The organism is Bacteroides sp. OM05-10AA (assembly GCF_003439055.1).
GTDB classification, from domain to species: domain Bacteria; phylum Bacteroidota; class Bacteroidia; order Bacteroidales; family Bacteroidaceae; genus Bacteroides; species Bacteroides intestinigallinarum.
Genome location: NZ_QSUR01000017.1, coordinates 1 through 115,343 on the forward strand (window position 1 = coordinate 1; position 115,343 = coordinate 115,343).

General features: G+C 42.6%; 73 protein-coding genes (1 of these 73 running past the window's edge). 42 read left to right on the forward strand and 31 right to left on the reverse strand.

Annotation, left to right across the window (positions count from 1 at the left end; translation table 11 throughout):
- Nucleotides 1-71: 71 nt before the first annotated feature.
- Both DXB58_RS14345 and polA read right to left on the reverse strand, forming a co-directional pair.
- Nucleotides 72-467 (reverse strand): DUF3836 domain-containing protein, encoded by a 396-nt coding sequence (locus DXB58_RS14345; protein ID WP_004296707.1) that lies wholly within the window; start codon nucleotides 465-467, stop codon nucleotides 72-74.
- Nucleotides 468-857: 390 nt separating this feature from the next.
- Nucleotides 858-3,707, reverse strand: coding sequence for a DNA polymerase I (gene polA, locus DXB58_RS14350; RefSeq protein WP_117610924.1), 2,850 nt, complete (start codon nucleotides 3,705-3,707; stop codon nucleotides 858-860).
- Between the two features lie 88 nt (nucleotides 3,708-3,795).
- On the opposite strand from polA, the gene DXB58_RS14355 reads away from it, so the two are divergent.
- Nucleotides 3,796-4,770 (forward strand): polyprenyl synthetase family protein, encoded by a 975-nt coding sequence (locus DXB58_RS14355; RefSeq protein ID WP_004296710.1) that lies wholly within the window; start codon nucleotides 3,796-3,798, stop codon nucleotides 4,768-4,770.
- Here the strand turns inward: DXB58_RS14355 and DXB58_RS14360 are convergent, their stop codons facing one another.
- From DXB58_RS14360 to mnmG, 7 genes are all read right to left on the reverse strand, one after another.
- Nucleotides 4,771-5,451: a DUF1266 domain-containing protein gene (locus DXB58_RS14360; RefSeq protein ID WP_117610925.1), complete on the reverse strand. Its 681-nt coding sequence runs from the start codon at nucleotides 5,449-5,451 to the stop codon at nucleotides 4,771-4,773. It lies immediately after the preceding gene.
- A 394-nt stretch (nucleotides 5,452-5,845) separates the two neighbouring features.
- Nucleotides 5,846-6,748 (reverse strand): deoxyribose-phosphate aldolase, encoded by a 903-nt coding sequence (gene deoC, locus DXB58_RS14370; RefSeq protein WP_122137246.1) that lies wholly within the window; start codon nucleotides 6,746-6,748, stop codon nucleotides 5,846-5,848.
- Entirely contained in the window at nucleotides 6,735-7,073 is a 339-nt protein-coding gene (locus tag DXB58_RS14375) for a nucleotide pyrophosphohydrolase (protein ID WP_117610926.1), read from the reverse strand. The genes deoC and DXB58_RS14375 overlap by 14 nt, the downstream gene beginning before the upstream one ends.
- 19 nt (nucleotides 7,074-7,092) lie before the next feature.
- Nucleotides 7,093-7,545 carry a D-aminoacyl-tRNA deacylase gene (gene dtd / locus DXB58_RS14380; protein WP_008023798.1) on the reverse strand — a complete coding sequence of 151 codons (453 nt, stop codon included), beginning with the start codon at nucleotides 7,543-7,545 and terminating at the stop codon, nucleotides 7,093-7,095.
- 238 nt (nucleotides 7,546-7,783) lie between these two features.
- Nucleotides 7,784-9,619, reverse strand: coding sequence for an excinuclease ABC subunit UvrC (gene uvrC, locus DXB58_RS14385; protein ID WP_122137359.1), 1,836 nt, complete (start codon nucleotides 9,617-9,619; stop codon nucleotides 7,784-7,786).
- A 196-nt stretch (nucleotides 9,620-9,815) separates the two neighbouring features.
- On the reverse strand, nucleotides 9,816-10,346 hold the full coding sequence (locus DXB58_RS14390) for an adenine phosphoribosyltransferase (protein ID WP_122137248.1): 531 nt from the start codon (nucleotides 10,344-10,346) through the stop codon (nucleotides 9,816-9,818).
- 50 nt (nucleotides 10,347-10,396) lie between these two features.
- On the reverse strand, nucleotides 10,397-12,283 hold the full coding sequence (gene mnmG / locus DXB58_RS14395; RefSeq protein ID WP_122137250.1) for a tRNA uridine-5-carboxymethylaminomethyl(34) synthesis enzyme MnmG: 1,887 nt from the start codon (nucleotides 12,281-12,283) through the stop codon (nucleotides 10,397-10,399).
- A 1,315-nt stretch (nucleotides 12,284-13,598) separates the two neighbouring features.
- Here mnmG and DXB58_RS14400 point away from each other — a divergent pair.
- From DXB58_RS14400 to DXB58_RS14445, 10 genes are all read left to right on the forward strand, one after another.
- Nucleotides 13,599-14,168 carry an RNA polymerase sigma-70 factor gene (locus DXB58_RS14400; RefSeq protein WP_122137252.1) on the forward strand — a complete coding sequence of 190 codons (570 nt, stop codon included), beginning with the start codon at nucleotides 13,599-13,601 and terminating at the stop codon, nucleotides 14,166-14,168.
- A 247-nt stretch (nucleotides 14,169-14,415) separates the two neighbouring features.
- Entirely contained in the window at nucleotides 14,416-15,615 is a 1,200-nt protein-coding gene (locus DXB58_RS14405) for a FecR domain-containing protein (protein WP_122137254.1), read from the forward strand.
- Between the two features lie 39 nt (nucleotides 15,616-15,654).
- Nucleotides 15,655-19,020, forward strand: a complete 3,366-nt coding sequence (locus DXB58_RS14410) for a SusC/RagA family TonB-linked outer membrane protein (protein WP_122137256.1) — start codon at nucleotides 15,655-15,657, stop codon at nucleotides 19,018-19,020.
- Nucleotides 19,021-19,032: 12 nt separating this feature from the next.
- Nucleotides 19,033-20,547 carry a RagB/SusD family nutrient uptake outer membrane protein gene (locus tag DXB58_RS14415; RefSeq protein WP_122137258.1) on the forward strand — a complete coding sequence of 505 codons (1,515 nt, stop codon included), beginning with the start codon at nucleotides 19,033-19,035 and terminating at the stop codon, nucleotides 20,545-20,547.
- A gap of 22 nt (nucleotides 20,548-20,569) precedes the next feature.
- Nucleotides 20,570-21,325 carry a DUF4843 domain-containing protein gene (locus tag DXB58_RS14420; RefSeq protein WP_122137360.1) on the forward strand — a complete coding sequence of 252 codons (756 nt, stop codon included), beginning with the start codon at nucleotides 20,570-20,572 and terminating at the stop codon, nucleotides 21,323-21,325.
- A 16-nt stretch (nucleotides 21,326-21,341) separates the two neighbouring features.
- On the forward strand, nucleotides 21,342-23,042 hold the full coding sequence (locus tag DXB58_RS14425) for a PKD-like family lipoprotein (RefSeq protein ID WP_122137361.1): 1,701 nt from the start codon (nucleotides 21,342-21,344) through the stop codon (nucleotides 23,040-23,042).
- 104 nt (nucleotides 23,043-23,146) lie between these two features.
- A complete protein-coding gene (locus tag DXB58_RS14430) occupies nucleotides 23,147-25,450 on the forward strand; it encodes a DPP IV N-terminal domain-containing protein (protein ID WP_369907135.1) in 2,304 nt (767 codons plus the stop codon).
- 18 nt (nucleotides 25,451-25,468) lie between these two features.
- A complete protein-coding gene (locus tag DXB58_RS14435) occupies nucleotides 25,469-27,826 on the forward strand; it encodes a DPP IV N-terminal domain-containing protein (protein WP_122137262.1) in 2,358 nt (785 codons plus the stop codon).
- Complete coding sequence (locus DXB58_RS14440) at nucleotides 27,810-30,533, forward strand: prolyl oligopeptidase family serine peptidase (RefSeq protein ID WP_122137263.1); 2,724 nt, start codon at nucleotides 27,810-27,812, stop codon at nucleotides 30,531-30,533. The genes DXB58_RS14435 and DXB58_RS14440 overlap by 17 nt, the downstream gene beginning before the upstream one ends.
- A gap of 5 nt (nucleotides 30,534-30,538) precedes the next feature.
- Entirely contained in the window at nucleotides 30,539-30,961 is a 423-nt protein-coding gene (locus tag DXB58_RS14445; protein WP_122137265.1) for a lipocalin family protein, read from the forward strand.
- A gap of 162 nt (nucleotides 30,962-31,123) precedes the next feature.
- On the opposite strand, the gene ybeY is transcribed toward DXB58_RS14445, so the two are convergent.
- Together ybeY and DXB58_RS14455 are read right to left on the reverse strand one after the other, a co-directional pair.
- Complete coding sequence (ybeY, locus tag DXB58_RS14450; RefSeq protein ID WP_007748675.1) at nucleotides 31,124-31,543, reverse strand: rRNA maturation RNase YbeY; 420 nt, start codon at nucleotides 31,541-31,543, stop codon at nucleotides 31,124-31,126.
- A gap of 16 nt (nucleotides 31,544-31,559) precedes the next feature.
- Nucleotides 31,560-32,792 carry a nucleoside recognition domain-containing protein gene (locus DXB58_RS14455; RefSeq protein WP_122137267.1) on the reverse strand — a complete coding sequence of 411 codons (1,233 nt, stop codon included), beginning with the start codon at nucleotides 32,790-32,792 and terminating at the stop codon, nucleotides 31,560-31,562.
- A 126-nt stretch (nucleotides 32,793-32,918) separates the two neighbouring features.
- On the opposite strand from DXB58_RS14455, the gene ruvB reads away from it, so the two are divergent.
- The 5 genes from ruvB to DXB58_RS14480 are packed head-to-tail and all read left to right on the forward strand — an operon-like array spanning nucleotide 32,919 to nucleotide 39,811.
- Entirely contained in the window at nucleotides 32,919-33,950 is a 1,032-nt protein-coding gene (gene ruvB, locus DXB58_RS14460) for a Holliday junction branch migration DNA helicase RuvB (RefSeq protein ID WP_004298040.1), read from the forward strand.
- Between the two features lie 41 nt (nucleotides 33,951-33,991).
- Nucleotides 33,992-34,765, forward strand: coding sequence for a dienelactone hydrolase family protein (locus DXB58_RS14465; protein WP_117933565.1), 774 nt, complete (start codon nucleotides 33,992-33,994; stop codon nucleotides 34,763-34,765).
- 30 nt (nucleotides 34,766-34,795) lie between these two features.
- Nucleotides 34,796-36,292, forward strand: coding sequence for an oligosaccharide flippase family protein (locus tag DXB58_RS14470; protein WP_122137269.1), 1,497 nt, complete (start codon nucleotides 34,796-34,798; stop codon nucleotides 36,290-36,292).
- Nucleotides 36,293-36,294: 2 nt separating this feature from the next.
- Nucleotides 36,295-37,650: a TIGR00341 family protein gene (locus DXB58_RS14475; RefSeq protein ID WP_122137271.1), complete on the forward strand. Its 1,356-nt coding sequence runs from the start codon at nucleotides 36,295-36,297 to the stop codon at nucleotides 37,648-37,650.
- A gap of 19 nt (nucleotides 37,651-37,669) precedes the next feature.
- Nucleotides 37,670-39,811, forward strand: coding sequence for a S46 family peptidase (locus tag DXB58_RS14480; protein ID WP_122137273.1), 2,142 nt, complete (start codon nucleotides 37,670-37,672; stop codon nucleotides 39,809-39,811).
- A 28-nt stretch (nucleotides 39,812-39,839) separates the two neighbouring features.
- Here DXB58_RS14480 and DXB58_RS14485 read toward each other — a convergent pair whose 3' ends face one another.
- Nucleotides 39,840-40,706 carry a DMT family transporter gene (locus DXB58_RS14485; RefSeq protein ID WP_004302970.1) on the reverse strand — a complete coding sequence of 289 codons (867 nt, stop codon included), beginning with the start codon at nucleotides 40,704-40,706 and terminating at the stop codon, nucleotides 39,840-39,842.
- A gap of 143 nt (nucleotides 40,707-40,849) precedes the next feature.
- Between DXB58_RS14485 and DXB58_RS14490 the strand changes: the two genes are divergently transcribed.
- Nucleotides 40,850-43,507 (forward strand): glycoside hydrolase family 78 protein, encoded by a 2,658-nt coding sequence (locus DXB58_RS14490; protein WP_122137275.1) that lies wholly within the window; start codon nucleotides 40,850-40,852, stop codon nucleotides 43,505-43,507.
- A gap of 540 nt (nucleotides 43,508-44,047) precedes the next feature.
- On the opposite strand, the gene DXB58_RS14495 is transcribed toward DXB58_RS14490, so the two are convergent.
- From DXB58_RS14495 to DXB58_RS14530, 8 genes are all read right to left on the reverse strand, one after another.
- Nucleotides 44,048-45,982, reverse strand: coding sequence for a DEAD/DEAH box helicase (locus DXB58_RS14495; protein ID WP_122137277.1), 1,935 nt, complete (start codon nucleotides 45,980-45,982; stop codon nucleotides 44,048-44,050).
- Nucleotides 45,983-46,056: 74 nt separating this feature from the next.
- Nucleotides 46,057-47,118: a tyrosine-protein phosphatase gene (locus DXB58_RS14500; protein WP_122137362.1), complete on the reverse strand. Its 1,062-nt coding sequence runs from the start codon at nucleotides 47,116-47,118 to the stop codon at nucleotides 46,057-46,059.
- Between the two features lie 163 nt (nucleotides 47,119-47,281).
- Complete coding sequence (locus DXB58_RS14505) at nucleotides 47,282-48,751, reverse strand: glycoside hydrolase family 125 protein (protein WP_122137279.1); 1,470 nt, start codon at nucleotides 48,749-48,751, stop codon at nucleotides 47,282-47,284.
- A 35-nt stretch (nucleotides 48,752-48,786) separates the two neighbouring features.
- The gene (locus DXB58_RS14510; protein WP_122137281.1) at nucleotides 48,787-49,950 is read right to left on the reverse strand and encodes a glycoside hydrolase family 76 protein; all 1,164 of its coding nucleotides are present in this window, start codon (nucleotides 49,948-49,950) and stop codon (nucleotides 48,787-48,789) included.
- Nucleotides 49,951-50,164: 214 nt separating this feature from the next.
- Nucleotides 50,165-51,781, reverse strand: coding sequence for a DUF6377 domain-containing protein (locus tag DXB58_RS14515; protein WP_032842849.1), 1,617 nt, complete (start codon nucleotides 51,779-51,781; stop codon nucleotides 50,165-50,167).
- Nucleotides 51,782-51,933: 152 nt separating this feature from the next.
- Nucleotides 51,934-52,854, reverse strand: a complete 921-nt coding sequence (locus tag DXB58_RS14520; protein ID WP_122137283.1) for a carbohydrate kinase — start codon at nucleotides 52,852-52,854, stop codon at nucleotides 51,934-51,936.
- Nucleotides 52,842-53,447 (reverse strand): SIS domain-containing protein, encoded by a 606-nt coding sequence (locus DXB58_RS14525; protein ID WP_004298060.1) that lies wholly within the window; start codon nucleotides 53,445-53,447, stop codon nucleotides 52,842-52,844. Before DXB58_RS14525 ends, DXB58_RS14520 begins: the two co-directional genes overlap by 13 nt.
- A gap of 6 nt (nucleotides 53,448-53,453) precedes the next feature.
- The gene (locus DXB58_RS14530) at nucleotides 53,454-53,987 is read right to left on the reverse strand and encodes a TIGR00730 family Rossman fold protein (protein WP_122137285.1); all 534 of its coding nucleotides are present in this window, start codon (nucleotides 53,985-53,987) and stop codon (nucleotides 53,454-53,456) included.
- Between the two features lie 105 nt (nucleotides 53,988-54,092).
- Between DXB58_RS14530 and DXB58_RS14535 the strand changes: the two genes are divergently transcribed.
- The 3 genes from DXB58_RS14535 to DXB58_RS14545 all read left to right on the forward strand — a co-directional run bounded on the left by DXB58_RS14535 (nucleotide 54,093) and on the right by DXB58_RS14545 (nucleotide 58,078).
- Nucleotides 54,093-55,313, forward strand: a complete 1,221-nt coding sequence (locus tag DXB58_RS14535; RefSeq protein WP_004298062.1) for a pitrilysin family protein — start codon at nucleotides 54,093-54,095, stop codon at nucleotides 55,311-55,313.
- Nucleotides 55,314-55,398: 85 nt separating this feature from the next.
- The gene (locus DXB58_RS14540) at nucleotides 55,399-56,967 is read left to right on the forward strand and encodes an ATP-binding protein (RefSeq protein WP_122137287.1); all 1,569 of its coding nucleotides are present in this window, start codon (nucleotides 55,399-55,401) and stop codon (nucleotides 56,965-56,967) included.
- A 13-nt stretch (nucleotides 56,968-56,980) separates the two neighbouring features.
- A complete protein-coding gene (locus DXB58_RS14545) occupies nucleotides 56,981-58,078 on the forward strand; it encodes an SGNH/GDSL hydrolase family protein (RefSeq protein ID WP_122137289.1) in 1,098 nt (365 codons plus the stop codon).
- Nucleotides 58,079-58,236: 158 nt separating this feature from the next.
- Here DXB58_RS14545 and DXB58_RS14550 read toward each other — a convergent pair whose 3' ends face one another.
- The 8 genes from DXB58_RS14550 to DXB58_RS14585 all read right to left on the reverse strand — a co-directional run bounded on the left by DXB58_RS14550 (nucleotide 58,237) and on the right by DXB58_RS14585 (nucleotide 69,655).
- A complete protein-coding gene (locus tag DXB58_RS14550) occupies nucleotides 58,237-59,139 on the reverse strand; it encodes a glycerophosphodiester phosphodiesterase family protein (RefSeq protein WP_074558853.1) in 903 nt (300 codons plus the stop codon).
- Nucleotides 59,140-59,200: 61 nt separating this feature from the next.
- On the reverse strand, nucleotides 59,201-60,460 hold the full coding sequence (locus DXB58_RS14555) for an IPT/TIG domain-containing protein (protein WP_122137291.1): 1,260 nt from the start codon (nucleotides 60,458-60,460) through the stop codon (nucleotides 59,201-59,203).
- 6 nt (nucleotides 60,461-60,466) lie between these two features.
- The gene (locus tag DXB58_RS14560) at nucleotides 60,467-62,248 is read right to left on the reverse strand and encodes an IPT/TIG domain-containing protein (protein ID WP_122137293.1); all 1,782 of its coding nucleotides are present in this window, start codon (nucleotides 62,246-62,248) and stop codon (nucleotides 60,467-60,469) included.
- 12 nt (nucleotides 62,249-62,260) lie between these two features.
- The gene (locus DXB58_RS14565; RefSeq protein WP_229119762.1) at nucleotides 62,261-63,202 is read right to left on the reverse strand and encodes a phosphodiester glycosidase family protein; all 942 of its coding nucleotides are present in this window, start codon (nucleotides 63,200-63,202) and stop codon (nucleotides 62,261-62,263) included.
- Between the two features lie 10 nt (nucleotides 63,203-63,212).
- A complete protein-coding gene (locus DXB58_RS14570; RefSeq protein WP_122137294.1) occupies nucleotides 63,213-64,499 on the reverse strand; it encodes a RagB/SusD family nutrient uptake outer membrane protein in 1,287 nt (428 codons plus the stop codon).
- Between the two features lie 5 nt (nucleotides 64,500-64,504).
- A complete protein-coding gene (locus DXB58_RS14575; protein ID WP_122137296.1) occupies nucleotides 64,505-67,843 on the reverse strand; it encodes a TonB-dependent receptor in 3,339 nt (1,112 codons plus the stop codon).
- Between the two features lie 132 nt (nucleotides 67,844-67,975).
- On the reverse strand, nucleotides 67,976-68,923 hold the full coding sequence (locus tag DXB58_RS14580) for a FecR family protein (RefSeq protein ID WP_122137299.1): 948 nt from the start codon (nucleotides 68,921-68,923) through the stop codon (nucleotides 67,976-67,978).
- Nucleotides 68,924-69,088: 165 nt separating this feature from the next.
- Complete coding sequence (locus DXB58_RS14585) at nucleotides 69,089-69,655, reverse strand: RNA polymerase sigma factor (protein WP_122137301.1); 567 nt, start codon at nucleotides 69,653-69,655, stop codon at nucleotides 69,089-69,091.
- A gap of 397 nt (nucleotides 69,656-70,052) precedes the next feature.
- Between DXB58_RS14585 and DXB58_RS14590 the strand changes: the two genes are divergently transcribed.
- Nucleotides 70,053-70,673, forward strand: a complete 621-nt coding sequence (locus DXB58_RS14590; protein ID WP_122137303.1) for an HU family DNA-binding protein — start codon at nucleotides 70,053-70,055, stop codon at nucleotides 70,671-70,673.
- 167 nt (nucleotides 70,674-70,840) lie between these two features.
- On the forward strand, nucleotides 70,841-71,725 hold the full coding sequence (locus tag DXB58_RS14595; protein WP_122137305.1) for a D-isomer specific 2-hydroxyacid dehydrogenase family protein: 885 nt from the start codon (nucleotides 70,841-70,843) through the stop codon (nucleotides 71,723-71,725).
- On the opposite strand, the gene DXB58_RS14600 is transcribed toward DXB58_RS14595, so the two are convergent.
- Entirely contained in the window at nucleotides 71,708-72,496 is a 789-nt protein-coding gene (locus DXB58_RS14600) for an aspartate dehydrogenase domain-containing protein (protein WP_122137307.1), read from the reverse strand. The two genes, DXB58_RS14595 and DXB58_RS14600, sit on opposite strands and share 18 nt — an antisense overlap.
- Before the next feature lie 48 nt (nucleotides 72,497-72,544).
- A complete protein-coding gene (locus tag DXB58_RS14605) occupies nucleotides 72,545-75,148 on the reverse strand; it encodes a hypothetical protein (RefSeq protein WP_147338732.1) in 2,604 nt (867 codons plus the stop codon).
- A 375-nt stretch (nucleotides 75,149-75,523) separates the two neighbouring features.
- On the opposite strand from DXB58_RS14605, the gene DXB58_RS14610 reads away from it, so the two are divergent.
- The 15 genes from DXB58_RS14610 (at nucleotide 75,524) to DXB58_RS14680 (ending at nucleotide 104,852) form a co-directional block, all read left to right on the forward strand.
- Nucleotides 75,524-78,709 carry a TonB-dependent receptor gene (locus DXB58_RS14610; RefSeq protein ID WP_122137311.1) on the forward strand — a complete coding sequence of 1,062 codons (3,186 nt, stop codon included), beginning with the start codon at nucleotides 75,524-75,526 and terminating at the stop codon, nucleotides 78,707-78,709.
- Between the two features lie 11 nt (nucleotides 78,710-78,720).
- Nucleotides 78,721-80,472, forward strand: a complete 1,752-nt coding sequence (locus DXB58_RS14615; RefSeq protein ID WP_122137363.1) for a RagB/SusD family nutrient uptake outer membrane protein — start codon at nucleotides 78,721-78,723, stop codon at nucleotides 80,470-80,472.
- 21 nt (nucleotides 80,473-80,493) lie between these two features.
- Entirely contained in the window at nucleotides 80,494-83,283 is a 2,790-nt protein-coding gene (locus tag DXB58_RS14620) for a TonB-dependent receptor (RefSeq protein ID WP_122137313.1), read from the forward strand.
- A 28-nt stretch (nucleotides 83,284-83,311) separates the two neighbouring features.
- Nucleotides 83,312-85,024: a RagB/SusD family nutrient uptake outer membrane protein gene (locus DXB58_RS14625; protein WP_122137315.1), complete on the forward strand. Its 1,713-nt coding sequence runs from the start codon at nucleotides 83,312-83,314 to the stop codon at nucleotides 85,022-85,024.
- 25 nt (nucleotides 85,025-85,049) lie between these two features.
- Nucleotides 85,050-86,315: a discoidin domain-containing protein gene (locus DXB58_RS14630; RefSeq protein ID WP_122137317.1), complete on the forward strand. Its 1,266-nt coding sequence runs from the start codon at nucleotides 85,050-85,052 to the stop codon at nucleotides 86,313-86,315.
- 44 nt (nucleotides 86,316-86,359) lie between these two features.
- Nucleotides 86,360-87,817, forward strand: coding sequence for a glycosyl hydrolase (locus DXB58_RS14635; RefSeq protein ID WP_122137319.1), 1,458 nt, complete (start codon nucleotides 86,360-86,362; stop codon nucleotides 87,815-87,817).
- Between the two features lie 94 nt (nucleotides 87,818-87,911).
- Nucleotides 87,912-91,493: a glycoside hydrolase family 2 TIM barrel-domain containing protein gene (locus DXB58_RS14640; RefSeq protein ID WP_122137321.1), complete on the forward strand. Its 3,582-nt coding sequence runs from the start codon at nucleotides 87,912-87,914 to the stop codon at nucleotides 91,491-91,493.
- Nucleotides 91,494-91,518: 25 nt separating this feature from the next.
- Nucleotides 91,519-93,732 carry a GH92 family glycosyl hydrolase gene (locus tag DXB58_RS14645; RefSeq protein ID WP_122137364.1) on the forward strand — a complete coding sequence of 738 codons (2,214 nt, stop codon included), beginning with the start codon at nucleotides 91,519-91,521 and terminating at the stop codon, nucleotides 93,730-93,732.
- Nucleotides 93,733-93,757: 25 nt separating this feature from the next.
- Entirely contained in the window at nucleotides 93,758-96,004 is a 2,247-nt protein-coding gene (locus DXB58_RS14650; RefSeq protein ID WP_122137322.1) for a GH92 family glycosyl hydrolase, read from the forward strand.
- Between the two features lie 15 nt (nucleotides 96,005-96,019).
- Complete coding sequence (locus tag DXB58_RS14655) at nucleotides 96,020-97,483, forward strand: glycoside hydrolase family 30 beta sandwich domain-containing protein (protein ID WP_199487970.1); 1,464 nt, start codon at nucleotides 96,020-96,022, stop codon at nucleotides 97,481-97,483.
- A 22-nt stretch (nucleotides 97,484-97,505) separates the two neighbouring features.
- Entirely contained in the window at nucleotides 97,506-99,710 is a 2,205-nt protein-coding gene (locus tag DXB58_RS14660) for a glycoside hydrolase family 3 protein (protein ID WP_122137324.1), read from the forward strand.
- A 50-nt stretch (nucleotides 99,711-99,760) separates the two neighbouring features.
- A complete protein-coding gene (locus DXB58_RS14665; protein WP_122137326.1) occupies nucleotides 99,761-101,155 on the forward strand; it encodes a discoidin domain-containing protein in 1,395 nt (464 codons plus the stop codon).
- A 12-nt stretch (nucleotides 101,156-101,167) separates the two neighbouring features.
- Nucleotides 101,168-102,508, forward strand: a complete 1,341-nt coding sequence (locus DXB58_RS14670; RefSeq protein WP_122137328.1) for a discoidin domain-containing protein — start codon at nucleotides 101,168-101,170, stop codon at nucleotides 102,506-102,508.
- A 92-nt stretch (nucleotides 102,509-102,600) separates the two neighbouring features.
- Entirely contained in the window at nucleotides 102,601-103,914 is a 1,314-nt protein-coding gene (locus tag DXB58_RS14675; RefSeq protein WP_122137330.1) for a family 16 glycosylhydrolase, read from the forward strand.
- Nucleotides 103,911-104,852, forward strand: coding sequence for an alpha/beta hydrolase (locus tag DXB58_RS14680; protein ID WP_122137332.1), 942 nt, complete (start codon nucleotides 103,911-103,913; stop codon nucleotides 104,850-104,852). The genes DXB58_RS14675 and DXB58_RS14680 overlap by 4 nt, the downstream gene beginning before the upstream one ends.
- Nucleotides 104,853-105,155: 303 nt before the next feature.
- On the opposite strand, the gene DXB58_RS14685 is transcribed toward DXB58_RS14680, so the two are convergent.
- Nucleotides 105,156-106,058 (reverse strand): alpha/beta hydrolase, encoded by a 903-nt coding sequence (locus DXB58_RS14685; protein WP_122137334.1) that lies wholly within the window; start codon nucleotides 106,056-106,058, stop codon nucleotides 105,156-105,158.
- Nucleotides 106,059-106,330: 272 nt separating this feature from the next.
- On the opposite strand from DXB58_RS14685, the gene DXB58_RS14690 reads away from it, so the two are divergent.
- From DXB58_RS14690 to DXB58_RS14710, 5 genes are all read left to right on the forward strand, one after another.
- The gene (locus DXB58_RS14690; RefSeq protein ID WP_122137335.1) at nucleotides 106,331-107,980 is read left to right on the forward strand and encodes a DUF6377 domain-containing protein; all 1,650 of its coding nucleotides are present in this window, start codon (nucleotides 106,331-106,333) and stop codon (nucleotides 107,978-107,980) included.
- Nucleotides 107,981-108,199: 219 nt separating this feature from the next.
- Nucleotides 108,200-109,372 (forward strand): glycerophosphodiester phosphodiesterase family protein, encoded by a 1,173-nt coding sequence (locus tag DXB58_RS14695; RefSeq protein WP_122137337.1) that lies wholly within the window; start codon nucleotides 108,200-108,202, stop codon nucleotides 109,370-109,372.
- 31 nt (nucleotides 109,373-109,403) lie between these two features.
- Complete coding sequence (locus DXB58_RS14700; RefSeq protein ID WP_122137339.1) at nucleotides 109,404-112,400, forward strand: SusC/RagA family TonB-linked outer membrane protein; 2,997 nt, start codon at nucleotides 109,404-109,406, stop codon at nucleotides 112,398-112,400.
- Between the two features lie 13 nt (nucleotides 112,401-112,413).
- Entirely contained in the window at nucleotides 112,414-114,189 is a 1,776-nt protein-coding gene (locus DXB58_RS14705; protein ID WP_122137341.1) for a RagB/SusD family nutrient uptake outer membrane protein, read from the forward strand.
- Nucleotides 114,190-114,244: 55 nt separating this feature from the next.
- Nucleotides 114,245-115,343, forward strand: the 5' portion of a protein-coding gene (locus DXB58_RS14710) for a right-handed parallel beta-helix repeat-containing protein (RefSeq protein ID WP_122137343.1). It continues 353 nt past the right edge of the window; only the first 1,099 of its 1,452 coding nucleotides appear in the window; it begins with the start codon at nucleotides 114,245-114,247; its stop codon lies off the right edge, out of view.

Sequence of the window (115,343 nt, forward strand, 5' to 3'; positions counted from 1 at the left end):
GAAAGTAGGAAGAAAACTACTTCGTTTTCCTCCTACTCGATTGTTAGAATATTAGAATGAGAGAGTTTATGTTACATATTTGTATTATCCATCGTAACGGTCATTTCGGGTACCAGTACGTAGGCTTGTTTTTTAGCGTTCCATTTATAATAATTCGTAGTAACGGTCTTGCCTTCATAAGTATAATTGATGCGTAGGTCTTTTTCCCATGCGTCCTTGCTATTGTTCCATTTCAAGGCTTCGCTTTCAATCATACGTTTGTTGTCATCGTACTTGTAATTGTACTTCATGTAGTTGGCAAGTGTATTTCCGTCCATTTTGTAAACGGTTTGTCCCACTGTCATACCATTCTCCTCGATTGGATTATAAATCAATTGATTATCGTAGCTACGTGCAGAAGTAGCAAGCGATACAACAAGAAGAGCTGCAGATAAAACGAACATTTTTAAAGATACTTTTGCTTTCATGGCTATTTAAGTTTTTGGGTTATACTTTCATTTGTCTACCAAATGCATTGGTTTTACGCTGCAAATCTACATGTTAATTTGGTATTTATGCATTTTTGAAGATAAAAGATTGTCAAAATGTCAAGAGTGGAGGCGGGTGATAACTAGCTTTTTGCCAATATTGGTGACAAAAAAATATCCGGCAGTCAATCTGCCGGATATAGAATGAATCACTTCGTCGAAAAAGGAATCTTTTTTCTAGCTTTCTGGATACAGAGTTAAATAATGTTATTACCCATACTTGCTTCTATTTTGTAAGCGAAGGCCCCTGATAAGATGGAGTCTCCTTGTGCAATTAGTGTCTAAAAGATAGCAATTCCTTATTGAGGTGGCCTTTATTCACTTGATGGTTTAATGTGCCTCAAGCCAGTTTTTGCCCCATCCGCAATCTGCTTTCAAGGGGACGTGCATGCGGTATGCTTTCTCCATTTCTTCGATGACGATTTCTTCTACACGCTCTTTTTCATTGACAGGAACGCTGAAATTTAATTCGTCATGTACTTGCAGGATCATTTTGGCTTGTATTCCTTCAGCCTGGAACCGTTGATAGATACGTGCCATTGCTACTTTTATAATATCTGCCGCGCTTCCCTGGATAGGGGCGTTGATGGCATTTCGTTCCGCATATCCGCGTACAACGGCATTCCGCGAATTGATGTCCGGTAAGAAGCGCTTCCGATGGAAGATTGTTTCCACATAGCCTTTTTCCTGGGCCACCTGAATGCTTTTATCCATATATGCTTTCACTCCCGGATAAGTTTCAAAGTAACCGTCGATTAACTCTTTGGCTTCTTTGCGGTCTACATTCATTCGTTCGGCAAGACCAAATACGGATATGCCATAGATGATACCGAAATTGGCAGTCTTGGCTTTACGGCGCATGTCGGAACCTACGTCTTTCAGGTCGATCTTATAAATTTTGGCAGCAGTGGCCGCATGAATATCGTGATTGCTAAGGAAAGCATCAATCATATTCTTATCCTCGCTAAGGTGTGCCATGATGCGCAATTCAATTTGCGAATAGTCGGCAGAGAAGAAGAGGCAGCCTTCATCGGGGATGAAAGCCTTGCGGATTTCTTTTCCATTCTCGTCGCGGATAGGGATATTTTGTAAGTTCGGATTGCTTGAACTAAGACGTCCCGTAGCGGTTACAGTCTGGTTGAAAGAGGTGTGCACCCTTCCTGTGCGTGGATTGATAAGCTGGGGGAGTGCGTCGATATACGTGCCCAATAGCTTTTTCAGTCCACGATGTTCCAAAATCTTTTCTACTACCGGATGTTTGTGCCGGAGGCTTTCGAGCACTTCTTCCGAGGTGACGTACTGGCCGGTCTTAGTCTTTTTTGCCTTCTCTACGATTTTCAGTTTGTCAAACAGCACCTCACCGACTTGCTTGGGCGAAGCGATGTTGAAAGTCTCACCGGCCAATTCGTAAATCTCTTTTTCGATTTGCTCCATCTGGGCGGTGAAATGGGCGGACGACTGCTTCAATGCTTCCGTATCCAGCAATACCCCGTTCCGTTCTATATTAACCAATACGGGAACTAGCGGCATTTCTATATCATAGAACAAACGTTCTGCGTCATTTTCTTTCAGCTCTTTCTCCAGTACATTTTTCAGTTTCAGAGTTACGTCTGCATCTTCGCAGGCATACAGATATACATCTTTCGGGTCGAGATCGCGCATGTTCTTCTGATTCTTTCCTTTGGGACCTATCAGTTCGTCAATGTGGATAGTCTGATAGTGCAGGTAAATTTCCGCAAGATAATCCATGCCGTGACGAAGTTCCGGTTGAAGAACATAATGAGCGATCATCGTATCGAAAAGCGGACCTTTTACTGTTGCGCCATAATTTTGAAGAACAATCATGTCGTACTTGATATTTTGTCCGACTTTTAATGAATTCTCATTTTCGAAGACCGGACGGAACTCATTTACGATTTTTAACGCTTCGTCTTGGTCCGATGGTACGGGAACATAAAAAGCTTCATTTTCTGCAATCGAAAAGCTCATTCCGACTAATTCGGCATCCATTGGTTCAGTTCCGGTAGTTTCCGTATCTAACGAGAGAATTTTCGATGTAAGCAACTTTTGAATAATTTCCTGCCTTTTATCCTCTGTATCAATGAGTTGGTAGCTGTAAGTGAGCGATTCTAACGTCTCTAGGTTCGATTTTTTTGCTTCACCCGGTTCATCGGGCGTGAAATTCGCAAATAAATCGCCTTGCATTCCGCCTCCTTCTTCGGGAAAAAGTGGAAGAGGAGAGGGGGCGCTTTTTCCAGTGGCAACTTTGCTTCCGGTGGCAGAGGTTATTCCGTTTCCGGAAATATCTTTTTTGAGCACCCGGTCAATGAGTGTTCTAAATTCTAATTCCTCGAAAATGCTACGAAGTGAATTTTCGTCTGCTTCTTCGCGGACAAGAGCATCCATTTCAAGTTGGATGGGGACATCGATTTTAATGGTGGCGAGAAATTTCGAGAACGTAATCATTTCCCGGTTGGTTTCCACTTTTGTTTTCAATGCTCCTTTCAGTTGGTCGGTATGTTCCAATAGGTTTTCGATGCTTCCGAATTCGGAGATTAGTTTTTGAGCAGTCTTTTCTCCTACTCCGGGACATCCGGGGATGTTATCCGAAGAGTCACCCATTAGTCCGAGCATATCGATCACCTGTGCCGGAGACTGAATGTCAAACTTGGCTTTCACTTCCTCAACGCCCATCACTTCGAAACCTCCTGTGTGTTTAGGGCGATACATAAATACTTTGTCACTTACCAGCTGCCCGTAATCTTTGTCGGGAGTCATCATATAGGTAGTGATACCCTGGCGACCGGCTTCGGTAGCGAGCGTACCTATCACATCATCGGCTTCGTAGCCTGCCACTTCCAGAATAGGGATGCGGTAGGCGCGTATAATATCCTTTATAATAGGTACGGAAAGACGGATTGCTTCCGGAGTTTCTTCGCGTTGTGCTTTATATTGTTCAAAAGCCTCGTGGCGGAAGGTGGGACCTGCGGGGTCGAAGGCTACTCCTATATGAGTGGGATTCTCTTTTTTCAGTACTTCTTCGAGGGTGTTCACAAAACCCAGTATGGCTGAAGTGTTGAATCCTTTGGAATTGATTCTTGGGTTCTTAATAAAGGCGTAATACGCCCGATATATCAATGCATAAGCGTCTAAAAGAAATAATTTATTACCTGAATCCATAGATTTAATTAATTTTTCATGGTAAAAGTACAAAAAAATACGGTATTAAGCGTTTTATTATTACTTTTGTGCTCAAATTGTGTAATAAATGGACAGTATCTCACTTATCAGAACTCCGATTGAAGCGGAACTGGGCGACTTCAAAGAACTTTTTGATAGTTCTCTCTCCAGTTCAAATGCATTGCTCGATAGCGTCGTATCTCACATACGGCAGAGGAATGGTAAGATGATGCGGCCTATTCTTGTTTTACTCGTGGCACGTCTTTATGGAGCTATATGTCCTTCCACTCTTCATGCGGCTGTTTCACTGGAACTCCTTCATACGGCCAGCCTGGTACATGATGACGTAGTGGATGAAAGTTCCGAACGTCGTGGACAGCTCTCGGTAAATGCTATCTTTAATAATAAAGTAGCGGTGCTGACGGGTGACTATTTATTGGCAACCAGTCTTGTACACGCCGAACTGACAAACAGCCATCGTATTATTCAGCTGGTGTCCACTCTTGGACAGGATCTTGCTGACGGTGAATTGCTTCAGCTTTCAAATGTAAGTAATCACAGTTTTTCCGAGGAAGTCTATTTTGATGTAATCCGCAAGAAAACTGCTGCTCTTTTTGCTGCCTGCACAAAGGCTGCCGCTTTCTCGGTGGGTGTGGGTGAGGGAGAAGCTGAACTTGCCCGTTTGCTGGGCGAATATATTGGTATCTGTTTCCAGATAAAGGATGATATTTTCGATTACTTTGATAATAAGGAGATTGGTAAACCTACGGGTAATGATATGCTTGAAGGTAAACTGACATTACCCGCTTTGTATGTGCTGAATACGACGAAAAACGAGGAAGCGCAAGAAATTGCAATCAAAGTAAAGGAGGGTACGGCTACTCTCGATGAAATAGCTCATTTGATTTCGTTTATTAAAGAAAACGGAGGTATTGAATATGCGGTTCAGACTATGAATGTCTATAAGCAAAAAGCCTTCAATCTATTGGCTTCTTTGCCGGATTCCGATATCTGTGCAGCTCTCCGGGCTTATCTGGATTACGTAGTAGACCGCGAAAAATAGTTACTTCCGGTATTTTGCCAGAAGTGAATAGCACAATAATAACCGGTCCCAATCTTCTATCTTTTCCGATTTCATCGCTTTTCCTAAAAGGAAACTCTTGTCTATTTCTTCCGCTGTATGAAGATCTAAAGAACATAATTTGGCGGCTTGCTCTATGTAGTCCCAGGCTTTCTCTTTGGTGATGTGACCACATGCTTGGGAGGCGCGCGCCAGGCTCACAAGCAGTCCCATATCCCATCCGATAATGCCTTTTTCCAAGTCATTTATCCATATAATAGGGTCCCTTCTTTCCTCTGTATATTTCACGAATTTGTATAGATTCTTTCCTTGACGGATAAAGCGTTCCACTCCGAAAAAACGCTTTTGAATGATGTTTTCGAACTCGTTGATGTTCTCTGTAGAGAGTAAATAGGGGAGCATAATCTGGTAGGAGACTCTGTCTCCTTCGTTGATAAGGAACTGGAATAGTCCGGTGACGGACTCATTATCGGTGCAGTGAAACTCCTCTGTCAGCAGTTTGGATAGCTTTTGCGGATGGATTCCGGTCTCCATGGAGTTGAGATAGAAGCCTTGCAGTCCGGCTTCCATATAACCGATGCGTAGCCCCTTCTTTTTCTCTGCTCCGAGGATGAGGTTCAGAGGGTTGTGATTGAATCTTAAGGTTCTTGTATATGCGTCCATCCTAATACCTCCAAAGGTTCATGAAAAGCGTGAGAACTGTTGCCATGTATTTTCCTGAGGCTTCGGCAAGCCGTTATGAGTATACAAGCAACAGTCCCACGCTCCATTCGATATATAACAAAAGTATATACATGAAGGTGCGTGAGACCCGTTTGCTTATTACCATTCATAACTTTGAATTTTGCCGAATTCCAGGAATTGGTAATAAATGAAACGTTCTCTAATATAACTAATTAGCTATATTTTCATCGCTAAACCTTTTACAAAGATAAGTATTTTTCTGAATTCTCCTGTAACTATCTTTAGATTTTCTTAAATAAAAAATACCGCGTCGGTTCCCGGAGTACGGGAATCGCGCGGTAAGGCGTATTTGATTGCTAATGTAGCCTTTAGCTTAGAAGAACTTGATTTCTTCCCCTTTGATGTCAGAAAGAAGGAGGTTGGCTAAGCGGCTGGTTCCCAGGCGGAACAGTTGATTATCCAGCCATTCTTCACCCAATAGCTCTTTTACAATTGTGTAGTAAATAATCGCATCATTAACGGTATTGATGCCACCCGCCGGTTTGAATCCAATCTTGATTCCGGTCTTCTGGTAGTATTCTTTGATGGCTTCACACATCACATAAGCGGCTTCCGGAGTAGCGGCAGGCTGTTGCTTGCCGGTGGAAGTTTTGATGAAGTCTGCGCCCGAATACATGGATAGGATAGAGGCTTTCTTGATGTTGGAAGCACTCTTTAGTGCACCAGTTTCGAGGATCACTTTGAGGTGGCGTTCCTTGCAAACTTCCTTTAATTCCTGTATTTCTTCACACATTCCTTCGTAGTCTCCGCTTAGGAATTTGCCGATGGAAATGACAATATCTATTTCATCTGCGCCTTCTGCGATTGCTAATGCTGTTTCTGCCACTTTTACTTCAATAAATGTCTGTGAAGAGGGGAAACCTCCTGATACACAGGCTATATTGACTCCGTCTACCTCCAGCGTATTCTTAACGATGGCTGCAAAATTGGGGTATACACAGATTGCTGCAACATTTTTCAGATCAGGATATTCGTCGTCAAACTGATTGACTTTTTCGGTAAAGTGCATAACACTTTTGTCACTGTCTGTACTATTCAAAGTAGTCAGATCAATACAGTTGAACAGGAACTTCTTAACATCTTCCGTGTTGTTTTCCGGCACTTTTTTCTCAATCAATTCAGCTACGCGAGCTTGAATATCTGCATCGCTCAAATTGGTATTATACTTTGCCAATGCGGTATTGTACTTGTTGGGCTGTGAGTTATTCTCTTCCATGATCTTTCAGTTTTGGGTTGTTGATATGTCTTTTATTATCTCGTTTCGTTTTCTTTTCCATACTTTTCCGGAAAGCAGTGGTTATGTCTACACCTGTCTGGTTGGCAATGCAGAGAAGCACCCATAAAACGTCTGCTATCTCTTCATCTATATTATCTTTCTCTCCCTCTTTAAAGGATTGATCTCCATATTTGCGGGCCATGACACGCGCCAGTTCTCCTACCTCTTCCGTGAGAACTGCCATATTGGTCAACTCGCTGAAGTAGCGGACACCGTATGTTTTCACCCATTGGTCCACTTGTTTCTGTGCTTCTTCCAGAGTCATAATTGTTGATGGTTAGTTATTATTCTTTGTTTTTTGTATCCATGCATATAGTAACGGGACCGTCGTTTAAAAGTTCAACTTTCATGTCCGCTCCAAAGATGCCTGTACCTATTTCTTTTCCCAATGCACCGCTTAAATCTTTGCAGAATTGTTCGTAGAGTGGGATAGAGACATCTGGCTTGGCAGCTTTGATATAGGAGGGGCGATTTCCCTTCTTGGTAGAAGCGTGTAACGTGAACTGGCTGATAACCAGAATCTCACCTCCATCTTCTAAAATAGATTTGTTCATTACACCATTCTCATCATCGAAGATGCGTAGATTTACAATCTTCTTGCAGAGCCAGTCGATATCTTCCTGCCCGTCTGCTTCTTCAATACCGACTAATATCAGCATCCCTTTTCCAATGGACGACTTACAGTGTCCTTCAATGGTTACTGACGCATGACTTACCCGTTGTATGACTATTCTCATTGTTATTTATTCTGTTTCATGATTAGGAAAGGCAAATTTACAAAATTCAGAAGAGAAAACGGTGTGTTGGTGGGAAAATATTGTGAATTCGCTCCGTAGTCAATATGGCCATTCGTTATTATTTGTTGTCAATTCGCTATCTTGGTAGTGATAATCAACTTATTGATTGTTATGGCTTGAAATTTAGAGCGGCACTGCTCGAAAGTTCGAGCAGTGCCGCCTTGGCTGACGTGTTTCCTTATTGTTGTTCGTTATCCAAACCTTCTTTTACAGTCTTGGCTTTCGCTTCTCCAATCACAGCGGAAATCTCCTCAAAAGAGGCTTCTTTTATTCGTTTTACGCTTTTAAATTCTTTCAGAAGCGCTGTTTTTGTCTTTTCTCCAATCCCTTTGATATTGTCTAATGCTGATGCTACCTGCCGTTTGCTGCGTTTATCACGATGGAAACTGATGGCAAAGCGGTGCACCTCATCCTGAATCTGTGTCAGCAAACGGAATAATGGGCTTTGCTGTTTGATGCCGATAGTCTGCGGAGGAAATCCAAAAAGCAGTTCCGATGTGCGATGGCGATTGTCCTTTGCCAGTCCGGCAATCGGGATTGTTAAGTTCAGCTCATCTTCAATCACCTCTCTAACGACCTCCATTTGGCCTTTTCCACCATCGGTGATAATCAGGTCGGGCAGAGGGGCGTTTTCTTCAATAACGCGCTGATAACGTCTTCTGACGACCTCTTTCATGGATGCATAGTCGTCAGGTCCTACAACCGTCTTTATATTGTATTTCCGATAATCCTTCTTTGAGGGTTTAGCCTTTTTAAAGACAACGCAAGCGGCCACGGCATCAGAACCCTGTATGTTTGAGTTGTCAAAGCATTCAATTTGCAAAGGCGGTCTGTCCAGATGCAGCTCTTGCTGTATCTCTTTCATTAATCGCATACTTCTTTGCTCCGGATTCAGCTTTTCCGCCTGTTTTAGACGGTCGGCTTTGTATTGCTTCACGTTTAGAATCGAAAGATCTAGCAATTTCTTCTTATCTCCCCGCTGTGGAACGGTAAATACGATGTTGTTTAGCTCCAAATCAAGTTCAAAAGGCACTATAATCTCTCTGGATTGACTCTTATAGCGTTCCCGCATTTCGATAATACCCAGTGTCAAAAGCTCCTCTTTTGATTCATTCAGCTTCTTTTTATATTCGAATGTAAACGCCTGGTTAATGGCACCATTTGTAATATGCAGATAGTTGATGAAAGCGGAATTGGACTCGTCCTCTTCAATAGAAAATACATCTATGTTGTGCAATACAGCGCTTACTACCTCCGATTTAGAACGGTAATTTTCTATCAGAAGATATTTCTCTTTCACCTTCTGTGCTTCTTCAAACTTCATCTCACCAGCTAATGTCTGCATCCTTTCCAGTAGCATACGGCTGATTTCTTGTGTGTTTCCTTTCAGGATTTCTTTGATTTCATCAATGTTTTTGAGATAATCCTCCTGTGATTGTAGTCCGATGCATGGTCCTGCGCAGTTCTTTATATGATATTCCAGACATACTTTGAACTTTCCTGCCCGTATATTCTCCGGAGTTAGGTTTAAACTGCAAGTTCGCAAAGGATATAAATGCTTTATCAGATCCAGTACCGCATACATGGATGGTATATGACTATACGGTCCATAATACGAAGAACCGTTTCTGATAATTTTCCTTGTTCTGAAAACTCTGGGAAAACACTCGTTTTGTACGCAAATAGAGGGGTATGTCTTGTCATCCTTTAATAGAACGTTGTAGCGCGGCTTATATTTCTTTATCAGATTATTCTCCAGCAATAACGCATCTTCTTCCGTGTTGACTACAATATAACGAATATCGGCGATTTTGCTGACCAGCACTCGTGTCTTTCCCGGTTCATGCTCTTTGCTGAAGTAGGAGTAGACTCTTTTCTTTAGATTTTTAGCCTTTCCAACGTATATAATTGTACCCTCCGTGTTCAGGTATTGGTAAATACCCGGCTTCTCGGGAAGGTTGGCTACAATCCCTTTCAAATATTCATTGGCTCTGCTTTCTGGTTTTGTATTCATAATCATTAGGGATGAAAGACTACTAAAATAAAAAAGGGGACTGTTTTGAAGCTAAGCTTCACTATCTTATTGCTGTTTAGGCACGGATTACGCGGATTTCGCGGGAAAATAAAAACCGTGAAGTCCGCGTAATCCGTGCCTAAAAGATAAACCTTTGGAGCTGTTAATACATTTTCTGCAAATAGATGCAACTCCTTTATAAAGTCAATACGGATTCTACTTCTACATCATCTCCGAATACCGATTTTCCATTCAGGTCTTTCAGTTCGATGATGAAGTTTACATACACCTTTTTAGGCTTTAATCTTTTCACCAATTCGCAAGCCGCTTTCATGGTGCCTCCTGTTGCCAGCAAATCATCATGTAGTAGAACTACGTCATTTTCGTCCAGTGCATCTTTGTGAATTTGCACCGTGTCTTTGCCATACTCCTTATCGTAGCTTTCTTCAATCGTTTCTGCCGGGAGTTTGCCCGGCTTGCGGATTGGAATAAAACCGGCGTTCAGACGGGTTGCCAGAATCGGTCCCATAATAAAGCCTCTTGATTCTATACCTACCACTTTGGTGATTCCTTTATCCTTATACATATCGAACATGATATTGGATAATTCCTGCAAGCACCATGGATCTTTGAATAGAGTGGTGACGTCGTAGAACAGGATTCCGGGAATCGGAAAATCGGGTACTTCCCGAATGCTTTTGATTAGTGTTTCTTTGCTCATAATCATTGAATTATATCGTTTCTTTAAATTCTTTGTTTCACGTGAAACGTTGCCGCTTATCGTCCCGAAAGTACCAGCAGCACGTTGATGTCGCTAGGAGAGACTCCCGGGATTCTGCTCGCTTGCGCGATTGTTTCCGGATCTATCTTTACCAGCTTTTGCCGAGCTTCGGTGGAAAGGGACTGAATGGTAGAATAATCAAATTTCCCTTTAATCTTGATACTCTCCAATCGTGCTAGTTTTTCAGCTATCATTCTTTCTCTGTCAATATATCCTTGATACTTGATTAGGATTTCCGCAGCTTCGAGAATCTCTTCTTTCCGGTCTTGATCCGAACTTGTCGCTTTTGCCAATTCGCGTTGAAACGCCGGAACATATTCTGCTATATTTTCTATTGTCACTTGCGGACGGTTCAGAATCTCTATCAACTTACAACCTTGACGTAGGGGCGTTGTCCCTATCTTTTCGAGAGCATCGTTGATTAGTGTCGGTTTCATCGAATAGTTGCGCGCGAAAGAAATGATTTGTTCCACAGCTTCTTTCTTGCTTCTTACTAACTGATATCGATCTTCTTTCGCCAACCCAAGCTTAAATGCTTTCTCTGTTAAGCGCATATCGGCATCATCCATGCGAAGCAGAATACGGTATTCCGCACGCGAGGTAAACATACGGTAAGGTTCATCCACACCTTTGGTAACCAAATCGTCGATTAATACGCCAATATATGCTTCATCGCGAGCCAAAGTAAATGCTTCTCCGCCGTGGCAGTTAATGTGTGCATTGATACCGGCTATCAATCCTTGTCCTCCTGCTTCCTCGTATCCGGTGGTTCCGTTTACTTGTCCGGCAAAGAACAAGTTTTTGATAATCTTCGATTCCAACGTATGTTTTAATTGAGTCGGATCGAAATAGTCATATTCGATAGCGTATCCCGGGCGGTAGATAACCAGATCTTTGAAAGCCGGGATTTGTTTTAATGCTGCAATTTGTATTTCCATTGGAAGCGAAGAAGAGAATCCGTTAAGATATAACTCTTGTGTCGTTTCTCCTTCCGGTTCGAGAAATAACTGGTGCTGATCTTTATCCGGGAAAGTGACAATCTTGGTTTCGATGCTCGGACAATAGCGTGGCCCGATACTTTGAATCTGTCCGTTGAACAGGGGAGAATCCGGCAAACCTTCACGCAGAATCCGGTGTACTTCTTCATTGGTGTAGCATGTCCAGCATTGAAGTTGCTTTAAGTGGTGCGTGCTAGTATTCATGAATGAGAACTTGTGGAAGTCCGATTCACCGTCTTGTGTTTCCATCTGGTCAAAATGCACACTACGCGCGTCGATTCGTACCGGAGTACCGGTTTTCATCCTTCCGTAAGAGATACCGTGACGGGCGATGGATTCGGTCAGCTGATAAGAAGCCGGCTCGGCCATTCTTCCTCCCGGCAATTTATGACGTCCTACATGCATCAGTCCGTTGAGGAAAGTTCCTGCGGTGAGCACAATGCATTTTGCTTTGAAGGTGACGCCCCATGCGGTGACCAATCCGGTGACCTCACCGTTTTCAACGAGCAGTTCACATACGGTATCTTGCCAGATATGAAGGTTGGGTGTATTTTCCAGTTTCTCCCGCCAGGACCAAATGAACTTAGCCCGGTCGCATTGGGCGCGGGGGCTCCACATGGCTGGACCTTTCGAGCGGTTTAGAATTCGGAATTGAATGGCAGTCTCATCTGTCACTAATCCCATCTGTCCACCCAGTGCATCTATTTCACGTACAATTTGTCCTTTGGCGATTCCTCCTACAGCCGGATTGCAACTCATCTGTCCAATCTTGTTCATGTCCATAGTGATGAGACAAGTTTTGGAACCTAAATTAGCAGCAGCTGCCGCTGCTTCACAACCAGCATGTCCGGCACCAATTACAATTACGTCGTACTTAAAATCCATTCCTATCTTATTTATTATCAAACGCTGCAAAGTTACAGAAAAGTTGCGAGACTTGTATCTTCAAGCTGTTTTTGCTTCTGAAAATCCGGGGAGGAATCCAGCTTAATTGAAAAAATCGCCGTAATTTTGAGTTAGAAATATGCAGATTGTTCGAGATTTGACTGTTCTTCGAGTTTTGTAATCGTGCGTTTTTGTGGAAAATAGTGATATTATGCTCTTTTATATCTTGTTTTATTGTCTTTTTGTTAGTTGCTTGTCTGCTCAATAATGGATGAAACTAGAAAGCAAAATGGAGAATTTGTTCAAAATAGAGGCTATCGTCAGAATAAATGTGAGGTTTACACTTAAAATTTGCTTCATGTCTTGACATAAGTCAAAAAAACAAGCCCAAATGTGTTTTTTAGTATCATGGACTTTGTTGTTTTCGCAAACAGCTATACCTTTGCAGTGTAGTTGTGAAACTGCTTATATTTTTAGGTATTAGAAAAAAGGTTATAATTAAAAGGTATTAGTTTATAAAATTAAGGTATTAGATTTTAAGATTAGTTTTTAGGAAAAGAATTGTTTTGATTAGGTATTAGGAAAAAGACGTTTTTAGGTAACGAGTAAATGAAAATGAAGAAAAAAGAAGAATCCCATTTGTGGGGATTCTTTAAAGGTGGGGCGGAATGATTCGCTCTTTTTTTGTGCCTCTTTTAAATATATCTCGTAAGTACTTTACTCTCAGTCATGTTGGGAAAGTTTGATTTCATGCCTTTAAAAAAAGTGTTTCATGGTTTGAAACCAAATGTTTTGTATCGTGAAACTAAAGTTTCAGCATTGGGAAACTGTAGTTTCAACACCGAGAAACCATAGTTCCAACGGCATGGAAACTATGGTTTCAAGCCTTGAAACAAATAGTCTTAGGTTGGGGAACAATTTGTTTGAAGGCAGAAGACTAAAATTTAGGCCGTTTGAACTGACTAAAAAGTTTTCTTTTACCGTTTCCTTTAATAGATCATTGCTGTATTCAGCGTCTTATATTGACTGAAATAGGTGGTGATAGGTGATAGGTTAGGTGAAAGATTATTTTCAACCTATCACCATGCTTCAATGTACGATGAATAAGCCGATTGGAGAGGTGCGGTGATAGGTGATAGAGGGTTTTGTGTTTTTTGATTGGGAGAGCGAAGCCTTTTATTTTCTATTTTGTAGGTTAGTTGGGCCTGCGTTTCTGAAAAAAACAATATATTTGCATTTATAAATGCCGCTATAGTAAGTGTTTATAGCGATTTCAGAGAAATCTGTTTCGTTTTTTGATAGGTAGAGTGACAGTATGGACGATAAGATTGACATCATAGTAGCAGGAGTCAACCGGAAGGATGAAAAGATATGGGGCGATTTCTACGATCGTTTTTATGCTGCTCTATGCGTTTATGTCGCCAAAATATTGCCCGTTCCGGATGCAGTGGAAGATCTGGTTCAGGAGGTTTTCATTTCTGTTTGGGAAGGTAAGCGTACCTTTTCCGATATCAAAGAGCTCACAAATTATCTCTATCGCGCCTGCTATAATAATACTTTATTATATATACGCAATAATCAGATTCATGATACAATTTTAAGTTCTCTCGCCGAGGAAGAAGACGTGGAGGATGAAGACGTAATCTATGCGTTAACGGTAAAAGAAGAAATTATCCGGCAGCTCTATTGCTATATTGAAGAACTCCCGGCCGAACAACGCCGGATCATTTTAATGAGAATCGAAGGGTATACATGGGAAGAGATAGCCGAACGTTTAGAAATAAGTATCAATACTGTTAAAACTCAAAAGACCCGTAGCTATAAATTTCTTCGTGAGAGACTGGGCGACTCTGTACATTCTATAATTCTTTGTTTATTTCTCTAAAAAGATAAAAAAGTCAAATTGATACTTATTTATCTTTTTATTGATTGCTTAAGATTTATTTTCTTTGTTAAAAGCGAATAAATTTCTTTCAAATCGTGACATAATGCTATATTCTTATCCCTAAAATCCTCTTCTTTATGCTCTTATTTCAAAAAAATATCATCTTTTTGTCACCCCTTTCTATGAGTTATGTATATCTATAATAAAGCAAATTAAACAATTGTTTAATTTAAAAAGGAGAAATAAGATGAAGAAGTTCGAAAATGTATATCAAGATGCCGCTTTAATGAAGAAAGCTCTTTTAGGAGAAGCTAACGAATCGGAACAGCAAGAGCTTGAAAAGCGATTGGCGGAATGCCCGGACTTGCAAAACGTGTTTGAGCAGTTGCAGAATGGTGAGACATTAAGAGTTGCATTTGAAGAATATAAAAATTATTCATCAAAGAAGACCTATGAATCTTTCCTTCAGAAAATCGGACAAACGGAACCGGCGATAAAGAAGCCTCGAGCTTTCCGGATTTGGTGGTATCTCACAGCAGCTGTTGTTTTTTTAGTAATCGGCTTGTCTTTCTATATGTCGAATTATGTTTCGATTGAGGAAGAAAGTAAACCCTTGATTCAGCCGGGGATTCAACAGGCACAATTAACCTTACCCGATGGCAGTGTCATTGATGTACATAAGAAAGAAGTAAACGTAATAGTAGACGGCGTCCAAGTAAAATATAAGAAAGGAGTGCTGTCATATGAGCCAACCGTCACAACACAACATGAAGAGAAAAACGTCGAAGAGAAGCCGGCCAAGTCAAATGAACTTATCATACCACGTGGAGGGGAGAATACTGTAATCCTCGCCGATGGAACAACAGTTCATTTGAATGCTGGTTCCAAGCTGACTTATCCGGTACGTTTTGCAGGTAAACGCAGGATCGTAGCTTTAGAGGGTGAGGCCTATTTTGATGTTGCCCAGGATGAAGCCCATCCGTTTGTGGTGCAAACTCATCTTGGAGAAGTGATGGTGCTTGGTACGGCATTTAATGTAAATGCTTATGCCAATGCTCGCGTTTGCTACACTACATTAGTTCGTGGAAAAGTGCAATTCTCTGCGCCGAATGTAGGAACAGTAACCCTTCAGCCGGGTGAACAAGCCATAGTTTCTGCCAATGGCACAGAGAAACGTACCGTCGACCTAGATGAATATATCGGATGGGTAAACGGTGTGTACAACTTTAAAAACCGTTCTTTAGGGGAGATCATGGAAACATTTGAACGCTGGTATGATATACAGGTTTATTATGAAACACCGGATCTGCGCGACATAACTTACAGCGGCAGTTTGAAACGTTACGGAACGATCAACTCGTTCCTGGATGCGTTAGAACTGACAGGTGATCTGACTTATAAAATCAGTGGACGGAATATATTGATATACGACGGAATGAAAGATTAAAAATAAATAGAATATTAGGAAAAGTTTAATCATTAATTTATGAGAGAAAGACGATGGCTACTATGCTTTTTAGTGGCAATGTGTTGCACATTTAGCACATGGGCTTTACCGTCACAGGACAAGACGGTAACCTTAAATCTGCACAATGTCTCTATTGAGACAGTCTTGGATGCAGTAAAGAAACAAACAGGAGTGAATATGTTGTATAATTCACAAATGTTTAAAGGAGTTCCTCCCGTATCGATTAATGCAAAGAATGAGAAATGGGAAGTAGCTCTGAAGTTGATATTGAATCCGCAAGGATTTGACTATGTGATGAAAGACGGTATTGTTGTTATTCGCAAAATGCAGTCGGAGAAGCACGAGAATCGTATTCGCGGTTTAGTGACTGATACACATGGTGAGCCGATCCCGGGTGCCAGTATCATCGTGAAAGGTACCCGTACAGGTACTTCAACGAACATTGAAGGTGAATTTACGCTAGACGTGAAAAGTGATAAAGTAGCCTTGGAAATTTCTTTTATCGGCATGAAAAAGCAAACTCTTCAAGTGGATGCTACTCGCAAAAAGATGCTTGAGATAGTATTGGTTGATGATGTAAAGACATTGGAAGATGTGGTTGTTACCGGGTATAGTAATGTGCGTAAATCCAGCTTTACGGGTAGCTCGACTCAGATTTCAGGTGATGATTTGCGTAAGGTTTCACAAACGAATATTCTAGGTGCAATTCAATCATTTGATCCTTCTTTTCGTTTAGTAGATAATACTCAATTTGGCTCTGACCCGAATACAGTTCCTGAAATGTATATTCGCGGGCGTTCAGGGTTTGGAGTTAAAGACTTGGATAAAGACCTATCTCGTTCAAATCTTGAAAACAACCCGAATCTTCCGACTTTTATTATGGATGGTTTTGAGGTAAGTATTGAAAAAATATATGATTTGGACCCTACACGTATTGAGAGTTTAACGATATTGAAGGATGCTGCTGCAACTGCAATGTATGGATCTCGCGCTGCAAATGGAGTCGTTGTTATCACTACAGTAGCTCCTAAAGCTGGTGAGGTTCGTGTCTCTTATAATTTTACAGGAACATTGGAAATGCCGGATCTGCATGACTATAACTTGGCAAATGCCGCAGAAAAATTGGAAATAGAACGTTTAGCTGGATTATTTGAAACTGGAACAGGTAGCAATATTAATACAGGATCTGGATTAAATGCTTATTACAAGAAGTACGCTTTAATTCAGAAAGGAATAGATACGGATTGGATGTCATTGCCTTTGCAGAATTCATTTAATCATAAACATAGTATCTACTTAGAAGGAGGTACGTCTAATTTACGTTATGGTGTAGATGGTTCTTTTAATTTGTCGGATGGTGTGATGAAAGGAACTGAACGTAATCGGTATAGTGCAGGCTTTTCTTTAGACTATAGAATGAAAAACTTTCAAATAAAAAATTACGTATCTTTCACTCATACAAAATCAAAAGCGTCTCCATATGGCTCTTTTAGTGATTATACGAGTTTGCAACCTTATGATTCTCCTTATGATGATAATGGTAAGTTAGTACAAGGATTGAAATTTTCTAAACCTTCAAGCCGTGATATAAATAATCCATTGTATGAAGCTACTTTAGGTAATTATGATTGGAATGCTTATGACGAATTAATTGATAACTTAAGTTTTAACTGGTACATAGACAATTATTGGACTGTTAAAGGACAATTTAGTGTAACAAAGCAATACTCAAAAGCTGAGAAATTCATGGATCCGTTGTCTAGTAAAACAAGTGTATATGGAACAGATGATAAGAATCTTTCCGGTGACCTATATACTACAAAGGGAGAAAGTATTAATTGGAATACTAATGCGTTCCTTTATTATACCCGCACATTTAAAGAAAAACATAATCTGAATGTTTCTTTAGGTTGGGAGGCTTCTTCCGGTACAACAGAAAATACTAATGCGCATTATCGTGGTTTTCCTTCAGGAGAATTTCATTCATTGAATTATGCGGCAGAAATCTATAAGAAGCCAACTCGTTCTGAAAATACGACTCGTATGGTTAGTGCGATCGCTTCTTCCAATTACACCTTTAATGATATTTATTTAGCTGACCTTTCTGTGCGTTTTGATGGCTCTTCCGAATTCGGAACTAATCAAAAATGGGCACCTTTCTTTTCTGGAGGTTTAGGTGTGAATATTCATAACTATGATTTTTTAAGGGCTAATCCATATATCAATAAATTGAAAGTTCGTGGTTCTTATGGACGTACAGGTAAGGTCAATTTTGCTCCTTATGCAGCATCTACTGTTTATGAAGCATTATTTGATGAATGGTATAAAACAGGATATGGAGCAGTTCTGAAAGCACTGGGAAACAAGGATTTGACTTGGGAAAAAACAGATAAGTTCAATATTGGTATCGAAACTCAAACGTTGAATAGGCGTTTGACTATAGATTTTGAGTACTATTATGATAAAACTATTGATCTTGTAAATGATGTTACGCTTTCTCATACTTCCGGTTTCTCGACCTATAAAGATAATATGGGTGAAGTAGTAAACAAGGGGGTAGAAGTAGAAGTACGTGCGGATATATATCGTGATAGAAACTGGAATATCTCTTTATGGGGAAATATGGCACACAATAAGAATGAGATTCTAAAAATATCAGATTCTCAGAAGGCTTACAATCAGAGAGTTGCAGAATTTTATAAAAAAGAAGCTTTTAATCAACAATTGACAGGTACTTCATTGACCGATGCAAATTATTCTGTTCCTATTCCGCAGTATGCAGAGGGAGCGTCATTGACTTCTATTTGGGCTGTACGTTCTTTGGGGATTGATCCTACGACAGGCAAGGAAATCTTTTTAAATAGAGATGGTACTGTTGCTGATAAATGGGATGCTACACAAGAAGTTGTAGTGGGAAATACAGAACCGAAATGTAATGGTGCGTTTGGTGTGAACATGTCATATAAGAACTGGACATTATTTGCTTCTTTTCTGTATGAATGGGGTGGACAGGAGTACAATCAAACTTTGGTAAGTAATGTAGAAAATGCGGATTTGGCTAATAGGAATGTTGACTTGCGTGTTTTAACTGATAGATGGCAGAAACCTGGCGATGTTGCTCAATTCAAAGATATTAAGGATAGAAGTCTTACAACGCTGCCAACTTCTCGATTTGTACAAGATAAAGCAGTAGTTCGTCTGAATAGTTTGACGCTAAGTTATGATTTCGATCGTGAGTGGCTGAAGAAGCATCTTCATATGAATTTACTTCGTTTAGAGGCATCTACAAGTGACTTATTGAATTGGACATCTATCAAGCAAGAACGTGGCTTAAGTTATCCAAGATCTTGGAAAGTAGAGTTCTCTGTTAAAGCACAATTTTAAAAGGAAATAGAGATGAAAAGAATATATAATACATTATTTATAGTTGGCTTTATAAGCTTATTTATGTCCTCCTGTAACGATTGGTTGGATGTGCGACCATCAGACGAGATAAAAGAAGAATATCTGTTTGAAACAGGAAATGGTTACCGTACTGCTCTAAATGGTATTTATCGAAAACTGGCAACATTTGATTTGTATGGTAGCAATTTAAGTTGGGGACTGATTGACAGCTGGGGGTTAGTCTATAATTTAGCTAAAGCTCCTGATGATGGTGGTGGAAGAGCAATGAAAAAAATGGCAACTTTTTCATTTAAACATTCGGAATTGACTCCAACTACAGATGCAATGTGGGACGCAGCGTGGAATATCATTGCTAATTGTAATAATTTGGCTCAACAAGTTGAAAATGAGGATACTTTGTTGTTTTATGATCGGACTCATGAACGAGATATGATATTTGCTGAAGCGATTGCACTACGGGCTTATATGCATTTTGATTTATTGCGAATTTATGCTCCTTCTATGCTCATGAATCCTGGTGAGCGTACTTTTATTCCTTATGTTGACAAATATCCGTCGTATTTGAGTGATAGGCAGACTGTCAGTTACTGTTTACAACATGTAATTGATGACTTGAAGAAAGCTCAATCCATTCTGTTGTCAGTGGATAAATCTGCAAGTTTCAGTATGGAGAGTCGTTTTATCCAGAATTATAATGGTGAGTCACGCTTTTTAGGTTATAGAGGTTATAGGATGAATTATTATGCTGTTACTGCAGAGTTAGCACGTGTTTATTTGTATGCTCAAAAGGCTGATGAGGCTTATGTAGAAGCTAAAAAGATAATCGATGTGGTAGAATCAAAAAAATGGTTTGCTTCTTCTACTAGTTCTTCTGGTTTTAACAAAGGAAATATGAAGATGATGGAGGATATTATTTTTTCTTTATACTCGACAGATTTGACTGATTGGGATCAAAAAATAAATCATTTATCAGATAATCCGGCAGATGAATATAATGAACATTATTTGTGTTTAGGAGATGAAATGGTGAATGAATTTTTTGGTTCGGAGAAATCATCGGACTGGCGTCTGATATATCAATTGGAAGGTAAATACTATGACACTTATTATCGTACCTTAAAATATAATAAACAAAAAGAAGGAACTACATATAGCAAGGTAAATGATGAGATGATACCAATGATTCGTATGTCTGAGGTATATTATATTGCTGCTGAGGCAATTTATAAGACAAATTCAGATTTAGCTCAAAAATACCTTTCATCAGTGAAAAAAGGAAGAGGTATTAAAAATGTAGATTATTCTCAAGTAACATCTGAGGAAGAATTTATCAATATGATTGTTAGTGATGCCCGTCGTGAGTTTGTAGGTGAAGGTCAAACGTTCTTTATGTACAAACGTTTGAAAAAGAATCTGCAGGGGATGGATGGATATAATTGGAAAGAGGCAGAAGCTAAAGAGGAAAATATGGTATTGCCTCTGCCTGATTCAGAAAGTAATATTTAAGATAATGAAAAACGGAAATGATATGGAAAGAAGATTTCTCTATACAATAATTGCTATTTGTCTGATATGTTCGTTTTTCTCTTGTGGACAAAATGACTTATTGACAAATGCGAATGATGTTTCTTATGTCATCTTTGATAAAGATATGACAACTGATACCACAGCTATATCTTTCAAGTTTTATGACGAAGGAGAAGATGCTAAAATAGCATTAGGAGTAAAGGTGTATGGTAAATTGCAGGAGAACGATTTGACATTCTCATTAGGGTTTGATCCGGTTCGTACTACTTTACCTGAATCTCAATTTGAATTGCCTGAAAAATGTGTAATCAAAGCTGGTGAATTGAAAGGTGAGATTATTATTACTCTAAAAAACTATGATATATTAAAAGAAAACACCAAGTTGCTGGCTTTAAAAGTTAATGAAGAAGGTGAAGTACGTGAAGGAACCGCTAAATATACTAGGGCTATAATCTCTGTGACTGATAGAATCTTTAAACCTGTTTGGTGGTCTGTCGGTAATATTGGTAATATAGATGACCGATTTAATATTGCCGAAACATATTATTTGGGAGTCTATTCAGATACGAAATATTTAATGTTTCTAGATGAATTGAAGAAAGATGATATTGTTTTCGATGGTAAGGATATGAATATCCTACGTAAATATTCTCTACGTTTAAAGAATACTTTGAAGAATATTAATGGAGATAAGCCGAAAGATAAGTGGTTGCGTGACGAGAACGGAGTGATAATAGAAGTTCCTATTGCTGGATAAAAGAAAGGAAATGATTATGAAAAGGATATTATTATATACTGTATTATTCTCATTGCTATGTTGTATCAGTAGCTGTCTAGATGATAAAAATGATTTCAACTATAAGCAAATCAATGAGTTGAATGGTTCAATTGAGAATATGAATGGATGGTATACAGTATCTGTGGAAGAAGATTTGTATTTGAAGCCTGAATTTAAATTTACAATTGATAGTATTCAACCAGATGTTAGTTACGAGTGGTATTTAGATGGGAAACTGTTGGATGTAAAGACTCCTGATTACACATTTAATGCTGCAAAAACAGGTAAGTATGAAGTGACGTATTCCGTTGTGGATAACAAAACAGGGGTGAAGTTTTCTAAATCAGCGGAAATAACAGTGCGTTCTCCTTATTTGGTTGGTTGGTTAATACTATCGGAGAAAGAAGGAAAATCTGCTCTTTCCTTTATAAAAATGAGAACGGTGAAGCGTGATGATATTGATATGGAGGGGAATCCTATTGAGCGTGATTCTATTGTATTCTATGATGTTGAAAAGTATTTCCGTCCTGACTTGGGAACAGAGCCGAAAGGATTAATGGAGCATATTGGAGTGGAAAATGATTTTGGTTTTTCGGATGCTGTATATGATGAGATTGTAGTCATGCAAGGAAAGGGTAATTGGGTTGAATTGAATGGAAATACAATGGAGCATGAAGTTTATACAAAGGAAGAATTTGGAAATGATCTTCCTGAAAATTTTAATCCGGTAGAAGCAGCTATGACATTTTCTTCAAAGCTAATCAGAGATAAAAATGGGTTTATCTATTTGCATAAGAAAATATTGGCTAATGACTATCACGCAGGTTCATATATTTCAGTACCATTAGCAAATAGCACAAAGTTTAAGGGATTATATCAGGCTCATAAATTATATAATCGTAATTATTATGTAATTCCTGCTTGCACAGAGGACAATTCTTTGGTCGGTATTTGGGATGTAGGTCGTTATAATGAATATTCTCTTGACGGAACTCCTTCTGCAATCACTGAGAACTCATCTAGAAACGATGGAAATATTGTTGAGCTCACAGAGACTACGGATGAGAAACATTTTAAACAGATGAGTAAAAATATCGTATCAATGGTACCTGCAACGTGTGGACGTGATAATCGTTTTGATGTGACAGATTCATATCTTGTTCCTAAATGGGTTGCATTAATGGAAGAAAATGGTACATATAGTATACGCTATTTTGGACTTGAAGGAGATACAAGTGGAGGTATAGTGACTGTTACTGACTTTAAAGAGGTCCCGGTTAATGCCGGGGTGTTTGCAGCGGGCTATGTTGATATGGCTGTATTCCCACATAAAAAGTATGTTGTAATTGCTAGTGGAAAGGAGATATGGTATTGCCCATATGGCGGCTCTACTAGTAATGCTGTATTGCTGAAGAAGTTTGACCAGAATATAGTTTCTATATCCAGCCATGATGTAGAAGAGTATTCAAGGGATGGTGATATATATCATAATGGGCATCTAGGGGTTGCATTAGAGAATGGTGATTTCTTTATTTATGGAATAGTAGAGGAGGATAAAATGTTGGACAAGGTTATCGTGAACCAACTTTATCCAAGTCCGGAAACTGAGGGTAAAGATAATAATAACTTTGGAAAAATAGTGGATACTTTGTATAAGTTTGGTAATGCTACTGGAGTGTTTACTTATACTTTCTGATAGAACCTTTTTATAATTCCAGACTCACGCTGAAAAGCGTGAGCCTATCTTTATGATAACTAAACTTGTGTATGAATAAAAAAATATTGTTTACTATCCTGTCAATGTATTGGAGTTTTCAGTTGGGGTTTTCTCAGCAGCAAGCTAATTATGAATTGGCACAGAAGTTTTATGATTTCACTTTAGGAGGTAAACTATCTAATAATAGTCTGTCGATTTACCCAAGGGAAATCAACGATACAGATAATTTCTGGTTCGAGTTTCAAACGACAGCTGGTAAAGAATATTATTATGTGATCCCTGCTGCGGGAAAGCGTGAGCTTCTTTTTGACAAAGGGAAGATGGCTATGCAGTTGAGCGAATTCACCAAAGGTGTAGTAGACAAAAATAAACTAGATATTTCATCTGTAACTTTTTCTAAAGACCAACATTCATTTGAATTCGATTATAAGGGAAAGCAATATAGTTATAATCGTCTGACTGGAAAACTCAAATATGCAGAAAAGAAGGAAGAAAAGAAAGATGTGTCAGAATCGGTCTATAGCTGGATGACTTTCTCTCCTGATAAGAAATATATTCTATATGCAAAGAATCATAATCTGTATGTAAAGGGAAATAAGGCACTAGGAGTGGATACAACAGAAGTGCAATTGACTACGGATGGCATGAAAGATTTTTCTTATGCTCGTGAGGATGATTACGAGCCTGAAGAAGGGGGAGAGATGCCGACATCGGCGCGATGGTGTCCGGATAATCGGCACATATATATTATACGTGATGATAATCGCAAATTACGTAACTTTTGGGTTATTAATTCTTTAGGTGACTATCCTTCATTGAAAGAGTATAAATATGAGTTCCCGGGTGACAAGTATGTAACTCAGAATGATTTGACGGTGATTGATATAGTGGAGAAGACTGCGAAAAAGGCTAAGATAGATAAATGGAATGACCAATATGTAATGCCTTTACATGTTACTTCTGATAGTAAATATCTATTCATTGAACGTACTAAGCGTACTTGGGATGAGGTGGATGTATGCTCAGTTAATCTTTCTACTTTGGAAGTAAAGGAAATTATTCACGAAGAAGACAAACCCTATCGTGATCCACATGCCCGTAATGTCGCTATTTTGAACGATGGAAAGGATATTCTGTTCCGCTCGGAACGTACTGGTTGGGGACATTATTATCATTATGATGGAGATGGAAACCTCAAGAATGTAATGACTTCCGGTGAATGGGTGACAGGTTATATTAATTCTATTGATACACTGAAACGGAAAGTTTACTTGTATGGATATGGAAAAGACAAGAAAGTTAACCCTTTCTACTATATGCTTTTTGAAGTCGACATTGACAAAGAGGGTGCAACTCCTTTGAGTACGGAAGATGGACAGCATAATATTAACTTCTTGAAATCTCATAATTACTATGTCGATACTTATGGCAGAGTTGATATGGAGCCTAAAATTATGTTGAAAGATAAGAAGGGTAAGGTTATTATGGAACTAGCAAAACCTGATTTGAGTCAAGTTTATGCCGCAGGTTGGAAGAAACCGGAGCGTTTCGTAGTAAAGGCTGCTGATAATATTACCGACTTATATGGAGTGATGTGGAAACCGTCTGACTTTGACCCCGAAAAGAAATATCCAATAATTTCGGTTGTTTACCCTGGCCCGTATTTTGGCTTCGTACCTACTAACTTTACTCTTGATGACAGCTATTGCACTCGTATGGCTCAACTTGGCTTTATTGTTATTACAGTAGGCCATAGAGGAGATACACCGATGCGTGGCAAGGCTTACCATCGTTATGGTTATGGTAATATGCGTGATTACCCGCTCGCGGATGATAAATATGCTATCGAGCAGTTGGCTCAACGCCATTCGTTTATTAATGGAAAGAAAGTGGGAATTTACGGACACTCAGGTGGCGGGTTTATGGCTGCGGCTGCTATTTTTACATATCCTGATTTTTATACGGCTGCAGTTTCCTGTTCGGGAAACCATGATAACAGTATCTACAATCGTGGTTGGGGAGAATGTTACAATGGGGTGAGAGAAGTCGAAAAAGTCGTAAAAGACAGTTTGGGTAATGAGAAAAAGGAGTATGAATATAAGTTTAGCGTAAAATCGAATGCTGAGATAGCCAAGAATCTGAAAGGACACTTGATGCTTGTGACAGGAGATATGGATAAGAACGTAAATCCTGCACATACTTACCGGGTAGCCCAGGCGTTGATTGAAGCCGGCAAGGATTTTGATATGTTGGTGATTCCGGGTACAGGTCATGGATATGGCTATGCCGATAAATACTTCGAAAAAAAGATGTACCGTTTCTTTGCCAAACATTTGTTGGGGGATACCCGGGCAGACCATTGGGGAGATATTAACCGTTGCAAATAAAATTATAGATAAGGTTTTATGAAAAACTCTCTCTTTAGATACTTGTGTATGGCAGTTGTTGCATTCATATGCGGCACTGCCGGCGCACAGCAAAAAGCAAATTACCAGTTAGCGGAGAAATTCCGTTTGTTGACACAGAATCCTGTTTCGAAATACTCTGCGGAAGTCAGACCGACATTTATCAACGATACGGATTGTTTTTATTACTCTTTCACTACCCGCGAGGGAAAGAAATACTATTATGTAAATCCGAAGAAAAAGGAAAGACGCTTGTTGTTTGATACTCCTGAATTATTGAGTAAAATTGCGGCATACACCAAAAAGGCCTATTCTCCGGCAGATCCTTATTTATCTTTCACTTTTATGAAAGATAACGAGACGATTCGACTGGATTTTGACCGGGGACTCTATACATACAATATTCGTACGAAAGTATTGAAGAAGCTCGATGAAAAACCGATTTATAAAGATGGTGAACCTTATTGGAAGAAGTATTCTCCCGATAGCCTGTATATGTTGTATGCGAGTAAGGATAATCTCTATTTTGTCGGAAATCCTAAAAAAGGCCAGGATACAATTCCAGTACAGCTGACTACGGATGGCGGACCGGATTATACATTTAATCGTGAAGATGAGGGTAAGATGGAGGGGCGTTTCGGCGCTGAATCCGCTCATTGGATTCCGAATAGTCACCGTTTCTATGTTGTTCGTGAAGATAACCGGAAAGTACGTGATTTATGGCTAATCAACTCTTTATCTACTCCGTCCCCTGAATTGACAACTTATAAAGCGGAACTGGCCGGAGATAAAAATGTGACTCAATATGAACTTCTGCTTGGCGACGTAGATAAACGGGAAGTGAAGAAGGTCGATATAAACCGTTGGCCGGATCAATATATTGATGTGCTATATTCATCAAAGAACGGCAAATACGTTTATTTCCAACGTTATAACCGCACATGGAATCAATCGGATATTTGCGAAGTAGACGTGCAAACCGGAAAGGTGCGTGTCGTGATTCATGAAGAGAATAAGCCATATCTTGATTATCAGATGCGCAGTGTGTCTTTCCTGAATGATGGAAAAGAAATTTTGTTCCGCTCGGAACGTAACGGATGGGGACATTATTACCTGTATGATACGGCAACCGGCAACTTGAAAAATCAGGTAACGGACGGAACTTGGGTGGCTGGCCCGATAGCGAAGATTGACACTGTTGGCCGCAAAATGTATTTTTATGGCTATGGTCGCGAGAAAGACATTGATCCTTATTACTATATTCTTTATGAGGCTAGACTGGACCAACTAAATTCACTCCGTTTATTGACACCGGAGAACGCATCGCATGAAGCCACCGTATCCCCTTCCAGTCGTTATATCGTAGACTCTTACTCTACTGTATCGCAGGAGCCTGTCAATGTCGTCCGTAACCGGAATGGAAAAGTGATTATGACATTGGATAAACCGGACCTGCAACCTGTCTATGATTTGGGATGGAAAGCCCCGGAACGTTTTAAAGTGAAAGCTGCCGATGGTGTGACCGACCTTTATGGGGTAATGTGGAAACCTGCTGATTTTGACTCGACGAAGGTTTACCCTATAATTTCCAATGTCTATCCAGGACCATTCTTTGAGTATGTACCGACACGTTTCACGATTAATGATGTGTATAATACCCGTTTGGCACAACTTGGATTTATCGTTATCACAGTAGGCCATAGAGGTGGTACTCCGATGCGTGGAAAAGCTTATCACACTTATGGATACAATAATATGCGCGATTATCCGTTGGCGGATGATAAATACGCTATTGAGCAACTGGCTGCGCGTCATCCCTTTATTGATGTAACCAAAGTAGGTATTTACGGACACTCCGGTGGAGGATTTATGTCGGCTGCCGCTATCTGTACTTATCCCGATTTCTATTCGGCTGCCGTTTCATCAGCGGGCAATCATGACAACCGAATCTATAACAAAGGCTTTGTGGAAATTCATTTTGGCGTGGATGAGAAGGTTAAAACAGAGAAAGACAGTCTGGGAGTAGAACACACTACTTATGATTATAGTGTTCGTGTACGTCCGAATCAGGAGCTGGCAAAGAACTATAAACATGGTTTATTACTATTCACTGGTGCAATAGATCAGACTGTAAATCCGGCTCATACTTTGCGGTTGGTAGATGCTCTGATTAGAGCGGATAAGGACTTCGATATGTTCGTATTGCCGAAATGTACTCATGGATTTTTTGGTGAATCCGAAGATTTCTTCGAACATAAAATGTGGCGTCATTTTGCCCGCCTGTTATTGGATGATAACTCGGCTGATGCGGATGTTGACCTGAATAAATATATGATAAAAGATGAAAGGAGAAGATAAAATGAAACAGACAATAATGGGAATCGCATTAACGATGGGATTGTTAATCGGTATTATCCCAAGTGTCGATGCTCAAACACAGAAGAAACCGGTGGATATTGAAGCCTGTATGTCGTGGAAGCGTGTTGAGACACCGGATATTTCTCCGACAGGACGGTGGGTTACCTATCGGATTGCCCCTATGGAGTATAATCCTGAAAACAAAGAGGCAAAGACTCTGCACCTGTTTGATACACGTACCCGCAAAGAAATCCTGTTGGATGATGTGGAAAACATAGAGTTTTATAATTCGGATCAGGCTCTTTCTTATCAGAAGGCTGATTCTACAGGAAATATGAAAACGATTCTGATGGAGTTGCCTTCGGGTGTAAGGACTGAATGGGCGTATAAGGAATCTTTCCGGCCGGTAAATGGAACTCCTTATTCGGTTTCAGTAACAAACGTTCCGAAAGATACAGTCAATCATGTTCCGTCTTTTGATCGTTTAGTGGTTCGCCATATGAAAACGGGCACTGCTTTCCAAATTGACAGTATTGGCTACTATACTTTGTACAACGAGGGACGTTCTATCATCTTTGTACGCAGACAGACGAAAGGAAACGCATTGTGCTATGGCCCATTGGCGGGACCTTATCAGACTATTTATCAAAGTTCTGTAAAGAAAGAACCTACTACCTTCAGTTTGAATGCAAAACAGATGACAGGGGAGTTCAGCATTAAGGATTCATTATGGTACAACTTTTCTTTAAAGAAGAATACCTGTGATTTGGTGTTCGACCGTAAAGAGATTGTTCTTCCTGCCGGAATGGAGCTTGCCCGCGCCAGTCTGTCACGTCGTCAGAAGTTTCTGACAATGGAAATCAGACCTTACCAGGAGAAAGTGGATAGAAATAAAAAAGAAGAGGAAGTAAAGCCGGATAAGAGTTTTGAATTGGAATTATGGACTTGGAATGAAACTGAAGTTCCTCCTTTGCAGACTCGTGGCCGTTATTTTCGTCCTCAATATTCGAAATATATCTATGATATTGCTTCCAAAAAGTTGACGGAAGTAGCTCCCGGTCATGCTGATTTGCTGGAACCGGACCGTGCGGAAGAAATTCATCATGTGCTTTATACGGACGAAACTCCTTACCGCATGCAGAAGGAATGGCTTAATGAAGTGCCGTTTGACATTTATTCTGTAAATGTGCATACGGGAGAAAAGCAGTTGGTAGGACGTAGCTACCGGATGAGACCGAGGTGGTCGATGAACGGTAAATGGGCTGTGATGTATGATCCCATTGCGCAAGTATGGAATAAGTTTGATGGAGAAACGGGTAAGGTTGCCGATATTTCAACAGCCATTGGGTATCCTGTGTTCGAGGAGACTTATGACAAGCCGAATCCTGCACCTGCTTATGGCATTGCAGGCTGGACTGCTGATGGCAATAATGTGCTGATTTACGACGCTTATGACTGGTGGAAAATAGACTTGACTGGTGAACGTCAGCCGGAATGCCTAACCAAAGGATATGGTCGCAAAAATAAGAAGTCTATTCGCAAAATGACGAGCAATATCGATAAGGAAGTGTTTGAACCGAACGAACAGGTTATAGTCAGCGTATGGGATGAAAACACGATGGACGAAGACATTTGTGCACTTGACATGAAAGGTCGCTTGAAGGAACTTGCAGGCGGTCCTTATATCTATGCAATTCATCGTTTTTCGGACAACCAGAAGTATTGTATCTGGAATCGTCAGAATATATCAGAATTCCGTGATTTGTGGTGGAGTAAATCAGATTTCTCCGATCCGATTCGTATAACGAACGCTAATCCCCAACAAAGCGAATACAAATGGGGAACTGCCAAGTTGGTGGAATGGACTAACTATGAGAATAAACCCAACAAAGGAATACTTTACCTGCCGGAAGATTACGATCCTCAAAAAGAATATCCCGTACTGGTACAATTCTACGAGACACATTCAGGTGGGTTGAATACTTATCATGCTCCGATGTTGAGCAGCGCGATGGGGGATGTGATGTATTTTATCAGCAATGGATATATCGTATTCATGCCGGATGTGCACTTCACCATAGGAATGCCGGGACAGAGTTGTTATGATGCCGTAGTAAGCGGAACGAAATATTTGATAGAACAGGGGATAGCACATCCGGGAAAGATAGGGCTGCAAGGACATAGCTGGTCAGGATTCCAAACTAGTTATTTGGTGACAAAGACCGATATTTTCACTTGCGCTAATATTGGTGCTCCTATTACGGATATGGTAACCGGATATTTGGGTATTCGTAATGGAAGTGGTTTGCCGCGTTATTTCATGTACGAAGAGTGGCAAAGCCGCATGGGTAAATCATTGTGGGAAGCTAAAGATCAGTATTTGGTTAACTCTGTTCTTGTAGAAGCCGATAAGATACATACACCGTTACTAATTTGGCACAACGATCAGGACGAGGCTGTAGCTTATGAACAAGGGCGTGCCCTGTATTTGGCTATGCGCCGTTTGCAACGTCCGGCATGGCATCTCAATTATAAAGGCGAAGGGCATTTTCTCAGCAATCAGGCTGCACAGAAAGACTGGACAATCCGAATGATGCAGTTCTTTGACTATTATTTAAAAGGAACAAAAGAACCGCGTTGGATGAAAGAGGGTATTCATTTGAGAGAACGCGGAATTAATCAGAAATATGATTTACTAGAAAAATAAATAAAATGAAGAAACTATTAATTACAGCTATGGTTCTGTCTTGCTTCGCATTCAATAGCTATGGACAGGACAAAGTGGAGAAACAAATTATAGGTAAATGGTGTAATCCTTATACTTATAAATCTACAGGTGAACTCAAGGGATTCGAATTTAAAAAAGGTGGGAAATGCTCTTCAGTTAATATCCCTTCTTTGGATTTAAAGACCTGGAAAATAGATAAGGAAGGCTATTTGATTATCGAAGGATTCAGCAAAGAAGATAATGGAAAGATGGAAGTGTATAAAACGCGTGAACGTATTGGGAAGTTGACATCTGATTCATTAGAGTTGGTCACACAGGACGGGCCTCCGCGATTGGCTTTTCTGTATTTGAATACGAAATCAATCAAGAAATTGGTTACTCCTGAAGTAGCTCCTGACAAGAAGTAATAAATCTCTCTCTTAATAATTTAGTGTTAATATTAGCATCGTATTGCTAATGAAGCGCCCCACCGTAGTGATTACGATGGGGCGTCTTCGTTATAGTGTGCGTTACAGTGTATGTTTTAGTAAATCGATAACTTTTTGAAATCGTTTGCTGTTGAGGCTTGCTTACACTTGTCGCATAGCTAATGCTTTGTTTTCCGCAGCTTCCATAATTTCCCGTTCTCCGGGTCCTTTATCGTTAATACCGCAAAGATGAAGAATCCCATGGATAATGACACGGTGCAGTTCGTTATCATAAGAGGCACCAAATTGCTCCGCATTAGTGCGTATTGTGTCCAGGCTAATGAATAAGTCACCTGATAAACGATCGCCTTCACAATAATCGAAAGTAATGATATCTGTGTAGTAGTCATGTTGCAGATATTGACGGTTTACTTCCAGAATTTTTTCGTCCGAGCAAAAGATATAAGCGATTTCACCGAGTCTTTTTCCGTAAGAAGCTGCTACGGCTTTTATCCATTCCGTAGTCTCACGTTTCTTGATATCAGGCATTTTTACGCCTTCTGTTTGATAAGTTACAGCCATAATTGAATGTTATGATTTAAAAGAAAAATAAATAACTGATTAAGATAGCGGCTATGATACCCGAAAAATCTGCAATCAGGCCGCAGGTCACCGCATTACGAGTTTTGGTAATTCCCACACTGCCGAAATAAACGGCTAAAATGTAGAATGTGGTATCTGAAGCTCCGCGTACGACACAACTCATACGCCCAACAAATGAATCCGGTCCTAGTTCTTTCATCGTATCGATCATCAGGCCATTTGCGCCGCTGCCACTAAGTGATTTCATCAATGCAGTAGGTAAGGCTCCGACAAAGCTTGTATCAACTCCACATAGACCTATTATATAGCCGATACCTCCCACCAGAAAATCCATTGCTCCCGAAGTGCGGAACACTGCAATTCCCACAAGGAAAGCAACCAGATAAGGAATGATGCGTACAGCCGTTGTAAATCCCTCTTTGGCTCCTTCTACAAAAGAATCGTATACATTGATTTTCTTTCTGACTCCCGTTAAAATAAACAGGATGATGACACTAAACAACAGAATATTCGCTATCAGAGTAGAGTAAGTGCCCATATCCTCCCGCGATACACTTAGAAACAGATAGATCAATCCCGAAAAGAAAAGGCAGATAACACCCATTAAAATGAGAATTGGTTTATTGATTAAGTTTATCTTTTGAGCGATGCTGACTGCTATAACTCCGACTAAAGTTGAAATGAAAGTACTTATCAGGATAGGAATAAATACATCCGTAGGCTGTGCAGCCCCCATTTGTGCACGATATACCATGATACTTATCGGAATAATGATGAGGCCGGAGGTATTAATCACCAAAAACATAATCATTGGATTGGAAGCGGTATCCTTTTTCGGATTCAGTTCTTGCAGTTCTTTCATCGCTTTCAGTCCCAGCGGGGTGGCGGCATTGTCCAAACCGAGCATATTGGCAGACATATTCATAAAGATGGAACCTAACACCGGATGCCCTTTAGGAATGTCCGGAAACAAACGGCAAAGCACCGGACTAAGAAAGCGGGCCAGTGCATTAATCAATCCGCTGTTCTCGCCAATCTTCATGATGCCCAACCAAAGAGCCAGTACACCCGTAAGTCCCAGCGATATCTCGAATGCCGTTTTGGAGGAGTCGAATGTAGAGTTCATGATAGCCGTAAATATCTCCGTATCTCCCAAAACAATCACTTTTATAAGAGCGATGATAAAGGCAATGACGAAGAATCCTATCCAAATGTAATTTAGAACCATAGTTGATAACGTGTATATAGATAGTGCAAAAGTAGTTATTACGTTTCAAATAAACTAAATCTTCGTCTTTCTTATACTGAAAATGAATGTAAATCTCTATCTTTGTCTCCTACTTTCAAGAAATAAATGGAACAGGAAGATTTTAACATACGCGAACATCAGCTTACTTCAAAAGAACGGGATTTCGAGAATGCACTCCGTCCGTTAAGCTTTGAAGACTTTAGCGGGCAGGACAAGGTGGTGGAAAACCTTCGCATTTTTGTGAAGGCGGCACGTCTGCGTGGCGAAGCACTCGACCATGTGCTGTTGCACGGCCCTCCCGGATTAGGAAAAACAACTCTTTCGAATATTATCGCTAACGAATTAGGAGTTGGCTTTAAAGTAACTTCCGGTCCGGTGCTCGATAAACCGGGTGATCTGGCAGGAGTGTTAACCAGTCTCGAACCGAACGATGTACTTTTTATCGATGAAATTCATCGGTTGTCGCCTGTGGTGGAGGAATATCTTTATTCGGCCATGGAAGACTACCGCATCGATATTATGATTGATAAGGGACCTTCGGCTCGCAGTATTCAGATAGATTTAAATCCTTTCACGCTGGTTGGCGCAACCACCCGTAGCGGTTTGCTGACAGCTCCGCTTCGTGCACGTTTTGGCATTAATCTTCATTTGGAGTACTATGATGACGATATTTTGAGCAATATCATCCGTCGCTCTGCATCCATACTGGATGTGCCTTGTTCGGTACGTGCAGCATCGGAGATTGCTTCCCGTAGCCGTGGAACGCCTCGTATTGCCAATGCATTGCTCCGTCGGGTACGTGACTTTGCGCAGGTGAAAGGCTCCGGCTCTATCGATACAGAGATCGCCCAGTTTGCATTGGAAGCACTGAATATCGATAAATACGGTCTGGATGAGATAGACAACAAGATACTTTGCACCATTATAGACAAGTTTAAAGGTGGTCCGGTAGGTATCACTACCATTGCTACGGCTTTGGGAGAAGATGCGGGAACCATTGAAGAAGTTTACGAACCTTTCCTGATAAAAGAAGGATTTATGAAGCGTACTCCCCGTGGACGTGAAGTGACCGAACTTGCCTATAAACATTTGGGAAGAAGTCTTTATAACAGTCAGAAAACACTGTTTAATGACTGATAAAAACGGTATAAAAGAACCTTATAAAGCATAGTTGGATAATGAAGCAATGGACTACTTTACTTGTTTTTTTCTTTTTGAGCCTCTCTTTATCGGCTCAACAGGAATATGGGAGGGATATTTTTGTCTCTTCTAAAGGAGACTCTTTACCTTATCGGATGATTCATCCCGAATCGGTGAAGCCAGGTGAAAAGTATCCGCTCGTACTGTTTCTGCATGGAGCCGGCGAACGGGGAAATGATAATGAGAAACAGTTGACTCATGGTGGACAGATGTTTCTTAATCCGGTCAATCAAGAGAAGTATCCCGCTTTCGTTCTAATTCCACAGTGTCCGACAGACGGTTACTGGGCTTATACAGGACGTCCGAAGTCTCTTATCCCTACAGAAATGCCAGTGGGACAGGAGATCAGTCCTATATTGCAGACGCTTAAACAGTTGCTCGATTCTTATCTGGTAATGCCCGAAGTGGATACACAACGGGTTTATATTATCGGTCTTTCAATGGGAGCGATGGGAACGTATGATTTAGTCGTGCGTTATCCGGAGATTTTCGCAGCTGCAGTTCCTATTTGCGGTACAGTCAATCCAAGTCGGCTATCGGTTGCCAAGGATGTGAAGTTTCGTATCTTCCATGGAGATGCGGATGATGTAGTTCCCGTGAAAGGCTCTCGCGAAGCGTATAAAGCACTGAAAGCTGCCGGTGCAGATGTGGAATATATTGAATTCCCCGGTTGTAATCATGGAAGCTGGAATCCAGCTTTCAATTATCCCGGATTTATGGATTGGTTGTTCAAACAAAAGAGGAAACGTTGAGCCAATCTGAATGATAATCACTAATAAAACATGGCTGGACTAAAATCATTAGCTAAAGATACTGCAATTTATGGGTTGAGTAGTATTGTTGGACGGTTCCTTAACTACATGCTGGTGCCTTTGTACACAGCGGTATTGCCGGCTTCCACCGGAGGTTATGGAGTTGTTTCAAACGTATATGCGTTTACAGCCCTGATGCTTGTACTGCTTACGTTCGGTATGGAAACGGGATTCTTCCGTTTTGCCAACAAATCGGGAGAAGACCCGATGAAAGTATATGCCAACTCCTTGTTATCGGTAGGAGGGGTATCTTTGATTTTTGTTTTCCTTTGCCTGTTATTCCTGCAACCTATTTCCAATTTACTGGATTATGGCGATCATCCGGAGTTTATAGCGATGATGGCTGTTGTGGTAGCTTTAGACTCTTTTCAATGTATTCCTTTTGCCTATTTACGGTATAAAAAGCGGCCTATTAAGTTTGCCGCTATCAAACTGCTCTCTATCGTTGGTGGCATCGGTTTGAATCTATTTTTCCTACTGGTGTGCCCGTGGCTGAATGTACATTGTCCGTCAACGATCTCCTGGTTTTATGATCCGGATTATTTAGTGGGATATATCTTTATTAGCAACCTGATTATCTCGGTTGTCCAGATGTTCTTCTTTATCCCGGAACTGACAGGTTTTGCTTATAAGTTGGACAGGGTATTGCTGAAACGAATGGTCGTATATTCTTTTCCGGTATTAATCTTAGGTTTGGTAGGTATTCTAAACCAGACTGTAGATAAGATGATCTATCCGTTTCTCTTTGAAGACCGGCAGGAAGGGTTGGTGCAACTGGGTATTTATGCGGCAACCAGTAAGATTGCGATGGTGATGGCGATGTTTACGCAAGCTTTCCGTTATGCTTACGAACCGTTTGTCTTTGGCAAAGACCGAGAAGGAGACAACCGGAAGATGTATGCCGCTGCGATGAAGTATTTTCTTATATTTTCCTTGCTAGCTTTCCTTGCTGTCATGTTCTACCTTGACTTGTTGCGTTATCTGGTGGCAAGGGGTTACTGGGAAGGCCTGGGGGTAGTAGCCATTGTAATGCTTGCAGAGATCTGTAAAGGGATCTATTTCAACCTCTCCTTTTGGTATAAACTGACGGATAAGACCTATTGGGGAGCCTACTTCTCGGTGATTGGTTGTGTTATTATTGTCGTATTGAACATCCTGTTTGTGCCGGTTTACGGTTATCTTGCTTCAGCATGGGCTTCTGTTGCAGGCTATGCAGTCATCTTGTTGCTATCCTACTGGATAGGACAGAAAGAATACCCGATTCATTATGACTTGAAGAGCCTCGGACTTTATGTTCTGTTGGCAGCGGTACTTTACGTTATTGGAGAGCAGGTTCCTATCTCTAATATAGTGCTCCGTCTCGCTTTCCGTACCGTACTCTTATTGCTATTTATAGCTTATATTATCAAGAAGGATTTACCATTGAGTCAGATTCCTGTTATTAATCGATTTATAAAGAAGAAATAACTATGAAGACAGATGAACGAAATAAGTTTGCTATCAAGTCCTTTCTGGGAGAATATCTGGACTTGAGGAAAGATAAGGATAACGAACTGGCCACAGTGGATTCTATTCGTAAGGGGGTAGAGTTCAAAGGTGCCAATTTATGGATTCTGATCTTTGCCATATTCATGGCATCACTCGGATTGAATGTGAACTCCACTGCCGTTATTATCGGTGCCATGTTGATTTCTCCATTGATGGGACCTATAATGGGAGTAGGACTGTCTGTCGGACTGAATGACTTTGAATTAATGAAACGCTCTTTGAAGAGCTTTCTCATAACGACTGCTTTCAGTGTGACTACGGCAACAATCTTTTTCCTTCTTGCCCCTATTGCCGGTTCACAGTCAGAGTTGCTGGCACGCACATCGCCCACTATTTATGATGTATTCATCGCACTTTTTGGTGGATTGGCAGGTGTCGTAGCTCTCTCTACCAAAGAAAAAGGAAATGTGATTCCGGGCGTTGCCATTGCTACCGCATTGATGCCGCCACTTTGTACGGCAGGTTACGGACTGGCTTCCGGCAATCTTATTTATTTCCTGGGAGCTTTTTATCTTTATTTCATCAACTCTGTTTTTATCAGTCTGGCTACTTTCCTCGGGGTTCGTGTGATGCATTTCCAACGGAAGGAATTTGTGGATAAAACTCGTGAAAAGACCGTACGTAAATACATCGTTCTGATTGTGGTGCTTACCATGTGCCCTGCAGTTTATCTGACATTTGGAATTATAAAGAGCACTTTCTATGAAGCAGCAGCCAATCGTTTTATAAACGATCAGTTGAGCTTTGAGAATACGCAGGTACTTGATAAGAAAATCAGCTATGAACATAAAGAAGTACGGGTTGTTTTGATTGGTCCTGAAGTGCCTGACGCTTCGATATCTATTGCTCGTAGCAAGTTGAAAGAGTATAAGCTGGAAGATACGAAACTGATTGTATTACAGGGGATGAACAATGAGGCGGTAGATGTATCTTCTATCCGTGCCATGGTCATGGAAGACTTCTATAAAAACAGTGAGCAACGGCTTCAACAACAGGCGGTGAAAATTTCCCAACTGGAGACAACACTGGAGCAATACAGAACGTACGATGCTATGAGTCGTACATTAGTACCCGAATTGAAGGTGCTTTATCCTTCCATCACTACTCTTTCCATCGCTCACTCGCTCGAAGTGCGGGTCGATTCGATGAAGACGGATACGGTAACATTGGCTGTCCTTAAATTCGCCAGACATCCGTCTGTTGCCGAGAAAGAGAAAATCGGCGAATGGCTGAAAGCCCGCGTAGGAACGAAGAAGTTGAGGCTGATTACAGAATAATGAATCTAAAAATAATAATATGAAGTTCAGACTAACCGTCTTGATAGTCTTTTCCCTTTGTCTGTCGAATGTATTTGCCGATGAGGGAATGTGGTTGTTGGGAAATCTCCGAAAGAATAAACAGACTGACCGGGTAATGAAAGAACTTGGTTTGCAGATGCCTGTGAATAAAATCTATGATCCGAAGAAACCATGTCTGGCAGATGCTGTTGTCAGTTTTGGAGGCTTCTGTTCAGGAGTGGTGGTTTCCGAAGACGGTCTGGTGTTTACTAATCATCATTGTGGCTTTAGCAGTATTCAGCAACATTCTTCAGTGGAACATGATTATCTGAAAGATGGCTTCTATGCACGTAGTCTTGAGGAAGAACTGCCGAATCCGGAGTTGTATGTTCGTTTCCTGCTTCGTACGGAGGATGTTACTAAACGCGTATTGTCTGCCGCCCGGCATGCTAAAACGGAAACAGAACGCCGTGTGGCTGTCGATTCGATTATGAATGTAATCAGTATGGAAGTCTCCGAAAAGGATTCTACATTGACTGGTATTGTAGATGCTTATTATGCAGGGAATGAATTCTGGCTTTCTGTTTATCGTGATTATAACGATGTCCGCCTCGTTTTTGCACCTCCTTCTTCTGTCGGGAAGTTCGGATGGGATACGGATAATTGGATGTGGCCGCGTCATACGGGCGATTTCAGCGTATTTCGTATCTATGCTAATGCCAAGAATGGTCCGGCGGATTATTCTCCTGAAAACGTCCCTTATCATCCCGAATATGTAGCACCCATTTCTTTGGATGGATACAAAGAAGGTTCTTTCTGCATGACGCTTGGCTATCCGGGCAGTACGGAACGTTACCTTTCCTCGTATGGTATCGAAGAGATGATGAATGGAATCAATCAGGCAATGATTGATGTACGGGGAGTGAAACAAACCATCTGGAAACGGGAGATGGACCGTCGTCCGGATATTCGCATTAAGTATGCTTCAAAATACGATGAAAGCTCCAATTATTGGAAGAATAGCATCGGAACGAATAAAGCCATCAAGCATTTGAAAGTGTTGGAAAAGAAACGGGTGGCTGAAGCAGCGCTTCGTAACTGGATTCAGTCTCATCCGGAAGAGAGAGAGAAACTGATTCGTTTATTCTCTTCTTTAGAATTGAGTTATAGTAATCGCCGTGAAACCAATCGTGCGTTGGCTTATTTCGGTGAATCGTTTATAAATGGTCCCGAGTTAGTGCAGCTCGCTCTTGAAATTCTCAATTTCGACTTTGAGGCGGAAGAGAAGTTGGTGATAACCCGCATGAAGAAGTTACTGGAGAAGTATGATAATCTCGATCTTTCCATTGATAAAGAGGTTTTTGCTGCCATGCTCAAAGAGTATCAGTCGAAAGTGGATAAAAAGTTTTTGCCTGCTATGTATGAGAAGATAGATACGCTCTACAACGGGAATATTCAGACCTATGTAGACTCTTTGTATGCAACTTCCAATATAACGTCTCCTAAGGGCTTAAAACGCTTTCTGGAGCGAGATACTACATATAATCTCATAGAGGATCCGGCTGTTTCCTTGAGTCTGGATTTGATTGTGAAGTATTATGAGATGAATCAAAGCATTTCCGAGGCTTCCGAGCAGATAGAGGAGGGGGAGCGTTTATTCAATGCAGCCATGCGCCGTATGTATGCTGATCGTAATTTTTATCCGGATGCCAACTCTACCATGCGGCTTAGTTTCGGAACGGTTGGAGGGTATACTCCTTTTGATGGGGCCACTTATGATTATTACACAACCGTGAAAGGCATTTTTGAGAAAGTGAAGGAACATGCGGGTGATATTGACTTTGCCGTTCAGCCGGAGTTGTTGAGTTTGCTTTCTTCCGGTGATTTCGGAAGATATGCCAATGCGCAGGGAGACATGAATGTTTGTTTTATCTCTAACAATGACATTACAGGAGGTAATTCCGGCAGCGCCATGTTCAATGCCAAAGGAGAATTATTAGGCTTGGCTTTTGATGGCAACTGGGAAGCAATGAGCAGTGATATCGTATTCGAACCAGATTTGCAGCGTTGCATCGGGGTAGATGTGCGGTATATGCTCTTTATCATAGAGAAATACGGCAAGGCAGCCCATCTTATTCAGGAATTAAAAATGGGCCGATGAAGTAAATATTCCGATGAAACCGGACTTTTTATCGTTTTAATATAATAACGATTACGGCAGCGATAATCAGTGCAATACCTACACCAATGCTTGTGGTGAAGGCTTCTCCGAAAAGAAAGATACCTACACATACAGCAGTTACCGGCTCCATAGCTCCCAACACAGAGGTGAGTGTGGAGCCGATGCTTTTTACGGCTCTTACTAGAGCAAGATTAGAAACTACGGTAGGGATTAAAGCTAATAGAATCAAGTTGCCGGCAGTATGCCATTCGCTGATGGGTTGAAGCTGGCTGATGGTTTCCGTTCCGATAAAAAGGAGAATACCTCCGAATAGGAATACATAGAAAGTAAGCAGTAGCCCTTTCATCTGTCCAATCTTTAATTGGCTCATTGTGACGAGATAAAGCGCATATCCGAGTGCCGACAGAAGAACAATGAAAAGTCCCAGGAAAGAAAAGCTCCCCGTTTTTGTATCTCCGCCGGATAAGAAATAAACTCCTGCCACTGCGGATGCAATGGCAGCGATCCGCCAGCCGGATTTCTTTTCTTTAAAAAAGAGCATCATGATTAACGTAGTAAGCACCGGATACATGAAATGAATAGTGGTGGCAACTCCGCTAGCCATAAACTTATATCCCCAGAACAGGAATACGGCAGACATTAAATAAAGAAGCGCAAGAAGAAACAGGGAAGGAATGTCCTGCCTCTTGATGCGAAATGATTGACCATTCACCAATAAGATTCCGCCTAACGCCAGACAGGCAAACAGGAAACGATAGAAAAGTATCGATTCAAATTGCATCCCTGCTTGCATGGCAGGAATGGTAAATAGAGGGATAAGTCCAAAAGAAGCCGATGAAAGCAGCCCATATAGTAAACCATTAACTTTATTCATAGCCAAGTATATATTCGGGCCGCAAAGATATAGCTTTTTTGAGGCAAGTAGATAAAGCGTCCATACAATATTTTTCGTAAATTAGCACGCGATATAAATATGGCATCCGATTGAAGGAAAATACAAACTAATTTTTGGATAAAATGAAACGATTGACACTATTACCGGGATTACTATTTTTAATGCTGCAAGCAGTATTTTCACAAGAGTCAGGCAGCTGTAAACCAGTGAATCTGGTTTGTGATTATTTGGTGAATCCCTTGGGAATAGATAATCCTACTCCCCGGTTATCATGGATGCTGAATGATGCCCGAAAAGGAGCACGACAAACAGCCTGTCAAGTCATCGTAGACAAAGACTCTCTTGAATTGATTGCAGGGAAAGGAACTATCTGGGATTCGGGCAAAAAGGACTCCGAACAGATTCTGATTACCTATTCCGGACAGGAACTTCGTCCTTTTACCAAGTATTATTGGAGAGTGAATGTATGGGATAAGGATGGAGTGAAATCTTCTTCGGATATTAATAGTTTCGAAACGGGAATGATGGGGATGGAACACTGGCAAGGAGCTTGGATTAGCGATAACAAAGATATTAATTACCGTCCTGCTCCCTATTTCCGGAAAGTGTTTGATGTACGAAAGAAGATACGGTCGGCAAGGGCATATATTGCCGTAGCAGGTTTGTATGAACTGTATATCAATGGTGAGAAGATTGGAAACCACCGGCTGGACCCGCTATATACCCGGTTTGACAGGCGTAACTTCTACGTCACTTATGATGTTACTTCCCAAATACAGAAAGGGGAAAATGCGATTGGTGTGTTGCTGGGCAATGGGTGGTATAATCATCAGTCAATGGCCGTGTGGGACTTTCATCGTGCACCTTGGCGTAACCGTCCTGCTTTCTGTATGGATGTGCGGATTACTTATGAGGATGGTTCCGTTGAAGTCGTTTCTACGGAACGGGACTGGAAAACTTCATCCGGCGCATTGATCTTTAATAGCATTTATACAGCCGAGCATTACGACGCCCGTTTGGAACAGAAAGGCTGGAATACCGTGAACTTTGATGATTCTAAATGGAATGGAGTAGGATATAGGGCTGTTCCTTCACAGAATGTGGTGTCACAACAAGTGCAGCCGATTCGTGCAGTAGAAACAATCCCCGTAAAAACCTGGAAGAAACTTAATGACACAACGTATGTATTTGACTTTGCCCGCAATATGGCAGGAGTCACCCGCATTAAAGTGTCCGGGGAAGAGGGAACTGTGGTGAGGTTGAAACATGGTGAGCGGTTATATGACAACGGACGAGTGAATACGTCAAATATTGATGTGTATCACCGCCCGGTAGACAACTCCGATCCTTTTCAAACGGACATCCTCGTTTTGAGTGGAAAGGGAGAGGATGAATTTATGGCACGATTCAATTATAAAGGTTTCAGATACGTGGAAGTAACAAGCACTAACCCCCTTGTATTGAATGAGAATAGTCTGACTGCCTACTTTGTGCATAGTGATGTTCCGCAGAAAGGGACGATTCATACTTCGAACGCGCTTATCAACCGTCTTTGGTGGGCAACAAATAATGCCTATTTGTCCAACTTGATGGGGTATCCTACCGACTGTCCCCAGCGTGAAAAGAACGGATGGACAGGCGACGGTCATTTTGCTATTGAAACGGCATTATACAATTATGACGGTATCACTGTTTATGAGAAATGGCTTGCCGACCATAGAGACGAGCAACAGCCCAATGGTGTACTTCCCGATATAATTCCTACAGGAGGCTGGGGATATGGCACGGATAATGGACTGGATTGGACAAGCACTATCGCTATTATTCCATGGAACATTTATATGTTTTATGGCGATCATAAACTGTTGGCAGACTGTTATGAAAATATAAAGCGATATGTAGACTATGTGGATCGTACCAGTCCGACCGGATTGACCTCATGGGGAAGAGGAGACTGGGTGCCTGTTAAATCACATTCTTCCAAGGAACTGACCTCTTCTGTCTATTTCTACGTGGACACCAAGATACTTGCCAATGCCGCAAAGATGTTTAATAAAACGGAAGACTATAAGTATTATTCTGCTCTTGCCAATAAGATAAAGAACGCGATTAATGACAAGTTTCTGAATAGAGAAACGGGCATTTATGGTAGCGGCGTTCAGACGGAACAGAGTGTTCCTTTGCAATGGGGCATTGTTCCTGAAGAGTTGAAGAGAAAAGTAGCCCGGAATCTGGCAAAACAGGTGGAAGCAGCCGGCTTTCATTTGGATGTAGGTGTGTTGGGAGCAAAAGCTATATTGAATGCGTTAAGTGAGAACGGTGAAGCCGAAACGGCTTATAAATTAGCTGCACAAGACACTTATCCATCGTGGGGTTGCTGGATCGCCAATGGTGCTACCACATTACTCGAGAACTGGGATTTGAATGCTACACGTGACATCTCGGACAATCACATGATGTTCGGAGAAATTGGAGGATGGTTCTATAAAGGATTGGGTGGGATCTTTCCTGATCCCGAAAATCCCGGATTTAAACATATCCTCCTTCGGCCTAATTTCCCCAGTGGATTAAATGAGTTTGAAGCCAGATATCAATCGCCTTATGGGGAAATCTGCTCTAAATGGGAACGTAAAAAGAACCGTATTGTTTATCATGTAACTGTTCCGGCAAATAGCACTGCTACCTTTTATGCACCCGACAATGTGAAGGGAGAGCGTATAGTAAATTTAGAGGCAGGTGAACATGTCTTGGAATTGACTATAAAGAAAGTTGTTTATTGATAGACACTGCTGTCCGGCAGACAATCCCGATAGTGTTCCATGCTTTTTCCCTTTTCGTAAGATAATATGTTAGGGTATCTGTATTTCGGTCCTGCAAGCTTGACAAAGGGCTTTTTATTTTGTATCTTTGTGATCGGAGAAGAAACTTATTGATTGGAAATTATGTGTATGAATAGTATAATATTAGAACAAAAAGATCGACGATTAACCTCTTTCTAAAGAAGAGGAGGGTCCCTTATATACCAAAGGTTGCAGACTTATGATGAGTTTGCAACCTTTTTTGTTGTATAAAATTGAATAATTCGTGGCAAATGCACTTCTGGTCGTTTTTAATAAACTTGAGTAGCGTTTATTAAAAACGATCAGAAAGTTTATTAAAAACATAAATGCAGATTCTGTATGAACAGTTGTCTTTTTTCAATAGACCAGAATAGAGGTAATGATATTCCTTTTCATTTGAATATGAAAGAGGTAATTTGTCACAACATATGCACCTCTGATTAATAATGTACAAATCTACAGATTATGCTTACTTGACATTTATTTTTTCTTAGGTTTTCTGCGAGCCCATCCTTCTTCGCTGAAGTCAGGTTCTTTATCTTTAAAAAACTCTTGCCAGTCATCTTTCTTTTTCGGACCGCGCGCATCAGAGTATCCCCGATCAGCACGACTAGGTTTATCTTTTTTTGTTGACTTTGAGTCTTTTGCAGAAGCATCTTTCGGTTTTCTATCCTTATTCTCATAGCGCGGTGCACGTTCGTCGCTTTTGCCGCCGAATCGTTTACCTCCCTTGCGCTCATTTGAACCGTTTTCACGTCCTTTTCCGCTTTCTTCACCGGCACCGGCAATCTCAACAACTACCTTGCGTCCGTTCCATTTAGCCCTATTCAGTGCCTTGATTACATTTGTCGCTTCCTTTTCCGGTACTTCAAAGAAAGAATAGTTCTGCATTAGGTCAATGCGTCCCAACTCGATACGTCCCCGTGTATTGCTGTTCAATAGTCCGATAAGATCACTAGGGAAGAAACTGTCTGTTTTACCCAGATTGATAAACAGGCGGTTAAAGCCCGGTGCAGCTTGGCGACTTCTTTTCTCGAAACCACCTTCTTTGCGATCACTCCGTCCGGTACGTTCTCCGCGGATGTCAGTCGGTACTTCTATTTCTGCACGGTTACGATAATACTCGGCAAAACGGTTAAATTCATGAGAAACCATTCGTTTAATCAAGTCCTCTTTGCTCAACCATTCCAGTTTACGGTAGATTTCCGGCATAAAGTCAGCAATCTCTTCCTCGTTTACTTTTACTTTTTCGAGATCATCAATAACCTTAATCAGCTGCTTCTGACAGATTCCTGCTGCTGTTGGCATTTCTCCGACAATGAATTTTTTGCTGATAATTCGTTCGATTTCTCTCATCTTTCCTTTTTCGCGAAGGTTGATGATGGCTATGGAAGTACCTGTTTTTCCGGCACGTCCTGTACGTCCGCTGCGATGTGTATAACTTTCTGTATCGTCTGGTAATCCGTAATTGATAACATGTGTCAGATCGTCTACATCAAGTCCGCGGGCAGCCACGTCAGTTGCAACGAGCAGTTGCAGGTTGCGGATACGGAATTTCTGCATAACAGCATCCCGTTGTGCTTGAGAAAGTTCACCATGCAAAGAATCGGCATTGTAGCCTTCTTGCATTAATTTGTCTGCAATTTCTTGAGTCTCCTTACGGGTACGGCAGAAAATGATACCGTATATTTGTGGGTAGTAATCGACGATGCGCTTTAAAGCTTCAAATTTGTCTTTAGCCTGCACGGTATAAACAACGTGTTTAACGTTGTTAGTACTTTCATTCTTGCGGCCAATAGTGATTTCTTTCGCATTGCGCAGGTAATTTTTGGAAATGCGTGCGATTTCCGGACTCATTGTTGCGGAGAACAATAGAGTGTTGCGTTCCTGTGGTACATCAGCCAGAATGGCGTTGATACTTTCTGTGAATCCCATATTAAGCATTTCGTCCGCTTCATCCATTACCACATTGTGGATGGTAGATAGAGATACGGTTTTGCGCTCCATCAGGTCCAGCAGGCGTCCGGGAGTAGCTACAATGATGTGTACCCCTCGTTTGAGGCTGCGTATCTGGCTGTCAATGGAAGAACCACCATATACAGGTAATACTTTTAGTCCGTCAATGTATTTGGAATAGTCATTCAAATCTCCTGCTATCTGGAGACAAAGCTCACGGGTAGGGCAGAGGATAAGCGATTGTGGAATTCTGTTTTTTACGTCAATCTGTTGGAGCAAGGGCAAACCGAATGCGGCTGTTTTACCTGTTCCTGTCTGTGCAAGAGCTACTACATCATTATTTTCTCCTAAAAGGTACGGAATCACTTCTTCTTGTACCGGCATGGGATTCTCGTATCCCATTTCTTCAATTGCTCTACGTATCTCCGGAGAAACGCCAAGCTCTTCAAATGTCTTCATTAAATCTCTGTATATCTTTTATTTCGGCTGCAAAGATAGAGAATAATTACGAATTACTAGTTACGATTTGCGATTTATTCCAGTAGGATGCTACGTAACTGTTCAATTTCTTCTGCAGAAAGTCCGATTCCTTTTTTCAGATAGGTCTGTACACTCCCGTATTCAGCCTCAATTTGTTCTTTAGCAGCGTTCAGGAAGTCTTCTTTTGCAGAGTAGATGGTTGTAATGGCTTCTTGCGAATTGACCGATAGCTTATATGCATATTTAGAAGCTTTCGGAATATTAAAATAGTCATTACTCAAACGATAATCTTCCATAATGATGTCTTCGTTGACTCCAAGAGCGGCAAGCAATAAGGCGGAAACGACTCCTGTACGCCCTTTTCCGGATGTACAATGAATCACAACCGGATAATGGGTACGGTCGAGAAGAGCAGTGAACAACTTCTTGAATTCCTTTTGGTAGTTTATGACTAATTCCCGGTTCATTTGTTCTACCAAACGATAAATGGTGTCACTTTTTATCTTCTCCTCTTGAATTCCTTGCAGAATTTCTTCCATGTTTCCAGTAGGAATAGGGATATGTATGATGTTAAATTCGTCGTCATGTAGTTGCGGGTAGTTGTGACGTTCATTTTCAGAACGTAAGTCTATAATCGTCCGTACGCCCATATTCTTGAGTTCCCGGCGTGAGCAGGGAGGAATACTGTCTATTTGTGCGGAACGGTATATCATTCCCCAGCGAAGAGATTTTCCGGTACCGGCAGATTCGTATCCTCCTAAATCGCGGAAATTCTGTATGCCGGGGATGTTAATGTTGCGGGTGGCCACTTTAACCCGGTATTTGTTATTAAATACCATCATGTAGTAATAACGTTGAGATGGATCGTTGGTTACGATTGTCATTTTACCACTGGAAATGTTTGCCATTGCAATGGGAGAATCTTCCGGAATAGCTTCAGGAGAAGTAGAGGTGTATACTTTTACCTGTCCTTTTAATATCGGTGCTGTTTCCCATTTGATAATACAGTTTCCTACGTTATTTTCTTCACATACCACAGATATAGCAGGTGATGTGCCAGAACATGATGGGAGCACTAATAAAACAGTAAGCCAGCTTAACAGGTTTCTATACATAGTTTCTTTGTCTTGAATCGTATACTGCAAAGATAAGAATTACCCGAAGATGTGGTAATTCCTTTGCTATAATTAGCCAAAGTTAATAGTAATTTACGTGTTAAAAAAGGGCGCTTCTTCGTTATAGAAGAGCGCCCTGAATGAGAAGTAACCTAAGTTTGCTTTATTGAATATTGTTCAATAGATCTATTTTTCCTTCGTTGACCAACTTTAAAATGAGCTCACCAAATAAGGTGTTTTGCCATGCAAACCAAGCGCGTGTGAAGTTTTTAGGGTCATCCTTATGGAAAGATTCGTGCATGAATCCTGTTCCTGCGTCTGTATCCATCAGCATTTTTATGCAAGACTTAATTTCCTGGTCGTCCTGACTGGTGAATGCTTTCATCATGATACTCATAGGCCATATCATATCATAACCGATGTGAGGTCCTCCAATACCTTCTCCTGCCTTTCCTTTGAAGAAGTAGGGGTTGTCTTTGCTCCATACAAAACGACGTGTGTTTTGATAAATAGGATCGTTAATGTCTACATCCCCCAGATAAGGCATTGCCAGTAGGCTTGGTACGTTGGCGTCGTCCATTAAGAGATGATTTCCGAATCCGTCTACTTCAAAAGCATAGATTGTACCATATTTAGGATGATTGTAAGTTGCATATTCTTTTAATGCGGTTTCTACTTCTTGTGCCAAATCTGTGCACTGTTTCGCCAGACTGGTGTTTTTGTTTACAACATTCAGAATTTCCGCAGCTTTCTTTAGAGAAGAAACAGCGAAGAAATTAGACGGTACGAGGAACTGTAAAGTTGTCGCATCGTCAGACGGACGGAAGGCTGAAACAATGAGTCCGACAGGATTTACAGGAGCACCTAGACCGTTATTGTTTAATGTGTCGAGTGCGCGTTCTGTCTTACGCTGGAATTTATAGGGACCCACTCCCTCTTTGCGCTGTTGTTCCTTGAAAGTTGTCAGTATGTTGGCGATGGCCTGTATCCATTCATTATCAAAGATGCTTGCATCACCGGTTTCTTTCCAATATTGATAGGCCAGACGTAATGGATAACATAAAGAATCTATTTCCCATTTACGTTCGTGCAGTTCCGGTTTCATATCGGTCAGGTCGGACATCCAATCTCCTCCCACAGCCCCGTCATTGAAAGCATTGGCGTATGGATCGATATTTATACATTTAAATTGTCTGCGTATCACTCCTTCGAGCATTTTCTTCAATTCCGGGTCTTTATTCGCTAATTGTATATAAGGCCAAACCTGTGCTCCGGAGTCACGCAACCACATGGCATGGATATCTCCTGTGTAGACGAAAGTATCAGGCTTACCGTCTGTTGTACGGTAATGAACTGTTGTCTCAAGGGTATTTGGAAAACAATTCTCGAACATCCATGCCAATTTTTGATTAGTAAGTAGCTTTTTCACCCTGATGATTTCTGCTTCCACGGCTTTTGATGTAAAAAGCCGCTTGTTTACGGGTGGACGATTACTTTTATAAGCGGCAATTTCAGTTGCTTGATTGACCACATTGGTATGATCCTTAGCCAGGATAAGTTCTGTAGCTTTGGCAGGACCTCCCATTAATAGGGTGGTCGTGATGATACATATTCCGATATTTCTTTTCTTCATATCTCTATTGTTTTTAAGAGGGTTATTAAAAGTGATTATTGCAAATCGATTCCGCCTAGTCTTCCATACATTTCTATGAAAGCAGCTTGTGTCAAGAGCCATTTTTTCTCGTTTTTATCTGTGCCGCTCCAATCTGTCTGGAACAAGCCCCGTTCATCTCTGGCATGATGCCATGCGTAATCAAGACTTTTCTGGAAATCGGTTAGATAAGTCTTGTTATGGTCTATCTGATAAAGTTCAATAAAGCCTCTAAGCATAACGGCTGTGAACCAAATATTTCCTTTTTTCAGTAATTGGAATGTTTGTCCGTCTGGAGAGGTGAACTGAGTGAAGAAGTGCTTGTGACACGCTTCTGCTATATTTTGTGCATCTTCCAGATAACTTTTCTGTTTGGTAATTTGATAGAGTAGGGCAGCTGCCTGCATCATTTGTCCACTGTTATAGGCAAATTTGGCACGACCGATTTTCTTGTTAAGTGAGATGTTGTCAAAGTATAGATGATCTTTTGAATCTTCCAGGTGCTTTTTAGTCCATTCGTATAACTCTTTTCCTTCTTTTAAATAGGCATCATCTTGAGTAGCCTGAAATAGTTTGAGAGCGAATACGGCTCCCGGTGCATTAGAACAAGTATTTTTAGATTCCTTCTTTTGTTCGCACCAGTAGATTCCTCCCCCGAGTACGTCATCTTTACCACTAAGGATAAACTTCCATATTAGTTTAGCTTTCTCCAGATGAGCTTGTTTTCCTGTCATTCGATAAGAATCGGTAAAATCAATACCTAACCAGACGTTATCATCATAAAAACGATCGGAGAGAGGTTGACTGCTGATATAAGATGAGTAAGCGAATGGTTCCCTTCGTGTGTCGAAATACTCTTCTAATCCGGGTAGTACTTTGTTTTCCAAAAGTTTTTTATACTTCTTATTTTCAGTGCTCTCCAGTAGTGCATTTACCGCAGAGAACGTGCCCGAATACGGCCAAAGGTAGGAATATTCATTGCGTCTTTTTGCTTGTTCTTCTGATGCCAGGTAAGTTGCCTTATTGTCTTGGTCAAAAGGATAATTCTCACGTAACAGACAAGTGTTGGGTGCTGCATAGTTTTGGTAAAGAGCATCCAAAGTTTGCTGTGCTTTTTCTATGTTAGGATTTGCGTTTGCAATGGTGAAAGCACAAATAACATTAAGTAATAGGCCGTTCATAATTTTTTATTTAAGTGGTGTTTATATAAATACTAATTTGAATGAGTTCGCAGGTTTTATTGTGACTCTACAAAAATACCTTATTTCGGTTACTTTTTAAATGGGGAGTGAGCAGATTGTAAATGATTGTTTGGGGTATGTTGTTGATAATCAGAGAATCTTTGATCGGAGAGTCTCTGATAAATGTAAATGATGCTGTATGATTAATACACTGTTATTCCCGGATTTGTTGTCCGATTCGAGCTACTTTTTCTTCAAATTCATTCCGGTCTCCATTTGCTTTGATCCGCATTTTTGAGCGGTAATTATAGATGGTCGATAATGAATACTGTAAGAAATGAGCTATTTTCACACTGTCTGTAATTCCCAGTCGGATAAGTGCGAAGATCCGTAATTCGGGTGTTAAGAGTTTGCCGGGTCCTGGAATGATTGCATTTTCCGGTAAAAGTAATGCGTTAAAATCTTCGACGAAATTCGGAAAGAGATTCAGGATTGCTTTGTCGAAGTTATTATAAAATTCAGCCAGATCTTCTTCTGTATTGAGAGAGGAGTGGAGGAAAGAGGTTACTTTCTTTATATCTTCACTTTTGGCTATTTTGAGTGCTCTTTTCTTAAAATTGGCAATTTTACTGATGTAACTGGTATATTGTTCCATATACAGCCCTACATATTCTTCTTTGATTTTATTGTTATCTGCCAATATTGAGTTCATTTGTTGTATTTCGTAAAGATGATACGACAAACTCTCATTAGCTTGTTCCACTTTACCTTTTTGTTTTTTCAGTTGTACGGACAGGATGAATAGCAGAATGCAGACAATGCATAATGCAATGAGCAATGCCGTTATGATGATAAATTTATGTTTCTCCTTTTCTTGAAATGCCTTATCTATGAAAAGATACATATCTGAGGCTTCGATGGTGTTAATTCTCGCATTACATAGGATAGCGTCCTCCATTGCATTTTTCATATATTTAGATGCCCGGTCTATGTCCCCACTCTCAAAGATCAGCTTGGCTAATATTTTTAAAGAGAGGTTTTCTCTAGCTCCATTTAATACATCAGAAATGGCGGATATTGCGAAATACTTAATCGTATTCTCACGATCATTTTTACCTTGATAGGCAGATGCCAGAGAATATGCTATGATTCCGGCATTTCTTGAATAGGGTGTATAACTTTGATAAGTGCTGTCCAGTATATGAATAGCATCATCATACTTTTTATGGAAAAGAAGAGTGGGTGCAGTCATAAAAGCTCGCACATTCGTTGGGATTTCTTTGCATTGGAGCAGCGAATCGCGATAGATTTGTGCTATCAGATCATTTTCTTGTGAATCGTCCTCGTTGGAAGCAAAAGCTTTCTGGTGATTGTAGATCGTGACTTGTCCAAGAAAATATTCGGCTTTGAGTCTAGGAGATAGTTGCTCTTGTTGCATCGAATTGGTAATCGCCAGAGCTTCTTTGAAAAAGCCCATCGAAGATAATATTCTTGAATAATCCAGTTTAGCTTCAATTAAAAGTTCTTTGTCATTACTTTCTTGAGCGAACCTGTTCATGTGGATGGCATAGGCTAAAGCGGAATCTTTTTGGAAAGATGAATACTCAAAACAAAGAGACTGTGCTGTCCCAACTTTCTTTCGAATATCCCTGGATTGCCTTAATATTATTTTCAGGCTGTCTATCTGTCTTTGCTTTTGTTGGGTATAACTAGCTTTGTTTTGTAGAGATTTATCTAATACTTTTAACAATGTTTTTACTTCATCGTTTGCTTTTGCTGGTAAACTGATGAAGATAAAGATTATCAATAGAGGTAAAATAAATCTTTTCATATATTAAGTAAGATTGCTTATTGAATATGGTTGTTTGCAAAGATAAGGAAATCCATATTAAGTTAAGGTTGACAGATTAACTTAATATGGATTTTATGAAAATAGGGATTTCGCTGGATGAATTACTTATATCCAAATCCTTATTTGTAATATCACTTGTATTTTTGTGCAAACTCCACCGAAACCGAATTGCTGAAACTTCGGCAAACTTCAGCTGCGAAGTCTTTTCCGCATTGGATTATTTTATCCCAGATTTCTTCATTCAAGTTATTTAGATCGCGGTATCGGACATCGTATTTGAGTAATCCGTAGATCAGCCCTGCATTGAAGTTATCACCAGCTCCAATGGTACTGACTGCTTGTAATGGTTCTATCGGATAATCTTTATTGACCAGATTAGTGCGTAACGCTACCTTTTCCGCACCTGCAGTACAGATGAACCGGGGACAGTAGAATTTGATTTTATCCTTGTAAATCTTGTCTATATCCTGCATATTATACATATATAGAAAATCCTCTAAAGAACCGCGTACAATGTCTGCATATTCCAGATTTTCAATAATGATCGGAGCCAGCTTCATGGCCTCGTTCTTGTGTGAAGAACGGAAATTCGGGTCATAATAGATAATGGCTTTCTTTTCACGTGCCTGATCTAGTAATTCGAGAATCTTCTCCCTTAGAACCGGATTCAGTGCGTAATAAGAACCCACCATGACAATGTCGTCTTCCTCTAGTTTCGGAAACAGAACATCCAGACGTTGCTTCGGGTAGTCTTTGTAGAAGATATATTCGGCATCACTCTGCTCGTTCAGGAAGGCTAAAGATATGGGTGATTTTCCATCCGGGAATACATTCACATGGTCCGTTGGGATATGATTCTCACGCATGAACTGCAGGATAATATTGCCTACACGATCATTTCCGGTTTCACTGATGAAGCCGACGTTTATTCCCATTCGTCCCAATGAGACAATACCGTTGAATACAGAACCTCCCGGTACGGCGGCAGAAGGCTGGTCACCTCGAAAGATGATATCGAGGATGGTCTCTCCGATACCGATTACTTTTCGCATAGTGATCTTGATTTTTCTCCCAGATAACCGCCGTGGTGACGTTTTGAATATTCAGCGATAGTAAATCCAGTTTCCTTCATGGTTTGTACTACCAATATATCTCCGATCACTGTCATGGCAGTAGTGGATGTAGTAGGAGTCATTCCTAACACACAGACTTCTGCAGGCTTGCCGGTACTTAGACAGACATCCGATTCTTTTGCCAGCGGACTATCCGGATTTCCGGTGATAACGATAAACTTCAGATCCGGGTCCAGATTATGGGCCAGGCGGGTTAATTCCACAATCTCACGTGTCTTGCCAGAGTTAGAGATCAGCAGGAGTAGATCGTTTTTTTGTAAGATACCCAAATCCCCGTGTTGCGCCTCGCTGGGATGCAGAAAGACGGATGGAATACCGGTGGAACAGAAAGTCGTAGCAATGTTCATAGCAATCTGCCCGGCTTTTCCCATACCGGAAGTTACCAGTTTTCCCTTTTTCTGATGTATTTGTTCTACAATCAGTTTCACCGCTTTTTCATAAGCGTCTGTTACGGGGATGTTGAGCACAGCTTGTGCTTCCTGTTGCAAAAGTTGTTTGATGGAGTCTATCATATAGGATCAGTTTATTTTTTCTTTTAATTCATTTAATGTGTTTGCTACTTCGTAATAGGTTGAGAAAGGCTGTCGTGCAAAACCTTTGTCCTCTAGGGTGTGGAGCGCTTTTAATAGCTCGTCATAAGAACCATGTTCATTGTAGAAAATGACCTTCTTTTGGTGATATCCGATAGAGGCAGCGGCTATTACATGGAAAATCTCATCAAGAGTACCGACGCCTCCGGGGAGTGCAACTAATACCTCTGATTTCTCCGTTATGATATCTTTGCGGTCACTCAAGTTACGGGTATGAATTTCTTCATCTAACAAAGTGCTTACCTTGCCGTTCTCTTCCAGTTTGGCAGGAACTACTCCAATGACCTTACCGCCATTTTCTCTCACGGCACGGGCTATGCATTCCATTAATCCGAGGCTGGCTCCTCCATATATCAAGGTTTTGCCTGTCTGCCCCATCCATTTGCCTATTTGGCTGGCGCTTTCGAAGTACATTTTGTCAATGTTATCGGAGGCGGAACAGAATATTCCTATCTTTTCCATATACGTTGTTGCTGTTATAGTCCACAAATATCTGCAATTTTCTATAAACAGCAATAAGTTTTATTGTATTTTTGTGGCATTAATTCAATAAGGAAGTATAAAACGATGCAAGGTAACGAATATACATTGCCAAATGGCCTGCGTATTATCCATGAACCAACCCTCTCAAAAGTAGCTTATTGTGGTTTTGCGATTGATGCCGGAACCCGTGATGAGGCGGAGAATGAGCAGGGAATGGCCCATTTTGTAGAACATCTGATTTTTAAGGGAACGGAGAAGCGGAAAGCCTGGCATATCCTCAACCGGATGGAGAATGTAGGTGGTGACCTGAATGCTTACACAAATAAGGAAGAAACTGTTGTCTATGCCGCTTTCCTGAAAGAACATCTGGAACGTGCGCTTGAGTTGTTGGGGGATATTGTATTTCATTCAACCTTTCCGCAGCATGAGATAGAAAAAGAAACGGAGGTCATTATCGATGAAATCCAGTCGTATGAAGATACTCCGTCGGAACTGATATTTGACGATTTTGAAGACATGATCTTCCGCAATCATCCATTGGGAAGAAACATTCTTGGTAAACCGGAACTTCTGCGGAGTTTTCGCACGGAAGATGTTCTATCGTTTACCCGCCGTTTTTACCAACCGGGAAATATGGTGTTTTTTGTTCAGGGGCAATACGAGTTCAAGAGAATCATCCGTCTGGTAGAAAAATACCTGTTGGATATTCCTGATGTGAAGGTAGAGAATCGCCGTACACCTCCGCCTCTGTATGTGCCGGAACATTTGACAGTGGCCAGAGATACACATCAGGCGCATGTCATGATTGGTAGCCGTGGCTATAATGCGTATGATGACAAACGTACTGCACTCTATCTGCTGAATAATGTCCTTGGAGGTCCCGGAATGAATAGTAAACTGAATGTGTCCCTTCGCGAACGCAGAGGATTGGTCTATAATGTCGAATCCAATCTGACTTCCTATACGGATACGGGAGCTTTCTGTATTTATTTCGGGACGGATGTGGATGACATGGATACTTGCCTGAAATTGACCTATAAGGAACTAAAGCGGATGCGCGATACGAAGATGACTTCCTCCCAGTTGGCAGCAGCGAAGAAGCAGTTGATCGGACAAATCGGAGTAGCGTCCGATAACTTTGAGAATAATGCGTTAGGGATGGCGAAAACATTCCTGCATTATCATAAGTATGAATCATCCGAGCTTGTTTTTAAGCGTATAGAAGAGCTAACAGCAGAGATGTTGTTGGAAGTTGCCAATGAGATGTTTGCAGAGGAATACTTATCTACGTTGATTTACAAATAATTGATTGACAGATTTGCTTTCATTGCCAGAATTCGTATTTTTGTAGCAGATACGTATGTGATAACAATCTAATAGTAGAAATTGTATGTTGGTGACGGGCAGAAAACTCCCTATCGGGATTCAGACTTTCGAAGATATCCGCAATGACGGATACTTGTATGTGGATAAGACCGCATTGATGTGGACTATAGCAAACATCGGTAAACCTTTTTTTTTAAGCCGTCCGCGCCGATTCGGAAAGAGTTTGTTAATTTCTACGTTTGAAGCCTATTTCAAGGGACGGCGTGACCTTTTCACAGGACTTGCCGTGGAACAATTAGAAAAGAAGTGGGAAGAATATCCCGTACTGCATCTGGATTTGAATGCCGAGAAATATGATTCACCGGACAGATTGGATGCTATTTTAAGTAACCAGCTAACTCAATGGGAAGCTATATATGGCAGGGGAGAAGATGAAACCACTTTGTCTTCCCGTTTCTTGGGTGTCATTCGTCGTGCCTCCGAACAAGTAGGCAGGGGTGTTGTAGTCCTGGTGGATGAGTATGATAAGCCCTTACTACAGGCTATTCAGAATGAACCGCTTCTCGATTCTTACCGTTCTACTTTGAAAGCTTTTTACGGTGTGTTGAAGAGTGCAGACCGCTATCTTCGTTTTGCTTTTCTGACAGGTGTCACCAAATTCTCGCAAGTAAGTGTGTTTAGTGATTTGAACCAATTGAATGACATCAGTCTGAATTATGACTTCTCTACTCTTTGTGGAATCACCCGCGAAGAACTTCTTGCTAATTTTGAACCGGAGATTGCAGCTTTATCGCAAGCAAATGACATCAATACGAAAGAAGTTGTAGAAACAATGACCCGGCAGTATGACGGTTATCATTTTCATCCTAATGGAGAAGGAGTGTTCAATCCATTCAGTGTTCTGAATGCATTTTTCAGTAAAGAGTTCGGTAATTACTGGTTTCAGACCGGAACTCCTACTTTCCTTGTGGAGTTATTGAAAGAGAGCGATTATGATCTTCGCTTGCTGATGGATGGTATAGAGACAGCTGCTTCCGCTTTCACTGAATATCGTGCGGATAGGAAAAATCCTATTCCGTTGATTTATCAGAGTGGTTATTTAACCATAGAAGACTATGATAGAGAATTTAGACTTTATCGCTTAGGCTTTCCTAACGACGAAGTACGTTATGGCTTTCTTAACTTCTTACTCCCATTTTATACGGCAGTCACGGATGAAGAACAAAGCTTTTATATAGGTAAGTTTGTTCAAGAACTGCGTACAGGCAATGTTGATGCTTTCATGCACCGCTTTGAAGCTTTCTTTGCAGATTTTCCTTACGAGTTGAATGACCAGACTGAGCGTCATTATCAAGTCATCATTTATTTAATATTCAAACTGATGGGACAATTCACACAGGCAGAAGTACATAGCTCACGGGGACGTGCAGATGCGGTTGTACGAACCCCAAAGTTCATCTATATTTTCGAATTCAAGCTGAATGGGACTGTTGAGCAGGCCATGGAGCAGATTGAAGAAAAAGGTTATGCTTTTCCTTATACGGCAGAGGATCAACAAGTGATAAAAGTTGGTGTAGAGTTTAGCGCAGAGAAACGAAATGTAGAGCGCTGGATGGTAGCGAAAGAAATTTAATATAAAATTGATTATGAAAAACTTAATACGAAATGTCTGGGTTTGCTTGGGGCTGATGGTGCTTCCCTTCACAGCCTCCGGACAACAAAAGGATAACATTACCTATGTGCCGGCTCAAGAGCTTTTACTGGTAGGCAAAGCAACTACCGAAGGCGAATACTTCCATCGGGTAGATACAGCCAAGTATTCTACAATGCCTCCCACAGTGAAGAAACTATTCACAAACTCTGCCGGTCTGGCTATCTCTTTTACAACGAATAGCCCCGTCATAAAAGCCAAATGGACGGTTCCTGATAATTACCAGTTACCCAATCTGACCAGAGTTGCTCAGAAAGGTCTGGATTTATATATCAAACGGGATGGAAAATGGCAATTTGCCGGAGTAGGGATACCGGGTGGTGTGACTACGGAAAAGGTGCTTGTTGATAATATGGGTACGGAAGAGAAAGAATGCCTGCTGTATCTGCCTTTATATGATGAACTGAAAAGTCTGGAAATAGGCGTTTCTTCTGATGCACACATACGTAAAGGAGAAAATCCGTTCAAAGAAAAGATAGTGGTATACGGGTCCAGTATTTTGCAGGGAGCATCTGCCAGTCGTCCTGGTATGGCTTATCCGGCTCGTTTGTCCCGTAGTAGCGGATATAATTTTATCAATTTAGGATTGAGCGGAAACGGCAAGATGGAGAAGGAAGTTGCCGAGATGTTGGCGGATATTGATGCGGATGCTTTCATTCTCGATTGTATTCCTAATCCTTCTCCCAAAGAGATAACCGACCGGACTGTTGATTTTGTAATGACGTTGCGTCAGAAGCATCCGGATACGCCTATTATTGTAATACAGACATTGATACGTGAAACAGGTAATTTCAACCAGAAAGCTCGCGAGAATGTGAAACGGCAGAACGAAGCCATCGCTGAACAGGTAGAAGTTTTGCGAAAGAAAAATGTCAAGAACCTGTATTTCATAAAAGAAGACCAATTCTTGGGAACAGACCATGAGGGAACTGTAGACGGGACCCATCCGAATGACTTGGGATTCGACCGAATGTTGAAGAAATATAAACCGGCTATCAGTAAGATTCTGAAGATCAAATTCAAGGCTGAATAACAGGAATGAAAGATTATAACAGAGACAGATGGAAAAAATAAAGGTCAATTCATGGGGGTGAATTGGCCTTTTTCTTTTGCAAATGTGTTAAGTTGTTCCTGAAAATAAGTAGTTTGTTACTTTCTTAATAAGATGTTTTTAATAACTTGTAAAGAGAGTTATTGCAGATTTCTCAATCCCTTTTCTTCCAGATAATGAATAAGTTCCTGTGGACGGTCTGTTTGTATCATTGTAGCTTTATGTTTTAACATCCAACCCCAATGTCTATCTTTACCTTCCAATAGTGCATTCTCATCATCATGTCCACCACATAGGCTATCCCATAAAGTATTCATCCATATCCGGCTGCCTGATTTAATGATCTCATCTATTATTCTTAGGCTCGGGGTAGTATCATCTTTGAAGCATAGTTCGTAAGCGATTGGAGTGAAATCTTTGATAAAAGTTTGTATGGTAGCAACCGCTTCTTTATCCCATAAATTAACAATAGGCATATAAAGTATACTTTCACTGGAACCATATTCTTTTTTCACTTTCTCCACAGGATAGTATCCCTTGATAATGACTTGTTTTTCCATTCCACATTCCTTGATAATAGGCATAATTTCTTTAATGTAAGTCCCTCCTTTGTCTATATTGACAAGGATACGGTCTTTGCAGACATTTAATACCTCCTTTAGGGTGGGAATTGGTTGGCGGGTCTTGATTCCGTTGCCACTGCGTAGGACGAATTTTTTCAGTTCTTCAGTCGTATAATTTTTTATTGTTCCCTTTCCTGTAGAAGTACGGTCAAGAGTTTCATCGTGCATACAAATAAAGTTGCCGTCTTTAGTAGGCTGTATATCAAGTTCTACCATGTCGACTTTCATGGCAATTGCTTTTTCGATACTTTGCAGAGAGTTTTCTGGTGCATTACGCCAGTCTCCTCTATGAGCGATAACAAAGATATATTTCGATTTATTATCATGTAGATTCTTCAACAATTTATCGGTCCTTGTTTGTGCACTGATGGAGAATGCGGTTAATAGGATGAGTAATAAGGAAAAAAGTTTTTTAGTCATGACTTAGTAAGATTCATTAATGATGATGAAAGTAGCCCGGGGTAGTGCCCCGGGCATTTATTTATTTGACGGTAATACGTCGGATCAGATAATTAACGGCGCCTGCTACATACATTGTTTTGCAGTCTTTTGTAATTATAATCTCATACGGTTGGTTGAAGGTAGCCTTTAGTCCTTTCCCGTCAGAAAAACCAGATTTTCCAGAACCTGCAATGGTTTCTAACGTACCTTTTGAGTAGTCGCCACTTGCATCAGGAGTCAGTTTGCGGATACAGTTGTATGTATTATCCGAGAGATACAGGCATCCGTCTGAACCGGCAGCCACTCCGAAAGTAGCCCCCACTTTTGCACTAAGCGGATTGCCGGGGGCTCCATCATAATACTCTTGTCCTTTTACCCCATCTCCTGCGATCGTCTTTTGTGTGCCATCCGGGCTGATTTGAATCAACACATATCCATTGGAGGTACCGACAATCATGTTCTTGTTTTTGTCGAATACAATGTAGTTGGGTGATACGTTAAGAGTGGCAAAAGTAGTTTTCGCACCTGAAGGTGTGAATTTATAAACCGCCTTATTATCACGTGCCGATACATATATGTTGTCTTCATCATCAAAAGCTACATTCATCGGACTTTTCATACCGGATGCTATAGTTGAAACGGTCATACTGTTAGTTTCTATTTTCCGTAACATACCTTTTCCCTTGTCGATGAAATAATAGTTCCCTTTCGAATCAAATCCACCTTGCCAGATAGCGCTGCTACCATCTACTGCTACATCGAGGAGCGAAGTGACCAGGAAGTCCGGAGAGATACGTCGTATATAGTTGTATCCACGTTCTGTAAACCATAAACTGCCATCCGGGGCAAAAGCAATGCCTGTGGGGAGTTTGGTTGTAGCTTCAGTGCCTACTCCATCAGTCATTTCAAACACCCCCTTCTGACCGACAATTGTTTGAACGATATATTCCTGATCCGGTGTTTTCAGATAATTGAGTTCAAGACCTGTCAATTCACCAGAGGGAGATTTGACACGGATGGAATACTTTCCCGGAGCCATTTCAGGCAATATTATTTTTAATTCGTCTTTGAAGGCTTCTATAACGGTTGCCTGTTGGTCATTGATGAAAACAGCATTTTCTTCCGGTACCGTACTGAAATTACGTCCCAATATTGTAGCTATTTCACCGGAATAAACATTGGTGGGTTTCACAAGTACCAGCCTAAGTTCTGTCACTGACGCTTTGTAATCATTATCATTGCAGGCTGCAAATAATGATAAGAGTGAATACGCGAGCAGTAGTATGTATATCTTTCTCATAGTTCTTTATTTATTTACAGTTATGGAACGAATCAAATGGTTTTGTTCATCAGCGATATATACTTTGTCCGAAACCAGCACGCTGGCAGGGCAATTGAAAGTAGCAGTCAGGGCGGAACCATCTATTTTACCTTTTGTCCCCGGAATACCAGCTATTGTTTTCAATGTTCCTTTCGTATAGTCGCCTTCTGCATCCGGAGTTAGTGTACGTATGGTATGCATTGTATAATCGGTGATGTAAAGTATCTCATCCGGTCCAAATGCGATACCGAATGTTGCCCCCATGGTTGCCTTGGATAAATCATTCTGTTCACCGTCGGAATAAGTGGCGACAGTGGGTACTACCCCGGTTCCAAATATCGTTTTTAGTGTACCGTCCGTATCAAACATATGTAACTGATAAGTACCGCCGGTACCTACAAAAATTCTTCCCTTCTTATCTACTGCCATGCAATTAGGCCCGGCTTTGAGTGAAGACATATCGTAGTTGGTCACAGCTCCACCGGACGTTATCTTCTTCACGGCCTTGTTATCCCGGTCGGCTATATACATATTCCCGTTTGCGTCAAATGTGATGCTCATTGGACTTTTAAAGGTTGTTTCAGCAGAGAATACAGAACAAGTTCCGTCTTGCGTAACCTTAATGATGTTATTCAATGCTTTATTGGCTACATAATAGATGCCCGAGGGATCAAACCCGCCTTGCCAGGGAGCATTAAATGTAACGGTACCGCTTTTGGCAACAGTTGACACATTATATTCCTGATCCATTTTTCTGATGGTGTTGTTTCCTCTTTCTGCAATCCAAATATCACCATTGGGCGCAAGAGCCAGTCCTTGCGGGAATTTGAAAGAAGCAGCTGTTCCTTTACCGTCAGTGGAGGTAGTTGCCGAGTTGCCCGCTACGGTTTCAACAGTGTAAGACAAATCTTCGTAAGTGAAACTTAGATTCTCTACTGTTTTATCTGCTACGGTGACTTTGACGGAATACGTACCGGAAGGATTCTCCGGGATAATAATAGAAAGTGTTGTTGCGGTTACTGCCTTTACAGTTGCCGGTTTTCCATTTATGGATACGATATTCTCTTCAATTGTCATACCGAATCCCTCTCCTGAAATCACTATTTCCTCTCCGGCTTTTCCACGTGCAGGAGCTAAAGAAGAGGTTGTCAATGTTACTGTATGGAGATAAGTAAACAGGGGACTTTCGGCTTCTTTGGTACCTACTTTCACCCGGATAGGATAGCTGCCTTCCTCGGTGTCGGGAATAATAATTTTGAGTTGACTTGAAGTTGCTTCTTTAACTTCGGCAACTGCTCCATTGATTGTCACCTGGTTTTCTGATACAACTGTACTGAAACACTGGCCGATCAGTGTTACCAAATCTCCTGCATAGGCGGAAGAAGGCATCACCTGCAATACCGTCAGTTCTGGTGGGGCTTGAGGGGTTGCATAAGTAAATTTGAGTCCTTCTACAGTTTCCCCTTTTACACTTACTTTAATTGAGTAAGTACCTTCCGGATTATCGGGAAGCGTAATTACTAAACGATTTTGGGTTGCATCAGTAATCTCCGCCCTCACTCCGTTGATAAACACCTCGTTATCAGTGATTGTTTCAGAGAAATAAACTCCTGAAATAATAGCGGTACCTCCTGTTGATCCTGCTTTCGGAATAATGGAAATGAGCTTTGGAGGAAGCTGCCGGGAATCAGAAGAGTCCGATTCCGAGCATCCACAGAACAAGTTACAGCAAAATAGGATTGATAAAATAAATATTGAGTTCTTCATACTTTCAGAGTTTTAAGGTTCATTGACTGTTACCATCCATGCATTCACAACAGGTCGCTCCTGTCCGTCAGAAGGCCGGTTCCGTATTTGGAATATGTCTGCTATCGGGTGTCGTATAAGCATTTGGGTAGAACCGCCACCATCCAGGTTCACAGCCCACGAGCATCCCAATGCTTTCATTATCGAACCCATTTCCGGATAAGTGAGTCCGTAAGAGTAGAATTCCACACGTCCGTCAACCACCATGAAGTAGACATGACCGTCATCCGAATATCCAAGACAGGTACGCGGGTCGATACCCGGATAAGTTGCACCGGATATTTCCCCGTCGCGCAGCACGATAACTCCGCTTCCGGTCACTTCTTTGAGGTTGTATTGCATACCCCGATATTCCACAGAATCGGCAATAACCATCTTATTATCTTTTGTCAACGCGATAAAACTTAAAGCTTGTTGAGGAAGTGACTCCTTAAAAATGAATGAGTTTTTTAAGATCACTCCGTTACGGTGAATGGGGCCTCTGATATCCATTGTGCTGACATCCCAAAAATCAGCATTAATCATGGCGGCTACCCGGTGCCACGGACGGTCGGCATAATCTGCCATCTCCGTCAATGTCTGTCGCTGAAAGTTATTGCGTACATCGGCATCATACGGCATACCTACTTCTAATGAAACTCCCGGTTCATTCAAATCAATATCGATTATAAATATATGCGTGGAGCGACTGTCTGCTTTCTGGAAATGGACATCTGTTTCCGTAACTCCCAATGCGACAACAAAGCTGGTATCAGTATATATGCGTGCCACTGTTTCACTGCCTGCTAATAGTTTCTGACCGATTTTTGTCTGCGGGATAAAGTGTACGTCTTCAATTGTATCGTTCGAACAGCTTAAGAAAGCCAGTGGTAATACAAATGACAGAATCTGCATGTATTTTAATAAGTTCATCATTTTCATCGTTTTAGTTAGCCCAATATGAATTTTGATTTAAAAGTTTATTGAGAGACCTCTCTTTCGCAGGAATAGGTAATCTGTTGTACTTACGTTCAAAGCCGAGATCACTTTCCAACCGGTTGAGGCGGACAAGGTCGAACCAGCGGAACCCTTCTGCTAGTAATTCCGTATGTCTTTCATTCAGAATTGCATCTATGAAGTCTTCTTCCGTAGCGGGATGTACAGAGGGAAGACCGCGGAAGTTCCGAAGTTCATTCAGACGGGGCAGTCCCTTGGAAAGCCCTTGTGCTTCGGCACTAATCAGATACATCTCTCCCAGACGGGTAATAATGATCGGATCAGTGGTAACCTCTCCGCCGGGATATTTATTTATGACCTCATTTGTTTCCTGCATGTCGATGGATATGGCAGTGCGTTTGTCGTCCGGTTCAAACATATTCATCACTTTCGTAGTCGGTGCATACGTATAACTACCTCCATTGGCGGAAGCGCGTGAATAGAGGGAAGCACTTAAGTTTACGCTCGATTCATTGAGCAGATTTACAAACGAGAATATCTCTTCGCGATTTGCTTTTCCACGGAAGATCTGGTCGAAGTCGGCAAGTGAGAAATTGGCATCACCTATCACTTCTTCGGCAAGTTTGGCAGCCTCAGTCAGTTTGCCTTGTGCAAGTTTGGTTCTTGCCATTAAAGCCTTTGCAGCCTGTTTGGAGACGTAATACTTGTCGGAGAAAGTTGGAGCGTAATCTATTGCCACCTGAAAATTCTTTTCTACAAAGCTCCATCCTTCTTCTTCTGTAGATGCTGCGATATCGCCCGAAAAAGGAACTTCGAGAATGGGTACCTCTCCATAGCGGCTAACCAAGTGATAGTAAATCAGACCACGAAAGAAGCTGGCTACTCCCAATATCTCGTTTCGTGACTGGCTGGCTGCTAATTTGTCAAGTGCGACAATCAGTGAATTCACTTGGTAGAGAGCCGTATAAAATCCATCCCACGGTCCACTGACGAAGCCGCTTTCAGGGGTGACAAGGTCTTTCACTAGCAATACGGGGTCTTTCAATCCTGTGGCCCCGCCACGAACGAGATCTCCGCCGACAATGTCTTGTGTGAGATAGCCGTTGACTGTCGGCTTGTTCTGTATATAAAAGTAAAGCCCGGTAAGCAGTAATTGAGCATCCTCTTCTGTGAGGTTGTCGCTGGATACTGCATTATGCGGATATTGGTCCATTTCGTTGCAACTAGTGGCAAATACCAATAATACTGTTAATAACGATATAATAAAATTCTTCATATCTGTTAGAATTTAAGATTGACACCTATTGTAAACGTACGTGGTTGGGACGGATAGAGATAATCATATCCCATGTTGGTTGCAGAGAGGCTTACATTTACTTCCGGGTCCAGATACGGCCACTTCGTCAGGACGAAGAGGTTATCTGCCTGGAAATATATGCGGAGATTATCAATATGTAGCCGGTTAATCCAACTCTTTGGGAGAGTATATCCGATTGAAGCTGTACGGCAGCGGATATAAGATGCATCATGTAACATTCGGGTATTGACAAATTTGGTCGAGTTCCATGTATAACCGTAAATGGCACGCGGATTCTTGTTTGTACTACCCGGGCCGGTCCAACGGGATTCTGCTGACGATTTCAGGATTGGCCATGTACCGTTGCCCATTCGTAAACCTCCGGTCCACAGTTCATAAAGTTTGTTGCCAGATGAGAATGTAAAGAACATGCTCAAATCAAAACCTTTGTACTTGAATGTATTATTGAAACCACCGGTGAATTTCGGATTAGCGGAGCCGACAAACTGCTTGTCGTTTTCGTCTATGACATCATTACCATCTACATCTTCGTAAATACAGTCGCCTGCTCTTACTCCCTGGTCGTAAATCTTGGCGGGAATCTCATCATCCGATTGATAGATACCTTTCCATTTAATCATATAAAAAGAACCTATCGGTTCGCCGACTTTGAGGGCATGCATAGAACTAGTTGTCAATATCTCGTTATTATCGAGAAGAGCGGTCAGTTTGTTTCTGATAAAGGAGATGTTGAAATCCGAATGCCATGAGAACGAGCCTTTGCCAAGGTTGGCTCCCAGTGTAAATTCAAGTCCTTTATTACGCATTGATCCGATATTGCATACCTGACTAGTATAACCTGACGTAGCGGGAGTCGGTTTCTGGTAAAGTAAATCCTTGGTATCTTTGATGAATGCATCTGCTGTGAATGTGATTGCACCTCTGAAAAAAGAAAGATCCACTCCGATGTCACCTTGTTGGGCTTTTTCCCATTTAAGGTCGCGGTTACCTGCAGTAGTCAGTCCTAAGCCATTCTCACCATTATAGTTGTACCCTCCACCGGCTAATGCTTGATAGGCATAGGAACCGATTCCTCCCTGATTTCCGGTGCAACCCCAGCTTGCGCGGAGCTTTACATCGGTTTGTGGAAATTTCCACCAAGATTCTTCTCCGAGATTCCAACCCGCACTGACAGATGGAAAATATCCGTAGCGATTGTTGGATATAAATTTGGAAGAACCATCAGCGCGCATTGTTCCTGTTAGTAAATAGCGGTTCTTGTAGTTCAGACTTAAACGGCCGAAGAATGACTGTAACAAGAATGAGGAAAGCCCTGTACTTACATCTGAAAACTCGGCGGCAACAGAGTTGACATCAAAAGAAGGAGAGGGGAATCCAATACCCGTTTGGGCGGCCGAAGAAGTTACGTCTTTTTGTATGGAGTGTCCCAACATCACGTCCAGAGAGAAATCTTCTAAAAAAGAGTGCTTATAAGTGAGGACATTTTCCCATAACGTACTCGCATAGGATTTCCGTCCGTCAATCAGTTTTCCCACTTTATTGCCATAAGGGTGGTCAGCACTGTAATAAATATGCTCTTCCGTATAGTTGAAATCTTCTCCGAGTGTAGTTTTGAAGTTTAAGTCTTTCGTAATGTTGAACAGCATATAGAGTGACCCCAAGGCACGATAGTTGTCGATATATACATCTTCTTCGTTAAGTGCCTGTATCGGGTTATGGTTGGCTAGTTCCTGTCCTCCGACAGCATATTCCCCATCGGGACGATAAGGAGAATCCCAAGGGCGTTGTTCGATGGCACGGGTGATAACACTGGTTCCTATGTTGTAACCGGTAGGAACACGGTTATTGCGCGAATAACTTAAATTCAGGGAGGTTCCTACCTTGAGCCACTTTTTGATTTCCGTGTCCAGATTAACCTTCAGATTGTAACGTTTAAGCAGGTTATTGATAATCACACCTTCGTTGTGTTTGTAATTGGCGGACAGATAATAGTTCGTTTTGTCCGTTCCACCTGACACAGACGCGGTAGTTGTGTAGGTAACAGCCGTACGGAGCACCAGATCAAGCCAGTTTGTCTGCGCTTTTCCCGGTGCAGGGTTATCGATACGTGCCTGGGTACTGTTGGTTTGCAGGTTATAGTTGTCGATAGCTTCATTCAGCACCTCCAGAAACAGATCAGTGTCGGCCATGTCCAGTTTGTCTGTTCTGGTCAAATTGGAGAAACTGACATTCGTGTCAATACTCACTTTCGCCTGTCCTTTGCTTCCCTTTTTGGTTGTTATCAAGATAACGCCATTCGTCGCACGCGAGCCGTAAATAGCAGCAGAAGCCGCATCTTTTAAAATCTGTATAGATTCCACATCGGAAGGATTGAAATCATTCAGACCATTCATCGATTGTGCACCCCAAGCACCGGTATCTCCTGACGTATTGTTGATTGGTACTCCGTCGATTACATACAACGGTTCGTTACCTGCGGTGATTGAACCGATTCCACGGATGCTCACTCGGTTTTTACTTCCCGGCACCCCGGATGCTGACGTAATATTCACTCCGGATACGCGTCCCTGTAACAATTCGTCGACACCTAGCACTTGGCGGACATTGACTTCTCCCGGTTTGTAAGTTCCAATGGAAGACGTGACATCTCGTTTGGTTTTGGAACCATATCCGATGACGATTACTTCATCCATGACGTGTGCATCCTCTTCCAATGCTATCCTGACTGTTGGTGAGGCACCGATACGGACAGATTTCTTTTTGTATCCGATATAGGATATATCCAGCGGTTTAGATGGGTCTGCCGTAACGGTGAAGTTTCCGTCAACATCTGTAATTGTTCCGATTCCACCTTCCTGTATGACATTGGCTCCGATAATCGGCTCACCTCTTCCGTCTGTTACGGTACCTTTGATCGTTTTCTTTTCGCTTTTTTTCTGTTGCTGTAATTCTTTTTTCACTAATACAATAGTGTTGTTATTAAGCGAATAAGAAACATTCAAAGGAGTGAACACTTGCGACAGGACCTGGTCGAGAGGCTTGTTTTTACAATTGACGCTCACTTTCGCCTGGTCGTTGAGGACATTGTTCCGATAAACGAATGTATACCGGGTTTGCTTCTCGATCTCCTTTATAAATGTTTTCACCGTACCATTATTGATGTTTACCGACACATTTCCTTTTTGTGCCGATACTCCTGCGGGTAATAAAACCAACGCAACAAGTAAAATGGTAAAGTTTCTAAAAATAAGGAGATTCTGCCTCCTCTTTCTAAAGGAAAAAATTAACTTTGTGTAATTCATAGTTGATACTATTTTTCATGTTTAATGGATTAATTTTATCGACTTACATACAACCAAAGGATTGGGCGATTCTTTGGTTGTTTCTTTATATAATTACTAACTGTTCTTCATAGGCTCCTTTCTTTCAAATGGTTAATAAATAGTGATTTTATCTTTATGTATCTCGTATTTGAACTTATATTGCAGACTCAATGAATGAATCACATTCTGTATGTTTTCGTGGCGGAAAGAGCCGGATAATAAATCCTGTCCGATTTGGGGGCATCTTAGCTCGATCTCTACTCCATACCATCTCTCTATCTCCTCAATGACATCTATCAAAGGTTCGGAGTCGAATATCAAATAGTCGTCGCACCAGCCGGTTTCCACATGAACGTCAGCTTGGGTTATTTTGAGTGCATTGTTGATACTGGAGTAGGTCGCTTTCTCGCCGGGAGTAAGAATATACTCTTGTGGAAAGGAGCTGCCTGATATTTTAATCTGTCCGGTGAGCAGGGATGTTTCAACAACGCCTTTTTTATAAGTATTTACATTGAAACTAGTTCCTACTACCTCGATTTGCAGGCCGTTGGCTATCACTCTGAAAGGACAGTCGGGATTCTTTGCCACATCAAAAAAGGCTTCTCCCGACAGTTGTACTAATCGTTGTTTGGAGCTGTTTACATCGTACGTGATAGTGGTGGCACCATTCAGTTGCACTTTTGTTCCATCTGGCAATATGATTTCCGATTTACTGCCCGATTTTACATTGGCAGTTATCATTTGTTGTGTTTCCGGGGTATTCAATAAAGAATAAACGCCGAGAGAAGAAGTCACAAGCAGGGCGATTACAGCAGCATATTTGGTAATCTGTATCCAACGCCGTCTCCAGATAATCTGATGCATTTCTTTTCGTATCTGTTTTTTCATCATGGGAGGCATCCCGATTTCCGTCGTAGCATCCTTTTCCATATCTATCATGACATTCCAGAGTTCCTCATCCGGAATGTGATTGAGTTCTTCCTTGAACTGCCCGAAGTCTGTAGGAGAAACTCCTTTTTCAAGGTACTGACGGTATAAATCTTTAAATAGTGCTTTCATATTTATGGGTGTTTCTATTGGTTATACGTGACTGAAATAGGGGAGTACTATGATTTCTTTATGTTCTATAACATAAAATTAGGAAATGTGAAATAACCTGTTAGGTGGTATCTTGACTTGATGGGATAAAGAAACTACTTCTGACAGCCGTTATAAAGAATACTATTACAGGAAGAAAATAAAGAGAATATTATATTTCATCATTTCGCTGCGAAGAATCTTCAGGGCGGAAGTCAGATAGTTTTTCACCGTTTGTTCGGAGAGATCCAGTTGTTCGGCTATTTGCTTGATGGGGATATGTTTCTCCTTGCTTAATTCATAAATCTCATGTTCCCGTTGTGACAGTACTTTTTTCGATTGTTGGAGTTGTTGCAGGAATTCGTCGTACAATAAGATATCTTCCGGCGATACGTCAGTTGCCTGGTTCTCGCAGTACTCCATAAAATCCTCGAATTGCAGTTCGTTGACCTGTTTGCGGAAATAATCAATGACCTGATGTTTGGCGATGGTGAAGATGAAAGCCTGCAGATTGCCGAAGCTATTCAACTGGCTACGGTTGTCCCACAGGCGTAAAAAGGTATCCTGAACAATGTCCTGTGTCAGGGAACGATTTTTTAGTTGTTTAAGAACAAAGCTGTAAAGTCGGTCGGCATAGGCTTCATAAATCTGTGTAAAAGCCTGGTAGGAGCCGTTGCGTAGTTCTTTTATGCACTGTATTTCGTTTATTTTCATGCTTCCTGTATAGATGTAGGCGCAGACAAATGTACTGAAATAATTTAAAAATCAACAAATCTATGCGGATAAATAAAAAGGAAGCGGTATCAGTGGTTGGCAGAAGCGTTTTCATTTTGCAATTGCATTACATTTATAGATGAAGTTTTATGGTACCCCCTCTTGCTTTTCGCCTCTTAATTTTGTACCTTTACAGATTTTCCTCCTTTCACTAAGGGGATGTCACGCTATAGAGTGACATTTATCACTTTATAAGATGCCATTTGTCCTTCTATAAAGTGATAATGGTCACCTTGCAAGGTGACGACTTCCCGACTGCACAAAAATACATTAATCTCTGCACTGAAAATCCTTAATCTCTGCACTGAAAGTTCTTAATCATAGTTAGAAAAGAAAGATGGCTTATTACAATTTAAAGAAGAAACCGTCCCTCACCACGAAAGAGGGCGAGACTGAAACGATGTATGCCGACATTGTTTATAGCGGAACGATTACGGCAAAGCAGCTTATTCGGGCAGTAGCCAAGAGAACCGGATTCAAGGAGGGGATGATAGAAGGGATCCTTTCCGAGTTGCGGGACGAAACACTCGACTATCTGGGCGAGGGATTCCGGGTAGAACTGGGAGAGTTTGGATTCTTCTCCGCCAAGGTGACATCTCGTTTGGTGGAGGACAAGAAAGACTTGCGTTCCAACTCCGTTTCTTTCAACGGGGTGAACTTCCGTGCTTCTAAGGAATTCCGGACAGGCGTCCGGGGTGATCTGGAGCGTAGAAAATACATAGACTTTAATACCTCAAGAGAGTGTGACAGCGAAAAACTGAAACAGATTGTACTGCAATATATCCGGCAACATGGGTTTATTACAAGAACAACGTACACCCAACTCACAGGGCGGCTGAAGAATACCGCGCTCGCTGACCTCAAATCCTTTGCTGCCGAGGGTATTATCAAGAGGGAGGGACGGGGCAATCAGATGCACTTCATTGCACCGCCACCCAAGGAGCCGGACGGCGAGTAGTGAACTCTGAATATACCTGTTTAACTTGCGTTCGCGTGTCTAAAACGTACTGTAATCATTCATCTTTAAATGATATTATGGCTGGAAATTTGTATCTTAGCGCCCATGTTGGGTTACTAATCCGGTAACCATATATGTTTGTATAATACTTCTAAAATAAAAAAACGATGTTTCAGAAACTTGTAGCTATAGAACCGGTCAGCCTGGTTCCGTCGGCCGAAAAAGCGTTGTATTCATTTGCCGGTCAGGTGGTGATGTATCCTGATATACCCGCGAATGATGATGAAATAATTGCCCGTATCGGAGATGCTGATGCGGTGCTTTTGAGTTATACCTCCCGTATCAACCGGTATGTACTCGAATGTTGTCCGAATGTGAAATACATTGGAATGTGTTGTTCACTCTATTCTCCCGAAAGTGCCAATGTCGATATTCGTTATGCCAATGAACGAGGTATCACGGTAACAGGTATCCGGGATTATGGTGACGAAGGAGTGGTGGAATATGTAGTCAGTGAGTTGGTGCGCTGTTTGCACGGCTTTGGACAGGAACCGTGGGAAGAATTGCCTCGTGAGATTACCGGATTGAAAGTCGGAATAATCGGACTGGGTAAGTCTGGCGGCATGATAGCGGACGCCTTGAAGTTCTTTGGTGCTGATATTTCATATTATGCCCGCAGTGAGAAAGAAGCGGCTGCTGCCAAAGGATATCGTTTTTTGCCATTGAGGGAACTCCTTGCAGAGAGTGAAGTTATTTGCTGCTGCCTTAATAAAAATACGGTTTTACTGCACGAAGAGGAATTTAAGCAGATGGGTAACCGGAAGATCTTATTCAATACCGGTTTGTCACCGGCATGGGATGAGGCTGCTTTTACTGAATGGCTGGAAGGTGATAACCTTTGCTTTTGTGACACGATAGGCGCGTTGGGGGGTGAACAGCTTCTCAATCATCCGCATGTACGTTGTATGCAGGTGTCTACTGGCCGCACGCGTCAGGCGTTTGACCGCCTGAGCGCAAAAGTACTGGCCAATCTGTCAGAATACAATGGGTGAAGCGATATTAATCAGGGTGCTCACTACTGACCACCCTGCAATATCCGATGTAGCACTATAAATGTCTACTACGGCATGCACCTGGTCATTTTTGATTTCTACTCTTTGCGTATCTCCCACAAATCCGGGAGTAGACTGTATGGATACCTGCATGTTCTCCGGACCGACAGAAGCCCGTGAGGCGGCAACTGTAACATTCACTTTGGTTGGAAAGAGGCGAATCGCTTCCGCAGCACTGCCGGAGAAAACGGTACGCTGCTCCGTTTGCAAAGAATCATCATAAACGGGAGTTCCTTTGAGTGCGTTAGGACCTTTTTCATTGAAGAAGCGAGCCGTCGTATTTCCCATCAGGGAGGCAGTTCTTAAAACATCGAATCCACCGGTAGCTCCGGATGCGATATAGACCCGTGTACCATTTGCCCTGGCGGTTTCTGTCACTTCCCGGTAGAATGCCTCATCTGCCAAAGCACCGATAGACAAAGTAACGACAGACGTTCCGTTTCTCAATGCCGGCAAAGCCAATTCCCGCATGGCGGCAGGAGAGGCCGATTCTACCAGATAATCAGGCTTTAATGCCAATAACTCTTCCAATGTGGCGCAAGCAATGCAAGGCTTGCCATGTTGCTGCATTTTATTTACGATGTGTGCTGCTTTTGATGCCGTACGCGAATAGACACCTACCAGATGATAATCTGCTAATAAGCCATTGACAACTGCATCCGCAACGATTTCTGCAAGTCGTCCACATCCTACAATGACTAATTTTTTCATGCAACAAAGATAATACTTTTATTGGTAAGAGCTTCGGCCGGTCTGTAATTACTGGAGGTCTGACAGGATATCCTCGTAACTGATGGCAGGCTTCTCATTCAACAGGCGTGTATGCTCTGCGACGAAAGTGTCATAACACCTTTTGGATGCTCCCTTCTGTCCCATCTGGAATAATATCTGGCACTTGATGCGCATCGCTTCTTCATCAAGCGTATCATTAAGCAGCAGGACGTCTGCTATCTGCAATATGAGCTTGTTGTTTCCTTTCACATCAGAGGTTTCCAACATTCTAAGCATGAAAGTAGTGACCTGTTTGGTATATTCGTCTTTGAAAGAGTCGAGCCATTCTGCACTGATGGTAGGTGTGAGTGTTCCTCCCGCAGCGAGTTTCAGAATACGCTGTAAGGTAGCGATGTCCACCGTTGCTTTGTCCGGTACTTCCTGCAGGATTTTGTTGATCTCATGATAGTCACAGGTAATGTCGTCACCTATACTGATAGACCAGTAGCCGCCTTTATAATTAATGGCTATGTCCCCTGTTCTTTCAAGAATAAGCCGTAGTTTTCTGATATTCACATTCCGGGTGTTGGAAGCATCCGCTTTGTTCATTCCCAGCCAGAAAGTCTCGTCCAGTTCCTGCGAAGTCACTTTTCTGCCTTTTGCAATGCTGTTCAGCAGGATATATAGAAACACCTGTTTGATGATGGGCGTAAATTCCTGCGTGATGTCATTTCCCTCCTTATCGAACACCTGAAAATCTCCGAGAAGATGGATGGTGGATATACGTGGCTTTTTATCCTGTAATTTGGTTGTGACGGGCTGTTCCTCTGCCTTTGCGGAATTGTCTACCCTCCTTTCTTCCAAAGTACTTGCTGTCGCAGGAGATGTTTTTCTCTTCAACCGTTTCCGGTAGCTGATCGTAACGCCTATTATAATAAGGAGAACCACGACCGATAATACGATGTATTTCATAAGCTCCTTATCCCCTCCGGCAGGTATCTGCTCTATGTCCGAAGCCTTGAGTGGAGGAAATGCAAGCGAATAGATTTCGACACTATAATCGTTACCCGGTTCTTTCTTCTCAAGGAAGACACCGTAAAGTGTCGATGTCTGTTCCACATAAATCAAATCGCAGAAAGATTCCGTATCAAGGAAGTTGTAAGGGATGGAGTCCCCCAGCGTTTCAAACGTTCCATTTTTCCAGTCGATAACGCTTAGGATGGCTGTGGAGTGAAACTTGCTGTTATTGTATGCTATCGTGTATGCCTTATGTTCCTCTTTCCGGAGCACCATGGAGTTACTGAACACAAGAGGAGTGGGGCCGACGGAGAACTGCCCGATCATCTTGCTCGTCATGTCTTTATAGTTGATTTCGAGGATATCATAGAGGTTGGTCGGAAACTCCTCCTGACGTCCCGAATGACTGCCATATCCGCCGATAATCAGAAGCGTGTCGTTACCTAAGTAGCCCATGGTACTTAAATAACGCGGGATGACGTATGAAGAGAGGTCTTTGGTGGTCCATTCTCCATCGTTCAGTTTATGCTTGTTGATGGTTGCTTTATAGGTGTGTGCACCATATCCTCCGAACAGAATCAATTCGTCGTCAATGAGAATCCGGTTATGCTGTTGTACGGGGGCCAGATTTTCCCGTCTTTCTTCCGCAGACCATTCGTTCGTTTCGAAATTATAGGTGATAAGTTCGGGGTATTGAACACTATAAGAGATCAGCCGGTTGTTTTTAGCGTCATAAATCGTTTGGCTGCCTCCGTTACGAAACGGATTTCCTTTTTTGTTCATTACTTTCGATGCCGTTTTATTTGCTATATCATAGGTAATGACAAATTCACTGCTGGCTATGAATATCCGTGGCTGGATGGTGTCGTATGCTATCTGGGCATTGACCTCTGTCAGTGGAATACTTGCTTCCTTTTCCCAAGTGACGTGTTTGTCCACTTTCCAGACGCCGTTCTTCACAGTTGCATAGTTGCTTCCTTTTTCATCATACACCCCTTTATCTGTATGGCGCAGCATCGGCCATTCTCTGATTACCTGTCCTTTGTCGTTGGTGATAACGATGTCCCGGACTGAAATGGGAGGTACGTCCGTAGTATAGAACGTTTGGTGAGTATTGGTACCGAAAAGAATCTGGGTGTGCTTGTAACTGTTGAAAGCAAAAGGGATTTCCTTGACTACATTGTTGATCTGGCACCTTATATTCTGCCGGTTGAAAGTCACTTTGATGTTGAGCCATTTGTTCAGTTCTTTGTCATTGAGTTCCGAGAATTGCATATTGCTCAATATCCCTTGCGAATCGGACATTACGAAATTCATCTTGCCAAGATTCAGATTAGAAATAAAGTCCAGACTTAATGTGTCGTTCACGATGAAGCGGAAGATATAACCGTATGTCAGGACAGCCTGTTCCAGTCTTAATTTGAATTGGAGTGAATATCCAGTAGCCATATCAAGTTCACCGTCCGGATTAAGATCCAGGGAGGTTCTTTGGTCTTGATTGACTGTGTGAGATTGAAATGTCAGTCCGTAGGAGATCTTTTTCTTATCAGGGTTGCCAGCATAACTGATACAAGATAATAGCAGGACTAATAGCAGTAATATCTTCTTTTTATTATTCGGCATAATTTTTCTCATGATTAAGATAATTCGATCGGGTAAAAAACAAAGGAGGCTGCTATTCCCTATTTTTTATAGCATAGCTTAGCAACAAAATTAGATAAAAACTTAAAACCAGCAAAATATTGCAAGCGAAAAGAATGAGCGAGTGGCAAAAAGTAAGGTCAGAGGAATTTTAATTAGATTTTTTTTCTGTTTTTTGTGGCAGTTAAGGGTTAGTTAAGCCTTAATTAATGATGCTAAGGTATATTTGTCGTCGGAAAAGCAACGAGTTACGAACCTATATAAACTAAGAATTTATGAAAACATGAAAAACGAAACCTTTGTATGAGTCGAATCAGAAACCGTTCGGCAGGATAAGATTTTTATCCCCTTAATCTAAAACAAAATATTATGTTTAAACAGAAAATCAAAACTAAAAGAAGTATTGGATGCAGAATTTATTTAAGCATCTGTCTCTTGCTTACGGGAGTTTGCTCTATAGAGGGGGCGTATGCGTTACCTCACTCTGACGGGTACGCGAATCCCGCCCCCAATCAGCAAAGTAACATCACTGTTTCCGGGGTAGTGAAGGACTTGAATGGAATCCCTTTGATAGGAGTCACCGTGTCTGTATTGAACACAACGACCGGAACCATCACTGATGCTGACGGGAAATACACATTGAATGTACCCGCCAATGCAGAACTTCAGTTTACGTATATCGGATTCACGACTGTGAAAGTGAACGTTGCCGGCAAACGTAAGGTAGATGTAACCATGCGCGAAGATACGCAGCAGCTCGAGGAAGTCGTTGTCGTGGCTTACGGTGTGCAGAAGAAAGAAACCGTCACCGGTTCGTTGGCTTCCGTGACTACCAAAGACCTGTTGCAGTCGCCACAGGCCAATATCAGTAATGCGCTGGCAGGTCGTATGCCGGGTTTGTTTGCCGTGCAGCGGAGTGGTGAGCCGGGAAAAGACCAGTCGACTATCCGTATCCGTGGTGTGGGAACCTTTGCCGATAGTGGCAACGAGCAGGACCCATTGGTCATGGTGGACGGAATCGAGAGCGATAATTACAACAACATCGACCCGAATGAAATTGAGAATATAACCATTTTGAAAGATGCTTCCGCCACAGCCGTGTATGGTGTACGTGGTGCGAATGGTGTAATTCTGGTGACGACGAAACGCGGACAGCAAGGCGCTCCCCGTATCAACGTTTCTACCAGTGTAGCCCGTACTTCTTTCATTGATTTGAGAAAGAGCATGAACTCTTATGAGTATGCCAACTCTTACAATCTGGGACAGGCTTATGATGCTTATGTAACGGGAAATCTTACCCGCCGTTTCTCGGACGAGGTGATTGAAAAATACCGTACCCAGTCCGATCCGATTCTTTATCCGGACGTGAACTGGACAGACCTGCTAGTAAGCGATGCTTCCTATCAGACACAAACCAATATCAATATCAGTGGCGGTACCGAACGGGTGAAATACTTCTTCTCCGCAGGTTACTTCACGCAGAATGGTTTGTTCAATACCGATGTTTATGACCCCGGTTATGACTATCAGTTGAAGTACAGACGCTACAATCTGCGTTCCAACTTCGACTTCAATATCAACAAGAACCTGAAAGTCAGTTTCGACCTCTCCACGCAGATGGACGATACGCGCGGACCAAACTGGTCGACTTCCAGTTTCATGAATATGCTGGTAACTGTTCCGCCTATTATTTCTCCGGGAGTAGTGGACAATAAGATCGTAATGGTTCCCACTACGGCACAGATACCCGCATCTACTCCTATGGTAGCTTACATGAAAGGAAATCATAAAGACTATGCCAATTTCCTGAATGGTTCGATCCGTGTGAATTATAAAATGGATTACCTGACTAAAGGTCTGGCAGTGCGTGCAGCGATCTCCTACAAAAACTATAACAACCATATCCGCGAGTACCAACGCAACGGTACGTCATATGAGGGTAAAGCGGACGGCAAAGGCGGAGTGGTACTCATTTCGGGTGATGACGGATCGGAAGTAACACGCTTCGGCGAACGATACCAGAAGAACCGCCGTGTCTACTTTGAGGGAGGTATCGAGTATGCCCGTCGTTTTGGCAGTCACAACGTTACAGGGTTGGTACTTTACAATCAGAGTAAATACTACGATCCGAATCTTGAATTTTCTGTACCGCAGGGTTATCAGGGATTGGTAGGTCGTGTCACTTACGGATTCAAAGACCGTTACCTGTTCGAGTTCAACATCGGTTACAACGGAACGGAGAACTTTGCCGAGGGAAAACGTTTCGGTACGTTCCCGGCATTCTCTTTGGGATGGGTACTTTCCGAAGAATCGTTCTTCCCGAAAGGCGAGGCAGTGACTTTTGCCAAGATTCGTGGTTCCTATGGTGTGGTCGGAAATGATAAAGTCGGAGGCTCCCGCTTCCTCTATCGTCCTACGTCCTACACCTATACAGCCGACAAAAATCTGTTTGGTTCCGGCGACATCTATCATTTCGGTGAGGTAGGTTCTTCCTATCAGGGATACAGAGGCGTATACGAAGGTAAACTCGGAAATCCGGACCTGACATGGGAAAAGTCCAAGAAATGGAACATCGGTGCTGATATGAAGTTCTGGGGCAGTAGAATTGGACTGGTATTCGATTACTTCGAAGAAAGACGTAATGACATTCTTTGCAACCGCGGAACCGTTCCCAATATTACAGGAGCCGACTTCCCCGCTTATAACTTGGGACGCATGAAAAACTCCGGTTATGAATTCGAACTGTCTTATTATGACAAGGTTGGTGATTTCAGCTATTTTGTGAAAGGCAATTATAGCTTCGCTCGCAATAAGATATTGTATAAAGATGAGGCTCCCTGGGAATATTCCTATCGCAGTGCAACCGGCCTCCGTTACGGACAAATCTTCGGTTATGTAGCCGACGGACTCTATAACACCTGGGAAGAAGTGAACGACCCGAACCGTCCCACTTATATGTGGAGCAACAACAAGATTCAGCCGGGCGATATCAAATACAAGGACATCAATGGCGATGGTGTGATTAATGACAACGATCAGGTGCCTATCGGTTATTCCAATTTCCCGGAGAAGATCTTTGGATTCTCATTCGGCGGCGAGTTTAAGAACTTCGACTTCTCTGTTTTGTTTCAGGGAGCTTCCAATGTTTCTACAATCGCTTCCAACGTATCCCGTCAGGGATTCAATAACAACAGAGGTGCCGTGCAGGACTTGCTGAAGAGCTGGACCTACGAACGCTACGCGAACGGACAGGAAATCAAGTATCCGCGTTTCTCCGTATCCGACAACGGGCACAATTATATGACCTCTACTTACTGGCTCGAAGATGCTTCCTACCTGCGACTGAAGAACGTGGAAATAGGCTATACATGGCGCAATCCTTTCTTCAAACGCATCGGTATCAGTTCGCTTCGTCTTTATGCCAACGGCAGCAACCTGCTGACCTGGGCGGATCTGCTGCCCGGCGAAGACCCCGAGTCTCCTATGATGGATAACAATAATGAGCCTTATCCTGTGACGAGAACCTACAACTTAGGTGTAAGTATAAACTTTTAAAGATGAATGGAATGAAAAAGCTAGTTGCTATAATAATATCTTGTATTGCGTTGGCAATAGGTTCCTCTTCTTGTGAGGATATGATGGGAAACTATCTGGATAAAGCTCCCGGTATCGATGTGACCGAAGATACCGTATTCTCATCGACTGCCCATGCAGAACGTTTCTTGACCACCGTCTACCGGTATGCCGTACATTCCAACCTGCCTTATTTCACGGAGGGATGGGCAGACCCGACCAATTACGACGGAACATTGAGTTCCGGAGCGAGTGACGAGTCGGAGACATGTGCAGCCTGGTACTCTACTCAAAAATGGAATTCCGGTTCATTGACTCCGGACGATATACAGGACAAACGCTACCCGTTTCGTTGGGTCGCTCTCCGGCAGATTGCCATTATGATAGAACGCATCCATGATGTACCCGACATCTCCAATACTTATGCCAATCAGATTATTGCGGAGATGAAGACCCTTCGCGCACTGAATTATCTGGAGATGATGAAATGGTACGGTGGTGTGCCTATCATCGACCGCCGGATTGATTTGGGTGAAGACTTGAAGATTCCGCGTGCCTCTTTGCAGGAAGTGGTGAACTTTATACTGAAAGATTGTCAGGATGCCATTGATGCTCCCGAATTTCCGGAAGACCAGACCGGTGCCCAGAAAGGGCGTGTCGGTAAGGGTGTGGCACTTGCTATCAAAGCAAAAACATTACTGTATGCTGCCAGTCCGCTGTTCAATACGGAAACTCCTTATATGAGTCTCGGAGTGAATAATAATCTGATTTGTCTGGGCAGTTCCAATCACGAATTATGGAAACAGGCTGCGGATGCTGCCAAAGCTGTGCTCGACTGGGCGGCCGCTAATGGTCATCACCTCATTACGGATCAGGGAGTGGATAAGAACTATCGCTACTCATGGGAAGTCTATGACAATCCGGAGATTATCTTCGCTGAAAAGGCACATGGTGAAATCGGTACTTGGGACTGGCCCTGGTCGGCTATTTCTCCTCCTAATATTTATCCGGGCAACCGTGGGCAGAGTGGTATTTCACCGACACTGAACTTCGTGAAGAAATATGAGAAACGCGACGGTACGGACCAGTACTGGAATCCCGATGGCGGCACCGATTTGCAGGCAAAGATGGGCGAACTGGATTATCGCTTCTCGCAGACGATTGCTTACAATAAATCCATTTGGAATGAAGAAAAAGGTGAAATGCAGATTTGGGAGGGTGGCAGAGATGCCAATACTTGTTATGGTGGTTTCTGGCTGCACAAACATTTCCCTGCCAAGATAAACAATACACAGGTCAAGCTGGCTCCGAATTCAACCCTGTTCCAGTTGAACGAGTTCTATTTGAGTTATGCGGAAGCGCTGAACGAATATCACAACGGGCCGACATCGGAAGCCTATGCTGCCGTAAAAGCGATACGCGACCGTTCCGGACAACCGGCATATCCGGCAGGATTGGATTACGAGAGTTTCAAGAAACGCATCCATCGTGAGAGAGACATTGAATTGGCTTTCGACAATCACCGTCTGTGGGATATCATGCGCTGGAAAGTTGCGGAAACGGAAGGAGTGATGCAAGGCGATATGTGGGGAATCAAAGTCTATAAGATAGACGGAAACGACAGCGAATTCAGATATGAGCCTTATGTGTTTGAAAAACGCAGTTTCCACAAGAAGATGTATCTCAACCCATTCCCTACATCGGAAATCAACAAAGGTTATCTGGTTCAGAACCCGGGTTATTAATTACCTTAAAAGTAATATAGTATGAAAAATAAGATGATATATAGAAAAAAAGGATGGATGTTGACGGCTATGCTGGGTTTCTGCCTGGGTGGTTCCGTAGCAGCGCAAACCATATCGTCAGATACGATAAGCTATGTGGCTTACGGCACACAACCCGAATGGATAACTACCGGTGCAGTATCGTCTGTGAAAGGATCGGCTTTGGAGAATTCTTTCACTACGAATGTAGCCAATACACTGCACGGGCGTCTGCCGGGGCTGGTCACTCTTCAGGGAAGTGGCGAAGCGGGTGCCGATAGTCCCACCATGCTTTCTCGCGGAGTCAGTTCGTTTGCTGCCGGTAGGGGGATGTTTATGGTGATTGACGGCTTGCAGGCTCCCGATGGTTATTTCCAGCAGTTGGTGCCGGAAGAAATCGAATCGGTTACTCTTTTGAAAGATGCTGCTGCCACGGCACTGTACGGCAACAGAGGGGCGAATGGCGTGTTGGTCATTACAACGAAGAGAGGACAGACGGGTGGATTGAAAATTAATTTCAGTGCCAAGGTCGGCTTTCAGCAGGCTACCCGCTTGCCTAAGTTTGTAGATGCTTACAATTATGCGAATCTGTACAATGAAGCTTTGGTGAACGACGGAGGATCTCCTTTATACTCCAATGAGGCATTAGACGCTTATCGTACCGGAAGTAACTCGCTGCTTTATCCTAATGTGGACTGGTATGACACTATATTGAGAGACAATGCTCCGGTGATGAATTATAATTTCAATGCCAGTGGAGGAAACGATGTAATCCGTTATTTCGTATTGTTCAATGCAGTGAAGAGCGAGGGATTGTACATTAAGACAAAGGGGCATTCCGACTATACGGATAATTCCAACTTCGTACGCTATAACTTCCGTACCAATGTAGATTTGAACCTGACGAAACGTTTATCTGCCACGATTACCGTTGGCGGTACGATTGAAGACAAGTCTCTTCCGGGAACTTCGGAAAATACAGGTGCGGTGTTTGATTTGCTCTCTTCCGTTCCGTCCAATTCATTCCCTATTTTTGTAGGAAGCCGCCAGTATGGAGGAAACAATACCTATGCCAATCCATTGGGTGAAATAGCGGAAAAGGGATATTATAAAACCAACGGGCGCTTGGCTCTGACTTCTATTCGCCTGAAAGAAGATTTAGGATTTATTACTCCCGGATTAAGCATTTCGGGTGCTATCGGGTTCAATTCCTACTTCCAGACATATACCATCGGAAGTCATGATTACCAACGGTTCAGCGTACAGAAAATTGCGGATGACATAGAATTGACTCCCATTGGCGAAGACAGTGGAAAACTGAATATAGATGAAGGTAAATCGTATCAGCAACGTAACTTGTCCATGCAGGCCTTGTTGAATTACGACCGTACTTTCGGCATCCATACGGTAAGTGGTATGTTGATGGCCAACCGCGACGAATTGACCATATCGGGACATAATCTTCCTTATTTCAACATTGGTATGGGCGGACGTTTTACGTATGCCTACGACCGGAAATACATTGGTGAGTTCACATTCGGCTACAACGGGTCCGAGAACTATCCATCGGGACGTCGTTTCGGATTCTTCCCGGCAGGTTCTATCGGCTGGATTGCAACGAATGAGGGCTTCCTGAAAGACAATAAGGTACTTACATTCCTGAAACTGCGTGCATCGTATGGACTGACCGGTAATTTCGATATCGGTGGTACCCGCTATATGTTCGACCAGTATTACGACTGGGGAGGTTATTATCCGTTCGGAGATGCGAACTCCAATGTAGAGAATTACTTTGAAGGAACACTTGCCAACCCAAGTGTGACCTGGGAGAAAGAAAAACAACTGAATGTGGGCTTTGACGCAACATTGTTTAGAAAGTTAGATATCAGCTTTGACTTCTTCAACCGTGACCGCAGAGACATTCTGGCAACTCCCTACCGCACGATTCCCGATTTCGTAGGATTCAAGAAACCGGAAATGAATGTCGGTAAGGTGAACAATAAAGGTTTCGAACTGACAGCTCGTTATGCAGACCGGATTAATGACTTTAACTACTATGTACAGGGTGGCGTATGGTATGCTCACAATGAAGTGAAATACAATGCAGAGATGTTGCAGCAGTACTCTTATATGTATCGCACCGGTCACCGGGTAGATCAACCTTTTGGATTGCAGGCTATCGGCTTTTTCAAGGATCAGAAAGACATTGACGATTCTCCGCAGCATACTTTCATGAAAGTGCAGCCGGGTGATATCAAATACAAGGATATGAACAATGACGGGGTAATCAATGAAAATGACGTTTGTGCCATCGGATACACCAACCTGCCGGAGTTTACTTATAGCTTCAATCTGGGTTTTGCCTACAAAGGTTTCGACCTCGACGCAAACTTCCAGGGCGTAGGCAACCGTACCGTATACAGAAGCGGACGCTATTACGAAGCTTTCCGCAACAACGGCAACGCATCGGAATGGGCACTCGAAAGATGGACACCTGCCACAGCGGCTACTGCCACCTATCCCAGACTGTCCACAGGCGAAAACCAGAACAACTATCAGACATCATCGTTCTGGCAGGAAAACGGTGCATTCCTCAAACTCCGCAGTCTCGAAGTGGGATACACGCTTCCCGTTCAGCTTGTGAAAAAGCTAAGCTTGGATAAAGTGAGATTCTTCCTCAACGGAACCAATCTGTTCTCTTTCGACCACATGGATGGGTTTACCGATCCGGAAACGATGAGCGGCTATCCTGCCATCCGGACCATGAGTATCGGTGTGAATGTACAACTGTAAAAGCCCTGTAACTTAAAATTGTAACGATATGAAAAAGATAAATATACTATTATCCAGCTCGATAGCCGCTCTTCTGTTAAGCTCGTGCAACCCTATTCTCGATAGGGAGATGATGCTGACCATGACAGAGAAGCAGGCGTTGGAAAGCTATGACGTCGCTCAAAAGCGTGTGAACGGGCTATATACATATCTTCCCAACGGGTTTTCGCCGGTGGGAGGAGCGATGATGGCTGCCGCTTCCGATGAAGCCGAGTATTCGGTAGCTTCTTCATCCGTCCACATGTTCAACAACGGTTCGTGGAATCCGCTGAATAACCCGGATAACGTCTGGACTTATTATTACCAGGGAATCCGTCAGGCGACTCTTTTTCTGGAGACTGCCGACCAGATTAACATGGAAAGATACAAACTGGACCCGCAGAATCAGGCTGATTATGAAATGAGAATGGCGAATATCGAACGGTGGAAATACGAAGCCCGTTTCTTGAGAGCTTATTTCTATTCCGAATTGGTGAAGAGATATGGTGGAGTACCCCTGGCAAACGAACTGATGGATATGGACACCGACTACCGGAACATTCCGCGGAATACATTGCAGGAATGTATTGATTTTATAGTCGATGAGTGCGGACAGGTAGCACCGCATTTGCCGGCCGTCTATCAGGCGAGTGATATGGGACGTGTCACCCGGGGAGCAGCTTTGGCTCTGAAAAGCAGAGTGTTGCTGTATGCGGCAAGCGAACTGTTTAACAATCCGGTATGGGCGCAGGGGTATGAGCGTCAGGACTTGATTTCCTTGAGCGGAGTGGACAGACAGACCCGGTGGGAGAATGCAGCGAAAGCGGCCGGAGAGGTTCTTTGGGGTGCAGACGTGGCGGAAGCCGGTTATAAGTTGTCCGGGAATTATCAGAGCCTGTTCCGTTCGTTCAGCGATAATGAAATTGTTCTTGTCCGTCGCAACGGATACGACAACTCATTCGAGAAGAGTAACTATCCGATTGGTGCCGATCAGGCAACCGGTGGTACAGCTCCTTCCGGAAATTTAGTAGATGCTTACGAAACCACCGGTGGAAGAACATTCAGTTGGAAAGACCCGTCGATGGCTGCCAGACCTTATGAAAACAGGGATCCTCGTTTTGCTGCAACCATTATGCCGAACAACAGAACTTTCCAGGGACGACCGGTAGAGTGCTGGGAGGGCGGAGCCGACGGACCGGACAAGAACAACGCCTCCAGAACCGGTTATTACTTGCTGAAATACGTTGACCCGGAATTGAAACTCTTGCAGGGACAGTCGGCTATCCACTCTTGGATTATCATCCGTTTGGGTGAAATCTACCTGAATTATGCCGAAGCGATGAACGAGGCTTATGGCCCCGATGGAAAAGGGATCTATGGAAAGAGTGCCCGTGAGGCAGTCAATGAGGTACGCGGACGGGTAGGTATGCCCGAAGTGTTGGCTGATTCAAAGGAAGAGATGCGTGAGAAGATTCGTCATGAGCGCCGGGTGGAACTGGCATTCGAAGATCACCGTTTCTGGGACGTGCGCCGTTGGATGACTGCCCCGGATGACTTGAATGCGCCGCTGAAAGGAGTGAAAGTCACTCGACTTTCTTATAACAGTTTCGAGTATCAGAGTGTGGAAGTAGAAAGCCGGAGCTTTAAGCGTTCGATGTACTTCTATCCGATTCCGCAGAATGAGCTGAACATAACAGGATGGCCACAGAATCCGCTTTGGTAATGTAACTATTAAATAGAACAGAAGTATGAAAAATAAGAATATCAAACTTTGGATAGCAGCCCTGGCTTGTCTGGCAGGATGGAGCTCATGCACCCATGAAGAATATGTGGATGTGGAGTATCCTGCACAGCAGATTTATATGCCGGCTGCCAATGTAGGTGCTGACGGGATATATTTAATCGATGATGTACCGTCTGCTTCCCTTTCGGAAGAGGTGCCGGGCAATCCCTATCGCTTTAAAGTAGACATGAAGACATATGATTTCATCGTTCCGTTGGCCGTCTATCGTTCGGGCATAGAAGACGGAGGAACGTTGAACATAAGTCTTCGTGTAAACAATGACACGATACAGAAATTGATAAACGCGGGCAAACTGGAAGCGGACATACTGCCCGTAGACAGATACCGATTGGAGAAATCGGCAGAGCTGGCAGACGGAAGCGCTTATGTGCCGTTCAATTTGATTGTGGATTTGAAGTATCTGGATGATAATTATGTGGAAACAGGTAAGCAGTTTGCGGTAGCGGTAGAAGCGCAGTGTGCTGACCGGGAGTTGGGTCATAATGTGGTCATCGTAGTGATTGATACTAAAATTATGCGCCCCTCCGTTGATTTTACTTTCTCGGTAGACCAGAACAACTGGAAGCGGATTATTTTCAAGAGTGAGGCGAAGTATGCCTATTCTTCCTCCTGGACGTTCGGCGAGGGGGATGCGGCTTCCAGTCTGGCTAATCCCTCCCATACGTATACCGATAAAGGGTCTTATCAGGTTACCTATAAAGCGGTCGGAATCACTGGTGAAGAGGTGGTGGTAACAAAAACAATTCCGGTACTGAATATTGGTAAGTTGTCGAATGCAGGTTGGACCATTTTGGCTTGTTCAAGTGAAGAGCCGGAAGAAGGAGGAATAGAAAGTCCTCTCGGTTATGCCACAGCCATGATTGACGGTGATTTGAGTACTTTCTGGCATTCCCGTTGGAAAGATCCGGTTCCGGGTTATCCGCATTGGGTGGCAGTAGACATGGGTACGGAGCATATCATCAGCAGCTTCGTTTGCTACAGACGTCCGGACGATAACCGTGGACAGACCAAGAACAGGTTCTGGACTAGTATGGACGGTGTGAATTGGGTAGATCAGGGAGAATTTGCGTTCAACCCCGATACGAATGATGGACAGACTTTCCCGATGAATAATTATCCAACAGCAAGATACTTCAAATATGAAGCCACGCAGGGGCCGAATGCATGGGCATTCCTGGCGGAAATTGAAGCGTATGGAGAAGTCGAATAGTAATAAAATAGAAAGGATTGAAAATGCTTAAAAGAAAAATAATTATGAAGAACTTGAATTTATTTATGTGCTGCGCGTTTGCAGTGATGTCATGCAGTTCCGATTTTCCAACTTATAACGATGTCAAGAAACAACCGGAACCGGTACAGGCAAAAACTGCCAATGAGTTTTTGAATTCGATGGGAGTATGTGCCGGAATTGATGGTAGAGGTGAGACCGTTGAGCCGAGTGCCAGTGATAATATGGGGTCTGCCGCACGCTATAAATATGTGGGAGTACGCTGGATGCGTGCCGGAACGGAAGGCTCTTATCGGAGCAATCCGGATGAACTCGCAGCATCGCGCAAGAAATTGATGGATAGTATGTATCGCTTCCACGAACTGACGGGTGCCAAATTCTCCTTTGGTATCGGTAGTGGTGCCGGAGGTGGTAAAGCGGAAGTGGAATTTATGTTGGATTGTGCCAATGAACTGGCGCAACATGGGTTGTTGATTGCTCTTGAGGGTGCCAACGAACCTAACAACTTTCCTTTGGGAGGCAATGGCGGTAAGGGTTATGACGGAACACCCGGTGGTGGTGGCGATACATGGCTGGGAGTGGCTTATCAGCAACGCGACATCTTTGAACTCTCCAGAAGCAGTAAATATCCATATCTGAATAATATGCCTATATGGTCAGTTTCCACGATCGGTGCCATGAATGATAATGTAGGATTACAATATCTGACTATACCGGATGGAGCAAATACCAAGATGCCTGACGGAACCCGTTATGCAACTCACATGAACTGTCACAACTATGCATTCCAGAATGAGGGCGACTGGGCAAGACCGAATGATAACCAGACTTGGAAACACTCGGATCCTACTTCCAATAATCCCGGTGACGGACCGTATGTGAACTTTGGTGTGACCTGGAATAAGAACTTCAAGGGATATACCAATGAAGAACTGTCCAATCTGCCGCGCGTCGTAACAGAAACCGGATTGAAAGTCTTCGGAAACTTCTCGGAAGAGATACATGCTTCTTTCCTGATGAATATCTATTTGAGCCAGTTTAAGAGAGGATGGTCCAACACTGCTATCTATATTCTTCGCGACCGTGTGGACGAAGATCCTATCAACATCACCTACGGTATGTTCAGAGGTGACAATACGAAACGTCCGGCTGCTGATTGTATCCGTAACATGACTACGATCCTGGCGGACGATGTAGACGCTCCTTTGAATCCGGGAACATTGACGTATGTCATTCCTAACCAGCCGTCGGTCATACATGACTTATTGCTGCAAAAGACGAACGGTAAATATTACCTGATTGTCTGGGGTGAGAAATATTCGGGAGGTAAAGTGAATGCTACTGTTCAGTTCGGTCAGAAAGTGAAGAAAGTGAATGTCTACAGTCCGAGAGAAAGTGCGGATGTGCAACAGACTCTGGACAATACGGATGCCATCACAATGACTTACACTACTAATCCTTATATTTTTGAAATAGAACTCTAAAAACTAAACAGATTGTCTGCCATCCCGGTGGAATATCCGGGATGGCAGATTTGATTATCAGAGCTACTGTAAAACTAGAACTCAGATATATACCATGAACAACAGGAAAAACAAATTCATTTTCGCACTCTTTCTTTTCTCTTTGCTGGGAACAATGCTTTCAGCGCAGGAAATCAAGGATAATGTATTATATAAGATTGTCAGCCCGTCGGGACTGGTGCTGGATAATCGTCTGAATACGGATAATTCATCCAATGTATATCTGGCAGCCGACGCCAAGGAAAGTAAAGGACAATATTGGCGGCTGATACGCTACAAGGATTTGTATGTGATATATAATCCTTTTGTGAACAAGAGTTTCGATATCGGAACCAGCAGAGCCATAGAAGAACCGATTGGTGTATGGGATGTGAGCAGAGCCAATGGTAATCAGCAATGGGTATTAACCCCGAAAGGTAAAGATAGGTATGAAATAAAACATAATAACGCACAGCTGCTTCTGTCATTCAAACCCGCGGATAAGGCCGGATCCAAGGTCTATACATTGCCGGCTTCGGAAACAGATGGCGTGTGGAGACTGAAACCGACATCAGAGAAACTTCCCCCCGAAAATGTACATGGAAAAGCGGAGTGGGAGAACGAACAGATTTTTGCCATCAACAAGGAGGAGGGACACAATACGTTTGTACCGTTCTCTTCGGTAGAAAGTTTGAAGAAATCAGAATCTTTCAATCAGCCATGGGCGACTCCTGCATCGGATCTGTATTATTCCCTGAACGGAACCTGGAAGTTCCATTGGGTGAAACAGCCGTCGGAACGTCCGGTCAATTTCTATAAGACGGATTACGATGTGTCTTCATGGAAAGAAATTCCCGTTCCTGCCAATATGGAGATGCAGGGATACGGAACACCGATTTACACCAATGTCACTTATCCTTTCAAGAACTATCCTGCAATGATAGTGCCGCAGAAAGGATATACCAATGAAAAAGAACCGAACCCGGTGGGTTCTTATCGCAGAGATTTTACAGTGCCTGCCAACTGGGACGGCAAAGAGATATTCCTCCATTTCAACGGAGTGTATAGTGGCTTTTACGTTTGGATAAACGGTAAAAAGGTGGGATATAGCCAGGGTTCCAACAATGATGCGGAATTTAATATTACCAAATATCTGAAACCGGGAAACAATACGATTGCAGTGGAAGTATACCGCTGGACAGACGGTAGCTATCTGGAAGACCAGGATATGTTCCGCTTGAGCGGAATATACAGGGATGTGTATCTGTATGCCACTCCTAAAGTACATGTACGCGACTTCCATCTGCAATCTCTTTTCGAGAGCAACGATTACCGGACAGCCGGATTCAAAGTAGACGCCATCGTGGCGAACTATGATAGTAAACAGGCAAAAGGTCATACCATAGAGGTGACGCTGATAGATCCGTCAGGAAATTCAATGGGTACAATGACAGAACCTGTTCAGTCACTGAAAGGGAAAAAAGAACAGAAATATACGTTGCAGACAAAGGTAGAGAAGCCTTTGCTGTGGACAAGCGAAACGCCTCATCTCTACAATGTGCTTGTTGCGCTGAAGAATGAGCGTGGAGAAGTGATCGAAGCCATGTCATCCAAATTCGGTTTCCGTCATATTGAAATAAAGAACAAACGGGTATATATCAACAACCGCCAAGTGTTCTTCAAAGGCGTGAATCGCCATGAAATGTTGCCGCGTACGGGTAAGGTACTGTCTACGGAATCAATGATTCAGGATATCCTGATGATGAAGCAGTTTAATGTGAACACGCTTCGTACCAGTCATTATCCGAACGACTCGCGAATGTATGCTTTGTGTGACTACTACGGATTGTATGTAATGGATGAGGCCGACGTGGAGAATCACGGTAATCATACGTTGAGCGAACGCGAATCGTGGAGGCCTGCCTTTATCGACCGTCTGGTCCGAATGATTCAGCGGGATAAGAATCATCCTTCTATCATCTTTTGGTCATTGGGTAACGAGGGTGGAGCCGGAGAGAATTTTATGGCTATGTATGAAGTAGCCAAGAAACTGGAACCTACACGTCCGGTACACTACGAGGGACAGAATGCTGCTGCCGATATTGACTCGCACATGTATCCGAGCATTGCGAATATGAGTCGTTTCGACCAGCAAGAGTCCGATAAGCCCTATTTCCTCTGTGAGTATGCACACTCTATGGGAAATGCTCCGGGCAATATTGCCGAGTATTGGGACTATATCGAAAATAAATCCCAGCGAATGATTGGTGCTTGCGTGTGGGACTGGGTAGACCAGGGACTGAATAAGATAGGCGAACCCGACCATCACTATTACTATGGAGGCGACTTCGGCGACCGACCGACCGACTTTGACTTCTGTTGCAACGGTCTGACTACACCGGACAGAAGAGTGACTCCCAAATTGATCGAGCTGAAGAAGATTTATCAATATATCAAGTTCCGTCTGTTGGCAGTTGAATCCGGAAATGTGGAAATACGTAATGGTTACTATTTCACAGATCTGAATAAATTCCGCTTGAACTGGGAGGTATTGAAAGATGGCAAGGCCGTTGAGAACGGAACCATTGAGTCCATCGACCTCGCTCCGGGTGAAAAGACGACTGTCTCCATTCCTTACCGTACTTCAAGAGATAGCGGAAGCGAATACTTCCTGAATTTGAGTATAGAATTGAAAGAATCGACCATCGCTCTGCCGGCAGGGCATGAGGTAGCATCGGAACAGTTTGCATTGAGCAGCCGTCCGGGCATGAAGAATCTGGATACAGCTTCTTTGGGACAATTATCAGTGAAAGAGGAAAACAACCAATTATGGATTTCAGGAACGGATTTCAGTGTCGCATTTGATAAGAATACAGCACTCATGACCTCTTTGAAATATGGCCCGAAAGAACTGGTTTACGGCAATAGCACGTTGGTTCCGAACTGGTATCGCAGTATCAACAACGACCGTTATACCGATCAGAATTATTATGAGACTTCTTGTAGTTTGCCTTTGTTCAGCTATCAGAAATCGGCAGACGGAAAATCGGTAGTCGTATTGACAGACCGGAAGGCAGTGGTGCAAAGCCCTACTCCGGTGACGATTGATTATCTCGTTCGCTATACAATTTACAGTAACGGAGTGGTGGATGTGGATGCTACCTTTACGAAGCCCGAAAATGCGGAGATCGTCCGTCGTTTGGGATTGCAGATAGTGATTCCGCAGGAGTTCGATCAGGTGAAATGGTACGGACGCGGGCCTCACGAGAATTATATGGACCGCAAACATTCGGCTTATTTCGGACAGTATGCCAGCGACGTGAAAGGTATGGAAGAATACTATGTACGTTCGCAGAGCATGGGCAATCGGAATGATGTACGGTGGGTGTCGTTTACGAATAAGGCGCAACAGGGATTAAAGATCACTTCCAGAAATAATCTGAATTTCAGCGCGCTTCACTTCCACGACAAGGATATCTGGGGAGCCGGACACGGATTCAAACTGGATCAGATCCGCAAACCGGAAGTATATGTGAACCTGGATTGCATCCAGCAGGGATTGGGGAACGCATCTTGCGGACCGCTTCCATTGGATGAATATATGATACCTGTCAATCAGCCGTTAAGCTATTCTTTCCGGTTGGAGATGATAAAATAATGCATTAACAAATATGGATTTAAGAATGAAACACGCTGGATTTAAACTGGGCAGAGCATTGATGTACGTATCTGTATCACTGCTGTTCCTGTCTTGTCAATCTTCCGAGAATGAATCGGAAAGCCTGCTGCAGTATGTAGACCCGTTTGTGGGTACTACGTACACGGGACACACGTTTCCGGGAGCTACCTATCCCTTGGGATTTATGCAACCTGGTCCTCAAACCGGTAATTTCGGATGGGATTACTGTGCGGGGTATAGATATGAAGATCCGCTGATTTGGGGATTTTCCCAGAATAGGCTGAATGGTACGGGTGTACCCGATTTGGGAGATTTATTGATTATGCCTTTCTCCGGTACTCCCCGCAATGATTTCAGGAGTACTTATAAGAAAGAATCCGAGAAGGCTTCTCCCGGATATTATGCCGTTACATTGGACCAAAATTCGGTGGATGTGGAAATAACAACTACTCCTCATGTGGCGCTCTACCATTATTCTTTTGAGAAAGAAAAACCAAAGGTTTTTATCGACTTTCAGAATCTGTGTGTAGGCGACGCGGAAAGCTATCATGGCCGGATGCTCGATTCAAAGGTTACTGTTGAAGATAACCGGACGATTACGGGAAATTCGTTGGTTCGTGGTTGGGTAGAGCGTAATTTGTTTTATGTGATTCAGTTCGATAAGCCTTTCATTCTGGTTGAAAATTTACGGGATACCGTAGTGAATAAGGCTCCCAGAAAAGTTCTTCATTTTGATTTAGGGAAAGGAAATCAATTGAATGCCAAGATTGCTTTTTCTACCGTGAGTGTTGAGGGGGCAAAAGCAAATATGGAGGCTGAACTTTCTCACTGGAATTTTGCGAAAGTGAGGAAGGCAGCGGAGGAAGAGTGGCAGAAGTATCTGTCTCTGGTGAAAGTGACGGGCACGGAAGATCAGAAGAAGAACTTTTATACTTCCATGTATCATTTGTTTGTTCAGCCTAATAATATAGCCGATGTGGATGGCAGATACCGGGGACCTAATGATTCGATCTATACGGCTGCCACTGGTAAGTATTATTCTACGTTCTCTCTTTGGGATACTTATCGCGCTGCACATCCCATGTATACGGTTTTGTGCCCGGATAAGGCTACCGACATGGTGAATACAATGATAGCTCATGCCGATGTTCAGGGATATCTGCCGATATGGGCTATATGGGGCAAAGAGAATTTCTGTATGATTGGTAATCACGGTGTTCCGGTAGTGGCGGAAGCCTGTCTGAAAGACCTGCCCGGCATTGACCAGGAGAAAGCTTATCAGGTTATCAAGAAGTCGCTCACGGAGAATCATTATAATTCCGAATGGGATATTTACGATCAGTATGGTTATCTGCCGGTTGACCTGATCGACAGGGAAGCGGTGTCCAAGACGCTGGAGTTCGGATATGATGATTATAGTGCTGCTCTTCTGGCAAAGAAACTGGGAAAACAGGAGGACTATGAATTCTTTATGAAACGTACTGAATATTATAAAAACCTGTTTGATCCTGAAACGAAGCTGATGCGGGGTAAAGACTCGAATGGGAAATGGCGTACACCGTTTAATCCTTTCTACCTCTGTCACGGAGGCACGCGTGGAGGAGATTATACGGAGGGAAATGCCTGGCAGTATTCATGGCATGTTCAGCAAGATGTGGATGGATTGGTTCAACTGATGGGAGGTAAAGAGGCTTTTGCTGCCCAGTTGGACACATTGTTCGAACTGGAGGCTACGGAAGAACGGAGCGGAGGCGAATTATGGGATGTCACCGGACTGATCGGTCAGTATGCACATGGCAATGAACCCAGTCACCACGTGATTTATCTATATAGCATGATTGGAAAGAACTACCGGACAGCGGAGTTGGCGCGTGAGATTTGCGATAAGTTTTATCAGCCTCGTCCCGATGGCTTGTGTGGTAACGATGACTGTGGACAGATGTCGGCCTGGTATATGTTTACGGCTTTGGGCTTTTATCCGGTCAATCCGGCGAGCGGAGAATATGTGATCGGAAGTCCGCAGTTGCCGGAGGCGACTATCAAGTTGGCCAATGGCAAGACTTTCACCATGATTGCGGAGAATTTGTCTGCGGAGAACAAGTATGTGAAATCCGTTCGATTCAATGACAAAGAGATAACGGATTACAAGATAACGTATGCTCAACTGATGGACGGAGGCGTTCTGAAGTTTGAGATGACAGATAAGGTAACAGAATGATTGTTTTCAGAAAAAGTAAACTGTAATGAGTGTGTCTAAAAGATTGATTATTAATGTTGCTCTTTTCCTGGCTGTGGCTTCCGGTTCAATATTGACCGGTTGCCGCAGTGAAAAGGAGCCGGTAGATTATGTGAATCCGTATATAGGAAATATCAGTCATTTGCTGGTACCGACCTATCCGACAGTACATCTGCCCAACAGTATGCTTCGTGTTTATCCGAGGCGTGAAGATTTTACGGGAAATAAGTTGAATGGTCTGCCTGTGGTCGTTTCGAGACACAGGGGGTATAGTCCGTTCAGTATCTATCCGTTTCAGGGTGGAAATGCGCCGGAGTATATCGATTATGAATATGATAATGAGAAAGTAACTCCTTATTTGTATCAGGTATGTTTGCAGAATATCGGGGCTGATGTACGTTTTGCTCCTTCACACCAGTCTGCCATTTACGAGATACAGTTTGGAGGTGACGGCACTCCCCAATTGGTTGTAAAGTCCAATAACGGTTCTTTGACAGTAGACGGTAATGCTGTGTTGGGATACGAGCAACTGGGTGAGTATGCTACGAAAGCGTATATATATCTGGAGGTTGACCAACCGGTGGTTTCGCAGGAAGTGAACACGCAAGGACAGAGTGCGTCTGCCAGTCTTAAATTTGCGGATAACGTGAAGAAGCTGAATGTGCGTTATGGTATCTCCTACATTGATGAGGCACAGGCAAAGAAGAACCTGAAACGCGAGATTGCGTCATCGGATCTGGATGCTGTGGCGGAAAAAGGACGTCAGGTATGGAATGAAGCCTTGGGGAAGATTGAAGTACAGGGCAGTTCGGAAGAAGACAAAACTATTTTCTATACTTCTTTCTACCGTTTCTATGAGCGGATGATTTGTATGTCCGAAGATGGTCGGTATTACAGCGGATTCGATGGAAAAGTACATAATGACGAGGGGATTCCTTTTTATACGGACGATTGGTTGTGGGATACTTACCGGGCAGCACACCCTTTGCGTACCATCATTGAACCGGAAAAAGAGAGCCACATGGTCAATTCTTATATCCGTATGTCGGAGCAGATGGAGGATTATTGGATGCCTACTTTCCCGGAGGTAGTAGGTGATGTGCGTGGAATGAATTCCAATCATGGTGTTGCGGTAGTAGCGGATTGCTATGCAAAGGGAGTTCGTGGATTTGATTTGGAGAAAGCCTATCGGGCGTGTAAGGGTGCAATTACTGAAAAGACACTGGCTCCCTGGTCTGCTAAAAGGAAAGGCGAACTGGATGAGTTTTTCGTGCAGGAGGGTTATTTCCCTGCATTGGCAACCGGTGAAGAAGAAACGGTACCCGAAGTACATCCTTTCGAAAGACGTCAGCCTGTATCGGTAACTTTGGGAACTGTGTATGACGAATGGTGCTTGGCACAGGTTGCCAATGCTCTGGGTAAGGAAGATGAATACCGTTATTTTATGGACAGGAGCCTCAACTACAAGAAGATCTTTCATCCGGAAACAAAGTTCTTTCATCCGAAAGATAAATACGGGCAGTTTGTCCAGCCTTTTGATTACCGTTATTCGGGAGGACAGGGAGCGCGTGGAGCTTATGCAGAGAACAACGGTTGGATTTATCGTTGGGACGTACCTCACAACGTAGGCGACCTGATTCAAATGATGGGCGGGAATGACGCCTTTGTCTCCGAGATGGAAAGAATGTATAGTACCCCTCTCGGCAGAAGCAAGTATGACTTCTTTGCTCAAATACCCGACCATACAGGAAATGTGGGACAGTTCTCGATGGCTAATGAGCCTTGTCTGCACATCCCGTATCTCTATAACTATGCCGGACAGCCTTGGAGAACGCAGAAACGTATCCGTACTCTTTTGACACAATGGTTTAGAAACGACCTGATGGGAGTTCCCGGTGATGAAGACGGGGGAGGAATGACTTCTTTCGTAGTCTTCTCTTACTTAGGCTTCTATCCCGTGACTCCCGGTATGCCGGTCTATGTCATCGGAAGTCCGGTTTTTGAGCAGGCTACGGTGCATTTGGAGGACGGCAAACGTTTTGAGGTCGTTTGCCACAATTATTCTCCGGAGAATAAATATATCCAGTCGGCAAAGTTGAACGGAAAAGAGTGGAACCGTTCCTGGTTCACGCATGACGATCTGGCGAAAGGTGGGAAACTGGAGTTTGTAATGGGAGATCGTCCCAACAAGCAGTGGGCGTCTTCAGCAGATGCTGTTCCTCCTTCTTTTGAATGGAATAAACATAATAACTAAAAACAGATAGATAGAATGAAAACAAAATGGATGTGTGTTGCTTCTTTGGCCGCTACAATGCTTGTGACCGGTTGTCATACTGCAGCTAATCAATCCGGTCAGGAGAAGACGGAACCGATTGCTCCGACTTTTACGATAACGACCAAACCCCAGATATATGTGACAGACTTACAGAATGGAAAAATGATGAACGAGGCTTCCTCCGAATTTTTTAATTCCAGAATGGTACGTGACTATGCTTATATCTATGTAGACCCCAATCATCAGTATGATGAAATGATCGGTTTTGGAGGAGCTATCACGGATGCAGCGGCAGAAACACTTGCCAAACTGCCTAAAGAGAAGCAGGAGGAGATTATAAATGCTTATTATGATGCCAAAGATGGAATAGGCTATACGGTGGTAAGAACCAATATGAACAGTTGCGACTTTTCGAGCGCGAGCTATGATTATGTAGCGGAAAATGATAGTAGTCTGCAATCGTTTGATATTGCGCCCGACCGTAAGTTCAAGCTCCCGATGATTAAAATGGCGCAGGAGAAGATAGGGGATGACCTTATATTCTATATCAGCCCGTGGTCGCCTCCTGCATGGATGAAGACCAACAACCACATGCTCCGTGGTGGAGAACTGAAAAAGGAGTTTTATCAGACGTGGGCGGACTATTTTATCAAGTATATCAAGAGCTACGAAGCGGAGGGACTCCCTGTTTGGGCGCTGACTATCCAGAACGAACCTCAATCGGTGCAGACATGGGAATCTTGTATTTATGACGCTGATATGGCGCATGATTTTATCAAGAATTATATGGGTCCTACCTTGGAGAAGAATCAGATGCAGGATTGCCGCATCATCGCCTGGGACCACAATCGTGACTTTTCCTACCATTATGTAGCTGATATGCTGAATGATCCCGAAACGGCCAAATATATCTGGGGAGTAGGATTTCACTGGTATGACAGAGGGAAATATGAGAATATCGACCAGGTGAAGAAGAGTTTCCCGGACAAGAAATTGGCGTTCACCGAAGGGTGTGGAGAATGGTTCAATCCGGAAAAGATTCACAGTACAGACTTGGGAGAAACGTATGCTACCAATATCATCAACGACCTGAACAGAGGTTGTGTACTCTGGACCGACTGGAATGTACTTTTGGATGAAAAGGGAGGTCCTAATCATGTAGGTAACTTCTGTTTCGCTCCGGTACACGGATTGACGGAAACCGGTGAAGTAGTTTATACTTCGGCTTTCCCGTACATCGGACATTTTTCCAAGTTCATTCATAAAGGTGCGCGTCGCCTTACTGCATCGAGCAACCGTTTCCAGTTGCAGACTACTTCTTTCATCAATCCGGATGGAACAATCGTAGTAGTGGTATTGAATGCTTCCAATGATACTCTGCCTTACAGTCTCTTTATTGACGGTAAGGAGGCAAAAAGTGAAAGTACGCCTCACTCTATCGTGACATGGGTTTTCTAACTAACAACAAAAGGATTATACAATGACTTCTAAGATAAAGAAAAGACTCTTTGGTTTTGGTTTGTACAGTGTAGCCTGCCTGTCCCTTTTTGCACAAAAGGGCGGAGGCACTGCTACTCCGGTCTATCTGGACGAAAACAAAGCAATCGAACAGCGGGTGGAAGATGCGCTTTCGCGTATGACGTTGGAAGAGAAAGTGGCTATGGTTCATGCGCAATCCAATTTCAGTTCGGCAGGTTGTCCCCGTCTGGGAATACCGGAACTGTGGATGAGCGACGGACCCCACGGAGTGAGAGCCGAGGTACTTTGGGGAAACTTTGATTGGGCAAACTGGACTACTGACTCTTGTACGGCATTTCCGGCTCTGACTTGTTTGGCTGCTTCTTTCAACCCGGATATGGCTTATGCTTATGGAGAGGCTATCGGGGCGGAAGCACGTTATCGTAAGAAAGATGTCCTCTTGGCTCCGGGGGTAAATATCTACCGTTCTCCGCTGAACGGACGTAACTTCGAGTATATGGGCGAGGACCCGTATCTGGCTTCCCGTCTGGCGGTACCTTACATTCAGGGAGTGCAGACGAACGGTGTAGCTGCTTGTGTGAAACACTATGCACTTAATAATCAGGAGCAGTGGAGAGGTTCTATCAATGTAGTGGTGGATGACCGTGCGCTTCACGAAATCTATCTGCCGGCATTCAAGGCTTCCGTTTTGGAGGGGGGCACTTGGGCTTTGATGGGCTCTTACAATAAGTATAAAGGCCAGCATTGTTGCCACAATGACTTTATGCTGAACAAGATATTGAAGCAGGATTGGGGTTTTGACGGTGCGGTAGTCAGCGACTGGTCCGGTACGCACAGTACGGATGAGGCTGCTACCAACGGACTGGATGTAGAGATGGGAACCTGGACAGATGGTTTGAAACTGTTGGGAAGACCTTTCACCTACAATGATTATTTCTTGGCCAATCCCTATCTGAAAGGCTTGAAAGAGGGCAAATATGAAGTGAAAGATCTGGATGATAAAGTGAGACGTATGTTGCGTCTTTGCTTCCGTACCAATATGGACCGTCACAGACCTTATGGTAGTTTTGCTACTCCGGAACATGCCGACATAGCTCGCAAGATAGGCGAAGAGGGGATTGTTCTATTGAAGAACGACAAAGGCTTTTTCCCGATTGCTCCCGGTCGCTACTCAAAGATTCTGGTAGTCGGAGAAAATGCAGTCAGGTCTTTGACAGTGGGCGGAGGATCATCGGAACTGAAAGTAAAGAGAGAAATATCTCCTTTGCAAGGACTGAAAGAAAAGTATGGTGATGATCGCATTTCCTATACTATGGGATATACTTCGGATCCGTCCAAATACAACGTTGATTCATTGAAACAACAGGCCATTGCAATGGCTAAGGATGCAGAGGTGCTCCTTTTCATCGGTGGATTGAACAAAGATGCTCATCAGGACTGTGAGGGTGAAGACCGTCAGATTTTTGAATTGCCTTACGAACAGGGGACACTTATCAGCCAGTTGGTTGCTTACAATAAGAATACCGGTGTGATTATTATTTCGGGTAATGGGGTCTCTATGCCTTGGCTGAAGAGCGTACCGGCCTTGATGCAATCTTGGTATCTGGGTTCGGAAGCGGGGTATGCTACGGCGAATGTAGTCTCTGGTGAAGTGAATCCGTCGGGAAAGATGCCGTTCAGTATTCCGGTGAAATTGGAAGATAATGCGGCACATCATTTCGGTACTAAGGCGTTCCCCGGTGATGGCACTGATGTAGTGTATGAAGAGGGTATTCTGGTCGGCTATCGCTGGCACGATACGAAGAAAATTCCGGCACTGTTTCCTTTCGGTTATGGAATGTCTTATACTACGTTCAGTTATGGCAAGATGGCTACTAATAAGAAAGAGTACGGAAAAGAAGACACCATCGAACTCTCTTTTACGCTTGCCAATGACGGGAAATGTGCAGGTGCGGAAACTGCACAGATTTATGTTTCACAATCCAATCCTCTGTTGGAACGTCCGGTGAAAGAGCTGAAAGCCTTTAAGAAAATCTTTCTGGATGCCGGTGAAAGGAAGGTGGTCTCTTTGAGTATCCCGGTGAAAGAACTGGCTTACTATGATGATAAAAAACAGGATTGGGTAGTTGACTCTGACCAGTTCACACTGCATTGCGGAGCTTCTTCTACGAATATCAAGAGTTCTGTTTCTATCCAAGTGCAATAAAAGAAGAATTACCATTTTACACTATGTTTAACTTATAAATATTTATTATTATGAAAAAGAATGTTTACTCTTTATTGGTGATGGTCGCATTGGCGCTTACGGCTACATTTACAGCCTGCTCGGATGACGATGACGATTCTCCACCTGTGGAAATTAAATTAGATGAAAATATTGTGACGGTCCTTCCCGGTGAATCAATAGCAGTGAAAGTTCTTGAGGGGAATGGCGGTTATCAGGTGACATCGCAAAATAGTGCGATAGCTACGGCCTCGGTCAATGAATCTACGATTACAGTGACTGGTGTGATGGAGAGTGAAGAAGATCAGACTACTACCATAGAGGTGGTTGACGCTAAACAGAAGACTGCAACTATCAAGGTGTATGTTACAAAATCTGTGAATCCATTGAAAATCGATCTGGAAGAAACGACATTCGAGATGGTAGTAGGCGATACGAAAGAAATTGAAATCATTTCCGGTAATCCTTCTTATACGGTGGTTAGCTCGAACGTCGCTGCTGTTGAAGTGAGTGAAGTTGTTAATAATGTTTTCACGATTACAGCTAAGAAAGTCAGTGAAACTCCGGTAACTGTCACTCTCAAAGATAGCAAAAGCAGGGAAGTTGTATTGACCGTGACAAAGGTAGCAGCTAATGAAGTGACAAGTATCGCCATTGATGAGGCTGGAAAGGATATCAAACTGACTCCGGGAAAAACGTTTGAATTGGCAGGTCATGTTTCTTGGTTACCGCTGACGGCAGATGTTCCCACTCTTCTTTATTCTTCATCAGAGAAGCCAGTAGCTACTGTAGATGCAAATGGTAAAATAACGGCAGTCAGTGTCGGTACTACGGTTATTACTGTAAAAGTAGAGGGTACAGACATTGAAGAAACTACGACTGTGACTGTAACAGAACCGGTATTAGTATTATTGGATAACACGGGATGGACAGCCAGTTGTTCTGATTTTGCTGATTGGACGGAATACGATGAAAATGGTAATGTTGGTTGGTGGTGTAATCCGGAATATGATATCTTTAGTCATTATGCGTTCAACAAATGGTGGGAAGCACGCAACACAGATGGTTCCGCTGCCGGTGAATGGCTCCAGGTTGATATGAAATCCCTCAAGAATGTGAAACAACTGGTAATTGCCAGACGTGGTGAAGGAGCTAATGTCAAGGGCTTCCTGAAAAAAATAAAAGTTCAATATTCAGATGCAGATACCGCTTCTCCGGGTTTAGATACATTCAAAGATTTGATGGAGGTGTCTTATTCCGAACAAGAAAATTATGGCTCCAGTGATGGAGTTGAAGCTGAAATATCAAGACCAAATATTTTGGATGCTACAACTTCCATGAGACATATTAAGATTATAGTATTGGAACAATGGAGAACGGATGTTCAACCTTGTATCGGCTTTGTAGATGTATATGGTTATGAATAAATAGAAAAGACTATGAGAATGAATATTTATTATTCGTTACTTCTTATGATATTATTATCCGTAGCATCCATAGGATGCTCGGATAATAACGTCGAGTGGGAAAGTGATGAAGTCCCGTCTGATAAAATAACTTTAGATATGCAAGGGACATTGGATTTGCTACATAATGAAAGTGCTGTAGTTAAGATTGTGACCGGGAACGGCTCTTATCAAGTCGATTCGCAGGATAGGGATATTGCCGAGGCGGAAATTGTGGGTACGAATGAAATAAAGATCAGTGCCGTTTCAACCAACGAGCAGGATCAATATACCACTATCTATGTGATTGATGAAAAGAAACAGACTGCTGAAATCAGAGTTTGTGTAGCCAAGTTGAAAGAACTTCAACTGGATATACCGGATGATTTCGAGATCTATACAGATGTGGAGGAAGACATTCAGGTGGTGACTGGAAATGGTGGATATACTTTTGGTTTGAGTGGAGATCAAGGAGTGGTGGAACTCGGTGTTTATGCTGATGATACACATACTTTCTCTATAAAAGCGTTGAAGACAGGAACAGCCAAATTGATTGTCACTGACAAGCGAAATAAATCAAAGGAGATAACCATCCAAGTGAAGAAAGCGGACATCCGGATTACGGAATTTAGCGTTCCTGTTAGTGTGGGACTGACTCTGAATAGCCAGTACAATCTTGGAGGAAACGCAGTGATTAAACCGGAAAATGCTTCTCATAAGAAACTGTCTTATACATTGCTTGGAAGTTCTGTCAGTGTAGACGAGAATGGTCTTCTTACAGCCGTAAGACCGGGACAGACAACCGTACGTGTAAAGACATTGGATGGAAGTAATAAAACCGCTGAATGTGTTGTCACAGTCGTAGAACCGGGCACTATGCTGAAACCTCTTGGCTGGACGGTGGACCACTCATCAATGGGTGTATGGGAAGGCAATCCCGATCCGGGAAACATCATTGACGACAATACCTCTACCTGGTGGGAACCGGGATACGACACTAGTTTCGTTGATGAATGGATTCGGGTTGATATGAAGTATGTGCAACAGGTAGGCAAGATTAGTATTGCCAGACGTACTTCAGGAAGTGAGATTAATACGAACCTGGAAGCCGTCAAGGTTGAGGGTAGCGTGGATGGTCAGAGTTATTTCGAACTGGGTACTGCACAATGGGGGCAATTCGGAAACGACTATAAGGATCTGGAAAATGAACTCTGGAGAGATGTTGTCTTGGCGAATCCGGCGGAAGTTCGTTATGTTAAGATAACTGTTACTAAAATATTTAGTAACAATCCATGTATTGCTTGCGTGAACTTATACGCTCCGGAGACTAATTAAACAATAATAGGATTAATAATCCGCTGCTTCAACTGCAACCTTGCAATTTGTGGCAGCGGATTTATTGTATGTAACCAATAAGACTTTTGAATATGGAATTGCTAAAGAAAAATAGGATATGGGCAATCAGTTGCTTTTTATTGGGTATTCAGAGCGTCTTTTCGCAAGATTACCAATACGTTGATTTTAATCACGGGCAGAACGACCACGTGAATACGGAATGGATACAACGCATCCAACTCATTGAACCGGCTTGCCGGAGCGATGTGAAAGGAAAAGTAAACGTTACCATCAAAGCTCCGGGGATGATCCAGGCAAAAGCTTTCTGTTGGAGTGCTCCCACCCGGAAGAATCCTTCTTCTTGGGGACATCGGGTAGACCTTACTCCTAAAGGGATCAGTTTCAAGGCAGATGGCACGGGAACGTTTGTTTTTCCGGCAGATAAATTCCCGGCAGGTCCGGTGAATATCCGCATCTTTGCTTCGAATGAAAAAGGCGAGCGGGACTTGTTCGAACTACAGTTGTACAACAAAGGTGGTGATATTTGGAATCAGGGAATCCCGCAGAATGCCCCTCCTGCTGCAAAGGGACTACAACTGGTGTTTACGGATGATTTTGACGGTCCGCTTTCTATCTCGTCCGATGGCAGGAATGCACGCTATTGTGCAAACAAACCGTTGGAGGGTAACTTCAGCGGCTGGCCCTTTACTGGAGTGGATGGTCCCGATAATCCTTTTGAACAGGTGGACTCGTATCTACGGATTAAAGCCCGCAAAGATGAAAACGGGAAAGCTGGTACGGGCCTTATTTCTTCTGCCAGTATGTTCGGAGAGGGATTTTGGACGAAAGCTCCCTGTTACTTCGAATGCCGTTTCATTGCACAATCTGCACCTGGCACCTGGCCTGCATTCTGGACATTGAATGCTTTCGACGGTACGCCCGGCGATGAATTGGATGTAATCGAAGCTTACGGTGGAATGGGAAAAGGACATCCCAACGCTGACGATGTATATTGTATTGTAAGCCATTTCTGGGGACAGAAGAATCCCGACGGAACGCCGGTGAAGGAATACGATACACGCGCCCCTATGACTCAACTGGGAGGCAAATCCAATTGGACGGAAACATTCCATACCTATGGAGTATACGTAGGATTGGAAGAAACGGTTTATTATATGGATAATATCGAAGTGCTGCGTCATCCCACGAATGCTGCTTCACGCGAGAAACCATTCTTTTTCTTAGCCAACTTGTCCATCGGAGGAAACGGATGGCCGATAGATCTGGAGCGTTATGGCAATGGTTCGGATATGTACATTGATTATATCCGTGTATATGCGGCGAAACCTCTTGACTATAAAGTTCCCGAAGAAGCTATCAGAAAATACCATGAAAGAGTGAAATGAAACAGCTATTGTTATTGATTTATCTGCTTTGTCTTTGCAATCTGAATGCATTTTGCGGAGTGTCCGGTCGCAGTGATGGAAGTGAAATGAAACCAACATTGAAAGATATACCCTATGGGGAAGATGAACTTCAGAAGTTAGATATCTATTTGCCCGAGGGAGACGGACCTTTTCCCTATATCGTGAATATACACGGGGGAGGCTGGTGGAATGGGGATAAACAATGGCAGTCGGAAGAAAATATAGGAAAGATTCTGTCTGCCGGTTGTGCTTATGTTGCCATCAATTATCGTTTTCTTCCACAAGCCTGGGAGGAGAAGATATTTCCACCCGTGCGTGTACCGTATCATGATGCACGCCTAGCCCTGCAATTCACCCGTTTTCATGCGGAGAAATATAAACTTAATCCTGAAAAGGTGGTATTGTATGGCGGTTCTGCGGGTGCGTGTACTTCATTATGGTTGGCGTTATGTCCCGAAATGGCGGATAGAAAATCAAAAGACCCGGTAAGACGAATGTCTACGAAGGTACTGGCGGTGGGCACAGAGGGAGCACAAACTTCACTTGATCCGATACAAATGCGTGAGTGGGTAGGTGTGGAACTGAAATATGGAGGACATGCTTTTGGTTTGGAAGAATCCGACTTTGACGGATTTATAAAAAGGAGGTCCGATTTTAAACGATATTTTAAGGAACTTTCTCCAGCAAGTCTGGTCAATAAGAAATCCCCACCAATATTTCTTTCTTATGATAAAAGTCCTGATGAACCCGATAAAGACCACATGTATTATGTACATAGTCCTCTGTTCGGTGTCGGATTTCAGCAACTGGCTTTAAAAAAAGGCGCTGTCTGCTACTTGGAATATCCGGGACTGGAACCGGAATGTAAGGCAAAGAATGTGATTGATTTCCTGATACAAAGTCTGATGGGTAAATAATAAGCAATGAAAAAAATAATATTAGTAGGAGGAAGAAATAAAAGCTGTATAATGACAGATTAATGTCACTAATAGCATCTTTGGCTTATTCCAATACGGTTACATTACGGAAGATTTGTCACAGAGGGGACTTCTCATGGACTCCACTATGTAATCGGGTTTTAGTGCTAATAACTCTCTCAATGTGGCGCAAGCAATGTATGACAGTTACTGTTGGTAGAAAAGGGATAATAAAAGTTTCTCTTCTCCAAAAGAATGATTTTGTGATGTATCAATACGAGATTATGTAGTATATTTAATTTATTATTTCGTCTGGCTCTTCCTTATTTGGGTATCAGTAGACTTCAGCCACATACTTAATAAGTGAAGCATCTGCGAATGGTATTCAAAATCTGTATTCATTCCCCAACCATGACCTCCTTTGGGGAATATGTACATGGTTGCGGGGATATTGTTTTTCTTTAATGCTTCATAATAGAATATACTATTGACTGGAGACACGGATTTGTCGTCATCACTCAATAGCAAGATTGCAGGTGGGGTATTCGCATTGATCTGTTTCTCATTAGAAAAAAACTGAATGTCTTCAGGTAGCGGTTTGTCACCCAATAAATTAGAACGGGAACCACCATGTGTAGCCATTTCCATTGTAATGACTGGATAAAAAAGGATGGAGAAATCAGGCTTTGTGCTTGTTCCTTCTGTTGTATAGTGAGTGGAAGTAGTGGCTGCCAAATGTCCACCTGCCGAAAAACCGGCGATACCCACTTTATTGGCATCTATGCCAAATTCGTTGGCATGCTTGCGTACATAACGCATTGCTTGTTGTGCATCATCTAATGGCACTTCTTTATGTTTGTTTGGCATTCGGTATTTGAGCACGAAGGCTGTTATTCCCTGTCCGTTCAGCCATTTTGCAAACTCCGATCCTTCGTGCTGAATAGCCAATCCTGCATATCCACCGCCAGGGCATATCACAACTGCCATTCCTGTATTTGTAGCTTTGTTAGCCTGATAGATAGTCAATTCGGGTGAAGATACATTTGTTATCCAGTTACCATTTCTTTCACATTTCTCGGTTTCTGTTATTTCATTATTCGTCGGTGGGTTTGTTTCCCACAGTTTTACGACCTTTTGAGCATTCATAGTTGTATATGTAAATATCAGCAAAGTGCTTAGCACTAGTAATCGATCTTTTTTTATCATGTTAATCAAATTTTGATTATTAAAGCTAGATAAGAATCTTAAGACTACAAAGTTACATTTTATTCTTTGTAATTTGAAAGTCTTGCTGAATATAATTGGAGCTCTTTTTTATAGAAATTGTAACATAGACTATATTTTAGCCTGTTTTTTCCTTGCAATGGCCTATTGATCTCTTTAATTTATGAGTTGTTTATAGTAGGATTACGAAGATTTTCTCTACATTTGTCTGGTTAATCTCTGTTATCTCATACTCATTAAAGTCTATCCGCCCCATGAAAAAGAACTGTCTATTTTGTCTTTTGCTCTTCTTTTCTTGTCATTCAGCTTTTGCTGATGAACGCTTGGATTCACTGTTAAACGTACTTGATAAAACGATTAAGGAAGCTGATACTTATGTGCAGATTAAAGAAAACAAACTCCATGAGTTGAAAAGAGAAGCCCGAAAGACAGCTCCTCTTTCTATTGAACGCTATCATTTGAATAACGATATCTATCTTGAATATAAAGCATACAGTTCTGATTCTGCACTCCATTATCTGAATGAAAACTTGCTGCTGGCAAGACAGTTGAATGATAAAGAGAGAGAACTTAAAATTCAATTGGAGTTATCTTATTTGTTATCTTCCATCGGAATGTATATGGAAGCGGCAGATATATTAAATTCCATTGATCGCCAGACCCTTCCAACATCTCTTTTGGGCCATTATTATACATGTTATGAACATGTATATTCTGAGGCGGGAGCCGCACAACCACGATATAAAATGTTTGCTTCCCGCTATGTAAAGTTGAGTCATGTATATCGGGATTCTATGGAGGTTACATTAGATTCGTCTTCGGCTACTTACCTGTGGTTGCGTGAGACACAGCTAAGAGAGGCCGGGAAATATGATGAGGCTATGGAATTCAGTGACCGCCGGCTCGCAGAAGCTTCTTTCGGCACTCCCCAATATGCATTGGTGGCTTATCAGCGTTTCCGTCTTTTTGAGAGCATGGGCAAGAAAGACGAACACTTATATTATTTAGTACTTTCAGCTATATCCGATGTACGTTCCGCTATTAAAGAGCAATCTTCTTTGATGGTACTGGCACAAGAACTACATAGCAAAGGAGATTTGAAACGAGCCTATGACTATATCAATTTCTCATGGGAGATATCACAGTTTTATAAGACGAGGTTGCGGAGTTGGATGAACATCACCCCGCTATCCATGATTAATGGGAATTATCAGGATATTATCAAGCAACAAAATCGGGAACTGCTGATCTATATTACCTGTGTAGCCTTGTTGGCATTACTATTGGTGGTAGCGTTAATCTATATTTACCGTCAGATGAAAGCCCTTTCCATCGCTAAGAAAGGATTACAGGAAGTAAACGAACGGCTGTTCTCTTTGAATGAAGAACTCGAAGAAGTGAACCGCCATCTTCGTTCCACCAATCTGGAACTTTCAGAGTCCAATCTCATTAAAGAAGCCTATATCGCCCGTTTCTTTAAATTGTGTTCTGTATATGTAGACCGTTTGCAGGCATACAGAAAGCTGGTAAACAAGAAACTGCAACGTGGGCAAGTGGCAGAATTGTTGAAAATGACGCATCTTAGCAATGATATTGTAACCGTTGAAGTGCAAGAATTGTATGCGAACTTTGATTCTGCTTTCCTGCATCTCTTCCCTAACTTTGTGGAATCGCTCAACGAATTATTGTTGCCCGAAGAACAGATTGTCTTGAAGCCAGATGAATTACTGAATACCGAATTGCGTATTTTTGCCTTGATACGTTTAGGAATAAAAGACAGTTCGCAGATTGCAGAGCTTCTGCATTACTCGGTGAATACGATCTATAATTACCGTTCAAGAGTAAAGACCAAAGCACGTGTCTCACGAGATGATTTTGAAGATTTGGTGGCAAAAATCCGTTAATAAAATCTGTGCCGAATCTACCTTTTAATGTGAGCTTGTTAAGTATTAATATGTTTATTATCAGATAGTTATTTCTTTGAGTGGATTGTGTATTTCCACTTATATTCCCTTTGCTATTTTTTATCGGGGCATTTCCCTCTATTTTTGTCATAACCGAACGGAACGAACTGATTCCGCCTTCGGGAGTTCCTTTTTTTATTAACCTTTATAGAAATACAAATGAAAAATGAATTACTGCATTTTTTTGTTCCGGAAAAAGGAAGAAGAACAAAATGCCAGCCTATAAGCTGGATCTGCTGTTGGGCTATTCTACTGGGAATAGTTTGCAACGCTTGCTCTGACGACGATCCTGTGAAAAAGAATCCTTACCTGCAAGTAAGTACTCGTGCCATGCTGAAAGAGGTGGTAGAGGTCAAATTCAACAACATTGATGGAAATACCGATATTACTGTCGATTTTGGTGACGGGACGGTCAAGGAGGGGAAAGCTGCCACCCCTATCACTTATGCCTATACCCAGAGTGGTGACTACACACTACACGTTACGGCAGGTCAGTATGAGGTGCAGAAGAGAATCCGTATCTATAATCTATTGGCGTTGAAGGAGGCGATGAAGCAATTCAGAGAGCCGGATAACAAAAAAGTATGGGTCATGACACACCGGGCACATACGTCCGACAGAACTGTTCCCGAGAATTCAGTCTCTTCCGTAGAGGATGCCATTGATTCAGGAGCTGAAGTGATCGAGTGTGATACTCATGTGACAAGTGACGGAGTGGTAGTGGTTTGTCATGACCAGACGATCAATGCTACAACGAATGGCACGGGTGACATCACGAAAATGACCTATGCGGAAATACAGAAGTACAACTTGAAAGACCGGAATGGCCGGGTGACTGATGAAAAGATGCCTACTCTGGAAGAGTTTCTGAAAGCAGGACGTGGTAGAATCTATTACAATCTTGACTACTCTCCGCGTACAGCTACTTCGCAACAAGTGGTGGATATCGTGATGAAACTGGATATGATGGAATCTGTATTCTTCTACTGTAACAGTGCGCAGAAAGCGGAAGAAGTATTGGGTATTACTCCCAAGGCACATGTGTATACATGGACAGGAAGTCATAAACCGATGATAGGATTACCGGGTAACTACTTCGTGCAATACAGCTACCTGACGAATGGGAAAAGCACTCCTTTGGGAAGTTCAATCAATGATGGAATGCTTGCTACGGTGAATATGCTTCCTGCCAGTGGCAGTAGTGTGTCCGAATGGACGTTGAACGAGACTTATCTGGATGAACTCTTGCAAATCTATCCGATGGTATGTATGATACAAACGGATTTACCGGACTTGTTGATTCCGGCATTACAGGCAAGAGGGCTTCGTTAACTTTATCATCTAATATAAAAATCATCTATTTATGAGAAATATTTATTGTAGAACATGTACCTGTCTGTTAGGTATATTGCTGATGCTGTTTTCCGGCATCCATGCAAGAGGAGCTTCCTGGGAAGTGCAGCAGGAACGTAAAATATCCGGTACGGTGATCGATGAAAAGGGGGAACCTGTCATCGGAGCTTCGGTGGTGGTTGTAGAGACAAAGCAAGGTAGCATTACCAATATGGACGGTAAATTTCAGGTGAGTGCTCCGCAGAACGGACATTTAAAAATCTCTTATATCGGTTATGAAACACAAGAAGTGGCTATCAAGGACCGGCAATTACTAAAAATTGTGTTGAAAGAAGAATCCACTGCTTTGAATGAAGTGGTAGTGGTGGGGTATGGTACGATGAAACGGAAAGAAATGACTTCGGCTATTTCGCATGTCGGTGCGAAAGACCTGAATCAAATATCCAGTCTTGATGCTTCCATGTTGTTGCAGGGAAAGGTATCCAGTGTCTCTGTTTCCAATACGGCTTTGGCCGATCCGAATAGTACGGGAAGTATTCAGATTCGTGGTATATCATCACGTAATGCCGGGTTGGGTCCGTTGATTGTTGTAGATGGAGTGCCGGGAGGTGATATGACGAATATTAATCCTGCGGATATTGAATCTATCGATGTGTTGAAGGATGGTGCCGCTTCTGCTATTTATGGTACACGGGGTAGTAACGGTGTTATCCTTGTTAATCTGAAAAAAGGAACCCGTGACGGAGAAGTGCATACTACTTACAGTGCTGCCGTCACTTTCAATAAAGCAAAGAAAGAGCTGGACATTATGAATGCGGAGGAATATCGTGCTTATCGTACGGTGTCTAATCCACTTTCCGATATGGGAGCCAGTACAGACTGGTTTGATGCCGTTACCCGTTTGGGAGTGACACACATGCACACATTAACCTTCTCCGGAGGTAATGCGAGGACCAATTATCGCGTAACAGCCGATTATCGTAAAGCGCAGGGAATCGACTTGCGTTCCGACCGTCGGGAATATGGTGCACGTGCCACCATCAGCCACACAACGAAAGATGGCCTGTTTACGTTCGCAGCCAATATGACTCCCCGTGTCATCGACCGGAACAAGTCAGCCAGTGTGTATGGCAGCGTTATTAAGAATAATCCGACGATGCCGGTTTATGATTCCGAATCAGCTAATGGGTACTATCGTTTTCCGTCCGGAGGAGATAGCTCGAATATTGTTGAGCAATTGAACGAGGAAGAAAATGGTACGGAGATTAAATTGCTGGAATGGAATGCTACTGCTGCCGTTAATTTGCTGCCGTTGTTTAATCCAACAAACCCGAATATGGTCTTGAAATCACAGGTTACTGTTTCACAGTATCAGGTGGATAAGTTCAACGGATGGTTCATACCATCTACTTACGGTCCTAATGTGAATTCGGGCGTTGCCGGAAAAGCGAGCCGAGACTTTGATAAAAACACCAATAACAATCTGGAATGGGTGACCAACTTCTCTACACGTATTAAGGATCACCAAATCCGTGCAATGGTAGGTTATAGTTATAATTACGGTGTAAGTTCGGGTATGGGAGCTGAAAACTGGGATTTCTCTTCCGACGGATTGACGTATAATAATCTGGGCTCCGGTCTGGAAGCAGCCAAAGAGGGAAAGACCATGATGAGTTCTTATAAGAATGACCATAAACTAATCAGTTTCTTCGGACGTGTCAATTACGACTGGAAAGAGCGCTATCTGTTTACTTTCTCTTTACGTCATGAGGGCTCTTCCCGTTTCGGTGAGAATCATAAATGGGGTAATTTCCCGGCTGTGTCTGTCGGCTGGCGTATCTCGGATGAGAAATTTATGAAAGGACTTTCATGGATTGATGACTTGAAAGTGCGTTATGACTATGGTGTAACCGGTAATCAGGAAATAGGTAACTACCAGTCTTTGGCTACTTATAAGGCTTATGGCTGGTATCAGTATGGGGGCAACAACTTCCATGTATGGGGGCCGAGTAAGAATGTCAATTCGGAACTTCGTTGGGAGAAGGGACACAACCAGAATATCGGTTTGGACTTCTCGCTTTTCAAACACAAAGTGACCGGTTCATTTAACTATTTTCACCGTAAGCAAAGCGACTTGCTCGGTAGCTATTCCGTATCGGTTCCACCTAATTTGTTCTCTACAATCTATGCCAATGTAGGTACATTGCGCAATACCGGTTTCGAGCTTGATATAACTGTTAATGCTGTTCGGACAAAAGACTTTACTTATAGTTTCACATTAGTAGGTGCTACTAATAATAATAAGTTTGTCAGCTTCTCCAATGATGTGTACAAGGGACAGAAATATTACTCTACCTGTAATATGGCAAACCCCAATAATCCGGGATATTTGCAGCGGATTGAAGAGGGAGAGCGTATCGGTAACTACTTCACATACCGTTATGCGGGAGTGGATAAAAAGGGTGACTGGTTGATTTATGACAAGAAGGGAAATGTAATCCCTGTATCCCAAGGTACGGAAGAAGACAAAGCAGTGACCGGGAACGGTTTGCCGAAATTCACCGGTTCTATGACGCATAACTTCACTTATAAGAACTTCGATTTGACTGTTGCTCTCCGTGGTGCTGCCGGATTTGACATCTTTAACGTGCACGATTTCTATTTCGGATTACAGAGTATGAGTACCAATCAGTTGACCACCGCTTATTCGAAGAATGCACATATTACAACAGGTAAGAATGTGATTACCGACTATTTCATCGAACCGGGTGATTACCTGAAGATAGACAACATTACTTTAGGATATACGATGAACCTGAATAAGAAGTACATCGAAAAGATACGCCTGTTCGGTACAGCTAACAATCTTTATACGTTTACGAAATTTACGGGTGTAGATCCTTCTACATACGAAGTGAATGGACTGACACCGGGTACTTTCGGAGGAGGATACAACTATTATCCATCTGCTTTCCAGTTTATTTTAGGTTTACAAGTAAGTTTTTAAAAGAAAAACAATTATGAGAATAACAAAATATATTATAGGATTGGGTATGATGGCAGGTACAGTGTTAGGCCTACCGTCTTGTACTGATCTGTCGGAAACGGTGTATGACCAGGTGATGTCCAAGAACTATTATAACACGAAACAGGATGTTATCAACGCTGTCTTCCGTCCTTTTGAACACATGTACTGCTGCATCTGGATACGTCATGAGAATGAAGAGCTACCGGCGGACCAACTGATTACTCCTACTCGCGGTACTTGGTGGTACGATGGAGGACTGTGGGAAATGTATCATCGTCATCAATATGATGATATCAATCAAGGGGACTGGTTGAGTGAATGGGACAACTTTTATGTAGGCATTGGTCAATGCAATATGGTATTAGATGACTTGGCACAGTTGAACCCGTCTAATTTTGGTTTAAGCGACAGTGAATTTGAAAGTTTTAAAGCACAGCTGCGTTGTATGCGTGCCTGGGGTTATCTCCGTCTGTTGAATACACATCGCAACTGCATTCTAACGACCACGTCGGATCAGGCAGTGAACGAACTACCGGAAAATCGGAAACAAGTTTCTCCGCAGGTGATGTTCGATTTCATCGAAAGTGAATTGAAAGACTACTGTCTGACAGCTTTACCCTCCAAGAGTGGACAATCCGGCAATGGCAGCCAGCAGGGACAGTTTACCAAAGCTGCTGCGGCATCTTTATTGGTACGTCTTTATCTGAATGCAGAAGTATGGATCGGCCAGGCCAAATGGCAGGAATGTATCGATATGTGTAAACGTATCACTGGGGGAGAGTTTGGATATTATGCAATTGCTGATAATTGGTATGCACCTTTCGATTGGAATAATGAAATGTGCAATGAGGTAATCTTTGGTTTCCCCGGTTCTTATGGACTGACCAGCTGGCATCTGCAAAATGACAGAAGAACGGTTTACGGCCGTGGTTTGCCTTATGGCAGTGCGTATTACCTGAAGATAGAAGGAAATGGCGAACGGAATCCAAAATATGCGCTTTCACCGAGTTATGACAACCAGCAACCACGCGAACTGTTTGATTATAGCTTGGGAATGGTTACCCGGAAGTTTGCTAAATATCAGGGAGATATACGATATAAGCAATATATAAACACGGGTAATAACACACGCGAAGGTATGTTCTTTCTTGAAGGTAAGATTGCCAACTCTGCTGTCAGTGGAGGATATGCCAAGAACCCGGATAATCAATATGTGATTTATTTGCGTGACCAGGTCGGACGATTTGAGGGAAATGCAGAGTCAGGTTATATTTCTAATCCGGCTTATAAGGAATCCAAGTTAGGCAATGGTGATTTCAATTCAGGACTTTACTGTGTGAAGTATCCTTTCTATCCGTTTACTGGAGGTTATTATATCGAGTCTGACTACACGGAGATTCGTTTGGCCGAGATTATTTATTCGCAGGCTGAATGTCTTCTCCGTCTCGGACAGGCGGGTGAGGCTGGCAAGTTGCTGAACCGCGTACGTAAACGCAACTACGAAAACTTTACAGCAAATATCGCTTATCAGCCGGAAGGTAACGTTATGCTTGATCTGAAAGAAATGTTGGATGAGTGGGGACGGGAATTTCTGGCGGAAAGTCGTCGGCGTACAGATCTGATCCGCTTTGACAGGTATCAGGAAGCATGGTGGGATAAACCACGGGATGCAGACGATCATTATGAATTGTTCCCCTTGTCGCAGACGCAACTGGAACAGAATGAATATCTGAAACAGAATCCCGGTTATCCGGATATTTCCCGGTGAAATCGGTGAATTTGTGATTATTCTTATCTAATGTACAAGTTAAAAAAGAAAGAAAATGAAAAATAGATTATTCATAATATCGAAGCTATGTATGCTGGCTTTCATGATTCTGTTGGCACAGGGATGCCAGGAAGATTATGAGATGATAGACCCGCCTATGATGACGGATTACGATGACGATCTGGACGAAGAAGTGATTATGCAGAAAGGATTGGAGAGTTACTTTGTGACTCAATTCGGTGAAGGTGAGATGGATGGCAGTTCTTGGGAACAGGCGCTGGATGCGGCTGGCTTCCGTAAGTTGTTGAGCGGTTCAATTGATCTCTCCAAGAGTACGATTTATATGAGTCAGGGAAAATATATAATGTCCGAAGAGAGTGGGCTTGGTGTAATCGTTCGCAAGGATGTCAAAGCGATTAAGGGCGGATATAGCCAGTTTAGTGAAGGAACGGATGTTTCGGCACGTGATATAGATGCGTATGTGACAGTCATCAGTGGTGATGTGAACGGAAATAAGCAGGCGGATGCCGGTGATTGTGGTTTGTTGCTTGTCAAGAAAGGACATATAGCTATTGAAGGGGTTACTTTTCAGTATGGATATGTATCTGAAGCAGATGCCAGTGCTACCGAATGTGGTAGTGGAATTTATGTGAGTGGCAGTGCCAGTGATACTTCTATTGAGTTGATCGATTGTGTGATTAGAGATTGCAAGTCGGGAGTAACGACTTCTGCCAAGCAGGGTGGCCCGGCTGTTTTTGTCTTGTCGGGACAGGTGCGATTGAATAAGGTAAGCTTATTGGACAATACAGCTGCAGGTCGTGGAGGAGCTGTTCGTTGTAGTAGCAAGACGGCGGTGGTATTTATGAATGGCTGTCTGCTGAAAGGTAATTCTCATAACGGTTCGTGGGGAAATGGTATTCAGATGTCGGAAGGACATATTTGTATAAACAATACCACGCTGATAGAGAATATGGGGACAGGTGCCGCTTTGAATGGAGGAGGTAGTATACTGCTGACTAATAACACAATCATTGGAAATGCGAATGATAGTCATGGGGCTGTACGCTGTGAGACGGGAGTTGGCGGTGATACGAAGTTTATTAATAATCTGTTGATCTCTGAAAATCCTTCGGCTCCGAGTTTTAATCTGAATG

Excerpts from the sequence above, each read along its gene's own strand:
- DXB58_RS14345 (WP_004296707.1), bottom strand. The coding sequence starts at position 467 with ATGAAAGCAAAAGTATCTTTAAAAATGTTCGTTTTATCTGCAGCTCTT.
- polA (WP_117610924.1), bottom strand. The coding sequence starts at position 3,707 with ATGGATTCAGGTAATAAATTATTTCTTTTAGACGCTTATGCATTGATA.
- DXB58_RS14355 (WP_004296710.1), top strand. The coding sequence starts at position 3,796 with ATGGACAGTATCTCACTTATCAGAACTCCGATTGAAGCGGAACTGGGC.
- DXB58_RS14360 (WP_117610925.1), bottom strand. The coding sequence starts at position 5,451 with ATGGACGCATATACAAGAACCTTAAGATTCAATCACAACCCTCTGAAC.
- deoC (WP_122137246.1), bottom strand. The coding sequence starts at position 6,748 with ATGGAAGAGAATAACTCACAGCCCAACAAGTACAATACCGCATTGGCA.
- DXB58_RS14375 (WP_117610926.1), bottom strand. The coding sequence starts at position 7,073 with ATGACTCTGGAAGAAGCACAGAAACAAGTGGACCAATGGGTGAAAACA.
- dtd (WP_008023798.1), bottom strand. The coding sequence starts at position 7,545 with ATGAGAATAGTCATACAACGGGTAAGTCATGCGTCAGTAACCATTGAA.
- uvrC (WP_122137359.1), bottom strand. The coding sequence starts at position 9,619 with ATGAATACAAAACCAGAAAGCAGAGCCAATGAATATTTGAAAGGGATT.
- DXB58_RS14390 (WP_122137248.1), bottom strand. The coding sequence starts at position 10,346 with ATGATTATGAGCAAAGAAACACTAATCAAAAGCATTCGGGAAGTACCC.
- mnmG (WP_122137250.1), bottom strand. The coding sequence starts at position 12,283 with ATGGATTTTAAGTACGACGTAATTGTAATTGGTGCCGGACATGCTGGT.
- DXB58_RS14400 (WP_122137252.1), top strand. The coding sequence starts at position 13,599 with ATGGACGATAAGATTGACATCATAGTAGCAGGAGTCAACCGGAAGGAT.
- DXB58_RS14405 (WP_122137254.1), top strand. The coding sequence starts at position 14,416 with ATGAAGAAGTTCGAAAATGTATATCAAGATGCCGCTTTAATGAAGAAA.
- DXB58_RS14410 (WP_122137256.1), top strand. The coding sequence starts at position 15,655 with ATGAGAGAAAGACGATGGCTACTATGCTTTTTAGTGGCAATGTGTTGC.
- DXB58_RS14415 (WP_122137258.1), top strand. The coding sequence starts at position 19,033 with ATGAAAAGAATATATAATACATTATTTATAGTTGGCTTTATAAGCTTA.
- DXB58_RS14420 (WP_122137360.1), top strand. The coding sequence starts at position 20,570 with ATGGAAAGAAGATTTCTCTATACAATAATTGCTATTTGTCTGATATGT.
- DXB58_RS14425 (WP_122137361.1), top strand. The coding sequence starts at position 21,342 with ATGAAAAGGATATTATTATATACTGTATTATTCTCATTGCTATGTTGT.
- DXB58_RS14430 (WP_369907135.1), top strand. The coding sequence starts at position 23,147 with ATGTATTGGAGTTTTCAGTTGGGGTTTTCTCAGCAGCAAGCTAATTAT.
- DXB58_RS14435 (WP_122137262.1), top strand. The coding sequence starts at position 25,469 with ATGAAAAACTCTCTCTTTAGATACTTGTGTATGGCAGTTGTTGCATTC.
- DXB58_RS14440 (WP_122137263.1), top strand. The coding sequence starts at position 27,810 with ATGAAAGGAGAAGATAAAATGAAACAGACAATAATGGGAATCGCATTA.
- DXB58_RS14445 (WP_122137265.1), top strand. The coding sequence starts at position 30,539 with ATGAAGAAACTATTAATTACAGCTATGGTTCTGTCTTGCTTCGCATTC.
- ybeY (WP_007748675.1), bottom strand. The coding sequence starts at position 31,543 with ATGGCTGTAACTTATCAAACAGAAGGCGTAAAAATGCCTGATATCAAG.
- DXB58_RS14455 (WP_122137267.1), bottom strand. The coding sequence starts at position 32,792 with ATGGTTCTAAATTACATTTGGATAGGATTCTTCGTCATTGCCTTTATC.
- ruvB (WP_004298040.1), top strand. The coding sequence starts at position 32,919 with ATGGAACAGGAAGATTTTAACATACGCGAACATCAGCTTACTTCAAAA.
- DXB58_RS14465 (WP_117933565.1), top strand. The coding sequence starts at position 33,992 with ATGAAGCAATGGACTACTTTACTTGTTTTTTTCTTTTTGAGCCTCTCT.
- DXB58_RS14470 (WP_122137269.1), top strand. The coding sequence starts at position 34,796 with ATGGCTGGACTAAAATCATTAGCTAAAGATACTGCAATTTATGGGTTG.
- DXB58_RS14475 (WP_122137271.1), top strand. The coding sequence starts at position 36,295 with ATGAAGACAGATGAACGAAATAAGTTTGCTATCAAGTCCTTTCTGGGA.
- DXB58_RS14480 (WP_122137273.1), top strand. The coding sequence starts at position 37,670 with ATGAAGTTCAGACTAACCGTCTTGATAGTCTTTTCCCTTTGTCTGTCG.
- DXB58_RS14485 (WP_004302970.1), bottom strand. The coding sequence starts at position 40,706 with ATGAATAAAGTTAATGGTTTACTATATGGGCTGCTTTCATCGGCTTCT.
- DXB58_RS14490 (WP_122137275.1), top strand. The coding sequence starts at position 40,850 with ATGAAACGATTGACACTATTACCGGGATTACTATTTTTAATGCTGCAA.
- DXB58_RS14495 (WP_122137277.1), bottom strand. The coding sequence starts at position 45,982 with ATGAAGACATTTGAAGAGCTTGGCGTTTCTCCGGAGATACGTAGAGCA.
- DXB58_RS14500 (WP_122137362.1), bottom strand. The coding sequence starts at position 47,118 with ATGTATAGAAACCTGTTAAGCTGGCTTACTGTTTTATTAGTGCTCCCA.
- DXB58_RS14505 (WP_122137279.1), bottom strand. The coding sequence starts at position 48,751 with ATGAAGAAAAGAAATATCGGAATATGTATCATCACGACCACCCTATTA.
- DXB58_RS14510 (WP_122137281.1), bottom strand. The coding sequence starts at position 49,950 with ATGAACGGCCTATTACTTAATGTTATTTGTGCTTTCACCATTGCAAAC.
- DXB58_RS14515 (WP_032842849.1), bottom strand. The coding sequence starts at position 51,781 with ATGAAAAGATTTATTTTACCTCTATTGATAATCTTTATCTTCATCAGT.
- DXB58_RS14520 (WP_122137283.1), bottom strand. The coding sequence starts at position 52,854 with ATGCGAAAAGTAATCGGTATCGGAGAGACCATCCTCGATATCATCTTT.
- DXB58_RS14525 (WP_004298060.1), bottom strand. The coding sequence starts at position 53,447 with ATGATAGACTCCATCAAACAACTTTTGCAACAGGAAGCACAAGCTGTG.
- DXB58_RS14530 (WP_122137285.1), bottom strand. The coding sequence starts at position 53,987 with ATGGAAAAGATAGGAATATTCTGTTCCGCCTCCGATAACATTGACAAA.
- DXB58_RS14535 (WP_004298062.1), top strand. The coding sequence starts at position 54,093 with ATGCAAGGTAACGAATATACATTGCCAAATGGCCTGCGTATTATCCAT.
- DXB58_RS14540 (WP_122137287.1), top strand. The coding sequence starts at position 55,399 with ATGTTGGTGACGGGCAGAAAACTCCCTATCGGGATTCAGACTTTCGAA.
- DXB58_RS14545 (WP_122137289.1), top strand. The coding sequence starts at position 56,981 with ATGAAAAACTTAATACGAAATGTCTGGGTTTGCTTGGGGCTGATGGTG.
- DXB58_RS14550 (WP_074558853.1), bottom strand. The coding sequence starts at position 59,139 with ATGACTAAAAAACTTTTTTCCTTATTACTCATCCTATTAACCGCATTC.
- DXB58_RS14555 (WP_122137291.1), bottom strand. The coding sequence starts at position 60,460 with ATGAGAAAGATATACATACTACTGCTCGCGTATTCACTCTTATCATTA.
- DXB58_RS14560 (WP_122137293.1), bottom strand. The coding sequence starts at position 62,248 with ATGAAGAACTCAATATTTATTTTATCAATCCTATTTTGCTGTAACTTG.
- DXB58_RS14565 (WP_229119762.1), bottom strand. The coding sequence starts at position 63,202 with ATGATGAACTTATTAAAATACATGCAGATTCTGTCATTTGTATTACCA.
- DXB58_RS14570 (WP_122137294.1), bottom strand. The coding sequence starts at position 64,499 with ATGAAGAATTTTATTATATCGTTATTAACAGTATTATTGGTATTTGCC.
- DXB58_RS14575 (WP_122137296.1), bottom strand. The coding sequence starts at position 67,843 with ATGAATTACACAAAGTTAATTTTTTCCTTTAGAAAGAGGAGGCAGAAT.
- DXB58_RS14580 (WP_122137299.1), bottom strand. The coding sequence starts at position 68,923 with ATGAAAGCACTATTTAAAGATTTATACCGTCAGTACCTTGAAAAAGGA.
- DXB58_RS14585 (WP_122137301.1), bottom strand. The coding sequence starts at position 69,655 with ATGAAAATAAACGAAATACAGTGCATAAAAGAACTACGCAACGGCTCC.
- DXB58_RS14590 (WP_122137303.1), top strand. The coding sequence starts at position 70,053 with ATGGCTTATTACAATTTAAAGAAGAAACCGTCCCTCACCACGAAAGAG.
- DXB58_RS14595 (WP_122137305.1), top strand. The coding sequence starts at position 70,841 with ATGTTTCAGAAACTTGTAGCTATAGAACCGGTCAGCCTGGTTCCGTCG.
- DXB58_RS14600 (WP_122137307.1), bottom strand. The coding sequence starts at position 72,496 with ATGAAAAAATTAGTCATTGTAGGATGTGGACGACTTGCAGAAATCGTT.
- DXB58_RS14605 (WP_147338732.1), bottom strand. The coding sequence starts at position 75,148 with ATGAGAAAAATTATGCCGAATAATAAAAAGAAGATATTACTGCTATTA.
- DXB58_RS14610 (WP_122137311.1), top strand. The coding sequence starts at position 75,524 with ATGTTTAAACAGAAAATCAAAACTAAAAGAAGTATTGGATGCAGAATT.
- DXB58_RS14615 (WP_122137363.1), top strand. The coding sequence starts at position 78,721 with ATGAAAAAGCTAGTTGCTATAATAATATCTTGTATTGCGTTGGCAATA.
- DXB58_RS14620 (WP_122137313.1), top strand. The coding sequence starts at position 80,494 with ATGAAAAATAAGATGATATATAGAAAAAAAGGATGGATGTTGACGGCT.
- DXB58_RS14625 (WP_122137315.1), top strand. The coding sequence starts at position 83,312 with ATGAAAAAGATAAATATACTATTATCCAGCTCGATAGCCGCTCTTCTG.
- DXB58_RS14630 (WP_122137317.1), top strand. The coding sequence starts at position 85,050 with ATGAAAAATAAGAATATCAAACTTTGGATAGCAGCCCTGGCTTGTCTG.
- DXB58_RS14635 (WP_122137319.1), top strand. The coding sequence starts at position 86,360 with ATGAAGAACTTGAATTTATTTATGTGCTGCGCGTTTGCAGTGATGTCA.
- DXB58_RS14640 (WP_122137321.1), top strand. The coding sequence starts at position 87,912 with ATGAACAACAGGAAAAACAAATTCATTTTCGCACTCTTTCTTTTCTCT.
- DXB58_RS14645 (WP_122137364.1), top strand. The coding sequence starts at position 91,519 with ATGAAACACGCTGGATTTAAACTGGGCAGAGCATTGATGTACGTATCT.
- DXB58_RS14650 (WP_122137322.1), top strand. The coding sequence starts at position 93,758 with ATGAGTGTGTCTAAAAGATTGATTATTAATGTTGCTCTTTTCCTGGCT.
- DXB58_RS14655 (WP_199487970.1), top strand. The coding sequence starts at position 96,020 with ATGAAAACAAAATGGATGTGTGTTGCTTCTTTGGCCGCTACAATGCTT.
- DXB58_RS14660 (WP_122137324.1), top strand. The coding sequence starts at position 97,506 with ATGACTTCTAAGATAAAGAAAAGACTCTTTGGTTTTGGTTTGTACAGT.
- DXB58_RS14665 (WP_122137326.1), top strand. The coding sequence starts at position 99,761 with ATGAAAAAGAATGTTTACTCTTTATTGGTGATGGTCGCATTGGCGCTT.
- DXB58_RS14670 (WP_122137328.1), top strand. The coding sequence starts at position 101,168 with ATGAGAATGAATATTTATTATTCGTTACTTCTTATGATATTATTATCC.
- DXB58_RS14675 (WP_122137330.1), top strand. The coding sequence starts at position 102,601 with ATGGAATTGCTAAAGAAAAATAGGATATGGGCAATCAGTTGCTTTTTA.
- DXB58_RS14680 (WP_122137332.1), top strand. The coding sequence starts at position 103,911 with ATGAAACAGCTATTGTTATTGATTTATCTGCTTTGTCTTTGCAATCTG.
- DXB58_RS14685 (WP_122137334.1), bottom strand. The coding sequence starts at position 106,058 with ATGATAAAAAAAGATCGATTACTAGTGCTAAGCACTTTGCTGATATTT.
- DXB58_RS14690 (WP_122137335.1), top strand. The coding sequence starts at position 106,331 with ATGAAAAAGAACTGTCTATTTTGTCTTTTGCTCTTCTTTTCTTGTCAT.
- DXB58_RS14695 (WP_122137337.1), top strand. The coding sequence starts at position 108,200 with ATGAAAAATGAATTACTGCATTTTTTTGTTCCGGAAAAAGGAAGAAGA.
- DXB58_RS14700 (WP_122137339.1), top strand. The coding sequence starts at position 109,404 with ATGAGAAATATTTATTGTAGAACATGTACCTGTCTGTTAGGTATATTG.
- DXB58_RS14705 (WP_122137341.1), top strand. The coding sequence starts at position 112,414 with ATGAGAATAACAAAATATATTATAGGATTGGGTATGATGGCAGGTACA.